This is a genomic window from Curtobacterium sp. ER1/6, from assembly GCF_001742745.1.
In the GTDB taxonomy this organism is placed as follows: domain Bacteria; phylum Actinomycetota; class Actinomycetes; order Actinomycetales; family Microbacteriaceae; genus Curtobacterium; species Curtobacterium citri.
In genome coordinates this window covers 1-83,538 of sequence record NZ_MJAK01000012.1, presented here as the reverse complement: position 1 = coordinate 83,538, position 83,538 = coordinate 1, and the positions used below count along the sequence as shown (strand labels likewise).

Genomic DNA, 83,538 nt, shown 5'->3' with positions numbered 1-83,538 from the left:
GGGGGGGCGCGACGGCCGGGAGGCGCGGTGCGCGCCCGCCCCGCCGGTCGCGGCCGGTCGTCGGTACGCTCACCGCATGTGGCCGACCGAGCAGGACTGGCGCGCGTCCGTCCCGCGGCTGCTCCGGCACGCCGTCGCGCGGTGGGACCTGCGGGCCGGCGCACCCTTCGGCGGCGGCAGCATCTCGCACGTGCTGCCCGTCACGACCCCCGACGGGCGCGACGCCGTGCTGAAGCTCTCCTTCCCGCACCGCGAGGCCGAGCACGAGGCGGCCGCCCTCGCCTGGTGGGACGGCGACGGCGCGGTGCGGCTCCTCGCGGTCGACCCCGACGACCCGTTCGTGCTCCTGCTCGAGCGCTGCGATCCGGGGGTGCGTCTGTCCGACCGTGTCGACCTGCCGGCGGCCGACCGGCTGCGGACCGCCGCCGAACTGCTCGGCGGCTTGTGGGCGGCCGGGGTGCCGGACGCGGACCCGTTCGAACGCCTGACGGACGTGGCCGCCGGGTGGGCGGACCTGCTCGAGGAGCGGATGCGTGCCCTCGTGCCGCCGTTCGACCCCGGGCTCGTCCGCCGCGGCGCCGAGCTCCTCCGCGCCCTGCCCGTCGGTGCGCGGCGCACCGTGGTGGTGCACGGCGACGCGAACCCGGGGAACGTCCTCGCGGCCGGGCGCTCGCCGTGGCTCGTCATCGACCCGAAGCCGATGGTCGGTGACCCCGCATACGACTCCGGGCCGCTCCTGGCGCAGGTCGACGGCCCGTTCCGCAGAGCCGATCCGACCGCGACCGTGCGTGCGCGCACCGCGCTGCTCGCCGACGTGACCGGGGAGCCCGTCGAGCGGATCGCCGCCTGGTGCACGGCGCGGGCCGTCGAGTCGGCGCTGTGGTCCGTCAGCCGTGGTGCGCTCGGCGACGGTCGGGACGCCATGGCCCGTGCGGCGGTCACGGACCGGCTCGCCGACTGACGCCCCGGGTCACCGGGCGGCGGCGGTTACGGCGTCGAGTGCGTCGTCCGCGGACCGCGGTTCGCGCCCGAGGAGCGCCCGGAGGGTCGGGTCGGTGCCGGCGAACCACCCTGCGCCCGCCGCCTCGTGCATGCCGAGCAGGAACCGGACCATCCGTTCGTCCTGGCCGGCGGCCACGGCGCGCTCGACCCATCGCTCGGGGTCGACGAGCTCGAAGCCGACCTCGTGACCGACGCGCTCGGACAGCCGTCGGGTGAGGTCGGCGAACGTCGGCGCCCGGGTCGCGGTGATCGTCACGGGCCCCTCGGCGGGGGCGTCCTGCAGCAGCAGCGTGGCCGCGGCTTCGGCGGCGTCCTCGCGCGCGGTCCACGAGACCGGACCGTCCGCGGGCACGGACACCGTCCCCGTCGCGGCCCACGGGCCGAGCAGCCACTGCAGGCTGTGCGCGTAGAAGCCGTTCCGGAGCGAGGTCCACCGGAGACCGGAGGCGGCGAGCAGGTCCTCGGTCGCCGCGTGGTGCTGCGCGGGGACGAACGGTGAGTCCGCACCCGCTCCCTGGTGGCTCGTGTAGAAGACGTGCCCGACGCCCGCTGCCACCGCGGCGTCGACCGCGTTGCGGTGCTGCGCGACGGTGTCGCCCGCCGGGTCGTTCGACGACACGAGGAGCAGCCGGTCCGCGCCCGCGGAGGCGGTGCGGAGCGTCGCGGGGTCGTCGTAGTCGCCCGGTCGGACCGTCACGCCGCGGTCGGCGAACCGCGCCGCCTTCGCGGGGTCCCGGGTGACGACCGTCAGGTCGGAGGTCGGCAGGTGACGGAGGAGGTGGTCGGCGGTCGCGCCGTTGAGGGCGCCGGTCGCTCCGGTGATGGTGATCATTGGATGCTCGTTCCTGTTAGCAGTGGTAACCGCGACGACCGTACGCGCTGCTTCCGGCGATAGCAAGACCCTGTTAGCGTTGGTCCATGTCGACCTCGGCCTCCGTTCCCGCACCCGACGCCGACCCGCGCCGGGACGTCCGCGACCGGGTCGTCGCGGCCGCGGCCGAGCTGCTCCGCGAGGACGGGGCCGACGCGGTCACGACCCGTGCGGTCGCCGGGCGTGCCGGGGTGCAGGCGCCCACGATCTACCGGCTGTTCGGCGACAAGGACGGCCTGCTCGACGCCGTCGCCGAGCACGCGATGACGGTCTTCGCCGCCGAGAAGGCCGCGCTCGTCGCCGACGGCGCTGCCGAGGGGACCGACCCCGTCGCCGCGCTCCGCTCGGGGTGGGACGCGACGATCGCCTTCGGCCTCGCGAACCCCGACCTCTTCGTCATCATGAGCGACCCGCGCCGCGGCCGGGGATCGCCCGCCGTCGCCGCCGGACTGCACGCGCTCGAGGAACGGTTGCGTCGCGTCGCGGCGGTCGGGCGGTTGCTCGTGCGCGAGGCCGACGCCGTGCGGCTCGTCCACGCGGCCGGGACCGGGACGGTGCTCGCGATCCTCGAGGAGGCCGACGAGGCGGAGGAGGCCGAGGACGACCGGCGCAGTGACCTCGCCGACCGGGCGTGGGCCGCGGTCGCGTCGCAGGTCCTGGTGGCCGAGGACGACGTGCCGGCCGGACCGGATCGCGCGCTGCGCACCGCCGCACTCACCCTGCGCGCCGGCGTCGACGGACTCGACGCGCTGTCGCCGGCCGAGCGTGCCGTCCTCGCGGAGTGGCTCGACCGCGTGGTCGACGGGACCGACGGGGGACCGGACGCGTCGGACGGCGGCGCCTGACCGGCCGTCAGTCGGTCGCGCCCCGCGGTGGATCGACCAGCAGGGCGACGCGGTCGCGCAGGTAGTCGGCGAGCGGCACCGCGGCACCGGCGGTCGCCGACCAGCGGACCACCGGCTCGTCGTCGACGACCGCGAGGACACCCGCGGCACCCACGAGCGTGTCGTCGAGCGGGACCGGCACCGCGCCGTGGTTGACGGTGTCGCCCTCGGCGAAGTTCCCCTTGGCCGCCGCCGCCCGGTACGCGCGCCGCACCTCCGCGGACACCGAGACGAACTGCTGGCGACCGGGGTCCGTGACCCGGGTGATCCGTCCGGTCGCCCACACCCGCCCCGCGGTCTCGGGGGAGGAGCCGAGCAGCAGGGCGCCGACGCGCCACACCCGCCCGAGCGACCGGATCGTCGGCTCGCGGCGGATGCCGAGGACGGCACGTGGCTCGACGTACTCGCCGAGCGCCTCGTCGCGGACGGCGGCCTCGCGCAGGCGGTCGGCGGCGTCGGCGAGCAGGTCCCGTGCGCGCCGCACCGCGTCCGCCGCGCCCTCGTCCGTCACGACCCCCGAGCCTAGACCGCGGTGTCACGCGGGGTCGCGGAGTCCACGGAATGCCGAGGTCGGTCCTACCGTTGGAGCGTCCGGGCCGTCGCGAGGCCCGGCAACGAGGAGGGTCGATGGGCATCGTCAGGTGGTTGTTCGACGCGCAGCTCGTCATCGGCGACCAGACCGTGCTCTGGCGTGAGGTGATCGGCAACGTGTTCGGGCTGCTCAGCGCGCTCGGCGGGATGCGTCGTCGGGTGTGGGCCTGGCCGGTCGGCATCCTCGGCAACGCCCTGCTCTTCACCGTCTTCATGGGCGCGCTCTTCGACACCCCGAACCCGGTCAACCTGCTCGGGCAGGCCGGCCGACAGGTCATGTTCATCGTCGTCAGCGTCTACGGCTGGTACCGGTGGACGCACCGCGCGGACGACGCGACGACCGTCGTCGAGCCGAGGTGGGCCTCCTGGTCGACCCGCGGGCTGATGGTCCTCGTCATGGTGGGCGGCACCGCCCTGCTGACCCCGCTGTTCCGCGCGCTCGGCTCCTACGAGCCGGTGTGGAGCGACGCCTGGATCTTCGTCGGGTCGGTGCTCGCGACCTACGGCATGGCGAAGGGCTGGGTCGAGTTCTGGCTCGTCTGGGTCGCCGTCGACCTGGTCGGCGTCCCGCTGTTGTTCTCGGCCGGGTACTACGCCTCCGGGCTCATGTACGTCTTCTACGGTGCCTTCACGCTGACCGGGTTCTTCGTGTGGATGTCGCAGGGTCGGAAGCCCTCCGCGGCGCCCGTCACCGTCGGCTGAGCCGCGGCCAGGCCGTCGCCGTGCCCCCCACACGGGGTGGAGACACGCGACGGCGCATCCTGTGGACTGTGGAGATGGCAGACTCCTGCGACGTGACGTACGACGACGAGGCGGTCCTGGCCGAACGCATCGTGCGTGGCGCGATCCGTGCGTTCCGTCTGCACCCATACCACGACGTCGACGCGAGCGTCGTCGCCGAGACGTCCGGGCTCGACACCGCGGTCGTCGAACGGGTCTTCCCGATCTGGGACGCGCTGCTGCTCGTGACCTACGACCGCTGGACGCAGTTGCGCGGGACCCGGCGCTCGGTCGAGCCGGCCTCGACCGTCGACCACGTCCGCCTGACCCTCGCCGAGGACGTCGCCGACCCGGGGCTCGTGCGACTCCTGGCCGGTGTCGTGTCCATCGCCGCGTCGGAACGCGACTTCGCCGAGCTCTTCCGCAAGCGGTTCGAGGAGCACGTCGAGCAGCTCACCGCGGGGCTCGAGCGGGACGTCGCATCCGGTGCCGAGCACATCGGCATCCCGACGCACCAGGCCGCGACGCAGCTGCTCGCCGTCCACGAGGGGCTGCAGGTGCAGATGCTCGTCCGGCCGTACATCGACGCACTGGTCGAGTTCGACCGCGCCGTCCGCACGCTGCGCCAGGGGTGGCGCGCGCCGGAGCCCGTGGCGTGGGACCTCGACTCCGCGCTCGCCAGCATCTGACGGAGCCGCGACCCGGCCGACCACGACCGGGTCGGCCACGACCGGGCCGGATCAGGCCGCCTGCGGTCAGCGCGTCCCGGGCCGTCCGCGGCGCCAGCCGGCGATCTGCCGCAGGGTGACCTTCGAGCCGTACTGCGCGACGGAGTGCCGGAACAGGTACTCGGCGAACCAGAGCAGCACCGCCGCGGTCGCGAAGACCTCGACGATGCACACCACGGACTCCACCACGCTGAGGGTGCCCACGGCGTTCCGCACCATCGCGGTGATCGGGGTGAAGGTCGGGAAGTACGTGAAGAACGCGGCCACCGGCGACGACGGCGTCGTCATCACGAAGAACGCGGCGTACAGCGGGATGATCAGCGCGAAGATCGCCGCAGACTGCAGCGTCGAGGCGTCCTTGATCGACGGCACCGCCGCACCCACCGCGACGAAGAGCCCGCACCCCAGCAGGACGCCGCCCACGAGCAGGAGCGCGCCCACGACCATCCGCCACGGGTCGACGCTCAGACCACCGAGCCGCGACGCCACGAACGGCAGCGCGGCCAGGGCGACGACGAGTCCCGGGACCAGGACGACGCCGACCTGCACGAGCCCGACGAGCAGCATCGCGACGACCTTGCCGCGGATGAGGTCGCCCGCCGTCACGGTCGTCAGGATCATCTCGGAGATCCGGTTCTCCTTCTCCTCGACGACCACGGTCACCATCCGCGTCGCGAGCAGGATGACGATGCCGAAGAACGCCGCCACGTAGAGGAACGGCGGCACGATCGACAGCCAGCCGGGTGCCACGCGGCCGTCGGCGTAGGCGGTGAGCTCGGTGACCGGCGGTGTCCGGAGGAGCGCGACGGCCTCGTCGTCGTCCACCGAGGCCGCGACGCTGCGCTCGAGCACCCGCTCCGCGAGCGAGGAGTACCCGCCGTTCTCGAACAGGCCGCGGTCGGCCGCGTCGAGTCGGATCGGCTCCGTCGAGGGCTTCGCGGGGTACTCGACGAACAGCTCCAGCGTCCCGGCGCGGACGGCCGCCCGGTCGGCGGCGGGGTCTTCGGACGGTGAGCCGCCCCACTGCGCCGCGACCGAGGCGGACACGAGGCCCGAGTGGTCGACGTAGTGGAACGGGGTCCGCGTCGCCGAGCTGCTCGACGACACCGAGTCGGTGCCGGCCGCCTGGCCGACCCCCACGAGCAGCGAGACGACGACGACCACGATCGGCAGGGCGAGGGTGCCGATCCAGAACGCGGGCTTCTTGACGGCGCGGACGAACTCGAAGCGGACGACCGTCCCGAGCCGGCTCACGCGGCGGCCCCGGTCCGTGCCGGGGCGGCGAGCGGCGCACGGCCCGGCGGGTGCGCGTCATCGGCACCGGCGTCGTGGCCGTACACCTGCACGAAGATCTCGTCGAGCGGGATGCGTCGCATCTCGAACCCGGAGACGTGCACGCCGGCGGTCACGAGCGACGCGAGGATGTCCGACCCGTCCGGTGCCGCCGCGGCACGGGGGACCAGGTAGGCGACGTGGCCCTCGTGCCGGGCGAGCCGGTACAGGGGCGAGGGTGGCACGCTCCCGTCGAGCAGCACCCGGGCGACGGCACCGCCGAAGGCGTCCTGCACGTCCGGGATGGTGCCGTAGGCGGCCGCTCGACCGTCCTTGAGCAGGAGGATCCGGTCGCACAGCCGTTCGACCTCGTCCATGTGGTGCGTGACCAGGATCACCGTCGCGCCGTCGGCCTTCCGTTCGTCGACCAGGTCGAGCAGGAGCCGGCGGTTCACCGGGTCGAGGCCCTTCGTCGGCTCGTCGAGGATGAGCAGGCGCGGCCGGTCCATGATCGTGATGCCGAGCTGCACCTTCTGCTGCTGGCCACCGGAGAGCTTGTCGACGCGGAGCTTCGCACGGTCGGCGAGCCCGATCCGCTCGAGGTACCCGGTGCTCCACCGCACGGCCTCGGGACGCCGGAGCCCGCGGAGCATCCCGAAGTACGTCATCACGTCGATGACGGACTCCTTGCGGTAGAGCCCGCGCTCCTCGGGCAGGTACCCGATGCCGCCGGTCGCCGGTCGGTACGGTGCGCCGTCGATCGTCAGGGAGCCGGCGGTCGGTGTCGTGATGCCGAGCAGGGCCCGGATGGTGGTCGTCTTGCCGGACCCGTTGCTGCCGAGGAGCCCGAACGTCTCGCCCGGTGCGACGTCGAAGGACAGGCCGTCGACGACGTCGCGGTCGCCGAAGCGCATCACGAAGTCCCGCACGCTGATGCTGGCACCGCTCATGGGGCCGACCCTACCGACGGACCCCGCGAGTTCCGCCCGCCCGTTCCTTCCCATCACGCTTGCGGTGGGAAGCGAGAACGGGCGTACCTGGTCGATCCGGCCGACCAGGTACGCCCGTTCTCGCCTGGCACGCCCGTCCCGGCCCGGCAGGCAACAGCCGCGACCACACGACGGACGGGAGGCGCGGTGCCTGCTGGCACCGCGCCTCCCGGCCGTCTCCTGGTCGCGACCCGTTCCGTCAGGAACGCAACCAGGCGGTCCCCACACCCGACAGCGCGCCGTCCGCCACCGGCGCGGAGGCGAGCAGGAGCTCGCCGGCGGGCAGCGCGTACGGCTCGTCGCCGAACACCGTGACGCTCGTCCAGCCGTTCGGCCGGCGGAAGGCGAGCACGTCGTCGCGACCGGTCTCGAGCCACTCGAGGTGCTCCTCGGACTGCAGCCGGCCGCGCAGGCCCAGCGCCTTCCGGTACAGGTTCAGCGTTGAGTCGGGGTCGGCGTCCTCGGCCTCGACCGAGACGTCCGCGAACCACGCCGGCTGCGGCAGGTGCGAGCCACCCTCGCCGAACCCGAAGGACGACCCCTGTCGCGTCCACGGGATCGGCACGCGGCAGCCGTCACGGCCCACGTCGACACCGGGGTTGCGGAAGAACGCCGGGTCCTGGCGGTCGGCGTCCGGGATGTCGCCCACCTCGTGCAGCCCGAGCTCCTCGCCCTGGTACAGGTAGGCCGAGCCGGGGAGCGCGAGCTCCAGCAGCGTCGCCGCCTGCGCACGCCGGAGCCCGAGCGCGCGGTCGAGGTCGTCCTGCGACCCGCCGGCGAGCAGCCACGCGGCACCCTGCTTCTGCTCGGAGCCGTCGCGGGCGGGGAGAGCGTACCGGGTGGCGTGCCGGACGACGTCGTGGTTGGAGAACACCCACGTGGTCGACGAGCCGGACTGCTCGGCCAGCCCGAGGTTGAACTCGATGATCGTGCGGAACTGCTGTGCGTCGAAGTCGGCCTCGAGGAGGTCGAAGTTGAACGCCTGTCCGAGCCCCTCGGCGCTGGCGTACCGCGCACGACGGTCGGCGGCGACCCAGGCCTCGGCCACCGCGGTGCGCGCCGGCGTGTACTCGTCGAAGACCTTCCGCCACTCGGCGTAGATCTCGTGCACGTCGTCACGGTCCCAGAGGATGTGCTGACCGTCCTTCGGCGCCGCGAGGACCTCGGCCCACGACGGCAGGGGCCCGGACGGCAGGTCCTTCGCCAGGCCGTGCGCGACGTCGATGCGGAAGCCGTCGACCCCGCGGTCCGACCAGAACCGCAGCGTGTGCAGGAAGTCGTCGCGGACCTCGCGGTTCGCCCAGTTCAGGTCGGGCTGCTCCGCCGCGAAGTTGTGCAGGTACCACTGGCCGTCGCCGACGGCGGTCCACGCCGGGCCGCCGAAGATCGACACCCAGTCGGCCGGCGCTTCGGACCCGTCGGGGCCGGTGCCGTCGCGGAACACGTACCGGTCGCGTGCGGGGCTGCCCGCCGGCGACGCGAGTGCCTCGCGGAACCACGCGTGCCGGTCGCTCGTGTGGTTGGGCACGACGTCGACGATCACCCGGATGCCGGCGCCGTGCAGGGCGGCGACCATGTCGTCGAAGTCGTCGAGCGTGCCGAGCCGCGGGTCGACGTCGCGGTAGTCGTCGACGTCGTACCCGCCGTCGGCGAGTGCGGACGGGTAGAAGGGGCTGAGCCAGACCGCCTCGATGCCGAGCGACGCCAGGTAGGGGACCCGCGCGGTCACGCCGGGCAGGTCGCCGATCCCGTCGCCGTCCGCGTCCGCGAAGGAGCGCGGGTAGACCTGGTAGACGCTCGCCTGACGCCACCAGGTCTCGTCGGTGGTGGTCGCTGCGGGCTGGACGGCGGTGTCGGTCACGACTGGCCTCTCGTTGTGGGTGGTGGTCGGGTTCGCGGTCGTCACTTGATCGCGCCCTGGGTCACGCCGGCCATCACCCATCGCTGGGTGACCAGGTAGACGATGATCGCCGGCGCCATCGCCATGAGGTACGAGGCGAAGGACACGTTGTAGTTGTTGCTGAACTGGGTCTGGAACATCTGCTGCAGCACCGGCAGCGTCTGCAGGGCCGGGTTCGAGGTGATCAGCGACGGCATCACGAAGTCGTTCCACGAGGCGAGGAACGCGAAGATGCCGACGGTGGCGCTCATCGGTGCGAGGAGCGGGAACACCAGTCGCCAGAACACCTGCCCCGTGCTCGCACCGTCGATGCGTGCACTCTCCTCCAGCTCGGCCGGGATCGACCGCAGGAACGCGGTGAAGAGCAGCACGCTGAAGGACAGCTGGAACATGACGTGCAGGATCGCGACACCGATCGGGTTGTCGAGCCCGGCGAGCCCGGTGAGCTTCACCTGCGACAGCGCGAGGACGGGGAACGGCAGGAACATCGCCGCGAGCAGGTAGAAGAACGACCAGCGGAACAGCCGGCGCTCCCAGTTGCGGGCGATCGCGTAGGCGGTGAACGAGGCGAGCAGGATCGTGCCGACGACGGTGATCGCGGCGATGAACACCGAGACCCCGAAGGCGCGGGGGAAGTCCGTCAGCTCCCAGGCCTGCACGAAGCCGTCGACGCTGAACGGCGCCGGCAGCGAGAACGCGTTGCCGTCGACGGCCTGCGCGGTCGTCTTGAACGCCATCGTGACGGTGACGTAGAGCGGGACGAGGACCGACAGGGCGCAGAGGGCCAGGACGATCGTGACGGGCCAGTTCGCCCGGTCGCGTCGGCCGGCGCCGCGGCCGCCGGCGGTGCGGTCGGCGTCGACGGACCGGACGCTGCCGGTCGCGGTGGTGCCGGGGCGGAGGGGTGCTTGCAGGGACATCAGAGCGCTGCCTTCCCGCGGGTGGCCCGCAGCTGGATCACGGCGATCACGACGGCGATCAGGAAGAAGATCGTCGCGTTCGCCATCTGGTACGCGTAGTCGCCGCCGCTGAAGCCCTTGAAGATGCTCATCGCCACGCTGGTGGTCGAGGTGCCCGGGCCGCCGTCGGTCAGGCCGACGATGATGTCGTACGAGTTCAGGAAGTTCTTGAACCCGATGACGAGGTTGATGAGGATGTAGCCCGCCGTCAGCGGGGCGGTGATCGAGACGAGCTGCCGCCACGCGCTCGCGCCGTCGAGCGCCGAGGCCTCGTACACCTCGCCCGGGATCGACAGGACCCCGGCGATGTAGATGAGGAGCGTCGACGGGATCGCCTGCCAGGCCGTCACCACGACGATCGCGACCCAGGCCAGGTCGGGGTTCGCGAGGATGCTCTGCTCGAGCGGCGCGAAGCCGAGCGCGGTCGCGAACGCCGGCAGCGAGTTGGCGAACAGGAACGAGAACACGTAGGCGATGACGATGCCCGAGATCACCATCGGCAGGACGAAGACCCCGCGGAGCGCGATCTTGCCGCGGATCTTCGACGTCAGCGCGATCGCCAGCAGGAACGCGACCGCGTTCACGACGAGCACGGTGACGAGCGAGAACCCGATGGTGAACAGGTACGCCTGCAGGATCGCGGGGTCGGAGAACACGGCGACGTAGTTCGTGAGCCCGGTGAACCGGAACTCGCCGAAGCCGACGGAGTTCGTGAAGCTCAGCACGATGCCCATCACCGCGGGGAGCGTGATCGCGAGCGTGAAGAGCACGAGCGTGGGGACGAGGAACACGAGGAAGAGCGGGTCGACGCGCTTCCCGCGTCCGCGGCTGCCGGCCTGGAGGCGCGGTGCGGCTCCGCCCCGTCGGCGGCGGCCCGCCGTCGTGATCGATCCGGTGGTCGTGGTGGCCATGGTCGTCTCCTTACGCGGCCGACCGGAGCGCGAGCCGCGCCCAGTCGCCGTCGAGGGTGCGGAGTTGCGGTTCGGGCGCACCGCCGAAGGCGATGGACTGCAGGTAGTTCGCCACCGGGATCTCGGCGGGGATGAGCTGCGAGGCGCCGAGGGAGAACGCGGCGCGGTCGTACGAGTCCTGCATGCCGCGGAGCGCGGGGTTCGACACCGGCGGCGAGTCCTTCCGGACCCCGAAGCCGTTGTTGTCGGCGTTGTACTGGTCGCTGACCGCCGGGCTCATCAGGAAGGACAGGAATTCGCGGGCGGCCTCCTGCTTCCGGGATGCCTCCGGGATCCACAGCCCGAGGTCGACGTTGACGCGCACCTTGTTGTCGGCCGGGTCGTCGGTCGCGGGGAACGGGAACGTGCCGAGGTCCATGTCGGGGTTGGTCTTCGCGATCTCGCCGAGTGCCCACGGGCCCTGCAGGTACATCGCGGCCTTCCCCTGCGCGAACGCCAGGTTGCCGTCGCCGTAGCCCCGGCTGGCCGCACCCGCCTGGTGCCACTGCAGCAGCTCCACCATGCGGCCGACCGGGGCGGCGAAGTCCCGCTCGAACGACACTGCCGACCCCTTGCCGACCGAGGTGCCCTCGCGGTCGAGTGCCGCGAAGGTCGCCGGCACGTCGAGCATGCCGCCGACCGAGTAGTCGAACATGCCCTGCGCGATCGTCCAGTTGTCCTTGTACGTGCCGTACATCGGCGTGATGCCGGCCCGCACGAGCCGCTCGCACACGTCCGTGAACGCGCTCCAGGTCGTCGGTACCTCGAGGCCCTGCTGCGCGAAGAGCGCCTTGTCGTAGATCACGGACGCGGCGGTGACCGAGTAGGGCAGGACGCTCGTGCGCCCCGGGTAGTCGGCGGTCTGCTGCATGAGCGGCCAGAGGTCCGGGTTGATCGTGTCCCGCTCCCGCGTGTCCGACAGGTCGGTCAGCGCGCCGTGCTCGACGAACGAGACCATCGCGTAGTTGTAGTTCAGGCACCCGAGGTCCGGCGGCCGGTTCCGCACGAAGTTCGCGGACATGTTCGACGTCGAGTCGCGGACGACCCGGATCTTCGACTGGCTCTCGTGGAACTTCGCGATGACGTCGTCGAAGTACCCGATGACCTCGGGCTTCGACACGTAGAACGTGATCGTCTCGGGGCGGCTGCTCGATCCTCCGAGCGGGGCGCACCCGGCGAGTGCCAGGCCCGCGCCGATGCCGCCCGCACCGAGCAGGAAGCCGCGGCGGGTGACCCCGGCCGTGCCCCTGGTGGTGGCGTGTGCTTGCACGTCGTCTCCGTCCGTCCGGACCCGGCAGCCCTGCCGTTCCGGTCTGCGGGCCGACGTCGGTGTCGGCTCGCCGGACTAAATGTACCCAGAAAATCTAATCGCGCAAGCAATCGGTCCCGCGGTAGGGTCGGCGCATGTCACAGCGCCGTGAGACCACCCGCGCGACCAGCGCCGAAGCGGTCCTGGCCTGGGCGTTCGGCACCGGCGCGTTCACCGCGTCCGAGGCGATCGACGCTACCGGACTCACCCGCTCGACCGTGCTCGCCGCGTGCACCGAGCTCGTGCGGCTCGGGTGGCTCCGCGACCTCGACGACGCCCGCGCCGCCGGGGAGTACCGCAAGGGGCGACCTGCGCGGCGCTCCGAGCTCGACGCGACCGCCGGGGTCGTCGTCGGCGTCGACGCGGGACAGCACCGGGTGACGGCCCTCGTCGCCGATCTCCGCGGCACCGTCCTGGCCCGCGCCGAGGGGTCGCTCGGCGAGTCGGGACTCGAGGTGCCCGTCCGTCTGCGCGTCGTCGAGGAGACCGTGGCGTCGGCGCTCGCCGCGGCCGGGGTGGGCCCGGACCACGTGCTCGTGACGGTCCTCGGCATCCCGGCGCCCGTGGACGCGGCGGGGGAGTCGCCCGCCGACGGCGGGTTCTGGGACAGCATGAACCCCGGCTTCGCGGCGGTCGTACCGCACGGCGTCGTCGTCGTGGAGAACGACGCGAACGCGGCGGCCCTCGCCGAGCGCCCGTCCTCCGGCGACGCCTCCTTCGCCGCCCTGCTGTCGGGCGAGCGCTTCGGTGCCGGTCTGGTGGTGGACGGCGCCCTGCTGCGCGGTGCCCGTGGTGGCGCGGGGGAGCTCCGCGTGCTCGACCTGGTGGACGGCGTCTCGTCGTCCGACGGCATCGGGCGCACGGCGCGGACGCTCGTGCGGCAGGCCCGCGCCGAGGGACGGGTCCCCGCGGACTCCCTGCTCGGCGGCGACGACGAACCGGACGCCGCCGTGGTCCTCGCCGCCGCGGCACTCGGGGAACCGCTCGCGCTCGAGGTCGTGGACGGGCTCGGCGACCGGCTCGCCCGGGTGTGCGTGCTGCTCGCGAGCCTGCTCGACATCGACCGGGTCGTGGTCGCCGGGGCGATCGCCGACGCGGCCGGCCCCGTGATCGACCGTGCCCGTGAGCACCTGGCGGCGTGGGACCTCGACCCGACGCCCGAGGTCGTCGCCTCCCGCCTCGGCGGCGACGTCGTCGCGCTCGGGGCCGTCGCCCGGGCGCTCGACGTGGTGCAGGCGGACCCCCTGGCGTTCCCGCTGCCCGCGGCCCGACCGGTCGTCACCGCCTGACCGCTCGGCCGCTCGCGCGCTGCCGGTGCCCGCGCGGGGCAATCGAACCACGATCCCGACGTTGAACCACGCGGTGCGGCCGGTTCGACGTCGGGATCGTGGTTCGACGAGACGTGACGACCGCGCGCGATGACCGGCGCGCGTCGACCGGCGCGTCAGCGCGGGATCGCCGCCAGGACCCCGGCGGCCCGGGCCGCGTCCTCGGCGCTGACGTCCAGGTGCGTCACGAGCCGGACGCTCCGCGGCCCGAGCTGCATCACCCGGACACCCTGCTCGGCCGCCGCCGCGACGAAGGCCGCGGGGTCGGCCACCTCAGCGAACACGATGTTCGTGTCGACCGTCGCCGGGTCGACGCCGAGCGCCGCCGCGAGCACCCGCGCGTTGGTGTGGTCCTCGGCGAGCCGTTCGACGTGGTGCTGCAGCGCGTACCGGCCGGCGGCCGCGAGGAAGCCGGTCTGCCGCATGCCGCCGCCGTACCGCTTCCGCCAGGTCCGAGCGGCGGCGACGTGCTCGCGGGAACCGACGAGCACCGAGCCGACCGGTGCGCCGAGGCCCTTCGACAGGCAGACGGACACGGTGTCGAAGCCGTCGGCGAGCTCGCGGAGGGGGACCCCGGACGCGACGTGGGCGTTCCAGAGCCGGGCGCCGTCGAGGTGCACCGCGATGCCGTGCTCGCGGGCGAAGGCCTGCACCGCCGTGACCTCGTCGCGGGGCTGGACGGTGCCGCCGCCGAAGTTGTGCGTGTTCTCGATCGCGATCGCCGTCGTCGACACGCTGTACGCCCCGGCGTTCGGCTCCGCGACCTCGGCCACCGCCGCGGCGACGAGCCGTCCGCGCTCGGACGGCCAGGTCCGCGTGGTGATGCCGGAGAACACGGCGGCCGCACCGAGCTCCGCTCGCACCACGTGGGCGCGGACGTCGGCCAGCAGTTCCTCGCCGGGGGCGACGTGCAGCCGCAGCCCGAGCTGGTTCGCCATCGAGCCGGTGGGGGTGAAGAGCCCGGCCTCGTGCCCGAGCAGGTCCGCGACCTCTCGCTCGAGGGCGTTCGTCTCCGGGTCCTCGCCGAAGACGTCGTCGCCGACCTCGGCCTCGGCCATCGCCCGGCGCATCGCCGGGGTCGGGCGGGTGACGGTGTCGGAGCGCAGGTCGATCGGGGCGTCGGTCACCAGGCAACGCTAACGCGCCGTCCAGACCGTGGACGACCGGCGTCGCTACCGTGTGCCGCATGCAGCCGCCCGCAGCCGGAACCCTCCGCATCCTCCACCTGTCCGACACGCACCTGACCGGTGACGGCGCCCTGCACCAGGGCTCGGTCGACACGACCGCCGCGCTCGACGCCGTGCTCGCCCACGTCGACGGCGTGCCGGGCATCGGGCTCGTCGTGATCTCGGGTGACGTGTCCGAGGACGGCAGCGTCGCGTCGTACCGCACGGTCCGCGAGCGCGTCGGCGGCTGGGCGGAGCGACACGGCGCCGCGTTCGTCGTCGTGCCGGGGAACCACGACCTCCGCGAGGGGTTCCGCCAGGTGTTCGCGAACGGGCACGTCCTCGGCGAGGGCGGTCGTCCGCTCGCCCACACGATGGAGTACCTGCCGCCGAGCGTCCCCGTCTCGGGCTGGTCGACCGTCGCGGGGTTCCGCATCGTCACGGTCGACACGAGCGTGCCCGGTGCCGGGTACGGCGAGGTCAGCGAGACCGCGGCCGAGCGGCTGCAGGCAGCGCTCACCGGGGACCCGGTGCCGCACGGCACGGTCGTCGTCCTGCACCACCCGCCGGTGCCGTCCCCGACGCTCCTGCACGAGGCCCTCCGCCTGCAGGACCCCGAGCACCTCGCCGCGCTCCTCGACGGGTCCGACGTCCGGGTCGTGCTCGGCGGCCACCAGCACCACCACGCGGTCGGGTCCCTCGCCGGCGTCCCCGTGCTCGTCGCCCCCGGCGTCGCCAACGACACGGACGTCGTCGGGCCGTACGACGAGGAGTCCGCCCACGTGGCGGCGGGCGCGCTGGTGGTGGACGTCGCGACGGACGGCTCGGTCTGGTCGACGCCGGTCCGCGTCCTGCGCCCGGACAGCGACCCGATCGCGTTCGTACTGGACCGCGAGACGGTCGCGCGCATCGCCGCGCAGGCGGGCAAGCCGTGACGCTCCGACGACCACCGGTCGGACGGGAGGCGCGTGGCGGCCGCGCCACGCGCCTCCCGTCCGACGGCCGTCGCGTCGGGCGCGTACCGGCCGTCGTCCCGTGACCGCCCGGTGGCCGCGGCGTGACGTGCCGATCCCGGCGGCGACGCGACTCCTGCACGCGTCCTCCGCTGCCCTCCTGGTGGTGCTCGCGGTGGTCATCGTCGTCCAGGACAGCGGTGCGTGGCCCTACGCTGCCGCGCTCGCGGTGGTCGCGGTGCTGGTCGTCACCCGGGGCCTGACCGCGGGGCTCGACCTGACCGACGAGGAACTGGTCGTGCACGACTACCTGGTCACCTGGCGTGTTCGCCGGGACCAGGTGATCAGCGTCGAACGCTTTCCCGCGATCGACTGGCGCACGAACGGCGGGACACCGCGGGAGACGGTGGTGCTCGCCTTCGTCCGGCAGGCGGCCTCCGTAGCCGCCGCGACGGACGATGACCGCGGATCGGCCCGCCAGACCCTGCGGGCGTGGTCCGAGGCGCCTCGCCCGTGACGGCACGCCACCAGGTCTGTCCGCACCCCGGGTTGGGGGCAGAGGCGCGCGGAGCCCTCCGGTAGCGTCGGAGCGACCAGGACAGGGGGACACGGTGGCCGCGAGCGCACGGGGACCGCAGCGTCGCACGGGCAGCGGAGTACGCCACGGGAAGCTGCGGCGCAGCCGACCGGTCGCGACGCTCCTCGGCGTCGTCGGCACCGCCGCGGTCGTCGCCCTGGTCAGCGTCGGCAGCATCGCGGCCATCGCCGCGAACGACCTCCGGGGCAACATCGCCACGGTCGAGCTCGGTCCCGGCGACCAGGCCCGGGCGGCGCGCCAGGACATCAACGCGATCCAGGGCGGCGCGAACATCCTGCTCATCGGTTCGGACACGCGTGTCGGCCAGGACGCCGAACCGGAGGACACCGAGGGCGCCCGCAACGACGTCACGATGCTCGTCCACATCAGCGAGGACCACTCGCAGGTGACGGCGGTGTCGTTCCCGCGGGACACGATGGTCCCGATCCCGTCGTGCACGGACCCCGACACCGGCGCGGTGAGCCCGGCGCAGCCGAAGGCGATGTTCAACACCGCGCTCGCCCAGGGCGGGCCGAACGGCGGCGTCGCCTGCGTGGTCCGCACCGTGGAGAACCTCACCGGTCTGACGATCCCGTACGCGGGGCTCGTCACCTTCGACGGCGTGATCTCGATGAGCAACGCTCTCGGCGGGGTGACGGTCTGCCTCGCGAAGCCGATCTCGGACGGCTCGTTCCTGAACCTGCCCGCCGGTGAGGTCACGCTCCAGGGCGACGAGGCGCTCGCGTTCCTCCGCACCCGCCACGGTGTCGACGACGGCAGCGACCTCGCGCGGATCAGCAACCAGCAGGTGTTCCTCTCGGCGATGCTCCGCAAGCTCACCGACGAGGACGCCCTCGCCAACCCGGTCACGCTGTTCCGGTTCGCGTCGGCGGCGACGTCGAGCATGACGCTCTCCGAGGGGCTGAACCGGACGAACACCCTCGTGTCCCTCGCGGCGGCGCTGCGGGACACCGACACGTCGGACATGCTGCTCGTGCAGTACCCGACGGCCGACGACCCGGACGACCGCAACCGCCTGGTGGTCGAGCAGGACGCCGCGCACCTGCTCAACACCGCGCTGCAGGACGACCGGCGCACGCAGCTCGCCGACGGCTCGATCGGACGCGGCGCCGTCGCGGCACCGGACTCCGCCGCGCCGGGCTCGTCCGCCGCCCCGGCTGCTCCGGCTCCGGACGCTCCGACGTCGAGCGCTCCGGCGGACGGCACGACCGCGTCGGGTGGCGGCACCCCGGCGGCGTCGACCCCGGCGTCGTCCGCTCCCGGCCCGGGCACGCCGACCGCACTGCCGTCGACGATCACCGGGCAGAGTGCGGCGGAGCAGACCTGCTCGAAGGGCTCCCGCTAGGTACCCCTGGCTCACGGACACCGCCCCGGGGTCGCGAGTACACCGGAGCCATGCCCACGGAAGGAGCCACCCATGCGCATCGGTAGTGCAGTGCAGTACGACCGGTACGGCGGGTTCGACGTCGTCGACCTCGTCCCGCAGGAACGTCCCGAACCCGGCCCCGGCGACGTGGTCGTCGAGGTCGTCGCCGCCGGTCTCAACCACGTCGAACGGTTCCTCCGCGAGGGGAAGCTCCGCGACCACGTCGACCTGACGTTCCCGGCCCACCAGGGCGTCGACTTCGCCGGCATCGTCCGTGCCCGAGGCAAGGAGGTGCGCGACCTCAAGGTCGGCGACGAGGTCATGGGCCACGCACCCGAGGGCGGCGCGCACGCGACCTGGATCCGCGTCCCGCGCGGCGCGGTCGTGAAGAAGCCCGAGCACGTCGGGTGGGAGGTCGCCGGCGGCCTCTACCTCGCCGGCGCCACCGCCGCGACGATCGTCCGCGGACTCCGCCTTGGGCCGGAGGACACCGTGGTCATCACGGCGGCGGCGGGCGGGGTCGGGCACATCGAGTGCCAGCTCGCCCACGACGCCGGAGCGACCGTCATCGCTCTCGGCAGCCCGCGGAACCACGACTACCTGCGGCAGATCGGCACACTCCCGGTGGCCTACGGCGACGGCGAGGAGGACCGCATCCGCTCGATCGCCGACGGTCGCCCGATCACGGCCTTCATCGACAACCACGGTGGCGACCGTGAGACCGGTCTCGCGGCCCGGCTCGGCGTGCCCGCGGAACGCGTCGTCTCCTCGGAGGACCGCCGCGACGTCGAGATCCGCTTCCTCCGCGCACCCGCCGAGGACGAGGAGGCCCGCGACCTGCTGACCATGCTCGCGAAGGCCGTGCAGGACCGTCGTGTGCAGGTGCTCATCTCGGGGTTCTACCCGTTCGAGTACATCGTCGACGCGTACGAGGACCTCGCCGAGATGCGCTCCCGCGGCAAGGTCGTCATCGGCATGCAGACCGTCGAGACCGGAGCGCGCCTCGACTGGTACCGCTCGGAGAAGGCCCGTGACCTGCGCGACCGGTACGCCGAGCAGCGCGGGTCGGAGACCGAGACGATGGCGGGCGGGTCGGCGAGCCCGTCGGCCTGACCGGCGTCCGGCCGACCGACGGCCCCGGCGTCCTGCGGAACGACGGGGCCGTCGTCGGGACGGCCCCGTCGCGTCAGCTCAGGACGTCCTTCGTGGCGAACCGGCCGTACGCCAGGGCGCCGAACACCGCGACGTACCCGAGCTGCAGCACGGCGTTCGACCCGAACGAGTCGAACGAGATCGGGTCGCGGAGCAGGTCGCCGAAACCGAGCCAAAGGTGCGAGAACAGGAACGGGTGGAGCCAGTCGAGCTGGGGGAGCTGGTCCAGCACCTGGGACACCCCGGCGAGCACCACCGTCGCCGCCATCGCCCCGACGGGCACGGTCGTCAGTGTCGAGGCGAACAGGCCGATCGCGGCCAGCCCGAGCATCGACAGGGTCACGCAGAGCGCGAGCAGGACCGCCCGTCCGGCGTACGACCACCCACCGACCTGCGTGCCCGAGAGCAGCGTGACCGGTCCGATCGGGAACAGCACGGCCCCGATCGCCGCGCCGACCAGCACGACCAGGAGCGTCGCCGCCAGGCAGAAGGCGACCGCACCGGCGTACTTGACGAGGATGAAGCGCACCCGTCCGGTCGGTGCGACGAGCAGGTAGCGGATCGTGCCGTGCGAGGCCTCGCCCGCGACCGTGTCACCCGCGACGACCCCGACCACGAGCGGCAGGAACAGCGGGATGGACACCGTGAGCGCGGTGAACGCCACGAACAGGCCGTTGTTCGTGATGTCGCCGAGGAACGCCGGCCCGCCGGCGTCCCCGTCGGTGGTGAGCCGCACCGCGATCGCGATGAGCACCGGCACGAGGGCCAGCGCGCCGAGCATCGCCCAGGTGCGGCGCCGGCGGAACACCAGCGCGAGCTCCGAGCCGAGCAGGGCGAACGGGCGGGACGGGCGTCGGACGACGTCAGGCTGCGACATCGAACCCCTCTCCGGTGAGCGCGACGAACAGGTCCTCGAGTGTGCCGCCACCGACGGTGAGGCCCCGCACCCGCACGTCGGCGTGCACGAGTGCTGCGGTCACCGCCTCGGGCTCCACCTCGGCGGGCAGGTCGGCGACGAGCGTGTCCACCCCGGCGTCGCGACGCGGCGCGAGCCCGAGCCGCGCGAGCACGGCACCGGCCGCTCCGACGTCCGGCGTCCGGACGGTCACGGTGCGGCCGCCCGTGGCGCGGAGCTCGTCGAGGGAGCCCTGCGCCACGAGCCGCCCGCTGCGCATCACCGCCGCGTGGGTGCAGACCTGCTCGATCTCCGCGAGCAGGTGGCTCGAGACGAACACCGTGGTGCCGTCGTCGGCGAGGGACCGGATGAGGTTCCGGACCTCGCGGGTGCCCTGCGGGTCGAGGCCGTTCGTCGGCTCGTCGAGCACGAGCAGGTCGCGGGGCGCGAGCAGCGCGTTCGCCAGCCCGAGGCGCTGCTTCATGCCGAGCGAGTACGCGTGTGCCTTCTTGTCCGCGGCGTGTGTGAGGCCGACGCGCTCCAGGGCCGTGGCGACGCGGTCACGGCGGGTGCGCGGGTCCGATGTCGGGTCGGCCGCGTCGAAGCGCTGCAGGTTCGCGCGACCGGAGAGGTACGGGTAGAACGCCGGTCCCTCGACGAGCGCCCCGACCCGGGGGAGCACGTCGTGCAGGGCCGCCGGCATCGGACGCCCGAGCAGCTCGATGGTGCCGCTCGTCGCCGAGGACAGCCCGAGCAGCATCCGGATCGTCGTGGTCTTGCCCGAGCCGTTCGGTCCGAGGAACCCGAAGACCGAGCCGCGGGGGACCGTCAGGTCGATGCCGTCGACGGCGCGTTGCTTCCGGAAGACCTTGACGAGCGAGGCGGTGCGGACCGCCGGCTCCGGCGTCGGGTCGTCGTCGTGCCGGTCCTGGCTCGCCTCGGCCGTCACTTCGCGGCGGCGACCAGTGAGGACACCGGGACGGCGCCGGCCAGGACCCGGCCGTCGTCGGTCAGGTAGACCGACACCAGCGACGTCTGCACGGCACGTCCGCCGTCGACCGACTTCGTCAGCTGGTCGAGCAGCGCGGTCGCGTCGGTGTCGGTTCCGGTGTCGGCGGTCGAGCGGTCGGCCGTCCCCGCGGGGAACTCCACGACGGTGTCCCACCCGGAGCCGGTCACGGACGGCTCGGCACCGCGGTGCGCCGCGCCGTCGTGGCCCGTACCACCGTGGTGGCCGCCCCGCTCCGAGAGGTCCTGCGTGCTGACGTCGGCACCCGAGGGCGGGGTGAAGTCGAACAGCCGGGCCGCGGGTGCGCCGTAGTCGAGGCTCGTGAAGCCGACCTGGAACGCGGGGTCCTCCTGCCCGGCGGCCGTCACGGTCACGCGCAGCGGCAGTCCGGTCTGCTGGTCGACCGCGAGCCGGACGGTGCCGACGAGCGTGTCCGACGACCGCGGGGTCAGCGTGACCTGCCACGCGGCGTGCCCGGCGACGCGGACCGCCGTCGGGTCGGACACCCGGGTGCTCGGCGTGATCGCGGCGATCGCGCGCTCCGCTGCGTCGGCGGGCGTCGTGGTGCCGGTCTGCGGCACGTCGGAACCCGCGGGCAGCGTGACGTGCACGGCCTTGCGCTCCTTCGAGTCCCACGTCCAGACGTCCGAACCGTTCCGCACGACGTCCTGCTCGGCAAGCTGCTGGGTGAGCTGGAAGCGCTGTCGGTCGGCACCGTCCACGTAGACGCGGGCGGTGTGCGACGCGGTCAGCAGGTCGAGCACGTCCGAGGCGTCGCCCTCGAGCGACGAACCACCGCTGCCCGACGGGAGCTCGGGGAGCCCGAGGTCGCTCGTCTGCGCCAGCTGGCCGGAGTACTGCGCGTCCCGCGACGAGGCCACGCTCGCCAGGACGGCTGCCGCGCTGGGGTCCTTCCCCGCGATCGGGTCGGCGGCGGCGTTCGCGATCACCGGCGCGGCGACGGCACCGGCCACGACGACCGGTGCGATGACTGCGGGCAGCCAGGCTGACTTCTTCATCGGGTTCCCTCCGGGAGGAGCTTCGGGACGAGGGAACCGTACGTCCGGCAGCCGACAACCGGCTGGGGATCGACCGGCTGGGGATCGACCGTCAGCGCAGCTCCTCGGACACCCCTCCCTCGTAGGCGCAGATCGCCCGGACCTTCTCGGCGCTCGGCGAGGCGGGGTCGAACGTGTACCCGAGCCACTCGCGCACGAGTCGCCGCGCCAGCTCGACGCCGACCACGCGCTGGCCGAGGCAGAGCACCTGCGCGTCGTTCGACAGCACGGACCGCTCGACCGAGAACGGGTCGTGCGCCGTCACCGCACGGATGCCGGGCACCTTGTTCGCGGCGATGGCCACGCCCAGACCCGTCCCGCAGACCAGGAGCGCCCGGTCGGCTCGGCCGTCGGCCACCATGCGCGCCGCCTCGACGGCGACGTGCGGGTACGCCGTGTGCCCGTCGGCGTCCACGCCCACGTCGACCACGCTCGCCACGCGGTCGTCGGCCTCGAGGTCGCGTCGGAGGACCTCCTTGTGGTCGAACCCCGCGTCGTCCGACCCGATCACCAGACGGAACGTCATGCCGTCACCCCTTCCCGGTCGTCCACGCGCGCGGCGAGCACCTCGCCGACGCACGTGAGCACCATCCCCATCGACGTCGCACCCGCGTCCGGGGTGCCGACGCTCTTCTCGGCGAGGGGCCGTGCCCGGCCCACACGCGGCATGAGTCCGGCGGTGGCGGCCGCCTGCTCGACGGCGACCGCGGCGGCCGTCCGCCACGCCTCGTCCAGCCGCGTGCCCGACCCCACGGCGGCACGCAGCGCGTCCACGAACGGCAGGAGCGCGTCGAGCAGGGTCTTGTCGCCGCGCTGCGCACCGCCGAGGTGCACGATCGCGTCGGCGAACGCCTGCGCCGCGTCGACGACGTCGGCCGCCGTGAGGCGGTCCGCGTCGTCGCCGAGCGACCGACCGAACGCCTCGAGCGCGGCACCCCAGAGCACCCCGGACGTGCCGCCGGCGGAGGCGGCCCACGCCTCACCGGCGCGGCCGAGGACGAAGGCGACCCCTGCCTCCCGGCCGGTCTGCTCGACCGCCCGTCGGGCCGCACCCACCCCCTTCACCATGCCGCGGCCGTGGTCGCCGTCGCCGGCGACCGCGTCGATGCGACCGAGCGTCTCCTCGGCGTCGCGCAGGAGCTCGTCCATCGCCACCACCGCGGCGCGTGCGGCTCCGGCGGCCGTCCGGGAGGCGGCGCTCGCCGCCGGCGCGACGGTCGCCTCCGCGGCGGCCTCGGCCACCGCCGTGGCCGGCACGAGCGCGGCGACCGGCGCCGCCACCTTGCGGTAGCCCGGTGCGTAGGCGTCCGCCCGCCACCGGCGCTCGAGGTCGTCGTCGAGCCACTGCAGGGTCAGGGAGCACCCGCCCATGTCCAGGCTCGTGACGACGTTGCCGACCTCGGGCTCGACGACCTCGAGGCCGGCGGCAACGAGCAGGGGGAGCACCCGGCCCCACAGGAGGAAGAGCTCCTCCTGCGTCGTGTCGCCGAGGCCGTTGAGCACCGGCGCGACCCGCGTGCCGACGCCGTCCGGACGCTCGTCGAGGAGCCGGTCGACGAGCAGGGCCGCGAGCGCGGTCGCGGAGAGCAGTGGGACGTCGCGGATGCCCGGCTCGCCGTGGATCCCGAGACCGAGCCCGAGGTGCCCGTCCGGCACGCGGAACAGCGGCCGCTCCGCGCCGGGCAGGGTGCAGCCGGAGGCCGCGACGCCGATCGTCCGGGTCGCGGCGTTGCAGCGTCGGCCGGTCCGCTCGACCTCGTCGATCGGTGCCCCTGCGGCGGCCGCGGCGCCCATGGCCTTGAACACGGCGAGGGTCCCCGCGATCCCGCGTCGGTCGGCGGGGTCCGCGGCCGAGGCGACGTCGTCGGTCACGGTGACGATCCGGGTGTCGATGCCCTCGGCGCGGAGCCGCTCGGCCGCGAGCCCGAAGTTCATCCGGTCGCCGGCGTAGTTGCCGAAGGCCAGGACGACGCCGCGTCCCTGGTCGGCTGCCCGGGCGACCGACCAGACCTGTGCGGCGGACGGCGAGGTGAAGACGTTGCCGACGACGGCGCCGGTCGCCAGGCCAGGGCCGACGAGCCCGCAGAAGGCCGGGTAGTGGCCGGAGCCGCCGCCGACGACGACGGCCACCTGCGGCTCGGCGCCGGCGGTGGGCAGGGCGACGACGCCGCCGTGGACGGGGCGGACGCGGTCGGCGTACAGCGCGATCCAGCCGGCGAGCTGGTCCTCGGCGAACTCCTCGGGAGCGTCGTGGATGGTGGTCATGGTGCTGGGGTCCTCCGTTGTCGGGGCTGGGTGGTCGGGGTCGGGGTCGGTGGCGCGGTGGCGCGGTGGTGGTCGGCGGTCAGTGGGCGGCGCGGTGCCCTCCGTCCTGCGGCACGACGAGGAAGTGGACCATCGCGAAGGCGCAGGCGTAGAGACCGACGAACGTCCACGTCACCGCCTCGCCACCGCCGCCCAGGGCGAGCACGACCGCCACGACCGCGGTGCCGACGAACGCCGCGCCACCCGCGGCCGTCGTGTACACCGCCATGGCCGCGCCCTCGTGCCCGGGGGCGAGCGCCGGCATGATCGCGCCCATCGGCACGAAGCCGGCGAGCATGCAGCCGAAGACGCACCCCGCCACGACCGAGAGCACGTAGCCCCAGTCCGACCCGGCCGGCACGAGCTGCGGGACGTACCACCAGGCGAGCAGGCCCGCGGCGGAGCCGACGACGCCGAACCACCGGACGGTGCGCTGCCAGCCGATCCGGTCGCCGACCCAGCCGAACAGCGCGTTCACGAGGATGTTCGTGGCGTAGACGCAGACGGTCATGAGCAGCCACCGCTGCTGCCCCCACCCGCGCTCGTCGGCGATCACGGCGGGCAGGACGACGAACATGCCGAACTCGGGTGCGGTGTCGATCAGCCGGACGGCGAACCCCATCAGGATCCGCGGTCGTGTCGCGAGGAGTCGGATGCCGCTCGTCAGCACGCGCCAGGTGCTCTCGTCCGCGGGGGCGAGGCGCGCGGAGCCGTTCGGCAGGCGGACGCCGAACAGCACGACGAGGAACCCGGCGGTGACCAGGACGACGGAGGCCGCCATCGCCCCGGTCTCGCCGACCGTGCCGCCGCCGAGGGCCGGGATGGCGCCGATCGCGAAGAGCGAGCCGAGCGTCGGCAGGCCGCCGGTGAAGGCGACGTAGAACCAGCCGACCGCCGCGCCGTTCCGCTGCGGCGGCGTGGTGATGCCGACCCAGACCAGGAACGCGAAGGCGAACAGTGGGTAGCCGAGGCCGCGGACCGTGTACGCGACCGCGGCGAACGGCACGCTGCCGGTACCGAGCGCCACGAGGAACAGCACCTCGGGCACGACCCAGGCGACGAAGCCGACGACCATCACCCGCCGCGGCCCGACCAGGTCGGACAGGGCGCCCGAGAGGTACGACCCGACGAGGGCAGCGAGGCTGGAGCAGGTGACGATCGCCGCGACGGTGGTCTCGGGGCTGCCGAGGGCCGCGACCACGTGCGGCACGACGAAGTTCGACTCGACCCCGACCCCCGTCATGAAGAGCAGGACGGCGACGAAGCCGAGGGCGAGCGGGCGGGGGATGCCCATCTGGTCCAGTCGACCCTCGGTCGCTCGGGCGGTGGGCGTGCGTCCGGTCGCGGTCGCCCCGGCGGTGGTGGTCGTGGTCGGTCTGGTGCGGGTCGTCGTCGACACGGGCTGGTCCTCCGTCGGTCAGCTGGACGTCCTCGGGACGACGAGGACGGACCGACAGTACAACGGGAGTACATCAATGCACAATGTCACGTACTGCTACCGTTCCCGTCATGACTGCAGACCACACCCCAGCGCTCCGTCCGGGTCCCGCGGACGTCGACCTCACGAACGACCTCACCGGTCGCACCGTCCTGGTGACGGGCGGGGCGTCCGGCATCGGCAACGCGATCGCCCGGGCCGCCGCCGCACGCGGTGCCCGGGTCGCGATCGTCGACGTCCGCGCCGACGCCGCCTCGTCCGCGGCCGCCGACCTCCCGCCGACCGGGGACGCGGCGCCGCACCTCGGCCTCGCGTGCGATGTCACCGACGACGGCTCGGTCGCCCGGACGGTCGCCGCGGTGGTCGACGAGACCGGCGCCGTCGACGTGCTCGTCAACTGCGCCGGCATCGTGGCGCTGGACGCAGCCGAGGACCTGGGGGCCGACGCCTGGGCACGGACGCTCGACGTGAACCTGACCGGGACCTTCCGGCTCGCGCAGGCCGTCGGTCGGCACATGCTGGCGGCGGGTCGGGGCCGCATCGTGAACATCGCCTCGCAGGCCGCCCACGTCGGGCTCGACCGGCACGCGGCGTACTGCGCGTCGAAGGCCGGCGTGCTCGGGCTCACCCGCGTGCTGGCGCTCGAGTGGGGCGGTCGCGGGGTGACCGTCAACACGGTGTCGCCGACCGTCGTGCTCACCGACCTGGGGCGCGCGGCGTGGGCGAACGAGGCCGGGGTGCGGCACCAGGACGAGATCCCGACCGGACGCTTCGCGACCCCGGCCGAGGTCGCGGCGGCGGTCCTGTTCCTGGCGAGCGACGCCGCCGCGATGGTGAACGGCGCCGACCTCCGGGTGGACGGCGGGTACACGATCCGCTGAGCGCTGCCGACTACGATCGGCGGTGTCCGACCGAGGTGAAGGGTCCCGCCGCATGTCCTCCGAGAGCACGACCGTGACGGAGGGGGCCAGGGGCCGCTTCCCGCTCGACACCGTCTACCAGGCGGCGCGGATGTACTACCTCGAGGACGCCACCCAGGGCGAGATCGCCGAGCGGCTCGGGGTGTCCCGGCCGACCGTCAGTCGACTCGTGTCCGAGGCGCGGCGCGCCGGGCTCGTCCGCATCGAGGTCGTCGACCCCTTCCAGGACGAGACGGTGGCCCTCGCCGAGCGCCTGCAGGTCGTGCTCGGGCTCCGCGCCGTGCACCTGGCGGCGGTCACCCACCAGGCGACCCTCGGCGCGGACCTGGCCGGACCGATCGCGACCGCGGTCGAGGGGATGGGGCTCGTGCCCGGGGACGCGGTCCTGATGTCCTCCGGCCGGACGGTCTCCGACGTCGCGCACGCGGGCATGCCGCCGCTCACGGGCGTGCAGCTCGTGCCGACCGTCGGGGGCCAGGCGGACCCGACGCCCTGGTTCCAGACGAACGAGATCACGCGGGCGGCAGCGCAGCGGTCCGGGGCCATCCCGGCGTTCCTGTTCGCCCAGGCGCTGCCGTCCGCGGCGATGCGGGCGACCCTCGACGAGGACCCGGCGTTCCAGCACGTCGTCGGGCTGTGGGGCCGCGCGAAGGGTGCGTTCCTGGGCATCGGTGCCCCCGTCCTCACCCGCGAGGCGTTCGCCACCGGGCTGCCCGTGGACGACGCCGTGCTCCACGAGGCCGCCGGTGACGTGTGCCTCAACTTCTTCGCGCCCGACGGGTCACCGGTCGAGTTCCCCGGCAGCGAGCGGATGGTCCGGACATCGCGGGAGGTCCTGGCCGGGGTGCCGCACGCCGTGGGCGTCGCGGTCGGCGCGGCCAAGGTGACGAGCATCGTCGGTGCCGTGCGCGCCGGCATGGTGAACGAGCTCGTGACCGACGCGGCGACGGCGCGCGCCCTGCTCGACACCCTGGGGTGACGGCGTCCCCGAGCGGCGGACGGGAGGCACGCTGCGGTCTCGCACCGTGCCTCCCGTCCGTCACCGGGTCACGACCACCGCCCTCAGGGGCGAGGTCACCGGGCGTCCGTAGGGTGGGCCCATGCGACTGCTGCTCATCCGCCACGGCCAGACCCCCGCCAACGTGAACGGCGTCCTCGACGCCGAGGTGCCCGGCCCCGGGCTGACCGAGCTCGGGCAGCGGCAGGCCGACGCGCTGCCGGCAGCCCTGGCCGACCGGGGGATCGAGCGGCTCTTCGTCTCCTCGATGGTCCGGACGCAGGTCACCGCCGCACCCCTCGCCGCCGCACTCGGGCTCGAGCCGGAGGCGCTGCCCGGGCTCCGGGAGATCGAGGCGGGCGACCTGCAGGGCAAGCACGACCGGACCTCGGTGCAGCTGTACATCTCGACCGTGCACGGTTGGTCGGCCGGCGACCGTGCCAGCCGGATGCCCGGCGCCGAGAGCGGGGAGGAGTTCTTCGCCCGGTACGACGAGGCGGTGCGGCACGTCGTCGCCTCCGGGGTCGGCGTCGCCGCGGCGTTCAGCCACGGTGCCGCGATCCGGACGTGGGCGAGCGCCGTCGCGCAGAACACCCCGGACGAGTTCGGGACGCAGCGCCACCTGGAGAACACCGGGATCGTCGAGGTCGAGGGCTCCTTCGAGGACGGCTGGCGCCTGGTCGACTGGGAGGGCGAGCCGGTCGGCGGCGACGAGCTGATCGACCGGACGGCGCAGGACCCGACCGGCGAGCGCTTCTGACCCGGCCACGTGACGGACGGGAGGCGCGGTGCCAGCCGGCACCGCGCCTCCCGTCCGGTCGTGTGGGGACTACGCGGGCTGCGCCGCCGTGTGCAGCGGGACGACCACGCCGTGCGACTCGCGCAGCACGTCGAGGGTGCGCTGGACCTCGTCCGCGCGCTCCTCGGTGGTCCAGCCGAGCGACCCGGCCATGACGTCGGCGAGCTCGTCGAGCAGGTCGATCGTCACGCCACCGACGAACGCGAGGTTCGTGCGACGCAGCACCACGTCCACCAGGTGGACCGCCTGCTCGTGCTCGGCGAAGTAGGCCACCTCGGCGCGGGTGAGCGACGGGTCCGACTCGAGCGCCTCGACCGGGCCGTCGGTCAGGACGTCCACGACCTCGGCGGCACGGGTGCCGTAGCGCTCGAGCAGACCGTCGACGAGCTGCTCGTCGAGGCCGTCACGGTGCGACTTGATCCACAGGGCACGCTGGGCGTCCGTGGTCGGGAAGTCCTTGCCGCCGCCGATCGGCATGCCGGTCGTGTCGACCTTCCGGGCCACGCCGAGCTTCGTCGTGACGTCGCTCGACAGGTGCGCCGCGAGGGCACGGAACGTCGTCCACTTGCCGCCGACGAGCGACAGCACGGTGGTCGAGGGCAGGCCCGCGATCGGGGTGTCGACGATCCGGTAGTCGCGGGAGACGAAGCCGGGGGCGGTGTCCTCGTGACGGGGGAGCGGCCGGATGCCCGAGTAGCTGTAGACGATGTGGTCGCGGGTGACCTCGATCTGCGGGAAGACGTGCTTCACGAGCCCGAAGAAGTAGTCGATCTCCTCCTCGGTGGTGGTCACCGGCTGCGACGGGTCGGCGTCGATGTCCGTCGTCCCGATGAGCACGCGGCCCTTGAGCGGGTAGATGAGGACGATGCGGCCGTCGTCGTTCTCGAAGAACAGCTCGCGGCCCTTGGTCGCCTCGAGCAGCTCGTCGTTCTGCACGACGATGTGGGAGCCCTTCGTGCCGCCCATGTACTTCGTCTCGCCGCCGAACGCCTGGTTCGTCAGGTCGGTCCAGGGGCCGGACGCGTTCACGACGACCTCGGCGGAGAACACGAACTCCTCGCCGGTCTCGCGGTCGCGGAGCAGGACGCCGCCGTCCCGGGTGCCGACGGCCTCGACGTAGTTGGTCGCACGGGCGGTCGCGGCGCTGCCGGTGCCCTGCGCGGCGGCCAGGCCGTCCTTGAGCACGTCGAGGGCCAGGCGCTCCGGCTCGTGCACCGACGCGTCGTAGTAGGTGCCCGTGTACTTCAGGTCCTTGTTGAGCGCCGGCATGTCCGCCAGCGCCGCCTTCTTCGTGAGGAAGCGGTGCTTCGGCACGGAGCCGCCGTCGCGCGAGAAGGAGTCGTAGATCGTCATGCCGATCTTGATGAGCGCGGCGCCGCGCTCCTTGGTCGAGCGCTGCTTGTGCGTGAGCATGCGCAGCGGGGCGTTCATGATGCCGGAGAACGTCGAGAAGATCGGCATCGTGGTCTGCAGCGGCTTGACGTAGTGCGGGGCGATGCGGATGAGGCCGTTGCGCTCCTGCACGCTCTCGCGCACCAGGCGGAACTCGCCGTTCTCGAGGTAGCGGATGCCACCGTGGATCATGTGGCTCGACGCGGCGGACGCACCGCCGGCGTAGTCGCCGCGCTCGACGAGCACGACGTCGACGCCCTGCAGGGCGAGGTCGCGGAAGGTGGCGATGCCGTTGATGCCGCCACCGACGATGAGGACCTGTGCGGTCGGGCGCTCGGTGAGCGCGGTCACGGTGTTCCGGGGCTGCGTCTTCTTCGACATGGTGCGTCGCTTCCTTGGGTCGGTTCCATGGGACGCCTTCGATCGTGCGCCTCCGTGAGAGGTCGGGCAACTCACGTGCACGAACGTGCAGCACACCTGTCAGTGTCCGCAACGGGGCGGGCAGGGGCGGCCGGGAGGCGCGACCGGGGTTGCAGAGGCCGTGCACGTCCGTGCATGCTCGGTTCCCATGAGCGACGCAGCGCAGCCGATGCGGACCCAGCAGGCGCTGCGCGCCGCACACCTGTACTACCTGCAGGACCTGACGATGGACGCCATCGCCGACGAGCTGGGGACGTCCCGCTCCTCGGTCTCGCGCCTGCTGAAGTACGCCAGGGACACCGGGCTCGTGGACATCCAGATCCGCTCGCCGCTGGACCAGGCCGCCGCGCTGAGCCGGAACATCCGCGCGCGCTTCGGCGTGCACGCGCACGTCGTGCCGGTGCCGGACCACACGAGCGACGTCGACCGGCTCGAGCGCGTCGCCCTGAGCGCCGCACGGATCCTCACGCAGTACGTCGAGTCGAACATGGTGATCGGCATCTCGTGGGGCTCGACCGTGAGCGCCGTCAGCCGGTACCTCGTGCCGAAGACCACCCACGGGTCGACGGTCGTGCAGATCAACGGGGCCGCGAACACCCGGACCACGGGCATCGTCTACGCGTCCGAGATCCTCCGTCGGTTCGGCGAGGCCTACGGCGCCTTCGTGCAGCAGTTCCCGGTGCCGGCGTTCTTCGACGACCCGGCGACGAAGGAGATGCTGTTCCGCGAGCGTTCCATCCGCCGCGTGCTCGACCTGCACGAGCGGATGGACCTCGTGGTGTTCGGCGTCGGCGCGCCGCAGGCCCCCGTGCCCTCGCACGTCTACTCCGGGGGCTACCTCGACCCGGCCGACCGCGACGAGCTCACCGAGGCGGGCGTCGTCGGCGACGTGTCGACGGTCTTCTACCGCGCGGACGGGTCGTGGAAGGACATCGGGGTGAACGCCCGCGCGGGGGCGCCGGACCTCGACACGATCAAGCGGTCGCCCCGGCGGGTGTGCGTGGTGGCCGGGCGGTCCAAGGCGGCCTCACTGAAGGGCGCGCTCGCCGCCGGACTGATCACCGACCTCATCCTCGACGAGAGCGTGGGGCAGGCGATCCTGCAGCCCTGAGTCAGCGCCTGACGTCCTTTGTCAGTGGTCGCCCGTAGGTTCTGGTGCATGGTGCTTCCTCGCGATCCCGGTCAGCCGGCTCCCGACACCAAGCGCCCGGCGGCACCGTCGTCGGCGCCGTCGAGCGGGTCGTCGCACGACGACGCGCGCTACTTCCGGCGGCTCGTCGGCAGTGACGTCGACGAGGCCCTGACGTTCTTCACGGGCGACTACGACTTCCGGACGCCGCGGGTCCGACGGACCCGGCAGCGCCCGCACTGGGACTTCGCGGGCGTCGGCGACGAGCGCATGTCGCTGCGGTCGTCACGCTTCCTGGTCGACCTGCGGACGGAGAGCATGGTCGACGACCAGTTCGTCATCGCGTGGCTGCGATCCGGCTCGAGCACGATCACCCACGGCGGACGGTCGGCCGACCTCGAGCCGGGCGTCCCCGTGGTGCTGCCCTTCGCCGAGGCGTACGAGCTGCACCACCGCGACATCGGCCTGAACCTCGTGCACCTCGACCGCGACCACGTGCGTGCGACCGTGGGCGACCCGGAGTTCGCGTTCGAGGCGATGCGACGACCGACGGCCGAGGGCATCCGGACGTGGCAGGCCGCCGTCCGAGCCCACGCGTCGACCTGGCTCGACGTCGAGCACCGGATGACCCCGACCGTGCAGCGGACCATCGCGGACGCCTTCGTCGCCGCCGCGGTCGAGGCGTTCCCGCGGCGCGACCGCTGGCAGTCGTCCGTCCAGGGGAACGGCCCGGAGCACGACCGGCTCCGTCGCGCGCTCGAGTACGTGCACGCCCACGCGCGGGACGCCATCGGCACCCCGGAGATCGCCGCCGCCGCCGGGTTGAGCGCCCGCGGGCTGCAGCAGTCGCTCCGTCGGCACCTCGACCAGACCCCGGGTGACCTGCTGCGGAGCGTCCGGCTCGACGGTGCTCGCGGCGACCTGCTGCGCGGCGACCGCGACGAGACGAGCGTCGCGGACATCGCTCGGTCGTGGGGGTTCGGGCACCTCGGTCGGTTCTCGGCGACCTACCGCGCGCGGTTCGGCGAACTGCCGAGCGAGTCGCTCCGGACCCGCTGACGACGGGTTCGGCCCGGCTGGCTGTGATCCAGGCGTGGCCGAACATCGTCGCACCGAAACCGGACCGACTGCGCAGATGTTCGGACGCAACGTGGTCGAAACGAACCCGAGCGCATCGTGGGAGGCACCTGCACCGCCCACGAAGGAGTCCGTGATGCTCATCGGCGTCCCCACCGAAGTCAAGAACAACGAGTACCGCGTCGCGGCCACCCCGGCCGGCGTGGGCGAGCTCACGCTGCACGGGCACGAGGTGCTCGTCCAGGCCGGAGCGGGGGACGGCTCGTCCTTCGCCGACGACGAGTACCGGGCCGCGGGCGCGACCGTCGTCGGCACCGCCGCCGAGGTGTGGGAGCGCGCCGACCTCGTGCTCAAGGTCAAGGAGCCGGTGGCGTCCGAGTACGACGCGATCCGTCCCGGCCAGGTGCTCTTCACCTACCTGCACCTCGCGGCCGACCGCCCCCTGACCGACGCGCTCGTGGCCTCCGGTGCGACCGCGATCGCGTACGAGACCGTGCAGCTGCCCGACCGGTCGCTGCCGCTGCTCTCGCCGATGTCGGAGATCGCCGGGCGCCTGTCCGTGCAGGTCGGGGCCCACCAGCTCATGCGGACGAACGGTGGTCGCGGCCTGCTGCTCGGCGGCGTGCCCGGCACCCCGCGCGGCCGGGTCGTCGTGATCGGCGGTGGCGTCGCGGGGGAGCACGCGGCGACGATGGCGCTCGGCCTCGGTGCCGAGGTCACGGTGTTCGACATCAGCCTGCCCCGCCTCCGAGCGCTCGACGCCCGGTTCGACGGACGCATCACGACGCTGCGGTCCTCGTCGCACGCGATCGCGGACGCCCTGCGCGACGCGGACCTGGTGATCGGGTCGGTGCTCATCCCGGGGGCCTCGGCGCCGAAGCTCGTCACCGACGCCATGGTCGCCGACATGCGTCAGGGGGCGGTGCTGGTCGACATCGCGATCGACCAGGGCGGCTGCTTCGAGGGATCGCGGCCGACCACGCACGACGACCCGACGTTCCGCGTGCACGACGCCGTCTACTACTGCGTGGCGAACATGCCCGGCGCGGTGCCGCGCACGAGCACGATCTCGCTGACGAACGCGACTCTGCCGTACGCGCTCGCGATCGCGGACCAGGGCTGGGAGCAGGCGACCGCCGCCGACCCGGCGCTCGCGAAGGGCGTGAACGTGCACGCCGGTCGCGTGGTGAACGAGGCCGTCGCCGCTGCCCACGGCCCGGCGCCGGCGGGCCGCTGACGCGCCGGCGCGCACGCCGCTACGCGCCTGGCCGAGCCTCGGCTGGACGGACACTTTCGCGAAGATCCTGACGCGGAAGTGTCCGCCTGGCCGAGCCTCGGGGCACGCCGCTACGCCGTGCGCGCCGGGGAGCCCGCCCGAGCACGAGCCCAGCCGGTGCGGGTGCGGACCACGAGCGTCACGACCACCACGACGGCGACGGCGACGACCGACGTCACCGCGGTCGGCACCGACACGAGCGGGCCGTCGAGCCGCGCGACCGCCACCCACGCGAGCCCCCACCCGAGCGCCGCGGTCGGGGCCAGGCGTCCGCCACCCCACACCGCGAGTGCGACGCCGACGAGTCCGGCCACCGCGGCGACGAGCACGCCCCACACGTCCTGCCCGAGCCCGAGGCCCCGAAAGCCCGCGGCCGTGAGCACCGCAGCGGTGTTCGCCGCCGTCGCGACGCACACCCACCCGAGGTAGAGCCCGAACGTGCCGTCCGTGACGACCGCTTCGACGGTGCCCGACGGACGGGTGCGACGGAGCACCACGAACGCCCACGCGAGCACGGCGAGCAGCGCGACGATGATCGGCTCGCTCGCCCACAGGAACCCGAACTGCACGGACAGGATCCACGCGGCGTTCAGGAGCAGCGAGAGCACCGCGGGGACGAACAGCCGCTCGTGCCGCTCGTCGTCGGCGGTCCGGAAGCACTGCCGCACCGCGTACGCGATGAGCCCGACGTAGACGACGCTCCAGATCGAGAACGCGGGACCGGCCGGCGCGATCGCGGTCGACGACGCCGACAGCGCCCCGCCCGCCGCGTCCTGGATCGGGGTCCCGCCCGCGGCACCCGAGCCGACGAAGGCCCCGACGACCGCCACGACCGCGCTCACGGCGACCGCGATGCGCTTCCAGATCTTCCTCATGTCCACTCCGTTCGTCAGCATGCTGATGAAATCGACCGTACGACGTCCACCGGCCGCGCGCGCAGCCGGCGTCCAGGAGAGCGGGGGACGGCAGCGGAGCGTCGCACGGGTGCGTACGGTGGCCTCGTGACCGTCGCGCTCAACACCGTCTACGTCGACCGGATCGCGCCGATGGCGTGCCCCTCGCTCGACGACACCTTCCGGCTGGTCGGCGAGCAGGGCGCCAGCGCGTGCATCGTGCTGCACGAGCCGGACGCCCAGGAGCTCGGCGACGTCGCGGTGGCCCTCGGCCTGCACGAGCTCGCGGTCGAGGACGCCGCCGAGGGACACCAGCGCCCGAAGCTCGAGCGGTACGGCTCGACGCTCTTCACCGTCCTCAAGCCCGCGGTCTACCACGACGGTGCGGAGGAGGTGGAGTTCGGTGAGGTGCACGCCTTCGTCGGGCAGGACTTCTTCCTCGCGGTCGTCGCCGCCGACCCGCGCGGCCGCGACGCCGTCCCGCGGGCCCTGCAGCGCATGAGCGGCAAGCCCGGCCTCGTGACCGCCGGACCGCAGGCGCAGCTCTGGGCGCTCATGGACTCGATCGTCGACGGCTACGCGCCGGTCATCGACGGGCTCGAGGAGGACATCAACCAGATCGAGGACCAGCTGTTCGCCGGCGTCACCGGGGTGTCGCGGCGCATCTACGAGCTCTTCGGCGAGGTCGTCGACTTCCAACGCGCGGCGCGGCCCCTCATCGGCATCATCGAGAACCTGCACCGGGGTGCCGAGAAGTACCACCTGCCGGTGGAGCTCCAGCGTCGGTTCCGCGACGTGCTCGACCACGTCATCCGCACGGTCGAGCGGCTCGACACCTTCCGGCAGCTGCTGCAGAACGCCCTGACGGTCGACTCGACGCTCGCGGCGCAGAAGCAGAACGACGACACGAAGCGCATCTCCGGCTGGGCCGCGATCCTGTTCGCGCCGACGCTCATCGCGGCGATCTACGGCATGAACTTCACGCACATGCCCGAGCTGTCGTGGACCTGGGGCTACCCGCTGTCCATCCTCGCGATGGTGCTGTTCGCGGTGGTCCTGTTCGTGGTGTTCAAGGTCAAGCGCTGGTTCTGATCCCCGTGCGCTGACCGCTCCCACGCGCGTCGGGTTGCGGCAGCGCGCACGGACCGGAAGGCTCGACACCGCCAACGACGCCGACCGGAGCACCGATGCCGACCACCACGCCGACCTCGCACGACCTCGTCCACCTCACCGCCGGGGGTGTCTCCCTCGTCCTCGACTGCCGTGCGAACGCGCTCCCCGCCGTCGTGCACTGGGGCGCCGCACTCGGGTCCCTCTCCGACGACGAGCTCGTCGTCCTCGCGGACGCCGACGTCGCCGTCGTGGCGAACAACGAGGCCGACGTCCCCGTCCGCCTCGCCCTGCTGCCCGAACCCCACCGCGGGTGGACCGGTCGTCCCGGGCTCTCCGGGCACCGCGACGGCCGCGACTGGTCGCCCGCCTTCACCGTCACCGCCCTCGACGTCGACGGGAACCGCGTGGTCGCCGACGCCGAGGACTCCGTCGCGGGGCTGACCGTCCGGGTGACGGTCGAGCTGCTCGAGTCGGGGCTGGTCCGTGCCCGCGCGGCGGTCACGAACGCCGCCGACGGCGTGTACACGGTGGACGACCTGACCGTCGCCCTGCCCGTGCCCTCCCGCGCCCGCGAGGTCCTCGACTTCGCCGGTCACTGGGGCAAGGAGCGCACCCCGCAGCGTCGCGCCCTCGTCGTCGGCACGCACGAACGCGACAGCCGCAAGGGTCGGACGGGCGCCGACGCCGCGACGGTCCTCAGCGTCGGGGAGCCCGGCTTCGGCTTCGCCCGCGGCGAGGTCTGGGGCGTGCACACCGCGTGGAGCGGCAACCACCGGCACTTCGCCGAGCGGCTCGCCACCGGTCGCCAGGTCGCCGGGGGTGGCGAGCTCCTGCTGCCGGGGGAGGTCCGGCTTGCGACCGGCGAGACGTACGAGGGACCGTGGGTCTACGCCGCGTACGGTGACGGCCTCGACGACCAGGCCCGGCGCTTCCACCGCTGGCTGCGCAGTCGGCCCCAGCACCCGTCGACCCCGCGTCCGGTCACCATCAACGTGTGGGAGGCCGTCTACTTCGACCACGACCTCGTGCGGCTGACCGACCTCGCCGAACGTGCGGCGCGGCTCGGGGTCGAGCGGTACGTGCTCGACGACGGCTGGTTCCGCGGTCGGCGCGACGACCACGCCGGGCTCGGCGACTGGTACGTCGACGAGGACGTCTGGCCCGACGGCCTCGGTCCGATCGTCGACCGGGTCCGCGCACTCGGCATGGAGTTCGGCCTGTGGTTCGAGCCGGAGATGGTCAACGAGGACAGCGACCTCGCCCGGGCGCACCCGGAGTGGATCATGCAGGCCGACGGTCGGCTGCCCGTCCGCTCCCGCGACCAGCAGGTGCTCAACCTCGCGATCCCCGAGGCCTCCGCGTACGTGCTCGAGCGGATGACGGCGATCATCGGCGAGTACGGCATCGACTACGTCAAGTGGGACCACAACCGCGACCTCGTCGAGGCGGGGCACCCGGGCGGTGGGGCCGCCGTGCACGAGCAGACCCTCGCGACGTACCGGCTGATGGCGACGCTCAAGGAGCGCTTCCCGTCGCTCGAGATCGAGTCGTGCTCGTCCGGTGGGGCCCGGGTCGACCTCGCGGTGATCGAGCACACCGACCGCGTGTGGGTGTCCGACGACATCGACCCCTTCGAGCGCCAGCAGATGCACCGCTGGACGCAGCAGCTCCTGCCCCCGGAGCTCCTCGGGGCGCACGTCGCCAGCGGCGTGAACCACACCACCGGGCGCTCCCACGACGTCTCCTTCCGTGCGGGCACCGCGATGATCGGGCACTTCGGCATCGAGTGGGACCTCGCCCGGGCCACCGCGGACGAGGAACGCACGCTCGCGTCGTGGATCACGCTGCACAGGGAGTGGCGTGCGCTCCTGCACGGCGGTCTGCTCGTCCGGGTGGACGAGGTCGACCCGACGCGGCTCGTGTACGGCGTGGTCGCCGAAGACCGCCGCCAGGCGGCGTTCTTCGTCGCCAGCACCGGTCGCTCGGAGGTGTCCGGCGTCGGCCGCGTGGTCTTCCGCGACCTCGACCCCGACACGCGGTACCGCGTCGACCCGGTGATCGTCGGTGCGGGCGACGACGTCCGGGCGCCCGCGTGGTGGTCCGGTGACCGCGTCTTCACCGGCCGCGTGCTCGAGCAGGTCGGCCTGCAGCCGCCCCTCGTGCCGGCCGACCGCGTGGTGCCGTTCCGCGTGACGGCCGTCTGACCGTGACGTGACCCGCTGCCGGACGGGAGGCGCGTGGCGACGCCGCCACGGGCCTCCCGTCCGTCCACCGGTCACCTGCCGGGCCGGGGGCGGCTCCGACGGGCCGCTAGGCTTCCGGACATGCCGCAGACCGGGAACGCGACACGCACGACCACGCCGGTCTGGGCCCTCAAGCTCGCCGTCATCACCGCGCTCGTCGGCCTCGCCGGCGGCGTCGCGGGCATCTCGGTGTGGCTCGCGCTGCAGGCCATCCAGTTCGTCGCGTTCGGGTACCCGTTCGGCGGGCACCTCGAGGCGGCGGACGCGCCCTCGGGGCTGAACCGCTTCCTCGCCCTCACCGCGGCCGGCGTGCTGACCGGCGTCGCATGGTGGGCGATCCGCCGCTGGGCGAAGCCCGTCGTGTCGGTGACCGCCGCCGTCGGGGGGAAGCGGATGCCCGCGCTCGCCACGGTCGGCAACGCCGCCGTGCAGATCCTGGCGGTCGGGCTCGGCGCCTCCATCGGCAAGGAGGTCGCGCCCCGCGAGATCGGTGCCTGGCTGTCGCAGCTCGTCACGGCGCGCGCCGGTCTGACCGCGCGCGAGACCCGCATCCTCGTCGCCTGCGGCGCGGCAGCCGGTCTGGCGGCGGTCTACGACGTCCCGCTCGGCGGCGCGCTGTTCGCCGTGGAGGTCCTGCTCGGCGAGCTGACCTTCGCGACGGCGCTGCCGGCGTTCGCGACGAGCGCGATCGCGGCCTTCACGGCACGGCTCGTGATCCCGGACGAGGTGCTGTACCACGTGCCGGCGATGCACATGTCGCCGTCGCTGCTCGTCTGGGCGCTCGTCGTCGGACCGCTCCTCGGCTTCGCGGGCGTCGGCTTCGTCAGACTCACGAACCGGCTGCAGGGGATGGCGCCGAAGGGGTGGCACCTGCTCGTCGTGCTGCCCGTCGTGTTCGCGATGGTCGGCCTGATCGCGGTGCCGTTCCCGGAGATCCTCGGGAACGGCCGGGCACTCGGGCTCGTGGCGATGAACGCGACCACCGAGGCGCCCGAGTTCGCCGGGCTGTCGCCGATCGTGTTCCTGCTGCTCCTCGCCGTGATCCGCACCATCACGACCTCGGCGACCATCGGCGCCGGTGCCGTCGGTGGCACGCTGACGCCGTCCATCGCCATCGGGTCCGCCGCCGGCGCCGCGCTCGGCGGGCTGTGGGTGCTGCTCTGGCCCGCCGACGGGTCGAACCTGGCGGCCTTCGCGTTCGTCGGCGCCGCGGCGTTCCTCGCGACGACGATGCGGGCGCCGTTCACCGCGCTCGTGCTCGTCGTCGAGTTCACCCAGGAGGGCACGGACATCCTCATCCCGTCGCTCCTCGCGATCACCGGTTCGGTGGCCGTCGGGTACCTGCTCGCCCGCCGGCGCAGCGCGCAGATGGCCTAGGCTCGCCCGACTCCCGTGTCCCGACCCCGGTCCGGACACCGGCGTGGACCGCGCCTAGCATCGACGGCAGGTCGGGGCAGCGGGCCCCGCACGAGTTGAGGAGCATCCCGTGGCAGGGTTCGACGACATCACGAAGAAGGCGCAGGAGTTCCTGAAGGACGGCAAGGTCCAGGACGCCCTGAAGAGCGAGAAGGCCGAGGGCGTCAGCGACAAGATCCTCGGAGGCGTTGCCGACGCGGTCAAGAAGGCCACCGGCGGCAAGTACGACGACAAGATCGACGGCGCCCGCGAGCAGGCCGACAAGCGCATCGGCAACGAGTAGCACCAGCGCTTCCGCTCTCAGCGATTGGACGGAGCGGGCGCGACGGACCACGATTGTGGGGTGACCGTCCTCGCTCCGAACCAGCCGCTGACCGACGCCGAGGTCGCCGCGATCAAGCGGGACTTCCCGATCCTCCAGCAGGAGGTGAACGGGCGTCCGCTCGCCTACCTCGACTCCGGGGCGACGGCCGAGCGACCGCGGCAGGTGCTCGACGCCGAGCGACGGTTCCTCGAGCACGACAACGCGGCCGTGCACCGTGGCGCGCACACGCTCGCGGCGCTCAGCACCGACGCCTACGAGGACGCGCGCGCCACGGTCGCCGGCTTCGTCGGGGCGGCGTCGCCGTCGGAGGTCGTCTGGACGGCGAACGCCACCGACGCCCTCAACCTCGTGGCGTACGGCATCGCCAACGCCAGCCGGGGTCGCGGTGGAGCCGCCGCCGAGCGGTTCCGCATCGGCCCGGGCGACGAGGTACTCGTCACCGAGGCCGAGCACCACGCGAACCTCGTCCCGTGGCAGGAGCTCGCGGCCCTGACCGGTGCGACGCTCCGCTGGGTGCCGGTCGCCGACGACGGCACGTGGACCGCCGACGACGCGACCTCGCGCATCACCGACCGGACCCGGGTCGTCGCCTTCGCGCACGTGTCGAACGTCACCGGCATGATCGCGCCCGTGGCGGAGGTCGTCGCCGCCGCGCACGAGCACGGCGCCCTCGTCGTGCTCGACGCCTGCCAGTCGGCGCCGCACCGTCCGCTCGACGTGCAGCAGCTCGGCGTCGACTTCGCCGCGTTCTCCGGGCACAAGATGCTCGGACCGAGCGGCATCGGCGTGCTCTGGGGTCGGGGCGAGCTCCTCGACGCGCTGCCCCCGTTCCGCACGGGCGGGTCGATGATCACCACCGTGACGATGGAGTCGTCCGAGTTCATGCCCGCTCCCGAGCGCTTCGAGGCGGGCACGCAACCGGTGTCCCAGGCCGTGGCACTCGCCGAGGCCGTCCGGTACCTGCAGGCGATCGGCACGGAGCGGGTCCGTGCCCACGAGGAGCAGCTCGCGCAGCGCATGCTCGAGGGCCTCGCCGCGGTGCCCGGCATCCGCGTCGTCGGTCCGCCCGCCGGGGTCCCGCGGTCCGGGCTCGTGGCGTTCGACGTCGACGGCGTGCACGCCCACGACGTCTCGCAGTACCTCGACGCACAGGGCATCGCCGTGCGCTCCGGCCACCACTGCGCCCAACCGCTGCACCGTCGCCTCGGCCTCGTGGCGACCAGCCGTGCGAGCACGTACGTCTACACGACCGAGGAGGACGTCGACCGGTTCCTCGCGGCCGTCGCGGAGATCCGCCGCTACTTCGGAGCGGCCTCGTGAACGGGCTCGACTCGCTCTACCAGCAGGTCATCCTCGACCACGCGAAGGCCCGGCACGGCGACACCGTGCTCGCGGACGCCGACGCGTCGCACTTCGAGCGGAACCCGACCTGCGGCGACGAGATCACCGTGAGCATCCGGCTCGAGCCGGGCACCGACCGCATCGCCGCAGTCGCGTGGCAGGGCGACGGCTGCTCGATCTCGATGGCGTCGGCATCGGTGCTCACCGACATGGCACCCGGGCGCACCGTCCCCGAACTGCTCGAACTCACCGAGGCGTTCCGGACGATGATGCGGTCGCGTGGTGCCGGGGAGCCCGACGAGGACACCCTCGAGGACCTCGTGGCGTTCCACGGCGTCTCGAAGTTCGTCATGCGGGTCAAGTGCGGCATGCTCGCCTGGGTCGCCGCCGAGGCCGCCGCTCGCGAGGCCACTGCCGCGTGACGGGCACGGGGGACCAGGTCGCGGCGGACGCCGCGCGGGACCGACGGCGCTCCGGCCGGACCGCCGTCGTGGCCGCGCTGCTCACGTGTGCCGTCCCGGTCGTCATGCTGCTGAACGTGGTGGGGACGTGGACCCTGTACGGCCCCGACGAGACCCCGGCCCACGTCCGGACCTACGAGCTGCTGCTGGTCGCCACGCCCGTCCTGGTCGTCGTCGCCGTGGTGTCAGCGGTGCGCAGCGGCGTCCGCTGGCCAGCGTTCGTCGCGCTCACGATGGTGCCGATCGTGCTCGTCGCCGCGTACGTGCTCGCGGTACCGCAGGGACGGTGGGCGGACATCCCGAGCCTCAGCAACGACACACCCGCCTGCTGGAGCGGCACCGACAGCTGCGCCGAGTCCGGCGGCTGAGCCCGCCGCTCGCGTCAGATCGGCCGGGAAGCGCGGCGCCGCCGGTCGCACAGCCTCGCCGCCGTCAGCGTCAGGGCTCCGGCGACGACCGCTGCGGCAGCCGCACACAGGGTGACCGTCGCGAGGACGGCGCCGAGCGGCTGACGGACGACCGGCGTCGCCCAGCCGTCGACGAACGGGTACGTCAGGTCGAACGGGCGCTCGCCGAGGGACGGGAAGAGCAGTCCGGTGCGCGCGGCGACGAAGGCGGCGACCGCGGCCGCCAGCGCGGCCGCGACGACCGCGGCCCAGCGCCGAGCGGTCAGCACGCGCACCACGCCGACCACGGCGCCGGCGAACGCTCCGGTGAGGACGGCCCAGACCCACTCGAGGGTGATCGGGACGTCGGAGTCCCCGAAGCCCGAGCCGACGAACGCCGTCTCGGCGGGCAACCCCGACAGCAGCGGCACGCCCGATCGGCGCGCCGCCCATGCCGACACCCCCGCGAGCGCGCCGACGACGGTCCAGAGCAGGACGGTCCGTCCGACCCGGGCGGCGGGCAGCGGGAACCGGCCGCGTGCGGTGACGACCGTCACACCGGCGCCCGCGACCGCGCCGAACACCGCGGCGACGAGCTGCACGGCGTCCGTGGAGACCCCGGCGCCCACGACGACGACCTCCTTCGACACGAGCTGCACGGTGGCGGTGCCCCAGACGACGAACGCGAGCAGACCGACCACGACGATCGCGGCCGCACGAGGCGCGCCGCCGCGCCGGAGGGCCGGAGCGACCAGGGCGAGCGCCAGCCCCACGGCGAGGCCGAGCACCGCGCCGCCGAGGACGAGCGCGGGCGTGACCGCGAGCGATGCCGCGGCGAAGCCGGCCGCCGTGCCCTGGTCGGACGTCGTGGTCACCACCGCCACGAGACTCCACAGGAGGACCGCGGCGGCGGTCCCGACGGCGACGCCCGCGAGGGTGGCGCGGGTGATGGTGGTGGTGCGCTGCACGACTCGATCCTGGCGGAAGTGACGGCGACCAGCGCCGGACGTGCGTGGCGGGGCGGAGCCGGGGCGGGCCTCCCGGCCGTGTCACGGAGCGTCACGAGGCGTGACGGACGCGCCGGACGCACGTAGCGTCACCGCCGTGACGGACACGACGAACGAGCCCCGGCAGATCCGCTTCAACGCGTTCGACATGAACTGCGTCGCGCACCAGTCCTCCGGACTGTGGCGGCACCCCCGCGACCGCTCGCGGCACTACAACGACCTGTCGTACTGGACGGACCTGGCGCAGCTGCTCGAACGCGGGCACTTCGACGGCATCTTCATCGCCGACGTCCTCGGGACGTACGACGTGTACGGCGGCACGAACGAGGCTGCCCTGCGCACCGGGTCGCAGGTGCCGGTGAACGACCCGATCCTGCTCGTCTCGGCGATGGCAGCGGTGACCGAGCACCTCGGCTTCGGCATCACTGCGGGGACCGCGTACGAGCACCCCTATCCGTTCGCGCGGCGCATGTCGACGCTCGACCACCTGACGAAGGGCCGCATCGGCTGGAACGTCGTCACCGGGTACCTGCCGAGTGCCGCCCGGAACATGGGCCACACCGACCAGCTGAGCCACGACGACCGCTACGACGTGGCCGACGAGTACCTCGAGGTGCTCTACAAGCTGTGGGAGGGGTCGTGGGAGGACGACGCCGTCGTCGAGGACCGCGAGACGGGCGTCTTCACCGACCCCGCGAAGGTCCACCCGATCGAGCACCACGGCGCGCACTTCGACGTGCCCGGCATCCACCTGTCGGAGCCGTCCGTGCAGCGGAGCCCCGTCGTCTACCAGGCGGGCGCATCGCCCCGCGGGATCCGTTTCGCTGCGGAGAACGCCGAGGCCGTCTTCGTCGGTGCGCCGACGATCCCGCAGCTCGCGGCCACGGTGGGGAAGATCCGCGACGCCCTCGAGGCCGCCGGCCGCGACCGGTACGCGGCGAAGGTCTACACGCTGCTGACCGTCATCACCGACGAGACCGACGAGGCCGCGCAGGCGAAGTACCGCGACTACCTGTCGTACGCGTCTGCCGAGGGCGCGCTCGTGCTCAACTCGGGGTGGATGGGCGTCGACCTGTCGCAGTACGACCTCGACGAGCCGCTCGGCAACATCGAGTCGAACGCGATCCAGTCGACGGCCGCGAACCTGTCCGCGGCGACGGGGGAGGACGGGGCGAACTGGACGGTCCGGGACATCGCCGAGCACACCGCGATCGGCGGGCTCGGGCCGGTGGCCGTCGGGTCGGGAGCGACCATCGCCCAGCGGTTGATCGACATCCAGGAGCAGACCGACGTCGACGGGTTCAACCTGGCGTACGCCGTGACCCCCGGCACGTGGGAGGACGTCATCGAGTTCGTCGTCCCCGAGCTCCGTGCCCGCGGGGCGTACCCGGAGGAGTACGTGGCGGGGTCCCTCCGCCAGAAGCTGTTCGGCCGCGGAGACCGGCTCCCCGAGGAGCACCGTGCGGCGCAGTACCGCACGGGAGTCCGCGCGGCGGTCTGAGCGTCGACGGTCACGGTGCGACGTAGGGTGGTCCGGTGATCGGGACCACCTTCGTCGTGCGCACCGCGACCGGGGCGGACGCGGACGCGGCCTGCGTCGACCTGTGGGTCGCGGCCGTGGCCGACCGCGACGGTCTGCCTGCCTCGCCGGCGGTCCGCGAGCGCGCCCGGACGAAGTTCGCCGCCGACCGTGTCGCCCTCGTGGTGGCGGACGACCCCGCCGGAGCACCGGTCGGCTTCGCCCTGGTCACGGCCCCCGGCAGCGGTGGCACCCCGAGCGACGCCGCGTACCTCAGCCTGCTCGCGGTCGCGCCGACCGCGCAGGGGCACGGGCTGGGCCGCCGGCTGCTCGCCGCAGCGGTGGCGGCCGCGGCCGAGGCCTGGCACGCGCACTGCGAGCTGCACGCGCTCGACGACAACGCGCCGGCACTGGCGCTCTACGCCAGCGCTGGGTTCCGGCCCGTCGGCGACTCCTTCCCCCACGCCCTGAGCGGTCGACCGACCCGGGTCTGGAGGACCGGCGCGGACCGGTGAGGTGAGGCTGTCCTCACCAGGAAACCCCAGGTCAGGCATGCCTCACCTTGCTGGCGCGCGGCGCATGAGCGTGGTTCGATTGCCCCCATGTCAACCGCATCGGACCTCTCGCTCCCCGTCTCGGAGCACGACGACGCCGCCAGCGCCGCGCGACTCAACTGGCTCCGCGCCGGACTGCTCGGCGCGAACGACGGCATCGTCTCCGTGGCGGCCGTGCTCGTCGGCGTCGCCGGCGCGGGAGCGGGCACGGGGCCGGTGGTGGCCGCGGGGACGGCGGCGCTCGTCGGCGGTGCGATCTCGATGGCGCTCGGCGAGTACATCTCGGTGAGCGGTGCGCGTGACGCTCAGCGCACCGGGCAGGCCGCGGAGCAGGCGAAGCTCGAGGCCGACGCCGAGGACGCCCCCGCGCTCGCCGCGCACTACCGGTCGCTCGGGGTCGAGGAGTCGGTGGCGGTGGCGGTCGCCCGGGAGCTCGCGCGACCGGAGGTCCGCCGTCGCCGGGCCGAGGCCGCCCTGCGGGACGCCGAGGACGAGGTCGTGAGCCCGTGGCGTGCGGCCTGGGTCTCCGCCGCGACGTTCACGGTCGGGGCGCTGCTGCCGTTCCTCGCGATGCTGTTCGCCCCGGAAGCCGCGCGGGTGCCGGTGACGGTGACGGCGTCGCTCGTCGCGCTCGCGCTCACCGGGACCACCGGTGCCGTGCTCGGCGGTGCCCGGCGGGGGCGTGCGGCGTTGCGGGTCGTGGTGGGCGGGGCGCTCGCGCTCGCGGCGACGTACGTCGCGGGGGCGCTGCTCGGGACGCACGCGCTGTGAGGGCTCGGGTGCGGCAGATCTCGGACGACGAGTCCTGACCGTGCTCCCGGAGGAGGCGCGGCGGAGCGCGCGGATCCCCGTGACGCCTGGCGCCGCGGACGCCACCGGTGTCAGTACCGCGTCAGCAGGGTGTGAGTGGTCGGGCGGATGGTGGTCCCACCGACACGAGGAGTCCCCATGACCCGCATCCTGATCTCCGGCGCCAGCATCGCCGGTCCCGCCCTCGCCTTCTGGCTGCACCGCTCCGGCCACGACGTGACCGTCGTCGAGAAGAACGACGGCATCCGACCCGGTGGACAGGCGGTCGACTTCAAGGGCGCGACCCACATGCAGGTCCTCCGGGAGATGGGGATCCTCGACGAGCTCCGTCAGTACGACATCCGCGACGAGGACGCCGCGATCGTCGACGAGCACGGTCGCACGATCGGGGTCGCGCCCGGTGGATTCGGCTCCGGCGAGCTCAACGTCCCCCGGGACACGATCGCGACCGTCCTGTACGAGCGGACGAAGGACGACGTCGACTACCGGTTCGGGGACCGCATCTCGCGCATGGTCGACGACGGCGAGGGCGTCACGGTGACGTTCCGGAGCGGATCGGTGGAGCGCTTCGACCTGGTCGTCGGTGCCGACGGCGTGCACTCCGGGGTGCGCCGTCTCGTCTGGGGCCCGGAGGAGCAGTTCGTCGAGCACCGCGGACACCACTACGTGCTGGCGGACCTGGACCTGGGCGACGACGACGTCGTGTACAGCCAGCCCGGGATGACGGTCATGCTCGGCGGGTCGAAGGCCCCCACCTTCATCGTCGTCGCCGCAGACCGTTTCCCGGGCGCCCGTGACGACGTCGACGAGCAGAAGCGCCAGATCGCGGGCGCACTGCGGGAGGGGCGGTGGCGCATCCCGGAGATCGTCGACCGGTTCGCCGACGCGAGGTCGTTCTACACCGACTCCATCAGCCGGGTGACCGTGGACCGCTGGAGCCGAGGGCGCGTGGTCCTGCTCGGCGACTCCGCGTGGGGGAACGCCCTGAGCGGGTACGGCACGGGCCTCGCCCTGGTCGCCGCGTACGTGCTGGCCGGCGAGCTGCGTCTGGCGGACGGAGACGTCGCGACGGCCCTGGCGGAGTACGAGGCCCGTTACCGGCCGTACACGGCCGCGTCCCACAATGTGAACGCCGGCGCGCTCCTGGCGCCGAGGACGATGCGGGGGATCCGTCTCCGGAACCTGTTCTTCCGCGCCGCGTCGATCGCGTCGCCCCTCATGCGGCTCCTCGACCTGCCGGCCAAGGGACTCGACCTCCGTCGCTACGAGGGCGCAGCATCTCCCGTCCGGCGGTGACGGACCGTTCGTGTCGAGCGCTGCCAGGTGGTCCTCGCAGCCCGGGGACCTGCCGTGTCGGGTCAGGAGCCCGGACGGAGCGCGCTCGCGACGAGACGGAGCACGAGGGTGACCGCACCGACGACCGCGATCGCGGTGCCGACCACGACCAGGACCAGGACGCGCAGCAGTTCGTGTGTCGCCGACTCCTCCGCCTGCTGGGTGACCATCGTCGTGCTGATCAGCACGATGCCGGCGACGACGAGCAGGACGGTGCCGATCCAGGTCGCCGCACGGAGCGCGAGCGGTGCTCGGACGTGGTCCGTCGGTGTGCTGGGTCGTGCCCGGGCACCCTCGGCTTCCCAGTCGGCAAGGTTCGTCATCGTGTTCCCCTCCGTCGGCACGAGCGTAGGGGACGAGCGCAACCCGGCACGCACGGTGACCGGCGAGGCGGACGCGAGCCGTGCCTCCCGGCCGGCCGGACCGGTCAGCCCGTCAGGCCGGGTCCAGCTGCCGGAGCCGGTCCACGTCCGGCCAGGGCGCCCACTTCGCCCGGGGCGCGTGCAGCAGGTACGGCTGCGGTGTCGGGTAGGTGACGAGCTCGAGCGTCGACCCCCACGGCGTCCGGGTGTAGACGAAGCGGTTGCCCTCCCCGGCCTCCTCACCCCGCAGGGGCCGAGGGTCGCTGTTGCGGACGGCGCCCGCGGCCTCGAGCCGCAGGAGGGCCTCGTCGAGGTCGTCGACGTACAGCGCGAGGTGCTGCCAGCCGAGGTCGGAGGGATGCGCAGCGGCGCGCTGGTCGGGGCCGCGGTACTCGAAGAGCTCGAGTCCCGGGCCCTCGGGTAGGGCGAGCATGCGGATGGCTCCCTGCGCCATCGTGTCCGGGATGCCGAGGTAGCGGTGCGCCTCCGGTGTGTCGTTCGGCACGTCGGTGGTGCGGCGCACGTCGTAGAGCACGACGGCGTCGAAGGCGGCGGCGAAGAACGCCGTCGCCGCGTCGATGTCGGGCACGGTGACGCCGACGTGGTCGATCCTGATGCCCCTGGTCATGGGTCGATGATCGTGCCGCGGAGTGCTCCCGGGACGGCTCGTGCGGACCGGTGCGCCATTCCCTGCGGCATCCCGCACCCGACTGTGCGGTCGTTCAGGTCAGGGCCGCGGTTGCTCGGAACGATCGTTCCGGGCCGAGGAGCGCGTCACACGACCGTTACACGAGGGAAACGGGCAGCGCGAAGAGCCTCCATAGCGTCGTCCACGAGCGGGGACCCCCGCCGCCCACTCCCACGGAGGACGCCTTGGTCACAGAGATCGCGACACCCGTCGCCGCGCCCCACGCCCCCCGCACGACGTCGTCGGCCGCTGCCGGCGCCGGCGTCGTCAAGCCCGGGTACGACCCGTCGCTCACCAACGAGGACCTCGCCCCCCTGCGCGAACAGCGCTGGACGAGCTACAACATCTTCGCCTTCTGGATGTCCGACGTGCACTCCGTCGGCGGGTACGTCACCGCCGGGTCGCTCTTCGCGCTCGGGATCGCCAGCTGGCAGGTGCTCGTCGCCCTGGTCGTCGGCATCCTGGTCGTCCAGGTGTTCGCGAACCTCGTGGCGAAGCCGTCGCAGCGCACCGGCGTGCCGTACCCCGTCATCAACCGCGCGGTGTTCGGCGTCATCGGGGCGAACGTCCCCGCCGTCATCCGCGGGCTCATCGCGACGGCCTGGTACGGCGTGCAGACCTTCCTCGCCGCGCAGTCGCTGAACATCGTGTTCCTCAAGTTCCTGCCCGGCTCGGCCGCGCTCCTCGACCACGCGTTCCTCGGGCTGTCGGCGCTCGGTTGGATCTCGTACGGCATCCTCTGGGTCGCGCAGGCGGCGCTCTTCTCGATGGGCATGGAGGCGATCCGCCGCTTCATCGACTTCGCCGGTCCCGCCGTCTACGTCGTGATGATCGCGCTCGCGGTCTACCTCGTCGCCCGGGCGGGCATCGGCAACATCTCGCTCACGTTGCACACGGGTGCGCCGATGTCGTTCGGTGCCTCGATCCCGGTGATGCTCTCCGCGGTCGCGATCGTCGTCAGCTACTTCTCCGGTCCGATGCTCAACTTCGGCGACTTCTCGCGGTACGGCAGGTCGTTCGCCGCCGTCAAGCGCGGCAACCTCTGGGGCCTGCCGGTCAACTTCCTGTTCTTCTCGGTCCTCACGGTGCTCTGCGCCAGCGCCACCGTCCCGGTGTTCGGCAAGCTCATCACCGACCCGATCGAGACGGTCCAGGCGATCGACGCGCCCTTCGCGATCCTGCTCGGCGGCCTGACGTTCGTCATCGCCACGGTCGGCATCAACATCGTCGCGAACTTCATCAGCCCCGCGTTCGACTTCTCGAACGTCGCCCCGCGGAAGATCAGCTGGCGCACGGGCGGCATGATCGCCGCGGTCGGTTCGGTGCTCCTGACGCCGTGGAACTGGTACGGCAACGACCAGGCGATCCTGTACACGCTCGGCATCCTCGGCGCGCTGATCGGTCCGCTGTTCGGCATCCTGATCGCCGGCTACTACCTCGTCGCGAAGCAGCGGGTTGCGGTCGACGACATGTACTCGAAGGAGCCCACCGCCCGGTACTGGTACCGCGCGGGGTGGAACCCGAACGCGATGTGGACCCTGCTGGTCGCCGGGGCCGTGTCCGTCGCCAGCGCGGTCCTGCCGCCCGCGACCGGCGTCCTGCCGTGGCTGTCGAACTACAGCTGGTTCATCGGCTGCGGGCTCGGGCTCGTCGTGTTCTGGGCGCTCGAGCGCCGGTCGCCGCGGATGCCGCTCCTGGCGGCCGACGACCCCACGATCGACGACGGCGCCGCCGCGGGGCGCGCCTAGCGCGGCCCGGCCCGGCCCGTCTCGTCTCGGTTCGGCCCGGCTCGGCCCCTCTCGTCTCGGTTCGTCTCGGTTCGTCTCGGTTCGTCTCGGCCGGGAGGCCCGTCCCGCCTCCGCCCCGCTCGTCACCACCCGGCTCCACGCCCCACTTCCCCTCGTCACCACCCGGAGGACCCGCTTGCGCATCCGCGTCGTCAACCCCAACACCACCGCCGCGATGACGGCCACGATCGGTCGCGCTGCGGCTGCGGTCGCCGGGCCCGGGACCGTGATCGAGGCGGTGAAGCCCACCACCGGACCGGCCTCGATCGAGAGTCACTACGAGGAGGCGCTGGCGGTCCCCGGGCTCCTCGAGCAGGTGGCACTCGGGGAGCGGGACGGCGTCGATGCGTTCGTCGTGGCGTGCTTCGGCGACCCGGGCCTCGACGCCGCCCGGGAGCTCGCCACGGGTCCCGTCGTCGGGATCGCCGAGGCCGGCTTCCACGCCGCGGCCATGCTCGGTCGGCGGTTCGGGGTCGTCACCACCCTCGCCCGGACGACCGGCAGGGCGTGGGAGCTCGCCGAGCGCTACGGGTTCGCGCGGCTCGTCACCGAGGTCCGCGCGTGCGAGGTCCCGGTGCTGGCGCTCGACGACCCCGCCTCGGGCGCGCGAGCGCTCGTCGTCGAGGAGTGCCGCGCGGTGCTCGCCGGTGGTGCGGACGCGGTGGTGCTCGGGTGCGCCGGCATGGCGGACCTCTGCGCCGAGGTGTCCCGGGAGGTCGGTGCCCCGGTGGTCGACGGCGTGGCTGCGGCGACGGTGCTGGCCGAGTCGCTCGTCCGGCTCGGCCTCGCGACCGGCAAGCGCGGCGAGTACGCCCCGCCACCGCCGAAGCAGGTCACCGGGGTGCTGTCGGGCTTCACCGTGGCCGCGCCGACCGCCGTGCTCAGCGGGGTGTCCGCATGAGCGGCGCCGAGGCCGACCTCGTCCTGCGCGCTCGACGGTCCTGGGTCGACGGGGCGTTCCGCCCGGCTGCGGTGGTGGTCCGGAACGGGGTCGTCGACGCGGTGCTGCCCTTCGGGGACGCCGTCGACGCCGCGGAGGACCGGACCGTGTCCGACGAGCACGTGCTGCTCCCGGGGCTCGTCGACACCCACGTCCACGTCAACGAGCCGGGCCGCACCGAGTGGGAGGGCTTCGCGTCCGCCACCCGCGCGGCGGCGCTCGGCGGTGTCACCTCCATCGTCGACATGCCGCTCAACTCGATCCCGGCGACGACCGACGTCGACGCCCTGGCGGTCAAGCGGGCGAGCGCCCAGGGTCGCGTGGCGGTCGACGTGGGGTTCTGGGGCGGCGCGGTCCCCGCGAACGCCGGGACCCGCGGGCCGCTCCACGACGCCGGGGTGTTCGGGTTCAAGTGCTTCACCGCCCCGAGCGGCGTCGACGAGTTCCCGCACCTCGACCCGGAGCAGCTCCGTGCCGCGATCGCCGAGGTCGCGGAGCTCGACGCGCTCCTCATCGTGCACGCCGAGGACCCGGACCTGCTCGTCCCGCACGACGCGCTCGGCGGCCGGTACGCCGACTTCCTGGCGACCCGTCCGGGCAGCGCCGAGCGGTCCGCCATCGCGCGGGTCGTCGACGGTGCTCGCGAGACCGGTGCGCGCGTGCACGTGCTGCACCTCTCCGACGCCACCGCCCTGCCGATGATCCGTGCGGCGAAGGCGGACGGTGTACGGATCACCGTCGAGACCTGCCCGCACTACCTCGCCTTCGAGGCCGGCACGATCCCGGACGGTGCCACCGAGTTCAAGTGCTGCCCGCCGATCCGCGACGACGCGAACCGCGACGCGCTCTGGGCCGGGCTCCTCGACGGCACGATCGACTGCGTCGTCTCGGACCACTCGCCGTCGACGGCGGACCTGAAGACCGACGACTGGGGGCTCGCCTGGGGCGGGATCGCCGGGCTGCAGGTCGGCTTCCGCGCGGTGTGGACCGAGGCCGTCCGGCGGGGGATCCCGCTCGAGACCGTGCTGCCGTGGTTCACGACCGGACCGGCGGCGCTCGTCGGGTTCACGGACCGCGGTCGCATCGCGCCGGGTGCCGTCGCGCACCTCGCGGTCCTCGACCCCGCGGCCGAGGACGTCATCGAGGTCGCCGCCCTCGCGCACCGCAACCCGGTGTCCGCCTTCGCGGGCCTGCACACCCTCGGTCGGGTCGTGGAGACCTGGCTGCACGGGCGGCTCGTCGCGACGGCCGCCGACGGGGTGACCGCGGTCGAGGGCGTCCTGCTCGTCCGCCCGCAGCACACGCAACACGCACGAAACGATCGTTCCGGTACCATCCTGAACGGAACGGAGGCACCATGACGCAGCCAGTGAACCCACCCGCCCGACTCCTGATGGGTCCGGGCCCGATCGACGCCGACCCCCGGGTGCTCCGGGCGCTCTCGACGCCGCTCGTCGGGCAGTACGACCCGTGGATGACCGCCACGATGACCGCGACGCAGGAGCTGTACCGCCAGGTCTTCGGCACGCGCAACGACGCCACCGTCCTGGTCGACGGGACCTCGCGCGCCGGCATCGAGGCGGCCCTGGTCTCCCTCCTGGCACCCGGGGACCGCGTCCTCGTGCCCGTGTTCGGGCGCTTCGGGCACCTGCTCGCCGAGATCGCCGGACGCGCCGGCGCCGAGGTGCACACGATCGAGACGGAGTGGGGACAGGTCTTCCCGACGTCGGTGGTCGAGGACGCCGTGCGCCGCGTCCGGCCGAAGGTCCTGGCCGTCGTGCAGGGCGACACCTCCACCACGATGAACCAGCCGCTCGACGAGCTCGGCGCGGTCTGCGACCGGTACGGGGCGCTGCTCTACACCGACGCCACCGCGAGCATCGGCGGCAACCCGCTCGAGGTGGACGCGTGGGGGATCGACGTCGCGAGCGCCGGGCTGCAGAAGTGCCTCGGGGGTCCGTCCGGCAGCGCCCCGATCACCGTCTCGCCGCGCGCGGTCGCGGTGCTCGACGGCCGTCGGAGCATCGAGGCCGGCATCCGAGAGGCCGACGACGTCGTCTCCGACCACCCGATCCGGTCGAACTACCTCGACCTCGCGATGATCCTCGACTACTGGGGACCGCGGCGTCTGAACCACCACACCGAGGCAGCGTCGATGCTCTACGCCGCCAACGAGTGCGCACGCATCCTGCTCGAGGAGGGGCGAGAGACCGTCGTCGAGCGCCACGCGACGGCCGGCCGCGCCATGCTCGCGGGGGTGGAGGCCCTGGGTCTGCGGGTCTTCGGCGACGTCGCGCACAAGATGCACAACGTCGTCGCCGTGGAGATCCCGGACGACGTCGTCGGCGACCAGGTCCGCGGCGCGATGCTCGAGGACCACGGCATCGAGATCGGCACGTCGTTCGGCCCGCTGCACGGCCGCGTCTGGCGGATCGGCACTATGGGGTACAACGCGCGCAAGGACGCCGTCGTGACGACGCTCGCCGCGCTCGAGCACAGCCTCCGGCGTGCGGGGCACGCCGTCCCGCAGGGCGCGGGCGTCGACGCGGCGCTCGACGTGCACGCCGGAGCGTCCGTCCCGGTCGGGGCCCCCGCGTGAGCGCCGTCACCCCGACCCCCGTCCCGACCGCCAGCACGCGTGCCCTCGCCGACGCCGCGACGATCGTCCGGTGGTGCGACGCCCTCGCCGCGGTGTCCGAGGACGACGGCCGCACCACCCGCGTCTACCTGTCACCGGAGCACGCCCGGGTGAACGCGGTCGTCGCGGAGTGGATGCGCGACGCGGGCCTCCGCACGTGGCAGGACGCGGCGGGCAACCTGCACGGCATCGTCGACGGCGCGACGCCGGACGCCCCCGTGCTGCTGCTCGGCTCGCACCTCGACACCGTCGTCGATGCCGGTCGCTACGACGGGGTCGTCGGCGTCCTGATGGCGATCCGCACCGCGGCGCGCGTCACCGCGGCCGGCCCGCTGCCCGTCGCCCTGCAGGTCACCGCGTTCTCGGACGAGGAGGGCACCCGGTTCGGCAAGGCCCTGCTCGGGTCCTCCGCGGTCGCCGGGGTCTGGGACGAGGCGTGGTGGGACCTCGAGGACGGCGACGGGACCACCCTGCGGCAGGCCTTCACCGACTTCGGGCTCGACCCGGAGCGCGTCGGCGAGGCCGCACTGGCACCGGAGCGGCTCGTCGGGTACCTCGAGGCGCACATCGAGCAGGGTCCCCACCTGGAGCAGGCCGGACAGGCCCTCGGCGTGGTGACCAGCATCGCGAGCGCCCGTCGCTTCACGGTCGAGGCCGTCGGTGAGGCCCGGCACGCCGGCGGCACCCCGTACGAGCGTCGGCACGACGCCCTGCTCGCCGCGGCCGAGGCGGCCCTGGCCGTCGAGCGCATCTGCCGGGCGGAGCAGCACGTCGGCACCGTCGGGACGATGTCCGTCGAACCCGGGGCCGTGAACGTCGTGCCGGGGCTCGCCCGCTTCAGCGTCGACCTGCGTGGGGAGTTCGACGAGGGCCGCGACCGGGTGTGGGAGGCGATCACGGCGGCGTTCGACGAGATCGCCACCCGACGCGGCGTGGCCGTGTCGCCGACCGAGGTGCACCGTGCGCCGGCGGTGTTCTGCGCACCACGACTGATGGACGCGATCCGCGCGGGCATCGCCTCGACGGGGGAGACCGCGCCCGCCGAGCTGTTCTCCCGCGCCGGGCACGACGCCATGTCGCTCGGCCTGGTGACCGACGTCGCGATGCTGTTCCTGCGCAACCCCGACGGCATCAGCCACCACCCGGACGAGTTCGTCTCCGAGGACGACGTCGCGCTCGGTCTCGACGCGCTCGCCGTGGCCGTCGAGCGGATCGCCGACGACGTCGTCGCGGACGGCCGCGAGGTGCCGGCATGAGCGCCGTCCCCGACGTGCGCGCCCGCGTCGACGCCGTCTGGGACCGCCTGTCGCCCGCGGAGCGCCGGGTCGCCGCGATGGTCCGGCACGACCCCGAGCTGCTGCTCGTCGGCACGTCCGCCGAGCTCGCGGCCGAGTCCGGCACGTCGAAGGCGACGGTCTCGCGCCTGGTCCGCTCCCTCGGTTTCCAGGACGCCGCCGAGGTCCGGCAGGAGCTCATGTCCGCGCGGGGCAGCGGGTTGCCGTGGGCCGCGGAGGACGCCGCGCACGTCGACCAGCGGGCCGTGGAGGCGCGCAACCTCGACGCCGCGTTCGCCTCGCTCGCCCGGGCCGACCGCGTCCGGCTCGCCCGCCGGATCGTCCGTGCCCGACGGGTGCTCGTGTTCGGGGAACGCGGCGCGCACCCCGTCGCCATGCAGCTCCGCTCCCAGCTCGCGCAGGTCCGTCCGGACGTCCGGATCGGTCCGGCACCCGGGCAGCGCCTGGGGGAGGAGGTCGCCGACCTCGACCGCCGCGACCTCGTCGTGCTCGTCACGGTGCGGCGACACGCGGCCGGTGCCGAGCGGCTCGTTCGGCACTGCGTCGCGACCGGGGCGGACGTCGTCGTGCTCGGCGACCCGACCGCGGCGGTCATCGCCGCCCCCGCTGCGACCGCGGTGCTCTGCCCCGTCGACTCGCCGTCGGCGTTCGACTCCATGGCGGCGCTCTTCGCCGTCGTCGCCGCCATCGCGAACGACGTGTACGAGGCGTCCGGTCCCGCCGGTCGTGCCCGCGTCGACGCGGTCGCCGCGGCCTACGACTCGCTCGGGGAGCTCGCCGCGCGCTGACCGTCGTGCCCGCGCTCGAGCTCCGCGCGGAGCGTGGCGTTCCGCGCGGCGATGAGCCGCGGCATGTACCGCGCCAGCGCGAGCCGCTCGGCGAGCCACCCCAGCGGACCGAGCGGTGCGCGGAAGGTGACGTCGTCCACCATCCGCGTGCCGACGGCCGACGGCTCGAACCGGTGCTCGTGCCGGAAGCGGGCGAACGGACCACGCACCTGTTCGTCGACGAAGCGACCCGGCGCCTCCAGGGCGGTGATCCGGCTCGTCATCCGCCAGACGACCCCGAAGTGCCGTGCGCGCCACGTGACGCTCTCGCCGAGGCCGATGGTGCCGGACGTCGTGCCGGCCACGGCGCGTTCGTCGGTACCCGCCATCGAGCGTTCGTGGGCGCCGACGTCGAGCGAGAGCGCGAAGACCCGCTCGGGCGGTGCCGCGATCTCGGTGACCAGGCGGAAGGCGACGGTCACGACGTCGGCCAGACCTGCGGCCCGGACCGGTCGTCGTCCCGCAGCACCGCCGCGAGCAGTTGGTCGTGCCGGACACCGCGGTGCAGCACCGCCGAGCGTGCGCGTCCCTCGTAGCGCAGGCCGACCCGCTGTGCGGTGGCGGCGGAGGCGACGTTCGTCGCGATGGCCCGCCACTGCACCCGCTCGAGTCCGAGACCGGTCGGCGACGCCGCGAAGGCCCATCGCAGCACCCGCTCGACCGCCTCGGCGACGAACCCGTGCCCACGCCCGTCGGGGTGGAGTGCGTAGCCGACCTCGGCCGCACCGTCCGCGATCCCGAACAGCCCGACCGTGCCGAGCAGTCGCATGTCTTCCACGCGGCGGAGGCCGAACTCGGTGCGGGTGCCGTCCCGCCAGCCCGCGGCGACGACCTCCCGGGTCCAGCGCCGGGCCTCGGCGTGGCCGTACGGCACCGGTACCGGGGTGAAGGCGACGACGTCCGGGTCGTTCGCGTACGCGACGACGTCGTCGGCGTCGGCGTCGACCGGGACGGACAGCACGAGCCGGTCGGTGCGGAGCGTCACGGGGTGCACAGCGCGAGCCTAGCGAGCGGGTGGCGGCGCGGTAGCGTCGGCGCATGACGTTCGACTCCCTCGCCTTCCCCGTCGTCGACGGACACAACGACCTGCCGTGGGAGCGTCGCGAGTCCCACGACTCCGGCGTCGAGGGAATCGACACCGAGGACGGGACCCTGCACACCGACCTGCCGAAGCTGCGCGCCGGTGGCGTCGTCGGGCAGTTCTGGTCGGTGTTCGTGCCGTCGGACGACCCCGACCCGGTGCGGACGACGCTGCAGCAGGTCGACACCGCCCACCGGATCATCGAGCGGTACCCGGACGACCTGACCTTCGTCCGGACCGCCGCCGAGCTCCGGGCCGCCGTCGCTGCCGGACGCATCGCCTCGCTGCTCGGGGCCGAGGGCGGGCACTCCATCGGGGACGACCTGGCCGTGCTCCGCACGCTCGCCCGGCTCGGCGTGCGCTACATGACGTTGACGCACAACGACGACACCACCTGGGCCGACTCCGCGACCGGAGCCCGGGCGCACGGCGGACTGACCGACCGCGGGCGCGAGGTCGTGGCCGAGATGGAGCGGATCGGCATGCTCGTCGACCTCTCGCACACCGCACCCACCACGATGCGGGACACCCTCGACGTCGCCACGCAGCCCGTGGTCTTCAGCCACTCGTCGACGGTCGCGATCGACGACCACCCCCGCAACGTCCCCGACGACGTGCTGGCCCGCCTGGCCGACAACGGCGGGGTGGTGATGATCACCTTCGTCCCGAAGTTCGTCTCGCGCGCGTGGGCGGACTGGGAGGAGGCGGGTTCCGAGGGGACGCCGCCGCCGGTGACCGTCGCGGACGTGGCGGACCACGTCGAGCACGCGCGGGACGTCGCCGGCGTCGGGCACCTCGGGCTCGGCGGCGACTACGACGGGACGCCCGTGCTGCCGCCGGACCTGCGGGACGTGTCGCGGTACCCGGTGCTCGCCGAGGAGCTGCGGCGGCGCGGGTGGGGCGACGCCGACCTGCGGGCGCTCGCCGGCGGCAACGTGGTTCGGGTGCTCGAGGCGACGGACGGGCGGTTCGCGCGGAGCGTGGGGCGCTGACCCGGACCGGATGCGTGGTCGACGTCCGGCGCGTCAGTGGGCGTCATCGACGGGGGAGCACCGGGCGCCGTCGGTAGGATCACGGGGGACTGCAGCGTCGCCACCGTCGGTGGCGCCCATCGACCGGAGGACGAAGACGGATGACCGGCACCATCTACGACGACATCACGCAGGCGTTCGGCAACACCCCGCTCGTCCGCCTCAACCGCCTGCCGCAGCCGGACGGCGCCGAGGTGCTGGCGAAGCTCGAGTTCTACAACCCGGGGTCCAGCGTGAAGGACCGTCTCGGGGTCGCGATCATCGACGCCGCCGAGGAGTCCGGGGACCTCCGTCCGGGCGGCACGATCGTCGAGGGCTCGTCCGGCAACACCGGGATCGCGCTCGCACTGGTCGGTGCCGCGCGCGGGTACCGCGTCGTCATCACCATGCCGGAGACCATGAGCGTCGAGCGTCGAGCGCTCATCCGTGCCTTCGGCGCCGAGATCGTCCTGACGCCCGGTCCCGAGGGGATGAAGGGCGCCGTCGCGCGTGCGGAGCAGATCGTCGAGCAGACCCCCGGGGCGATCCTGGCGCACCAGTTCGAGACCTCCGCGAACGCGGCGATCCACCGCAGGACCACCGCCGAGGAGATCCTCCGCGACACCGAGGGGCACGTCGACGTGTTCGTCGCCGGTGTCGGCACGGGCGGCACCATCACCGGTGTCGGCCAGGTGCTCAAGGAGCGCGTCCCCGGTGTGCAGATCGTCGCCGTGGAGCCGAAGGACTCGCCGCTGCTGTCGGAGGGCAAGGCCGGTCCGCACAAGATCCAGGGGATCGGCGCCAACTTCGTGCCCGAGGTCCTCGACCGGGCCGTCATCGACGAGGTGTTCGACGTCGAGCTCGACGACGCCCTCCGCGTGGCACGGGCGCTCGGGACCGAGGAGGGCATCCTCGCCGGCATCTCGTCCGGTGCCATCGTGCACGCCGCCGTCGAGATCGCCGCCCGCCCGGAGAACGCCGGCAAGCGTGTCGTCGCGATCGTCTGCGACACCGGTGAGCGCTACCTGTCCACCCCGCTCTTCGAGGGACTCACTGCGTGACCCGTGCCGTCCGACGCGGCGTGCTGGGGACCGTCCGGGAGGACCTGGCCGCAGCACGCCGCGGTGACCCCGCCGCCCGGGGCGACCTGGAGAACGCGGTGGTCTACTCCGGCCTGCACGCGATCTGGACGCACCGCCTGACGCACCGGCTCTGGCTCGCGCGCGGTCTGCCCGGCTCGCGCTTCGCCGCCCGGGTCCTGGCGCAGCTCGCGCGCGCCGCGACCGGGATCGAGATCCACCCGGGCGCGCGGATCGGTCGTCGCTTCTTCATCGACCACGGCATGGGCGTCGTGATCGGCGAGACCGCGGTGATCGGCGACGACGTGCTGGTGTTCCACGGCGTGACGCTCGGCGGCCGCGGCGGCGAGCACGGACCGGGGCGGCGGCGGCACCCGGTCGTCGGCGACCGGGTGGTGCTCGGAGCGGGGTCGTCGCTGATCGGTGCCATCACCGTGGGGGCGGACTCGGTCGTCGGTGCGAACACTGTGGTGACGAAGGACGTCCCCGCGGGGTCGGTCGTCACCGGGGTGGCCGGCACGGCACGGCCGAGGTCGGGACACGAGGGTGTCCCGACGCTCTGACCGCGTGCGTCAGCTCTTCTCGCAGGCGATGCCGTCCTTGTCGGCGTCCATCTTCTTGTTCGCGTTGTAGAGCGCGTCGTCCTTCTTGACCGTGCCCTTGAGTGCGCGGTGCTCGACCTTGCCGGACTTGGTCTTCACGGTGTTGTACGTCACCGACTTCTTCGCGATGCCGCCGGAGTACACCTTCTGCACGGCGGCGCAGTTCGCGTAGGTCTTCGGCGCGGCGGACGCGGCCGTGGTGCCGCCGAGCACGACGGCGGCGGCGAGTGCGACGGTGGCGACGGTTGCGCCGAGGGTGCGGGTGGTCTGCACGGGTTCTTCCCCCTGGGAGGTGGTGGCCGCTCGCGCGACCGCCGCGTCGGGTGCGCGGCGGCACGATCGTAGCCGAGCAGGGCTCATCCGCGGATACCCCCGAGCGGGGCGGTGCGGCATGCTGGAGTGGTGGACGGCGCAGCACTGCACGAGGTGGCGATCCGGACGGCCCTGGCACTCCCCGCGGTCGAGGAGACGCAGCCGTTCGGCGAGGACTCGGTCGTGCACAAGGTGGTCGGCCGGATGTTCGTGCTCACCACGACGCTGCGGGGCGTGCCGATCGTCAACCTCAAGTGCGCGCCCCCGCACGCTGCCGCACTGGTCCGCGACCTCGTCGAGGTCACACCGGGGTGGCACATGGACAAGCGGCACTGGATCACGCTGGCGCCGGGGGAGGGGCTCGACGAGGCGATGGTGGAGGACCTCGTCGCGAACTCCTGGGAGCTCGTCGTGCAGGGGCTGCCGCGCGCCCGCCGTCCGCTCGACCCCGCGCGCCGGGTCGGGCCCTAGTCCCGTCCGCTCGACCCCGCGCGCCGGGTCGAGCCCGAGACCCGCCCGCGCGCGAGCACCTTCGAGACGTCGCGGACGACCTTCGGGGCCAGCCGATCCCCGGAGTCGAGCACCGCGCGGGCCTGCTCCGGCGTGAGGCCCGCGGAGATCTGGCCGATGGTCACGCCGTGCGCCGGCCGGTGGGTCACCACGACCGGGTCGCCGGCGGCAACCGGTCCGGACCGCAGGACGCGCAGGTACGTGCCCGGACGGTTCTCCTCGGCGAACCGGCGGACCCACCCGTCGATGCGCATCCGCCGCGCGAAGGTCCCGCACGGCACCCGCGGGATCGTGACCTCGAGCTCGAGGGTCTCGCCGATCCGCCACCGTTCGCCGGTGACCGCCCCGGTGACGTCGACGCCGCTCGTCCGCAGGTTCTCGCCGAAGAGTCCGGGCGGGACGTCGCGGTCGAGCACCTCGGCGAAGTACGCGGCGTCCTCGTCGGCGTAGGCGTACACGGCCTGGTCCTCGCCGCCGTGGTGCTTCCGATCGGCCTGCACGTCGGCGTGCAGGCCGAGCGGGCGCACCCGGACGGGGCCGTCGACGGGTCGCTTGTCGATCGCGGTGATGCCGATGGTGCCGGAGTCGCGGAGGAGCTGCTCGACGCGGCAGACGGCGGTGACGAGGGACACGACTCCACCCTGCCGCATGCCGGTCCCCGATCGCGACCGGCGTGCCGCGTGACGATCCGTCCCGTCCGACCGTCACACCGACGCCCAGACTTCCCCGAGGCGTGACCAGTAGAAGGTACCCGTGCCCCACCAGCCCCTCGCAGACCTCGACGACGCCGTCCTCGCCGGTCGCTCGTCGGGCGGCGACGTCCGGGCGTTCGAGGTCCTCATCCGCAGGTACACGCCGCTGCTCCGCGCGTACGCCCGTCGCACGCTCGGCTCGACGGACGAGCTCGACGACGTGGTGCAGGAGACCTTCATCACGGCGTGGAACCGGCTCGACTCCCTCGACGACGGTGCCCGCGTGAAGGCGTGGCTCATGCGCATCCTCAGCCGCAAGTGCCTCGACCGGATCCGCGCTCGACGCGCGCACGACGACGTCACCGAGATCGAAGTCGCGGCACCCGACGATGGTGCTCCGGACCGGGTCGCGGAGGCGCGGTCCCGTGAGGAGGCCGTGGAGACGGCGCTCGCCGAGCTCCCCGAGGCGCAGCGTCGGTGCTGGGTGATGAAGGAAGTGCTCGAGTACCGCTACGAGGACATCGCCGAGGAGCTCGACCTGCCGGTCTCGACGGTGCGCGGACTGCTCTCGCGCGCGAGGAAGAACATGATCCGTCTCATGGAGGCTTGGCGATGACCGGACCCGACGACCTGCGCCTCGACACCCTCGAGCCCGAGGACCTCGACGGCCACACGATCGACGAGCTCGCCGACTACCTCGACGCCGGCATGCAGCCGGCGGACCCGAGCATCGACGACTCGGCCGCGTGCCAGAACGCCCTTGCCGCGCTGGTGCGACTCCGGCAGTCCTCGATGGGCTCCCTCGACGCCGCTGCGGAGCACGAGGAACCGGCGGACGAGTCGTGGATCGGTGGCGTGCTCGCGAACATCTCGCTCGAGGCCCGCGCCGGACGCGACGTCCCGCTCCGCCCGGTCGCGCCGACCGAGCGGCCGGTGATGACCGAGGGGGCGATCCGCTCGATGGTCCGGACGGCGGGTGACGTCGTGCCTGGGGTCGTGATCGCGCGGTGCTCGCTCGAGGGCGACGTGACCGAGCTCGACGCGCCCGTGCGGGTGCTGGTCGAGCTCGCGGTCCGGTCGGGGGTACCGATCCACCCGGCGGCGGAGCAGGTGCGGGCCGCGGTCGCCGAGGTGCTCGCGGAGCAGACCGACCTGGTCCTCGCGGCGGTCGACGTGCGCGTCCGCGACCTGCTGCCCGCGCAGCCCGGGTCGGTCGACCCGCACGACGACGAGGAGGACCGCGCATGACCCTGGACGACGACACCACCGCGGCGATCGAGGCGGCCGTGCTCGCGGTGCCCGGCGTCGCGGAGCTCTACCGGGCGCGGCCCACCCTCGGCGACGTGCTCGGCAGCGCGGTCGACTCGGCGAAGCGGCTCGCCGCGCACACCCCCGGACCCCGGGTCGTGCTCGACGAGGACGTACTGCGCGTCGTGATCGGGACGGACGGGTCGCTGCCCGCACCCGCGACGGCGCGCGCCGCGCACCTGGCGGCCTGGGAGGCCGCCGCCGCTCGCGGCGTCGCGCTCGCGCGGGTCGACGTCCGCATCGCACGCGTGGGCTGACCCACCCACACCGTGACGGACGGGAGGCGCGGTGCCGGCCGGCCCCGCGCCTCCCGTCCGTCGACCGGCGCGCGTCGGCTCAGTAGAAGTTGTTCGCCTGCGAGTGCGCCCACGCCGCGCACGGGGTGCCGTAGGCGGCGCTGATGTAGCGCAGCCCCCAGGTGACCTGCGTCGTGGCGTTCGTCCGCCAGTCGGCGGCGACCGTCGCCATCTTCGAGCCGGGCAGTGCCTGCGGGATGCCCGTGGCGCCACCGTCCGGGTTGACCGCGCGGTAGTCCCATCCGGACTCCTTGGTCCAGAGGCTTTCGAGGCACTGGAACTGGGCCGCTCCCCAGCCGTACTGCGACGCGGCCATCGACGACGCGGTCGCCTTGGCGCCGGCGACGGTGTTGGCCGCAGCCTGCGCCCGCGCGGCCTCGGCGGCGCGTTCGGCGGCGGCCGCCGCCTCGGCCTCGGCCTTCGCCCGGGCCGCCGCTGCTGCTGCGGCGTCCGCGTCGGCCTTGTCCTGCGAAGCACTCGCGTCGGCGACCTCGGTGGTCGCGTCGACGGTCGACGCGATGCGCGCGGTGATCGCGCCGCCGGACAGTTCGCGGTAGTCCGACAGCGCGCGCACCCGGCGTTCGAGGGTGGTGGTGTCGGTCTTCTCGTTCGCGTCGGCCAGCACGGTCCGTGCCGTGACGATGGTCGCGGCCGCCTGGGCCCGGTCGAGGGACGCGCCGTGCAGGGCCGGGGCGCTGCTGGTGGCGGCGCCGCTCGCACTCGGGACGCCGAGCGCCTCGCCGATCGCGGGCTGCGTGCCGACGGTCGCGATGCCGCCGACGAGTGCCACGGCGGCTGCGCCCCCGACGAGCAGGGGGGCGCGGCGGCGGAGTGCGCGACGGCGACGGCGGTCCGGGGTGTCGAGCGCCTGCCGACGCGTGGTCGGGGTGGTCGCGCTGGGTTCGGGGGTGCTGCCTGGCTCGGGGGTGCGCTGGGGTTCTGCGGTGTTCTGGGTCATCGGTTCCGGTGGTCGGCCGGCTGGGGCGCGCCTCCCGGTCCGCGGCGGTGCCGGGCACGCGGGTGGGGTGGGCGTGCACGGTGCGTCGTGGGGGAGTCGCGAGCCGGGGAGGACCGGACGGTGGTGTGGGGCCCGTCCGTCCGCCGCTCGGGCGGCGCGGGGCCGCCTGCTCGGGCGAAGCCGACACGATGACGCGGCAGGCTGGGCATCGGGTCCAGGAGTGCTGGCAGGACGGCCCGACGGCCCCCGGGTAACGGTTCGGTAACGGCCCTGTCAGCGAGCGGAGGTGGGAATCTCCTGGGTGCGTTCGCCCTGCCCGATGCGCTCGAGTGCACCGAGGGCCGCTGCGATCGCCTCGACGTCCTCGCGCGGCAGGTCCGCGATGAGCTCGGCGACGATCCCGGTGCGGTCGGCACGGGCCCGGTCGACGGCGGCGATGCCCTCCACCGTGGCCGACACCATGAAGGCGCGGCCGTCGCGGGGGTCGGCCTCCCGGGCGATGAACCCGCGCTGCTCGAGCTCCGTCAGGATGCGGGTCATCGTCGGCTTGGTGACGACCTCGATCCGCGACAGGTCGCCGGGACGCAGGGGTCCCTCGGTCTGGATCGTCGCGAGCGCGGACACCAGGCCCCACCCGAGCGAGGCGGAGTCGGTCCGGGCGCGCCGGTTGATGCGGCCGACCGCGGCGGCCAGGCGTGCGGCGATCTCGGCGCGGTCCGGCTGGCGGTGGCTCATGCGGTGCTCCGGGTGGTCGAGGCGGGGTCGGGCCGTGCGGGGCCCGAGGCGGGTCCGGCCGATGCTACCGGTCCCCGACGGGCCGTGTCCGAGCGTGACGACCGGCCGCGGTGGACCGCTCCCGGTGGCGCCCGGACGGTGTTCCTGTACGACGGTACAGGTCGGGTCAGCGCTTCTCGCCGGGGAGCAGGTGGATCGCCTCCGTGGCGAGCTCGGCCGCGACGTTGTCGCCCGCCTCGGTGGCGGCACGGAGCCGCCGGAAGTCCGCCGTCATCCGGTCCCAGTCGACGAGTTCGTCGAGGTTCGGGAGGCGGAGGCGGAAGGCGAGGCCGTCCGAGGTGTCCCGGCAGACGCGCTGGAGGTCCGCGTTGTCGCAGGCGTCGACGTACAGGCCGAAGACGGCGAGGGCGTCGCGGTTCACCGCCGGGACGTCGTGGGCCTCGAGCTCGGCGATCGTGCGGTCGAGCTGCGCGAGGATCTTCTTCCGGGTCGCCGCGGTCAGGAGCGGCACCGCGAGCCGGACCACGCCCCCGAAGAGCACGCCGAGCGTCTGCATCGCCTCGACGACCTGCGCGGGGTCCGGCGTCGTCACCCGGGTGTACCGGTTCGGGGCCATCTCGATGAGCCCGGCGCGGGCGAGCTGGCTCAGGGCCTCGCGGATCGGGGTGCGGGAGACACCGAGCCAGGCGATCAGTTCGTCGTCGTTCAGGCGTTCGCCCGGTTCCAGCGTGCCGTCCATGATCGCGGCGTGGATCTTGTGGCGGACGGTGTCGCGGAGCAGCTGGTGCTCGGTGGGGGCGCTGCTGGGGACCGGCATGCGGGTGTCCTCGTGGTCGGTGGACGGACGTCGGCGGCACCCGACCGGGCGGTGAGGGCGCGGGATCACCGTACCGCTGCGGGGACGGTGGACGGTGCTGCCGCCGGGGTGTGTGCGCGCGGGCGCTCCGCCGGTCAGGCGTCGCCCTCGAGCAGCCGCACGGTCAGCGGATCCTCGCTGCCGTGGAACCAGCGGTCGAGCACGGCACGGAACGGAGCCGGGTCGTCGGCGGCCCGGGCGAAGAGCGTCATGGAGGACCGGGCCTTCATCGCGTCGACGCCGCCGAACAGGGCGTCCGCTCCGGACGCCGGAGCAGCGGCCGCCACCCTCGCCGCCTCGACGAGCCGCGGTCCGAGCACGGGGTGCGCCAGGTACGCCCGCGCCTCGGCCGGTCCGTCGATCGCGTAGTACTGGGCCGTCGTGCTCCTGCCGAGCCCCGCGAGCTGTGGGAAGACGAACCACATCCAGTGCGACTGCTTGCGACCGGCGCGCAGCTCCGCCAGCGCCCGGTCGTGCACGCCGTCCTGCGCACGCACGAAGCGGTCGAGGTCGTGCTCGTCGCCGCTCACCGGACCACGTCCCCCCACGCGTAGCGCACGGTGGTGCCGTCGACCACGAGCAGCGAGTCGGGCTCGCGGTCGAACAGCCCCGGCAGCCCGACGGCGTCGGGCAGGTCGCCCGTGAGCCGCTCGAGCCGTGCCGACCGGATCGTGAGCGGGGCGTGCTGCCGCTGCCAGAACACCGTCCGCGAGAAGAGCCGGGCGTGGATGCCGGCGCGGGTGGTCAGCTCGGCTGCGAGCGGGGTGTCCACGACCACACCCGCGGTGACGCGCAGGACGACGTCGTGCCGGGGCCGCGGTGCCGTCGGTCGACGGGTGTGCCGGACGTCACGCAGCCACCGGACGGGGTGGGCGGCGCGGGCGGGGTGCCGCACGGATCGGTGGTCGAGCGTGTCGCCCTGTCGTCGCGACCGCACGTGGGCGTACGTGTACGGCACCCCGAGCATCGTGTTCGCGGCGACGATCGCCGGGACGTGGCCGGTGTCGACGGTCCGGTAGGTGATCCCGCGGCGTCCACGGCGGTCGACCGTCGGGATCTCGAGCGTGACCTCCCGCATCGACCCGAGCCGGCGGGAGGGCGGGAACGGCGGGACCGCCGTCTGCCGGAAGACGTAGGCGGTCAACCCGACCCTGGCGCTGCCGTCCACGACGTCCGGTCGGGTGCCGCGCGGGACGAGGTGCTCGAGCGAGGCCGGGTCGCGGCGCCAGTGGGCGAGGACGATGTCCTCCCACGCGTGCTCGGCGACGGGGCGGTGGCGCAGCTGGGCGGTCGCTCGCGACGGGGCGGTCACCGTCGGGCCGCGTGTCGCCCGACGCGGACGGCCCAGCCGACCAGCGGTGCCTGCAGGGGGAGGCGCAGCACCGCGACGAGCCGCGCCGTGCGGGTGGACCGCGGACTGTCGAGCAGGTCGCGCGCCATCGTCACGTTGGCCGGGAACACCGCGAGGAACAGCGCCGCAGCGGCCCACCCGGACGCCCGCCGGGTCGCGGGCACCGTCAGGCCCGCCGCGACGGCGAGCTCGGCGACGCCGGACGCGAGGGTGGTGAGGCGGGGCGGTAGGCCCGCGGGGACGATGCGGTCGTAGCCGCGCGGCCGCAGGAAGTGGGTGACGCCGGCTCCACCGAGGAGCACGGCGAGCATCGTGGCCGTCCGGGTGGCGCGTCGGGTGCGCTCGCGTCGTCGCATGGTCCCATCCTGCCCGCCGCGGCCCGGACGAGTGCCAGGTCGGGCCAGGGCAGCTCGGGTCGGATCAGGTCAGCGCGGTGGCGACGAGGTCGAGCACCGCGGTGGCGACGTCGGCCTTGCTGCCCGAGGTCTCCCGCACGACGTCGCCGCCGGGCACCAGGACCTCGATCGCGTTCTCCTCGCGTTCGAACCCGGCGTCCCACCCGACGTGGTTCACCACGAGCAGGTCTGCCGGCTTTCGGGCGATCTTGGCGCGACCGAGCGCGATCCGGGCGTCGCGGTCGGGCTCGGTCTCGGCGGCGAACCCGACGATGATCTGCCCGGTGCGCCGGGCGGCGACGAGGTCGGCCAGCACGTCGGGGTTCCGGACGAGCTCGAGCGTCATGGTGTCGCCCTGGTCGTCCTTCTTCAGCTTCTCGGCACGGACCTCGGCGGGACGGTAGTCGGCGACCGCGGCGGTCATCACCACGACGTCGGCGTCGGCGGCCGCACCGTGCACGGCGGCCGCGAGCTCCTCCGTGGACCCGACCGGCACGACGGTCGCGCCGAGCCCCGCGGTCAGCCCGGCGTCGACGTTCGCGGCGACCAGCGTCACGGTGGCGCCGCGGCGGACGGCGTCCGCGGCGATCGCGACGCCCTGGCGACCGCTCGAGCGGTTCCCGACGAAGCGGACCGGGTCGAACGGCTCGCGCGTGCCACCGGCGCTCACGACGACACGGACGCCCGCCAGGTCGCCCTGGTCACCCCGCGCGGTGGTCCCGGAACCGGCCGGGAGGCGCGCCCCGCCCCCGTCCGCTCGGCTCGCCTCCGCTCGGCTCGCCTCCGCCGGCCCGTCGAGCACCGCCAGCGCGGCGGTCACGATGTCCTCCGGCTCGGCCATGCGGCCGATGCCCGCGTCGTCCCCGGTCAGGGCGCCGACGACGGGACCGACGAAGCGGACGCCGCGGTCCTGCAGGGTCCGGACGTTCGCGCGGGTCGCGGGGTGCTCCCACATCTGCGGGTGCATCGCGGGGGCCACGACGACCGGGGCCTCCGTCGCGAGCAGCGTCGTGCCGAGGAGGTCCCCGGCCAGCCCGCCGGCCATGCGCGCCAGGGAGTCCGCGGTCGCGGGGGCCACGACGACCAGGTCGGCCCGGCGTCCGAGGGCGACGTGGCGCACCTCGGCGACGTCGTCCCAGACGCTCGTCGTCACCGGGTTCCGGCTGAGCGCCTCGAGCGTCGGCAGGCCGACGAAGCGCAGGGCGCCCTCGGTGGGGACGACGTGGACGTCGTGGCCGCGCTTGACGAGGTCGCGGACGACCCCGACGGCCTTGTAGGCGGCGATGCCACCGGTGATCCCGACGACGACGGACAGACGGCGACCTGCTGCAGCATCCACGGCGGTCACGCTACCCGGACTCGCGCGTGCGAGGATCGAGTGCATGTGCACCGTCGTCGTCCGCGTCGACCCCGCGGCCGAGTGGCCCGTCACCGTGCTCGCGCTCCGCGACGAGTCCCCGGAGCGCCCCTGGGACCCGCCGGCGGCCTGGTGGCCCGAGGTCGACCCGACCGTCCGCGGCGTGCGGGACCGGTCGGCCGGCGGCGCCTGGCTCGCCGCGTCCGACGCCGCCGGCCTCGCGGTCGTGCTCAACCGTGCCGAGCCGGTGCCGACGGACGACGGCACCTGGACGACCCGCGGCGTGCTCCCGCTCGACGCGGTGACCGGGACCGTCCCGGGTGCCGACGGGCAGCTGCCGACCACGCGGGCGTTCAACCTGGTCCGTGCCACCGCCGAGGGTGCCGCGGTGGACACCTGGGACGGCACCGAGGTCCGGACGACGGTGCTCGGCCCCGGCGTCCACATGGTCACCCACGGGGCGCCCGACGACCCCGCCGCGCCGCGCATCGGACGGTGGCTCGACGCCTTCCGCGCCGTGCCCGCGCCCACCGGGCCGCCGGTGCTCGGGCCGTTCGACGAGCTCCGCGCCGCCGACGCCGGGACCGACCCGGGTGACGGGTGGAGCGGCTGGTTCGGGGTGCTCGCCGCGTCCACCGCACTGCCCGCCGACGATCCCGACGCCATCCTCCGCGACGCCGTGGAGCCGGACGGACACGTCGCCACGCTGTCCGTGGTCGCGGCGGCCGTCGGGCACGACCGGACCGTGCTGCAGCACGCACGCCTGGAGCGGCCGGGCCGGCTCGACGGGTCGGTGGAGCTGCACCGCGCCTGACCGCTCCCGGTCCCGAGGGCGCTCGTGCCGCCGACACGTCCGGCGATGCTGTGAGGAGCAGCAGCGCGCGGGACGTCCCGGACGGGCACGGGCGGCGTACGGTCCCGGACGTGACCCCGAGCACCCTCTCCACCGCCCACCCCCCGGCGGACCGCACCACCCGAGCACCGAGCCGCCCGCGACCGGTCCGCGCCGTCGCCGCGGCGGCGCTCGCCGCCGTGACCGCGCTCGCGCTCGTCGCCTGCAGCGAGGACTCCTCGATGGCGGCGCCCAGCCCCACCGCGACCGACCGCGCCTGGGACCACGCGCCCGGCGAGCGGATCGTGGTCATCGGTGACTCGGTGAGCGGCGGTCACGGCCTCACGCCGGAGCAGGCGTGGCCGGCGCTCCTGGCGCGGACGGAGCGGTGGCAGCTGACGAACCTGTCGTGCGACGGCGCGGGGGTGGTCGCCGAGGGCGACGCGGACGAGTGCGCGAGCGCCTACCCGGGGATCGTCCGCCGTGCGGTGGACCTGCGTCCGCGGGTCGTGTTCGTGCAGGCGAGCTCGAACGACCTCGGCGAGGACGACGCCCAGGTGACGAGCGCCACCGACCAGCTCGTGGCGCTCGTGCACCGCGACCTGCCGCGGGCACGCGTCGTCGGGCTGAGCGCGGTGTGGAACGAGCAGGCGCCGCCGGCGCAGCTCGCGACGATCTCGGCCGCGCTGCACCGCGCGGTCCGGAAGGACGGCGGCACGTACGTCGACATCGGGCAGCCCCTTTCCGGGCACGCCGACTTGATGCAGTCCGACGACGTGCACCCGACCGCGCGGGGCCAGCGCGCCCTCGAGGCGGGGGTGATCGACGCCTTCTCACGCGACCACCTGCGGTTCTGACGCTCCCGTGGCGGGGGCGGGGCGGGCCTCCCGTCCGGGACCCCGACCTCAGGCGGGCGCGCGCGTGTCCGTGAGGTCCTCGGCGACCGCCCACAGCGACCGGGCGAGGTCCGCGCTCCGGGCCGAGCGCGGCACCGACACCGTGGTGGTCGGCCCGGTCAGGCCGCCGAACCCGGACGGCCCGTAGTACGCGCCGCCCACCGCCGCGGGACCGACCGCCGCGTAGAGCAGCGGCTCCGCGCCCTGCTCGACCGCCTGCGTGAGCGGGAAGGCCCGGTCGCTCGACCGGACGGGGCGGGACCGGCCGAGCGAGCGGCCGGCCGACTGCAGGTTCGTCCGCGTGTACCCGGGGTGCGCGGCCGTGCTGACGAGCGACCAGTCCCGTTCCACGGACAGCCGGTGCAGGTGCAGCGCGAGGAGCAGGTCGGCGAGCTTCGACTGGGAGTAGGCGCGCCAGCCGTTGTAACCGCGCTCCCACTGCGGGTCGGTGAACCGGATGCTGCCGGGGATCGCGGCGAGGCTCGACATCGTCGCCACCCGGGGCGCCGGACCGGTGCCGTCCCGTCCCGCGCGCAGCAGCGTCGGCAGCAGCAGGTTCGTCAGGGCGAGGTGTCCGAGGAAGTTCGTGCCGAACTGCAGCTCGAAGCCGTCGGCGGTCTCGAAGCGCTGCGGCGGGGCCATCACGCCGGCGTTGTTCACGAGCACGTCGAGCGGCCGGTCGTCCGCCTCGACGCCGGCGGCGAACCGGCGCACCGACCCGAGGTCGGCGAGGTCGAGTTCGCGCACCTCGACGTCGGCGTCCGGGTGCTCGCGGCGGATGCGGTCCACCGCGGCGTCGCCCTTCGCGGGGGTCCGGACCGCCAGGACGACGCTCGCGCCGGCACCGGCCAGGCGCTTGGCGGTCTCCTCGCCGGTGCCGCTGTTGGCTCCGGTCACGACGATGCGGCGGCCGGTCTGGTCGGGGATGTTCGGCATGCGCGGCACGGTACGCGGTGGGCCTGGTGGGGTGCCTGGTGGAACGCCCGGGGTGCGCGGTGGGGTGCCGTGGGGTACCTGGTGCTCCGTCGCGCGCCGTGGTAGTTTCATGCGTACGCATTCACTTGGAGGACGCGATGAGCAATGCATTCGGAACCGGCCGCCCCTCGGACGTCCCGCCGCCCGCACCCGACCGCGTCGGCCCGGTGCAGCTCGGCCTCGACACCTTCGGCGACGTCACCGAGCGCCCCGACGGCTCCCTCCGGTCCGACGCGCAGGCCATCCGCGACGTCGTCGACCAGGCCGTCCTCGCCGACCAGGTCGGCATCGACTTCATCGGCGTGGGTGAGCACCACCGCGAGGACTTCGTCGTCAGCGCCCCGGAGGTCGTGCTCGCCGCCATCGCGGCCCGGACCTCGACGATCCGGATGGGCTCCGCGGTCACCGTGCTGTCCTCGGACGACCCGGTCCGCGTCTACGAGCGGTTCGCGACGGTGGACGCGCTCTCCGACGGTCGCGCCGAGGTGATCCTCGGCCGGGGCTCGTTCACCGAGTCCTTCCCGCTGTTCGGCTACGACCTGTCCGACTACGAGGTCCTGTTCGAGGAGAAGCTGCAGCTCTGGAACGCGCTCCGCGGCGGGGACGCCGTCACGTGGTCCGGCACGAAGCGCGCCGCGCTCACCGACCAGGACGTCTACCCGAAGCTCGAGCACGGTCCGATCCCGACGTGGATCGGCGTCGGCGGCTCGCCCCAGTCGGTCATCCGCGCGGCCTCGTACGGCCTGCCGCTCTTCCTCGCCATCATCGGCGGGCAGCCGGCGCAGTTCGCCCCCTTCTCGCGGCTCTACCGTCAGGCGCTCACGCAGCTGGAGCTCCCGCAGCAGCCCATCGCCATGCACTCGCCGGGCTTCGTCGCCGAGACCGACGAGGAAGCGGCCGAGCGCTACTGGCCGTACCACAAGGCCGTCACCGACCGGCTCGGACGCGAGCGCGGGTGGCCGCCCCTCGACACCGCCCAGTACCAGGCCGGGCTCTCCGCCGGCGGTTCGCTGTACGTCGGGTCGCCGGAGACGGTGGCGCGGAAGATCGCGCGCAACATGCGGATCCTCGGGGTCTCGCGCTTCGACATGCGGTACGCGACCGGTCGCCTGCCGCACGAGGACATGATGCGGTCGATCGAGCTCTACGGCACGCGGGTCGCCCCGCGGGTGCGCGAGCTCCTCGCCGAGCCGGTGCCGGTGCCGTAGGGCCGGTGCGTGTGCGGGACGTGCCGGTGCGGCTCGCTCCGGGCACACTGAGTACGTCCGGCAGCGTCGGTCGCCCGTCGTGGCGCGTCGTCGACCCGTCGTGACGCGGCCGGGAGGCACGGCTCGCCCCCGCCGCGTCGGCTCACGGGAGCGCCGGGTACGGTCCAGGGCATGTCGCCCCGCTCCAACATCGTCGAACGTCGGTTCCGTGGTCGGATCACGGGCGTCGGGACGACGTCGGGCGTGCGGTTCGTCGTCGGGATGTGGGAGCGTTCGCCGTTCGGTGCCTTCACGGACGTCTTCGTGGAGCAGCCCGACGGGTCGAGCGTCCTGCTCGCACCGGACGAGATCGTCGCCGCGTACGTGTCCGGCACCTACCGGTTCGACACCGTGTCCGTCGTCGACGTCGACGCCCGCCGCACCGCCCGCGGCATCGAGCTCGACGCCGGACCGCTGCGGGCCACGATCGACGTCGGCGCGATCTCGCCGCTCGGTCGGGTCCTGCGCATCGTCCCGAAGCCGGTCGCCCGGGACCCCCGGTGGCTCCGCGCGATCGACCCCGTCGCACGGCTCGTCGCGCCCGGTGCCGGGACCGCCGGCACGGCCGGGGGTGGGCGCCGCGAGTACTACGGCGTGACCGGGGCGCACGACGTGACGGCGGTCACGGGGACGTGGGCGGGGGAGCCGCTCGGGACCCTGGCGCCGCTCGACCCGCCCGTGGCGTTCGGCTTCGCGTCGATGCCGAGGGTGCCGCAGGTCGTCGACGTCGAGACCACGATCCGCGAACCCGCCTCCTGACGGGTCGGGCGCGCGTGCCCTGCGCCCCGCGCCCGAAGCTTCCCATCACACCAGCGATGCCTGGTCGATCCGGGCGTCCCTGGTCGTCCTGATCGACCGGGTACGCCCGGTCCCACCGGGTACGCCCGGTCCCGCCGGGCACGTCCCAGCGTCGAGGGGCACACTGGCCGGAACGGAACGCGCCCGGGCAGTGCCCGGCCGGACGTCGAGCACAACGGGGCGCACGACGAACAGGAGCATCATGACCGACACGCAGGCAGACCAGCGCGCAGCCATCTCGGACATCGTCCACGGCGCCCGCACCGCCCTGCTCACGACCGTCAGCGACGACGGTCAGCTGCACGCACGACCCCTGGCCGTGCAGGACAAGGCGTTCAACGGGACGCTCCGCTTCCTCGTGCAGGACGGCAGCGAGAAGGTGGAGGACATCGCCCGCAACCCGCACGTGAACGTCGCCATCGAGTCGCAGGGCGGGTACCTGTCCATCGCCGGGACCGCCACGGTGACGCAGGACGACTCCGTCATCGACGAGCTGTGGTCGCCGTTCGCCGAGGCCTGGTTCCCCGAGGGTCGTCAGGACCCCTCGATCCGGCTCCTCACCGTCGAGGGCGACTCGGTCGAGTACTGGACCCAGGACACCGGCCCGGTCGGGAGCCTCGTGCAGACGCTCAAGGCCGCGATCGGCAAGCAGAGCCAGCCCGACACCGGTCGCCACGGCACCGTCGAGCTGTAGCCGGGCGGCCCCGTCCGCCCGCGGCGCCCCCACATCGACGAGACGCCCCCGGAACCGGGGCGTCTCGAGGTGTCGGGGGCGTCTCGCGGTGTCCGGAGACCCCGCAGCCGGGGTCAGGGCGGGCCGAGCAGCCAGAGCACAGCGACGAGCACCGGCTGGCCGAGGACCGCGCAGCTCACGAACGTCCAGCGCATCCAGGGCCGCGCGACGAGCTCGGGGGAGCCGAACAGCGGCGCGAGCGGCATGAGCAGCCGCGGGGTCGAGGCCATCGGCAGCGACACCGCGAAGATGTAGAGCGCGTACGCGGCGGAGTACAGCACCGTCGTCGACCCCAGCCGGAGCGTCGACCGGCGGAGCAGCCACACCGGGTACGCCACGAGCAGGAACACCACGATGAGGATGCCGCCGACGCCGAGCCACCTGCCGGCGAGCAGGAACCACGGGGTCATCGGCGTGAAGTCGACCCGCCCGATGAAGTTCACCCACCACGACATCTCGGTCTCGAGGTAGGCGTCCGGCCGCCCGGTGACGTGCGACGCGATCACCGGCCACGCGACACCCGCGGCGGCCATCACCACACCGGCGGCCACGACCCGGACGCGCTCGGCGACGGGGAACGCGTCGAGCGACCGCACCCCGGTGCCCGCGGCCGCACGTCGGGCGCGCACCCACCGCACGAGCGCGACGACCCCGAGCAGCAGCGGGACGGCGAGCGCACCGGGCCGGGTGAACGCCGCCAGGACCCCGAGCAGCGTCAGCAGGCCGTACCGCCGACGCTCGAGGGCCAGGAGCGCACCGAACGTCAGCGCGAGGAACGTGCTCTCCGCGTACCCGACCTGGAGCAGGAACGAGAGCGGACCGCACGTGAAGAAGAAGACCGCCCACATGCCCGCCGCGTGCCCGGCGCGGTCACTGACCAGCCGGTGCAGCAGGAACGTCGCGACGAGCCCCGCCGCCAGCGCGACGAGCGGTGCGCCGACCTCGAACGGCACACCCGTCGACGCGGTCAGCGCCCGGATGGTGAACGGGAACGCGGGCAGGAACGCCCACGCGTTCTGCGCCACGTGCCCACCGGCGTCGAGCGGCAGCGAGGTCGGGTACCCGTGCACCGAGATCTGCTCGTAGTACTGCCCGTCCCACGCGGTGAGGAACGCACCGAACCCGTGCGCGTTGCCCCAGATGGCGTTGTCCGGCATCGCCCGGCCCATCAGCGGGTACGCGAGCGCGAGCCAGAGCGTCGAGACGATGCGGCCGCCGCCCCACACGAGCAGCACGGCCGCCCAGGCCGGCAGGCTCGTCGCCACGTCGACGACACGGCGACGACCGTTCGCGAGCGACCCGGTGACGGCACCGTCGGTGCGGCTCACCGGCCCGCTCCGACGGGCACAGGGCAGACGGTGGGCACCCGACGAGGGTATCCAGCCCGCCCGGGAATCCGGCGCACCGGCCGGGAGGCGCGCCCACGTTGTGCAGTCCGGAACGGCTCCGGCGGATGGCCGGGCTCCGCCGCGCACCCGCCCCTAGCCTGGAGGTCCCGTCGACCGACCACCGGTCACCGACCCGCGAGGAGCCCCCGTGCCGAAGACCGCCGTCACCACCGAGAACGCCCCGCAGCCCGCCGGCCCGTACAGCCAGGGCATCGTCGCGAACGGCTTCCTGTACACGGCGGGCTTCGGACCGCAGGACCCGGCGACGGGGGCGATGGCGGACGACGTCGCCGGCCAGACCGCCCAGGTGCTGGCGAACGTCGCGGCCGTGCTCGCCGAGCACGGCGCGACCCTCGACGACGTCGTCAAGTCGACCGTCCACCTCGAGCACTCAGACCGGGACTTCCCGGCCTTCAACGAGGAGTACGCGAAGCACTTCTCGCAGCCGTACCCGGTCCGCACGACGGTCCAGTCGCACCTGGCCGGCATCCTCGTGGAGATCGACGTCGTCGCGGTGCTGCCCAGCGCCTCCTGACGAGCAGCGCCTCCTGAGCGGAACCTCACCGACTCCCGGTGCCGCTGCCGGCCGTCCCCGATCCGGAGCGCCGCAGTCCGGTGCCGGGGGTCGCTCCGGTGAGGGCCCCGCCGGTGAGCACCGCGACGCCGGCGACCAGGACGTCGTCGACGCCGACCGCGGTCCGCGTCGGGTCCTCGTAGGTCGACCGCGCCGCCACCCGCTGCGGGTCGACCACGGCGAGGTCGGCGACGGCACCCGGTCGCACCACGCCGCGGTCGCCGAGCCGGTACCGCTCGACCGCGGTCGTGGCGAGGTGCCGCTGTCCCTCCGGCCACGACAGCAGTCCGGCGCGGACGAAGTCGCCGAGGTACCGCGCGAAGGTCCCGGCGGCCCTCGGGTGCGGGTGGGTGCCGACGTGGATGCCGTCGGAGCCCGCCGTGTGCCCCGGGTGCCGGAACAGCGGCGCGATGTCCTCGGGGGTGCGCGGGTGCGGCACGCGCATCACGGCGGTCACCTGGAGCGCGGAGGCGACCAGCACGTCGATCGCCAGGTCGACCGGGGTGGTGCCGGTCGCGGCGGCCGCCTCGGCGAGGGTCCGGCCCTGCAGGGCGTGGTGCGCCGGCGACGGGACGTGCGACAGCGTCACCTGCTCGGCCCAGCCGGCGCCGAGGTCCGCGCGGCCGAGCACCCGGTCGAGTGCGGCCGTCCGGACCCGGTCGCGCCCGGCGTCGTCGGCGACCGCGCGGGCGAGGTCGTCGGTGCCGGGGCGGGCGAGCGCCGCCGGGAGCAGCAGCATCGACAGGATCGTGCAGCCGCGCGAGTACGGGTAGGCGTCGAAGGACAGGGCGACGCCGTCCGCCGCCAGGTCCGCGAGCGCGCCGAGGGTGGTGTCGACCGGGGCGTGCAGGTGCGAGACGTGCGCGCGGACACCGCTCGTCCGGGCGATGGCCGCGACCTCGTCGAGGCCGACCCGCACGTTCGCCTCGTACCCGCCGCGCATGTGCGTGACGTACAGCCCGTCGACGGCGGCGACCTCGGCACAGAGCGCCGCGAGCTCGTCGGTGTCGGCGTACAGCCCGGGCACGTAGTCGAGCCCGCTGGCGAGTCCGACCGCACCCTCGTCCAGCCCCCTGCGGACGAGTCCGCGCATCGCCGTGGTCTCGGCGGCCGTTGCCGGGCGGTCCTCGTCGCCCACGACCTCGTGCCGCACGGTGCCGGCCGGCACGAGCGTCGCCACGTTCACCGGGGTCGTGCCGTCGTACGTCGCGAGGAGGCCGGCGATCCCGCCGCCGGTGTACCGCGGGTGCGGGCCGTCGATCGCCGCGAAGTACCGGTCCGCCCACGTACCGTCGCCCGGTGCCGGTCCGACCCCGTCCTGGCCGGTGACGATCGTCGTCACGCCCTGCCGCAGCAGCGCCTCCTGCACGTCCGCGTCGAAGACCCGCGACCCGGCGTGGGAGTGCGCGTCGACCCCGCCGGGCAGGACGAGGCGCTCGCCGCAGTCGAGCCGGTCGGCGTCCTCGGGGACCGCGAGCCGGGGGCCGACCGCGACGATCCGCCCGTCGTCCACGAGCACGTCGGAGCGCACCGGTCCGTCCGCGCCGACGACGGATCCGCCGCGGAGGACGACGGGGCGGCTCACCGCGCCAGCCCGGCGACGAGCCGTTCCGCCCGCGACCGGAGGGCGACGAGGTCGCCCGTGGTCAGGGCGTCGCCGACGAGCGGGGCGCCGAGGCCGACGGCGACGGCGCCGGCGTCGAGGTAGTCGGCGGCGTCGTCGACCCCGATCCCGCCGGTCGGCACGACGTCGACGAAGTCGAGCGGCGCGAGGACCTGGCGGAGGAAGGCCGGGCCGCCGAGCTGCGCCGCGGGGAACACCTTGACCGCCCGTGCGCCCAGCCGCCAGGCGTGCACGATCTCGGTCGGCGTCGCCGCGCCCGGGTACCAGCCGAGCCCCCGCTCGTGGGCACGGGCGCCGATCGCGGGGTCGAGGTGCGGGCTCACGGCGAACGTCGCACCGAGGTCGGCGGCCTCGTCGACCTGGCCCGGCTCGAGCACGGTGCCGACGCCGACGGAGACCGCGGCGCCGTGCTGCTGCGCGGCCCAGGCGGTGCCCTCGCGCCACCGCGGGGTGTTGGTCGTGAGCTCGATCGCGCGCACCCCGGCCTCGAGCAGGGTCGCGATGACCGCCTCGACGTGTTCGCCGGTGCCGCCTCGGAGGACCGCGACGGCGGGCCCGGCGGCGTGCCGCGCGCGGTGGTCCGGCCCGGGCGTGCCGGCTGGCGTGGTGGGACGGGTCTCGGTCATGGTTCGCGCTCCTCGGGTTCGTTCGGGTGCGGGTCGGTCGCGTCGGTGGTGGTCGTCGTCGGGCTAGCGGTCGACGCGGTCGTGGACGCTCGGGTCGATGCCGGGCCCCTCGTGGACTCGCCCCTCGTGGACGCGCCCGTCGTCGCCGCGCCCGTCGTCGCCGCGTCCGTCCCGCGCGGACGGGTGGTCGGCCGACCGCCAGTCGCCGTCGACCGTGCAGGCGAGGGCTCCGGCGTCGGCCGCCAGGTCGAGTGCGTCGTCCGGTGTCGCCCCGGTGAGCGTCGCCGCGAGCCAGGCCGCGACGAAGGCGTCGCCGGCCCCGACCGGGTCGACCACCCGCACCGGCGTCGCCGCCCGTCGGGTGACACGGCCGTCGACGGCCGCGACCGCCCCGCGCGAGCCGAGCTTCACGACCGCTCGGCCGCCTGCCAGCGCGGCGAGCCGCCGGGCGAGGTCCTCGTCCGTGGCGGGGTCGGGGTCCGCCGCCTGCGGGTCGGTGCCGAGGAGGAGGTGTGCCTCGTCGTCGCCGGCGAAGACCACGGCGGCACGTCGCGCCACGGCGAGGTAGTGCTCGCGTGCGGTGGCCGCGTCGAGCAGCTTCGGACGGTGGTTCACGTCGAAGGACACCGGGACCCCGGCGGCCTCGGCGCGGTCCAGGACCGAGCGCACCGTCTCCCGCGCGCTCTCGGAGAGCGCGACGGTGATGCCGCTGAGGTGCACGAGGGCCGCGCCCTCGACCAGGCCGGCGGGGACGTCGTCGGGGGTGAGTGCGGACCCGGCCGAGTGGCGCCGGTGGTAGGTCACGCGCGTCCGCCCGTCGGCGAGCCGCTCCTTCATCATCAGCCCGGTCGAGCGGTCGAGGTCGACGACGGCGACCACGTCGACACCGGCGCCCCGCACGTCGCGCACGACCCGGTCGCCGGCGGGGTCGGCGCCGACGCGCCCGACCCAGGTGGCCCGGACCCCGGCGCGTGCCACGCCGATCGCGACGTTGCTCTCCGCCCCGCCGGTACCGATGCGCAGGTGGTCGAGGTCGCCGACCTCGCCGACGCCGGTGCCGGACAGCAGCAGCATCGTCTCGCCGAGCGTCAGCACGCCGGCCGCGGTGTCGCGGGTCACCGGGCGGCTCCGACCGGCGCCGTGCGGGTGAGGGCGAGCCGCGCCGACGACGACCCGAGCGCCACCGAGATCTCGAGCGCGGTCCGGACGACGCGGTCGCCGGCCTCGCGGACCGCCGCTGCCGGGAACCGCGAGGCCAGACCGGAGATGCTCATCGCGCCGACCACCTGGTTCGCGTGGTCGAGCACCGGGGCGGCGACGCACCGGATGCCCGGCTCGTTCTCGCGGTCGTCGATGCCGTAGCCGCGGGCGCGGGTCCCGTCGACCTCCCGTACCCAGCGGTCGTCGTCGGTGATCGTCTGCTCGGTCGTCGCCTCGACGGGGACCGCCAGCACCGCACCGAGCAGGTCCGGGTCGCCGAACGCCACGATGGCCTTGCCGGACGCCGTGTTGCGCATCGGCAGTCGGTTCCCGACGCGGGAGCCCATGCGGACCGTGCCGCGGGTCTCGACCTTGTCGACGTAGACGATGTCCGTGCCGTCCGGCACCACGAGGTGACAGGTCAGCCCGGTCGCCTCCGCGGTCCGGCGGAGGAACGGCGCGGCCGCGGTGCGGAGGTCGATGCCCTCGAGGTAGCTCTGCCCGAGCAGGAGCGCACCGAGGCCGAGCGTGAAGCCGGCGTCCGGGGTGCGGCGGAGCAGGTCGGTCTCGACCATCGGCGCGGTCAGTCGCAGCACGGTCGACTTCGCCGTGCCGAGCGTCGCGGCGAGCTCGCCGAGCGACACCGAGACGGCACCGGTCCGGGTGCGCTCCGCGACGTGGTCGAGCACCCGGAGACCGCGACGCAGCGACAGTGCCGCGTTCCGGGCCGGCGGTTCCTCGGGAGGGGTCGTGCCCGCACGGTGGTCGGTCGCCATCAGAACCACGTCGCGATCGTGTCGGTGACGGTGTCGTCGTCCGCGAGCAGCTGCACCTGCCGCCACTTGTCGAACACCGTGCAGGGGTGCGAGACCCCCAGCACGACGACGTCGCCGGGCGTCAGCCCGGGCGCGGTGTCCGCCAGCGTGAGGTAGCAGTGCTGGTCGTCGAGGCGGGTGACGGTGACCGTCCCCGGAGGCGGGACGACCTGCGCGTCGTGTGCCGTGCCTCCCGGCCGGATCCCGCGGACCACCGGAAGGCCCTCGTCGAAGGAGACGTCGCGCTTGCCGACGGCGACGAGGGCCCGACCCGGTTCGGGGCACGACGTGACCCGGCCCCAGACCTCGATCGCGGGGCGGAGCGAGCCCTCCTCGGGTCGCCGGCGGAACGGGGTGCGCTCGGCGTAGAACCCGTCGTCGTGGGTGAGGTACGCACCGGAGCGGAGGAGCACGTCGACGTCGTCCGGCCGGTCCGCGACGGCGTCGACCACGCCGTCGAACCAGGCGCTGCCGCCCATGCTGAACAGCGACCGGTCCGCGGCGACGAGCGGACGGAGCTCCACCGCGACCGCGAGCACCTCCGTCACCCAGTCCCGCGCGGTGTCGACGTCGGGCAGCCCGCCCTCGTACCCGGTCACCCCGCGGAGCGTCAGCCCGGCGTCCACGGCCGCCCGGGCGACGGCGCGTGCCTGGTCGGCCGTTCGGACGCCGGTGCGTCCGCCCGGGAAGCCGACCTCGACGAGGACGTGCACGTTGCCGTCGACGTCGCGCTGGGCGCGGGCGGCCGCCTCGACGCCGGCGACCGAGTCGACGTTGCAGAGGACGTCGGCGGTCGGGTCCTCGGTGCGACGGGAGGCGAGCCAGGCGAGGCCGGTCGGGTCGAGCACCTCGTTGGCGACGAGGACGTGGTGCGTTCCGTGTGCCCACGCGACCATCGCCTGCTGCACCGACGCGACGGTGACGCCCCACGCGCCGGCACGCACCTGCCGGTCGGCGAGGGCGGGGGCCATGTGCGTCTTCATGTGCGGCGCGAGGAGCAGGCCGTGCCGCTCGGCGTAGGCCTGCACGACGGCCGTGTTGTGCTCCAGCGCGGACTCGCGCAGGGTCATCACCGGCAGGTGCGCGTGGTCGAGCACGTGACGGCCGACGGCGGGGGCGGCGGGGTCCGGCGCACCCTTCGTCGTGACGGTGCCGGGCGCGCGGGTCGCCGTGGCGGGGCGGTCGTCCGCGGGGGTGGTCGTCATCGGTCCTCCTGCGTGGTCGCGGTGGGGCAACGCTCCCGGTGACGGGGTCGGTCGGGCAACGTCGTCCTCCTGGTCATTGTGCGCTGCAGAACGGCAGCTGGGTCAGGGCACGTGCGCGGACGGAAACCGAGCGGGCATAGCATTCGACCTGATGACGACGATGACGACGACACGACGACCGGGCAGCACGGCGGTGGCCGTGCTCGTCGCGGGCACCTTCTTCATGGAGCTGCTCGACGGCACCATCCTCGCGACCGCGGCCCCGGCGATGGGCCGCGACCTGGGGGTCGACTCCGCGGCGATCGGCGTCGCCATCACCGCGTACCTCGTCACGCTCGCCGTGTTCATCCCCGTCAGCGGGTGGCTGACCGACCGCATCGGGTCCCGCACCGTCTTCGCCGGGGCGATCGCGCTCTTCACGGTGGCGTCCGCCCTCTGCGCGGCGTCGACGGGGCTCGTCGAGCTGACGCTCTGGCGCGTCCTCCAGGGGCTCGGCGGCGCGCTCATGGTGCCGGTCGGCCGGCTCGTCGTCCTCCGCGGCGCCGGGCGCGAGCAGCTCGTCACCGCGATCGCGATCCTCACCTGGCCCGCGCTCGCCGCGCCGATCATCGCGCCGTTCGTCGGCGGGGTGCTCGTCGACACCCTCAGCTGGCACTGGATCTTCCTCGTCAACATCCCGCTCGGCGTCGTCGCGTTCGTCGCCGCGCTCGTGCTCGTGCCGCAGGAGCGTGCGCCCGAGCGGGTGCCGTTCGACTGGCGCGGGTCGCTCCTGGCGTGCCTCGGCCTCGGGTCCCTGGTCGTGATGGCCTCGCTGCTCGCCCTCGACACGATCCCGCTCGTCGCGGTCGTCGTCTCCGGGGTCGTCGGGGCGGTGTGCTGCTGGGCCGCCGTCCGGCACTTCCGCCGGGCACCGCACCCGATCATGGGGCTCGAGTCCCTGCGGCTCGAGACGTTCCGGGTGTCGCACGCCGGCGGCAGCCTGTTCCGCCTCGCGGTGTCCGCGGTGCCCTTCGTGCTGCCCCTGCTCTTCCAGGACGCGTGGGGGTGGAGCGCCGTGCTCGCCGGTTCCGCCGTGCTCTGGGTGTTCGTCGGCAACCTCGGCATCAAGCCCATGACGACCCCGTTCCTCCGGTGGTTCGGGTACCGGCCGGTCATCGTCGTGTCGAGCGCGGTCGCGGCGCTCAGCGTCGTCGCGATGGTGTTCCTCACCGAGGACACGCCGTTCTGGCTCCTCGCCGTGCTGCTCGTCGTGAGCGGTGCCGCACGGTCCGTCGGCTTCACGGCGTACAACACGATCGCGTTCGCGGACGTCGAGCAGGCGGACATGACCCCGGCGAACACGCTGTCGTCGACGCTGCAGCAGGTCGCGGCGGGGTTCGGGGTCGCCGTCGCCGCCGTGGCGATCCGGGCGGCCTCGGGGCTCGGCGGCTCCGGACCGTACGACGTGGCGTTCTGGGTGATCGTGGTGCTGCTCGTGGTGGCCTGCGTCGAGGGGGTCCTGATGAGCCGGACGGCGGGGGAGACCGTGCGTCCGGCGGCCCGGGTGCGGCGCGTCGCCGACTGACCGGTCGCCCGCGGCCGAGCCGCGCGACGACCGTTCGTGCCGTGGTCACACGCACGAAACCCGCCGTGCGCTACCGTCACAGGAACTGCCCGCGACCGCCGAGTACGGTTGCCGCGGCAGGGTGACCGAGACACCCAGGACGGAAGGCAGCATGGCCGGGCCACAGCAGCAGGGATCGATCGCGGACGACACCGCCGTGGAACCCACCGAGCTGCGCGTCGTCAGCTACAACCTCCGCGAGCACACCGCGAACAGCGAGCTCGCCGCCCTGGCAGAGGCCTCCCAGGCCGACGTCATCTGCGTGCAGGAGTGCGACAGCAACGACCTCGCGCCGAGCGTCGCCGGTCTCTCGCTCGCCGCCTCGACCAAGGCGAACCGCCTCGGACTCGCGATCTACAAGCGCGACGACCGGTTCGAGGTCGAGGACTTCAGCATCCACTCGCTGCAGAAGTCGCTGCACGACCGGGTCCTCGCGCCCGCGCACGAGCGGCTCATCGCGATGCGCCTCCGGGACACCCAGGCGGACACCGAGGTCATCGTCGCGTCGTTCCACGCCTCGCCGCTGACCGCGACGAACTCGCTCCGTCGCAAGCAGATCGAGGCGGCGCACCAGTTCGTCCGCGAGCTGTCGGCCGAGGCTCCGGCGATCATGGTCGGCGACTTCAACTACCCGTGGTTCCAGACGAACCTGCGTCGCAAGATCGAGGAGCACGGCTTCGCGCTGTCGCTCTCCGACCAGCCGACGTACCTGCGCTACCGCAAGTTCACGGGCCACTTCGACTTCGCGACGAGCGTCGGGCTGCACATCGCCGGCGTGGAGACGCTCCCGGCGGGCATCTCCGACCACCGCCCGATCCTGGTGCGGGCCCACTACGAGCACGAGGGCGCGACGGGCGCCGTCGCCGTCCCGGAGGCCCCGGCCGCCTGAGTCCCGGTGCCGGGTGCCGGCAGGACTCGCGTCGGCGCTGGCGAGCGGGCAGGACACGCCGCGTGCGTTCCGCCGAGCGCGCACGACTCGTCGTGCGGCGGCCCCGAGCGTGCACGATCGAGCCCGCTCGGCGCCGGCATCGGTGACGGCCGGGTGCCGCCCGCTCGGCGCCGGCATCGGTGACGGCCGGGCGCCGCCC

General features: G+C 73.8%; 85 protein-coding genes. 47 read left to right on the top strand and 38 right to left on the bottom strand.

Annotated features, from left to right (window positions below):
* Nucleotides 1–76 precede the first annotated feature (76 nt).
* Complete coding sequence (locus Cus16_RS14775) at nucleotides 77–961, top strand: aminoglycoside phosphotransferase family protein (protein ID WP_069713424.1); 885 nt, start codon at nucleotides 77–79, stop codon at nucleotides 959–961.
* Between the two features lie 9 nt (nucleotides 962–970).
* Here Cus16_RS14775 and Cus16_RS14770 read toward each other — a convergent pair whose 3' ends face one another.
* A complete protein-coding gene (locus Cus16_RS14770) occupies nucleotides 971–1,834 on the bottom strand; it encodes an NAD(P)H-binding protein (protein ID WP_069713423.1) in 864 nt (287 codons plus the stop codon).
* Nucleotides 1,835–1,920: 86 nt separating this feature from the next.
* Here Cus16_RS14770 and Cus16_RS14765 point away from each other — a divergent pair, with 86 nt between their 5' ends.
* Nucleotides 1,921–2,718, top strand: coding sequence for a TetR/AcrR family transcriptional regulator (locus Cus16_RS14765; RefSeq protein WP_069713422.1), 798 nt, complete (start codon nucleotides 1,921–1,923; stop codon nucleotides 2,716–2,718).
* Between the two features lie 7 nt (nucleotides 2,719–2,725).
* Here Cus16_RS14765 and Cus16_RS14760 read toward each other — a convergent pair whose 3' ends face one another.
* Nucleotides 2,726–3,268: a hypothetical protein gene (locus Cus16_RS14760; RefSeq protein WP_069713421.1), complete on the bottom strand. Its 543-nt coding sequence runs from the start codon at nucleotides 3,266–3,268 to the stop codon at nucleotides 2,726–2,728.
* 116 nt (nucleotides 3,269–3,384) lie between these two features.
* Here Cus16_RS14760 and pnuC point away from each other — a divergent pair, with 116 nt between their 5' ends.
* Entirely contained in the window at nucleotides 3,385–4,050 is a 666-nt protein-coding gene (gene pnuC / locus Cus16_RS14755; protein ID WP_069713420.1) for a nicotinamide riboside transporter PnuC, read from the top strand.
* Between the two features lie 74 nt (nucleotides 4,051–4,124).
* Entirely contained in the window at nucleotides 4,125–4,757 is a 633-nt protein-coding gene (locus Cus16_RS14750) for a TetR family transcriptional regulator C-terminal domain-containing protein (protein ID WP_069713419.1), read from the top strand.
* Between the two features lie 66 nt (nucleotides 4,758–4,823).
* On the opposite strand, the gene Cus16_RS14745 is transcribed toward Cus16_RS14750, so the two are convergent.
* From Cus16_RS14745 to Cus16_RS14720, 6 genes are all read right to left on the bottom strand, one after another.
* Nucleotides 4,824–6,050, bottom strand: coding sequence for an ABC transporter permease (locus tag Cus16_RS14745; RefSeq protein WP_069713418.1), 1,227 nt, complete (start codon nucleotides 6,048–6,050; stop codon nucleotides 4,824–4,826).
* Nucleotides 6,047–7,018 (bottom strand): ABC transporter ATP-binding protein, encoded by a 972-nt coding sequence (locus tag Cus16_RS14740; RefSeq protein ID WP_069713417.1) that lies wholly within the window; start codon nucleotides 7,016–7,018, stop codon nucleotides 6,047–6,049. The genes Cus16_RS14745 and Cus16_RS14740 overlap by 4 nt, the downstream gene beginning before the upstream one ends.
* A gap of 238 nt (nucleotides 7,019–7,256) precedes the next feature.
* Nucleotides 7,257–8,999 carry a glycoside hydrolase family 13 protein gene (locus tag Cus16_RS14735; protein WP_083264024.1) on the bottom strand — a complete coding sequence of 581 codons (1,743 nt, stop codon included), beginning with the start codon at nucleotides 8,997–8,999 and terminating at the stop codon, nucleotides 7,257–7,259.
* Nucleotides 8,960–9,877 carry a carbohydrate ABC transporter permease gene (locus tag Cus16_RS14730; RefSeq protein WP_069713415.1) on the bottom strand — a complete coding sequence of 306 codons (918 nt, stop codon included), beginning with the start codon at nucleotides 9,875–9,877 and terminating at the stop codon, nucleotides 8,960–8,962. The genes Cus16_RS14735 and Cus16_RS14730 overlap by 40 nt, the downstream gene beginning before the upstream one ends.
* Nucleotides 9,877–10,827 carry a carbohydrate ABC transporter permease gene (locus Cus16_RS14725; protein WP_189319612.1) on the bottom strand — a complete coding sequence of 317 codons (951 nt, stop codon included), beginning with the start codon at nucleotides 10,825–10,827 and terminating at the stop codon, nucleotides 9,877–9,879. The genes Cus16_RS14730 and Cus16_RS14725 overlap by 1 nt, the downstream gene beginning before the upstream one ends.
* Before the next feature lie 10 nt (nucleotides 10,828–10,837).
* A complete protein-coding gene (locus Cus16_RS14720; protein WP_069713414.1) occupies nucleotides 10,838–12,136 on the bottom strand; it encodes an ABC transporter substrate-binding protein in 1,299 nt (432 codons plus the stop codon).
* A gap of 134 nt (nucleotides 12,137–12,270) precedes the next feature.
* Between Cus16_RS14720 and Cus16_RS14715 the strand changes: the two genes are divergently transcribed.
* On the top strand, nucleotides 12,271–13,464 hold the full coding sequence (locus Cus16_RS14715) for an ROK family protein (RefSeq protein WP_069713413.1): 1,194 nt from the start codon (nucleotides 12,271–12,273) through the stop codon (nucleotides 13,462–13,464).
* A 155-nt stretch (nucleotides 13,465–13,619) separates the two neighbouring features.
* Here Cus16_RS14715 and Cus16_RS14710 read toward each other — a convergent pair whose 3' ends face one another.
* Nucleotides 13,620–14,630: a threonine aldolase family protein gene (locus Cus16_RS14710; RefSeq protein ID WP_083264023.1), complete on the bottom strand. Its 1,011-nt coding sequence runs from the start codon at nucleotides 14,628–14,630 to the stop codon at nucleotides 13,620–13,622.
* A gap of 59 nt (nucleotides 14,631–14,689) precedes the next feature.
* Between Cus16_RS14710 and Cus16_RS14705 the strand changes: the two genes are divergently transcribed.
* From Cus16_RS14705 to Cus16_RS14690, 4 genes are all read left to right on the top strand, one after another.
* Complete coding sequence (locus Cus16_RS14705) at nucleotides 14,690–15,604, top strand: metallophosphoesterase family protein (RefSeq protein WP_069713412.1); 915 nt, start codon at nucleotides 14,690–14,692, stop codon at nucleotides 15,602–15,604.
* Between the two features lie 100 nt (nucleotides 15,605–15,704).
* Nucleotides 15,705–16,139 carry a hypothetical protein gene (locus tag Cus16_RS14700; RefSeq protein ID WP_069713411.1) on the top strand — a complete coding sequence of 145 codons (435 nt, stop codon included), beginning with the start codon at nucleotides 15,705–15,707 and terminating at the stop codon, nucleotides 16,137–16,139.
* 94 nt (nucleotides 16,140–16,233) lie between these two features.
* Complete coding sequence (locus Cus16_RS14695; protein WP_069713410.1) at nucleotides 16,234–17,565, top strand: LCP family protein; 1,332 nt, start codon at nucleotides 16,234–16,236, stop codon at nucleotides 17,563–17,565.
* Between the two features lie 72 nt (nucleotides 17,566–17,637).
* Nucleotides 17,638–18,699: an NADP-dependent oxidoreductase gene (locus Cus16_RS14690; RefSeq protein ID WP_083264021.1), complete on the top strand. Its 1,062-nt coding sequence runs from the start codon at nucleotides 17,638–17,640 to the stop codon at nucleotides 18,697–18,699.
* Between the two features lie 73 nt (nucleotides 18,700–18,772).
* Here Cus16_RS14690 and Cus16_RS14685 read toward each other — a convergent pair whose 3' ends face one another.
* The 6 genes from Cus16_RS14685 to Cus16_RS14660 all read right to left on the bottom strand — a co-directional run bounded on the left by Cus16_RS14685 (nucleotide 18,773) and on the right by Cus16_RS14660 (nucleotide 25,403).
* On the bottom strand, nucleotides 18,773–19,615 hold the full coding sequence (locus Cus16_RS14685) for an ABC transporter permease (RefSeq protein WP_069713408.1): 843 nt from the start codon (nucleotides 19,613–19,615) through the stop codon (nucleotides 18,773–18,775).
* Nucleotides 19,602–20,582 carry an ABC transporter ATP-binding protein gene (locus Cus16_RS14680; RefSeq protein WP_069713407.1) on the bottom strand — a complete coding sequence of 327 codons (981 nt, stop codon included), beginning with the start codon at nucleotides 20,580–20,582 and terminating at the stop codon, nucleotides 19,602–19,604. Before Cus16_RS14680 ends, Cus16_RS14685 begins: the two co-directional genes overlap by 14 nt.
* Complete coding sequence (locus Cus16_RS14675; protein WP_069713406.1) at nucleotides 20,579–21,661, bottom strand: LolA family protein; 1,083 nt, start codon at nucleotides 21,659–21,661, stop codon at nucleotides 20,579–20,581. Before Cus16_RS14675 ends, Cus16_RS14680 begins: the two co-directional genes overlap by 4 nt.
* A gap of 91 nt (nucleotides 21,662–21,752) precedes the next feature.
* Nucleotides 21,753–22,226 carry a ribose-5-phosphate isomerase gene (locus Cus16_RS14670; RefSeq protein ID WP_069713405.1) on the bottom strand — a complete coding sequence of 158 codons (474 nt, stop codon included), beginning with the start codon at nucleotides 22,224–22,226 and terminating at the stop codon, nucleotides 21,753–21,755.
* Nucleotides 22,223–23,965, bottom strand: a complete 1,743-nt coding sequence (locus Cus16_RS14665) for a dihydroxyacetone kinase family protein (protein ID WP_069713404.1) — start codon at nucleotides 23,963–23,965, stop codon at nucleotides 22,223–22,225. The genes Cus16_RS14670 and Cus16_RS14665 overlap by 4 nt, the downstream gene beginning before the upstream one ends.
* A gap of 79 nt (nucleotides 23,966–24,044) precedes the next feature.
* A complete protein-coding gene (locus Cus16_RS14660; protein WP_223246638.1) occupies nucleotides 24,045–25,403 on the bottom strand; it encodes an RbtT/DalT/CsbX family MFS transporter in 1,359 nt (452 codons plus the stop codon).
* A 110-nt stretch (nucleotides 25,404–25,513) separates the two neighbouring features.
* Between Cus16_RS14660 and Cus16_RS14655 the strand changes: the two genes are divergently transcribed.
* From Cus16_RS14655 to Cus16_RS14645, 3 genes are all read left to right on the top strand, one after another.
* On the top strand, nucleotides 25,514–26,323 hold the full coding sequence (locus tag Cus16_RS14655) for a GolD/DthD family dehydrogenase (RefSeq protein WP_069713403.1): 810 nt from the start codon (nucleotides 25,514–25,516) through the stop codon (nucleotides 26,321–26,323).
* Nucleotides 26,324–26,375: 52 nt separating this feature from the next.
* Nucleotides 26,376–27,341 (top strand): sugar-binding transcriptional regulator, encoded by a 966-nt coding sequence (locus Cus16_RS14650; protein ID WP_069713402.1) that lies wholly within the window; start codon nucleotides 26,376–26,378, stop codon nucleotides 27,339–27,341.
* Between the two features lie 121 nt (nucleotides 27,342–27,462).
* Nucleotides 27,463–28,119, top strand: coding sequence for a histidine phosphatase family protein (locus Cus16_RS14645; RefSeq protein WP_069713401.1), 657 nt, complete (start codon nucleotides 27,463–27,465; stop codon nucleotides 28,117–28,119).
* Nucleotides 28,120–28,188: 69 nt separating this feature from the next.
* On the opposite strand, the gene Cus16_RS14640 is transcribed toward Cus16_RS14645, so the two are convergent.
* Complete coding sequence (locus Cus16_RS14640) at nucleotides 28,189–29,931, bottom strand: glycerol-3-phosphate dehydrogenase/oxidase (RefSeq protein WP_069713400.1); 1,743 nt, start codon at nucleotides 29,929–29,931, stop codon at nucleotides 28,189–28,191.
* A 187-nt stretch (nucleotides 29,932–30,118) separates the two neighbouring features.
* Between Cus16_RS14640 and Cus16_RS14635 the strand changes: the two genes are divergently transcribed.
* From Cus16_RS14635 to ald, 3 genes are all read left to right on the top strand, one after another.
* Entirely contained in the window at nucleotides 30,119–31,081 is a 963-nt protein-coding gene (locus Cus16_RS14635) for a sugar-binding transcriptional regulator (RefSeq protein ID WP_069713399.1), read from the top strand.
* Between the two features lie 48 nt (nucleotides 31,082–31,129).
* Nucleotides 31,130–32,158, top strand: a complete 1,029-nt coding sequence (locus Cus16_RS14630) for a helix-turn-helix transcriptional regulator (RefSeq protein ID WP_069713398.1) — start codon at nucleotides 31,130–31,132, stop codon at nucleotides 32,156–32,158.
* A gap of 154 nt (nucleotides 32,159–32,312) precedes the next feature.
* Entirely contained in the window at nucleotides 32,313–33,413 is a 1,101-nt protein-coding gene (gene ald, locus Cus16_RS14625) for an alanine dehydrogenase (protein WP_069713431.1), read from the top strand.
* Nucleotides 33,414–33,523: 110 nt separating this feature from the next.
* Here the strand turns inward: ald and Cus16_RS14620 are convergent, their stop codons facing one another.
* The gene (locus Cus16_RS14620) at nucleotides 33,524–34,327 is read right to left on the bottom strand and encodes a tryptophan-rich sensory protein (protein ID WP_083264020.1); all 804 of its coding nucleotides are present in this window, start codon (nucleotides 34,325–34,327) and stop codon (nucleotides 33,524–33,526) included.
* A gap of 126 nt (nucleotides 34,328–34,453) precedes the next feature.
* On the opposite strand from Cus16_RS14620, the gene Cus16_RS14615 reads away from it, so the two are divergent.
* From Cus16_RS14615 to Cus16_RS14585, 7 genes are all read left to right on the top strand, one after another.
* Nucleotides 34,454–35,437, top strand: coding sequence for a magnesium and cobalt transport protein CorA (locus Cus16_RS14615; protein WP_069713396.1), 984 nt, complete (start codon nucleotides 34,454–34,456; stop codon nucleotides 35,435–35,437).
* 95 nt (nucleotides 35,438–35,532) lie between these two features.
* Nucleotides 35,533–37,662, top strand: a complete 2,130-nt coding sequence (locus Cus16_RS14610; RefSeq protein WP_069713395.1) for an alpha-galactosidase — start codon at nucleotides 35,533–35,535, stop codon at nucleotides 37,660–37,662.
* 120 nt (nucleotides 37,663–37,782) lie between these two features.
* The gene (locus tag Cus16_RS14605) at nucleotides 37,783–39,078 is read left to right on the top strand and encodes a chloride channel protein (protein ID WP_069713394.1); all 1,296 of its coding nucleotides are present in this window, start codon (nucleotides 37,783–37,785) and stop codon (nucleotides 39,076–39,078) included.
* A gap of 109 nt (nucleotides 39,079–39,187) precedes the next feature.
* Nucleotides 39,188–39,400 (top strand): Rv0909 family putative TA system antitoxin, encoded by a 213-nt coding sequence (locus tag Cus16_RS14600; RefSeq protein ID WP_069713393.1) that lies wholly within the window; start codon nucleotides 39,188–39,190, stop codon nucleotides 39,398–39,400.
* Nucleotides 39,401–39,460: 60 nt separating this feature from the next.
* Nucleotides 39,461–40,762, top strand: coding sequence for a SufS family cysteine desulfurase (locus tag Cus16_RS14595; protein ID WP_069713392.1), 1,302 nt, complete (start codon nucleotides 39,461–39,463; stop codon nucleotides 40,760–40,762).
* The gene (gene sufU, locus Cus16_RS14590) at nucleotides 40,759–41,205 is read left to right on the top strand and encodes a Fe-S cluster assembly sulfur transfer protein SufU (RefSeq protein ID WP_069713391.1); all 447 of its coding nucleotides are present in this window, start codon (nucleotides 40,759–40,761) and stop codon (nucleotides 41,203–41,205) included. Before Cus16_RS14595 ends, sufU begins: the two co-directional genes overlap by 4 nt.
* On the top strand, nucleotides 41,202–41,612 hold the full coding sequence (locus Cus16_RS14585; RefSeq protein ID WP_069713390.1) for a hypothetical protein: 411 nt from the start codon (nucleotides 41,202–41,204) through the stop codon (nucleotides 41,610–41,612). The genes sufU and Cus16_RS14585 overlap by 4 nt, the downstream gene beginning before the upstream one ends.
* 14 nt (nucleotides 41,613–41,626) lie before the next feature.
* Here the strand turns inward: Cus16_RS14585 and Cus16_RS14580 are convergent, their stop codons facing one another.
* Nucleotides 41,627–42,598: a hypothetical protein gene (locus Cus16_RS14580; RefSeq protein WP_069713389.1), complete on the bottom strand. Its 972-nt coding sequence runs from the start codon at nucleotides 42,596–42,598 to the stop codon at nucleotides 41,627–41,629.
* Between the two features lie 136 nt (nucleotides 42,599–42,734).
* Here Cus16_RS14580 and Cus16_RS14575 point away from each other — a divergent pair, with 136 nt between their 5' ends.
* The 4 genes from Cus16_RS14575 to Cus16_RS14560 all read left to right on the top strand — a co-directional run bounded on the left by Cus16_RS14575 (nucleotide 42,735) and on the right by Cus16_RS14560 (nucleotide 46,816).
* Entirely contained in the window at nucleotides 42,735–44,138 is a 1,404-nt protein-coding gene (locus tag Cus16_RS14575) for an LLM class flavin-dependent oxidoreductase (RefSeq protein WP_411266612.1), read from the top strand.
* A gap of 35 nt (nucleotides 44,139–44,173) precedes the next feature.
* Complete coding sequence (locus Cus16_RS14570) at nucleotides 44,174–44,671, top strand: GNAT family N-acetyltransferase (protein ID WP_069713387.1); 498 nt, start codon at nucleotides 44,174–44,176, stop codon at nucleotides 44,669–44,671.
* 87 nt (nucleotides 44,672–44,758) lie between these two features.
* Nucleotides 44,759–45,481, top strand: coding sequence for a VIT1/CCC1 transporter family protein (locus Cus16_RS14565; protein ID WP_069713386.1), 723 nt, complete (start codon nucleotides 44,759–44,761; stop codon nucleotides 45,479–45,481).
* Nucleotides 45,482–45,658: 177 nt separating this feature from the next.
* On the top strand, nucleotides 45,659–46,816 hold the full coding sequence (locus Cus16_RS14560) for an FAD-dependent monooxygenase (protein WP_223246637.1): 1,158 nt from the start codon (nucleotides 45,659–45,661) through the stop codon (nucleotides 46,814–46,816).
* A 62-nt stretch (nucleotides 46,817–46,878) separates the two neighbouring features.
* Here Cus16_RS14560 and Cus16_RS14555 read toward each other — a convergent pair whose 3' ends face one another.
* Nucleotides 46,879–47,178, bottom strand: coding sequence for a hypothetical protein (locus Cus16_RS14555; RefSeq protein WP_141719008.1), 300 nt, complete (start codon nucleotides 47,176–47,178; stop codon nucleotides 46,879–46,881).
* Nucleotides 47,179–47,290: 112 nt separating this feature from the next.
* Nucleotides 47,291–47,845, bottom strand: a complete 555-nt coding sequence (locus Cus16_RS14550) for a VOC family protein (protein ID WP_069713383.1) — start codon at nucleotides 47,843–47,845, stop codon at nucleotides 47,291–47,293.
* A 245-nt stretch (nucleotides 47,846–48,090) separates the two neighbouring features.
* Between Cus16_RS14550 and Cus16_RS14545 the strand changes: the two genes are divergently transcribed.
* From Cus16_RS14545 to Cus16_RS14520, 6 genes are all read left to right on the top strand, one after another.
* Complete coding sequence (locus Cus16_RS14545; protein ID WP_083264019.1) at nucleotides 48,091–49,653, top strand: NCS1 family nucleobase:cation symporter-1; 1,563 nt, start codon at nucleotides 48,091–48,093, stop codon at nucleotides 49,651–49,653.
* 175 nt (nucleotides 49,654–49,828) lie between these two features.
* On the top strand, nucleotides 49,829–50,593 hold the full coding sequence (locus Cus16_RS14540) for an aspartate/glutamate racemase family protein (RefSeq protein WP_069713382.1): 765 nt from the start codon (nucleotides 49,829–49,831) through the stop codon (nucleotides 50,591–50,593).
* Nucleotides 50,590–51,993, top strand: a complete 1,404-nt coding sequence (gene allB / locus Cus16_RS14535; protein WP_083264018.1) for an allantoinase AllB — start codon at nucleotides 50,590–50,592, stop codon at nucleotides 51,991–51,993. The genes Cus16_RS14540 and allB overlap by 4 nt, the downstream gene beginning before the upstream one ends.
* Complete coding sequence (locus Cus16_RS14530; RefSeq protein ID WP_069713381.1) at nucleotides 51,990–53,231, top strand: pyridoxal-phosphate-dependent aminotransferase family protein; 1,242 nt, start codon at nucleotides 51,990–51,992, stop codon at nucleotides 53,229–53,231. Before allB ends, Cus16_RS14530 begins: the two co-directional genes overlap by 4 nt.
* Nucleotides 53,228–54,526 carry an allantoate amidohydrolase gene (locus Cus16_RS14525; RefSeq protein ID WP_069713380.1) on the top strand — a complete coding sequence of 433 codons (1,299 nt, stop codon included), beginning with the start codon at nucleotides 53,228–53,230 and terminating at the stop codon, nucleotides 54,524–54,526. Before Cus16_RS14530 ends, Cus16_RS14525 begins: the two co-directional genes overlap by 4 nt.
* Nucleotides 54,523–55,353, top strand: coding sequence for a MurR/RpiR family transcriptional regulator (locus Cus16_RS14520; protein WP_069713379.1), 831 nt, complete (start codon nucleotides 54,523–54,525; stop codon nucleotides 55,351–55,353). Before Cus16_RS14525 ends, Cus16_RS14520 begins: the two co-directional genes overlap by 4 nt.
* Here Cus16_RS14520 and Cus16_RS14515 read toward each other — a convergent pair.
* Nucleotides 55,320–55,814 (bottom strand): SRPBCC family protein, encoded by a 495-nt coding sequence (locus Cus16_RS14515; RefSeq protein ID WP_069713378.1) that lies wholly within the window; start codon nucleotides 55,812–55,814, stop codon nucleotides 55,320–55,322. The genes Cus16_RS14520 and Cus16_RS14515 overlap by 34 nt on opposite strands.
* Entirely contained in the window at nucleotides 55,811–56,386 is a 576-nt protein-coding gene (locus Cus16_RS14510; protein WP_069713377.1) for a GNAT family N-acetyltransferase, read from the bottom strand. Before Cus16_RS14510 ends, Cus16_RS14515 begins: the two co-directional genes overlap by 4 nt.
* 44 nt (nucleotides 56,387–56,430) lie before the next feature.
* Between Cus16_RS14510 and Cus16_RS14505 the strand changes: the two genes are divergently transcribed.
* The 3 genes from Cus16_RS14505 (at nucleotide 56,431) to epsC (ending at nucleotide 59,125) form a co-directional block, all read left to right on the top strand.
* The gene (locus tag Cus16_RS14505; RefSeq protein ID WP_069713376.1) at nucleotides 56,431–57,465 is read left to right on the top strand and encodes a dipeptidase; all 1,035 of its coding nucleotides are present in this window, start codon (nucleotides 56,431–56,433) and stop codon (nucleotides 57,463–57,465) included.
* 140 nt (nucleotides 57,466–57,605) lie between these two features.
* Nucleotides 57,606–58,544, top strand: coding sequence for a cysteine synthase A (gene cysK / locus Cus16_RS14500; protein ID WP_069713375.1), 939 nt, complete (start codon nucleotides 57,606–57,608; stop codon nucleotides 58,542–58,544).
* Nucleotides 58,541–59,125: a serine O-acetyltransferase EpsC gene (gene epsC, locus Cus16_RS14495; RefSeq protein WP_223246636.1), complete on the top strand. Its 585-nt coding sequence runs from the start codon at nucleotides 58,541–58,543 to the stop codon at nucleotides 59,123–59,125. Before cysK ends, epsC begins: the two co-directional genes overlap by 4 nt.
* Nucleotides 59,126–59,134: 9 nt before the next feature.
* Here the strand turns inward: epsC and Cus16_RS14490 are convergent, their stop codons facing one another.
* The gene (locus tag Cus16_RS14490) at nucleotides 59,135–59,437 is read right to left on the bottom strand and encodes an excalibur calcium-binding domain-containing protein (protein ID WP_069713374.1); all 303 of its coding nucleotides are present in this window, start codon (nucleotides 59,435–59,437) and stop codon (nucleotides 59,135–59,137) included.
* A gap of 129 nt (nucleotides 59,438–59,566) precedes the next feature.
* Here Cus16_RS14490 and Cus16_RS14485 point away from each other — a divergent pair, with 129 nt between their 5' ends.
* Nucleotides 59,567–59,947: an MmcQ/YjbR family DNA-binding protein gene (locus Cus16_RS14485; protein ID WP_069713373.1), complete on the top strand. Its 381-nt coding sequence runs from the start codon at nucleotides 59,567–59,569 to the stop codon at nucleotides 59,945–59,947.
* On the opposite strand, the gene Cus16_RS14480 is transcribed toward Cus16_RS14485, so the two are convergent.
* Entirely contained in the window at nucleotides 59,944–60,636 is a 693-nt protein-coding gene (locus tag Cus16_RS14480; RefSeq protein ID WP_069713372.1) for an MOSC domain-containing protein, read from the bottom strand. The two genes, Cus16_RS14485 and Cus16_RS14480, sit on opposite strands and share 4 nt — an antisense overlap.
* Before the next feature lie 103 nt (nucleotides 60,637–60,739).
* Here Cus16_RS14480 and Cus16_RS14475 point away from each other — a divergent pair, with 103 nt between their 5' ends.
* Genes Cus16_RS14475 through Cus16_RS14465 form a run of 3 tightly spaced genes read left to right on the top strand, consistent with a single transcriptional unit; the run spans nucleotide 60,740 to nucleotide 62,243 of the window.
* Nucleotides 60,740–61,294, top strand: coding sequence for an RNA polymerase sigma factor (locus Cus16_RS14475; protein ID WP_069713371.1), 555 nt, complete (start codon nucleotides 60,740–60,742; stop codon nucleotides 61,292–61,294).
* Nucleotides 61,291–61,926 carry a hypothetical protein gene (locus Cus16_RS14470; protein ID WP_069713370.1) on the top strand — a complete coding sequence of 212 codons (636 nt, stop codon included), beginning with the start codon at nucleotides 61,291–61,293 and terminating at the stop codon, nucleotides 61,924–61,926. Before Cus16_RS14475 ends, Cus16_RS14470 begins: the two co-directional genes overlap by 4 nt.
* Nucleotides 61,923–62,243 carry a hypothetical protein gene (locus Cus16_RS14465; RefSeq protein ID WP_069713369.1) on the top strand — a complete coding sequence of 107 codons (321 nt, stop codon included), beginning with the start codon at nucleotides 61,923–61,925 and terminating at the stop codon, nucleotides 62,241–62,243. The genes Cus16_RS14470 and Cus16_RS14465 overlap by 4 nt, the downstream gene beginning before the upstream one ends.
* A gap of 79 nt (nucleotides 62,244–62,322) precedes the next feature.
* On the opposite strand, the gene Cus16_RS14460 is transcribed toward Cus16_RS14465, so the two are convergent.
* The 7 genes from Cus16_RS14460 to Cus16_RS14430 form a co-directional block, all read right to left on the bottom strand.
* Nucleotides 62,323–63,240 carry a phospholipase gene (locus Cus16_RS14460; RefSeq protein WP_141719007.1) on the bottom strand — a complete coding sequence of 306 codons (918 nt, stop codon included), beginning with the start codon at nucleotides 63,238–63,240 and terminating at the stop codon, nucleotides 62,323–62,325.
* A 273-nt stretch (nucleotides 63,241–63,513) separates the two neighbouring features.
* Nucleotides 63,514–63,975 carry a MarR family winged helix-turn-helix transcriptional regulator gene (locus tag Cus16_RS14455; protein WP_069713368.1) on the bottom strand — a complete coding sequence of 154 codons (462 nt, stop codon included), beginning with the start codon at nucleotides 63,973–63,975 and terminating at the stop codon, nucleotides 63,514–63,516.
* A 166-nt stretch (nucleotides 63,976–64,141) separates the two neighbouring features.
* Nucleotides 64,142–64,792, bottom strand: a complete 651-nt coding sequence (locus tag Cus16_RS14450) for a GntR family transcriptional regulator (RefSeq protein ID WP_069713367.1) — start codon at nucleotides 64,790–64,792, stop codon at nucleotides 64,142–64,144.
* A 134-nt stretch (nucleotides 64,793–64,926) separates the two neighbouring features.
* Nucleotides 64,927–65,361, bottom strand: a complete 435-nt coding sequence (locus Cus16_RS14445) for a DUF1810 domain-containing protein (RefSeq protein ID WP_069713366.1) — start codon at nucleotides 65,359–65,361, stop codon at nucleotides 64,927–64,929.
* On the bottom strand, nucleotides 65,358–66,143 hold the full coding sequence (locus Cus16_RS14440; RefSeq protein ID WP_069713365.1) for a DUF2071 domain-containing protein: 786 nt from the start codon (nucleotides 66,141–66,143) through the stop codon (nucleotides 65,358–65,360). Before Cus16_RS14440 ends, Cus16_RS14445 begins: the two co-directional genes overlap by 4 nt.
* Complete coding sequence (locus Cus16_RS14435) at nucleotides 66,140–66,538, bottom strand: hypothetical protein (protein WP_069713364.1); 399 nt, start codon at nucleotides 66,536–66,538, stop codon at nucleotides 66,140–66,142. The genes Cus16_RS14440 and Cus16_RS14435 overlap by 4 nt, the downstream gene beginning before the upstream one ends.
* A 64-nt stretch (nucleotides 66,539–66,602) precedes the next feature.
* Nucleotides 66,603–67,892 carry a bifunctional phosphopantothenoylcysteine decarboxylase/phosphopantothenate synthase gene (locus tag Cus16_RS14430; RefSeq protein WP_069713428.1) on the bottom strand — a complete coding sequence of 430 codons (1,290 nt, stop codon included), beginning with the start codon at nucleotides 67,890–67,892 and terminating at the stop codon, nucleotides 66,603–66,605.
* 67 nt (nucleotides 67,893–67,959) lie between these two features.
* Between Cus16_RS14430 and Cus16_RS14425 the strand changes: the two genes are divergently transcribed.
* Together Cus16_RS14425 and Cus16_RS14420 are read left to right on the top strand one after the other, a co-directional pair.
* Nucleotides 67,960–68,748: an NRDE family protein gene (locus tag Cus16_RS14425; RefSeq protein WP_069713363.1), complete on the top strand. Its 789-nt coding sequence runs from the start codon at nucleotides 67,960–67,962 to the stop codon at nucleotides 68,746–68,748.
* A 110-nt stretch (nucleotides 68,749–68,858) separates the two neighbouring features.
* Nucleotides 68,859–69,623 (top strand): SGNH/GDSL hydrolase family protein, encoded by a 765-nt coding sequence (locus Cus16_RS14420; protein WP_083264013.1) that lies wholly within the window; start codon nucleotides 68,859–68,861, stop codon nucleotides 69,621–69,623.
* Between the two features lie 48 nt (nucleotides 69,624–69,671).
* Here Cus16_RS14420 and Cus16_RS14415 read toward each other — a convergent pair whose 3' ends face one another.
* Nucleotides 69,672–70,598, bottom strand: a complete 927-nt coding sequence (locus Cus16_RS14415; RefSeq protein WP_069713362.1) for an SDR family oxidoreductase — start codon at nucleotides 70,596–70,598, stop codon at nucleotides 69,672–69,674.
* A 137-nt stretch (nucleotides 70,599–70,735) separates the two neighbouring features.
* Between Cus16_RS14415 and Cus16_RS14410 the strand changes: the two genes are divergently transcribed.
* The 3 genes from Cus16_RS14410 to Cus16_RS14395 all read left to right on the top strand — a co-directional run bounded on the left by Cus16_RS14410 (nucleotide 70,736) and on the right by Cus16_RS14395 (nucleotide 73,376).
* Nucleotides 70,736–71,845, top strand: a complete 1,110-nt coding sequence (locus Cus16_RS14410) for an LLM class flavin-dependent oxidoreductase (protein ID WP_223246635.1) — start codon at nucleotides 70,736–70,738, stop codon at nucleotides 71,843–71,845.
* Nucleotides 71,846–72,016: 171 nt separating this feature from the next.
* Nucleotides 72,017–72,643 carry a hypothetical protein gene (locus Cus16_RS14405; RefSeq protein WP_069713360.1) on the top strand — a complete coding sequence of 209 codons (627 nt, stop codon included), beginning with the start codon at nucleotides 72,017–72,019 and terminating at the stop codon, nucleotides 72,641–72,643.
* Nucleotides 72,644–72,884: 241 nt separating this feature from the next.
* Nucleotides 72,885–73,376, top strand: coding sequence for a pyridoxamine 5'-phosphate oxidase family protein (locus Cus16_RS14395; protein WP_069713358.1), 492 nt, complete (start codon nucleotides 72,885–72,887; stop codon nucleotides 73,374–73,376).
* Nucleotides 73,377–73,489: 113 nt separating this feature from the next.
* Here the strand turns inward: Cus16_RS14395 and Cus16_RS14390 are convergent, their stop codons facing one another.
* Entirely contained in the window at nucleotides 73,490–74,743 is a 1,254-nt protein-coding gene (locus Cus16_RS14390; RefSeq protein ID WP_083264012.1) for a hypothetical protein, read from the bottom strand.
* Nucleotides 74,744–74,951: 208 nt separating this feature from the next.
* On the opposite strand from Cus16_RS14390, the gene Cus16_RS14385 reads away from it, so the two are divergent.
* Nucleotides 74,952–75,338 carry a RidA family protein gene (locus Cus16_RS14385; RefSeq protein ID WP_069713357.1) on the top strand — a complete coding sequence of 129 codons (387 nt, stop codon included), beginning with the start codon at nucleotides 74,952–74,954 and terminating at the stop codon, nucleotides 75,336–75,338.
* 25 nt (nucleotides 75,339–75,363) lie between these two features.
* On the opposite strand, the gene Cus16_RS14380 is transcribed toward Cus16_RS14385, so the two are convergent.
* The 5 genes from Cus16_RS14380 to Cus16_RS14360 form a co-directional block, all read right to left on the bottom strand.
* Nucleotides 75,364–76,962: an N-acyl-D-amino-acid deacylase family protein gene (locus Cus16_RS14380; protein WP_069713356.1), complete on the bottom strand. Its 1,599-nt coding sequence runs from the start codon at nucleotides 76,960–76,962 to the stop codon at nucleotides 75,364–75,366.
* Entirely contained in the window at nucleotides 76,959–77,627 is a 669-nt protein-coding gene (locus Cus16_RS14375) for a bifunctional 4-hydroxy-2-oxoglutarate aldolase/2-dehydro-3-deoxy-phosphogluconate aldolase (protein ID WP_069713355.1), read from the bottom strand. Before Cus16_RS14375 ends, Cus16_RS14380 begins: the two co-directional genes overlap by 4 nt.
* 63 nt (nucleotides 77,628–77,690) lie before the next feature.
* A complete protein-coding gene (locus Cus16_RS14370; protein WP_069713354.1) occupies nucleotides 77,691–78,746 on the bottom strand; it encodes a sugar kinase in 1,056 nt (351 codons plus the stop codon).
* Nucleotides 78,743–79,603 (bottom strand): IclR family transcriptional regulator, encoded by an 861-nt coding sequence (locus tag Cus16_RS14365; protein WP_069713353.1) that lies wholly within the window; start codon nucleotides 79,601–79,603, stop codon nucleotides 78,743–78,745. Before Cus16_RS14365 ends, Cus16_RS14370 begins: the two co-directional genes overlap by 4 nt.
* Nucleotides 79,603–80,847, bottom strand: a complete 1,245-nt coding sequence (locus Cus16_RS14360; protein WP_069713352.1) for an alanine racemase — start codon at nucleotides 80,845–80,847, stop codon at nucleotides 79,603–79,605. The genes Cus16_RS14365 and Cus16_RS14360 overlap by 1 nt, the downstream gene beginning before the upstream one ends.
* 151 nt (nucleotides 80,848–80,998) lie before the next feature.
* Between Cus16_RS14360 and Cus16_RS14355 the strand changes: the two genes are divergently transcribed.
* Together Cus16_RS14355 and Cus16_RS14350 are read left to right on the top strand one after the other, a co-directional pair.
* The gene (locus tag Cus16_RS14355; protein WP_069713351.1) at nucleotides 80,999–82,411 is read left to right on the top strand and encodes an MFS transporter; all 1,413 of its coding nucleotides are present in this window, start codon (nucleotides 80,999–81,001) and stop codon (nucleotides 82,409–82,411) included.
* 151 nt (nucleotides 82,412–82,562) lie between these two features.
* Nucleotides 82,563–83,339, top strand: coding sequence for an endonuclease/exonuclease/phosphatase family protein (locus Cus16_RS14350; RefSeq protein ID WP_083264011.1), 777 nt, complete (start codon nucleotides 82,563–82,565; stop codon nucleotides 83,337–83,339).
* The last annotated feature ends 199 nt before the right edge of the window (nucleotides 83,340–83,538 follow it).

What these genes read in the sequence shown, in the direction of transcription:
- Cus16_RS14375 (WP_069713355.1), bottom strand. Translation starts at nt 77,627, where the DNA reads ATGACCGAGACCCGTCCCACCACGCCAGCCGGCACGCCCGGGCCGGAC.
- Cus16_RS14520 (WP_069713379.1), top strand. Translation starts at nt 54,523, where the DNA reads ATGAGCGCCGTCCCCGACGTGCGCGCCCGCGTCGACGCCGTCTGGGAC.
- Cus16_RS14775 (WP_069713424.1), top strand. Translation starts at nt 77, where the DNA reads ATGTGGCCGACCGAGCAGGACTGGCGCGCGTCCGTCCCGCGGCTGCTC.
- Cus16_RS14730 (WP_069713415.1), bottom strand. Translation starts at nt 9,877, where the DNA reads ATGTCCCTGCAAGCACCCCTCCGCCCCGGCACCACCGCGACCGGCAGC.
- allB (WP_083264018.1), top strand. Translation starts at nt 50,590, where the DNA reads ATGAGCGGCGCCGAGGCCGACCTCGTCCTGCGCGCTCGACGGTCCTGG.
- Cus16_RS14650 (WP_069713402.1), top strand. Translation starts at nt 26,376, where the DNA reads ATGTCCTCCGAGAGCACGACCGTGACGGAGGGGGCCAGGGGCCGCTTC.
- Cus16_RS14560 (WP_223246637.1), top strand. Translation starts at nt 45,659, where the DNA reads ATGACCCGCATCCTGATCTCCGGCGCCAGCATCGCCGGTCCCGCCCTC.
- cysK (WP_069713375.1), top strand. Translation starts at nt 57,606, where the DNA reads ATGACCGGCACCATCTACGACGACATCACGCAGGCGTTCGGCAACACC.
- Cus16_RS14640 (WP_069713400.1), bottom strand. Translation starts at nt 29,931, where the DNA reads ATGTCGAAGAAGACGCAGCCCCGGAACACCGTGACCGCGCTCACCGAG.
- Cus16_RS14405 (WP_069713360.1), top strand. Translation starts at nt 72,017, where the DNA reads ATGTCGCCCCGCTCCAACATCGTCGAACGTCGGTTCCGTGGTCGGATC.
- Cus16_RS14355 (WP_069713351.1), top strand. Translation starts at nt 80,999, where the DNA reads ATGACGACGATGACGACGACACGACGACCGGGCAGCACGGCGGTGGCC.
- Cus16_RS14750 (WP_069713419.1), top strand. Translation starts at nt 4,125, where the DNA reads ATGGCAGACTCCTGCGACGTGACGTACGACGACGAGGCGGTCCTGGCC.
- Cus16_RS14565 (WP_069713386.1), top strand. Translation starts at nt 44,759, where the DNA reads ATGTCAACCGCATCGGACCTCTCGCTCCCCGTCTCGGAGCACGACGAC.
- Cus16_RS14690 (WP_083264021.1), top strand. Translation starts at nt 17,638, where the DNA reads ATGCGCATCGGTAGTGCAGTGCAGTACGACCGGTACGGCGGGTTCGAC.
- Cus16_RS14655 (WP_069713403.1), top strand. Translation starts at nt 25,514, where the DNA reads ATGACTGCAGACCACACCCCAGCGCTCCGTCCGGGTCCCGCGGACGTC.
- Cus16_RS14470 (WP_069713370.1), top strand. Translation starts at nt 61,291, where the DNA reads ATGACCGGACCCGACGACCTGCGCCTCGACACCCTCGAGCCCGAGGAC.
- Cus16_RS14555 (WP_141719008.1), bottom strand. Translation starts at nt 47,178, where the DNA reads ATGACGAACCTTGCCGACTGGGAAGCCGAGGGTGCCCGGGCACGACCC.
- Cus16_RS14550 (WP_069713383.1), bottom strand. Translation starts at nt 47,845, where the DNA reads ATGACCAGGGGCATCAGGATCGACCACGTCGGCGTCACCGTGCCCGAC.
- Cus16_RS14705 (WP_069713412.1), top strand. Translation starts at nt 14,690, where the DNA reads ATGCAGCCGCCCGCAGCCGGAACCCTCCGCATCCTCCACCTGTCCGAC.
- Cus16_RS14645 (WP_069713401.1), top strand. Translation starts at nt 27,463, where the DNA reads ATGCGACTGCTGCTCATCCGCCACGGCCAGACCCCCGCCAACGTGAAC.
- Cus16_RS14455 (WP_069713368.1), bottom strand. Translation starts at nt 63,975, where the DNA reads ATGAGCCACCGCCAGCCGGACCGCGCCGAGATCGCCGCACGCCTGGCC.
- Cus16_RS14395 (WP_069713358.1), top strand. Translation starts at nt 72,885, where the DNA reads ATGACCGACACGCAGGCAGACCAGCGCGCAGCCATCTCGGACATCGTC.
- Cus16_RS14630 (WP_069713398.1), top strand. Translation starts at nt 31,130, where the DNA reads ATGGTGCTTCCTCGCGATCCCGGTCAGCCGGCTCCCGACACCAAGCGC.
- Cus16_RS14715 (WP_069713413.1), top strand. Translation starts at nt 12,271, where the DNA reads ATGTCACAGCGCCGTGAGACCACCCGCGCGACCAGCGCCGAAGCGGTC.
- Cus16_RS14435 (WP_069713364.1), bottom strand. Translation starts at nt 66,538, where the DNA reads ATGCGACGACGCGAGCGCACCCGACGCGCCACCCGGACGGCCACGATG.
- Cus16_RS14425 (WP_069713363.1), top strand. Translation starts at nt 67,960, where the DNA reads ATGTGCACCGTCGTCGTCCGCGTCGACCCCGCGGCCGAGTGGCCCGTC.
- Cus16_RS14670 (WP_069713405.1), bottom strand. Translation starts at nt 22,226, where the DNA reads ATGACGTTCCGTCTGGTGATCGGGTCGGACGACGCGGGGTTCGACCAC.
- Cus16_RS14635 (WP_069713399.1), top strand. Translation starts at nt 30,119, where the DNA reads ATGAGCGACGCAGCGCAGCCGATGCGGACCCAGCAGGCGCTGCGCGCC.
- Cus16_RS14530 (WP_069713381.1), top strand. Translation starts at nt 51,990, where the DNA reads ATGACGCAGCCAGTGAACCCACCCGCCCGACTCCTGATGGGTCCGGGC.
- Cus16_RS14685 (WP_069713408.1), bottom strand. Translation starts at nt 19,615, where the DNA reads ATGTCGCAGCCTGACGTCGTCCGACGCCCGTCCCGCCCGTTCGCCCTG.
- Cus16_RS14605 (WP_069713394.1), top strand. Translation starts at nt 37,783, where the DNA reads ATGCCGCAGACCGGGAACGCGACACGCACGACCACGCCGGTCTGGGCC.
- Cus16_RS14350 (WP_083264011.1), top strand. Translation starts at nt 82,563, where the DNA reads ATGGCCGGGCCACAGCAGCAGGGATCGATCGCGGACGACACCGCCGTG.
- Cus16_RS14480 (WP_069713372.1), bottom strand. Translation starts at nt 60,636, where the DNA reads ATGCGGCAGGGTGGAGTCGTGTCCCTCGTCACCGCCGTCTGCCGCGTC.
- Cus16_RS14365 (WP_069713353.1), bottom strand. Translation starts at nt 79,603, where the DNA reads ATGGCGACCGACCACCGTGCGGGCACGACCCCTCCCGAGGAACCGCCG.
- Cus16_RS14765 (WP_069713422.1), top strand. Translation starts at nt 1,921, where the DNA reads ATGTCGACCTCGGCCTCCGTTCCCGCACCCGACGCCGACCCGCGCCGG.
- Cus16_RS14665 (WP_069713404.1), bottom strand. Translation starts at nt 23,965, where the DNA reads ATGACCACCATCCACGACGCTCCCGAGGAGTTCGCCGAGGACCAGCTC.
- ald (WP_069713431.1), top strand. Translation starts at nt 32,313, where the DNA reads ATGCTCATCGGCGTCCCCACCGAAGTCAAGAACAACGAGTACCGCGTC.
- Cus16_RS14465 (WP_069713369.1), top strand. Translation starts at nt 61,923, where the DNA reads ATGACCCTGGACGACGACACCACCGCGGCGATCGAGGCGGCCGTGCTC.
- Cus16_RS14410 (WP_223246635.1), top strand. Translation starts at nt 70,736, where the DNA reads ATGAGCAATGCATTCGGAACCGGCCGCCCCTCGGACGTCCCGCCGCCC.
- Cus16_RS14620 (WP_083264020.1), bottom strand. Translation starts at nt 34,327, where the DNA reads ATGAGGAAGATCTGGAAGCGCATCGCGGTCGCCGTGAGCGCGGTCGTG.
- Cus16_RS14735 (WP_083264024.1), bottom strand. Translation starts at nt 8,999, where the DNA reads ATGGGTGATGGCCGGCGTGACCCAGGGCGCGATCAAGTGACGACCGCG.
- Cus16_RS14450 (WP_069713367.1), bottom strand. Translation starts at nt 64,792, where the DNA reads ATGCCGGTCCCCAGCAGCGCCCCCACCGAGCACCAGCTGCTCCGCGAC.
- Cus16_RS14360 (WP_069713352.1), bottom strand. Translation starts at nt 80,847, where the DNA reads ATGACGACCACCCCCGCGGACGACCGCCCCGCCACGGCGACCCGCGCG.
- Cus16_RS14460 (WP_141719007.1), bottom strand. Translation starts at nt 63,240, where the DNA reads ATGACCCAGAACACCGCAGAACCCCAGCGCACCCCCGAGCCAGGCAGC.
- Cus16_RS14610 (WP_069713395.1), top strand. Translation starts at nt 35,533, where the DNA reads ATGCCGACCACCACGCCGACCTCGCACGACCTCGTCCACCTCACCGCC.
- Cus16_RS14415 (WP_069713362.1), bottom strand. Translation starts at nt 70,598, where the DNA reads ATGCCGAACATCCCCGACCAGACCGGCCGCCGCATCGTCGTGACCGGA.
- Cus16_RS14770 (WP_069713423.1), bottom strand. Translation starts at nt 1,834, where the DNA reads ATGATCACCATCACCGGAGCGACCGGCGCCCTCAACGGCGCGACCGCC.
- Cus16_RS14675 (WP_069713406.1), bottom strand. Translation starts at nt 21,661, where the DNA reads ATGAAGAAGTCAGCCTGGCTGCCCGCAGTCATCGCACCGGTCGTCGTG.
- Cus16_RS14725 (WP_189319612.1), bottom strand. Translation starts at nt 10,827, where the DNA reads ATGGCCACCACGACCACCGGATCGATCACGACGGCGGGCCGCCGCCGA.
- pnuC (WP_069713420.1), top strand. Translation starts at nt 3,385, where the DNA reads ATGGGCATCGTCAGGTGGTTGTTCGACGCGCAGCTCGTCATCGGCGAC.
- Cus16_RS14740 (WP_069713417.1), bottom strand. Translation starts at nt 7,018, where the DNA reads ATGAGCGGTGCCAGCATCAGCGTGCGGGACTTCGTGATGCGCTTCGGC.
- Cus16_RS14505 (WP_069713376.1), top strand. Translation starts at nt 56,431, where the DNA reads ATGACGTTCGACTCCCTCGCCTTCCCCGTCGTCGACGGACACAACGAC.